Consider the following 115,343-nt stretch of genomic DNA (forward strand, 5'->3'; position numbering starts at 1 on the left):
AGGCGAAGCCCGCCCCGGCGCCTGTCGCCGCCAAGACGGCGGCCGTTCCGGCGAAGCCCGAAAAGGGCAAGCTCGGCGCCGTCAAGGCTGCGCCCGAGAAGATCGCGCTGGAGAAAGCCGCGCCCCCGCGCACCGCCGACGCGACGCAGGCGCGTCCGGTGAAGGCCGAACGGATCGTTCGCGCCGAGGCCCCCGTCGAACCGGCGCCCAAGGCCGCCGAAAAGCCCGAAACGACTGCAAGCCGCAAGGTGGACTCGACCGCGACGGCCTCCATCCCGCCGGCGGCCGCCGAGGCCAAGGCCGTGGCCGCCGACGACGGACGCCCGGAATTCCGCTGGCCGGCGCGCGGCCGCATCATCCAGGGCTTCACCACCGGCGGCAATGATGGGATCAACATCGCCGTGCCCGAGGGCACCCAGGTGAAAGCGGCCGAGGGCGGGGTCGTCGCCTATGCCGGCAGCGAGCTCAAAGGCTACGGCAATCTCGTGCTGATCCGTCACCCTAACGGCTTCGTCTCCGCCTACGCCCATAATGGCGCGCTGGACGTGAAGCGCGGCGACCAGGTGAAACGCGGCCAGACGATCGCCCGCTCGGGCCAGTCCGGCAATGTCGGCTCCCCGCAGCTGCACTTCGAATTGCGCAAGGGTTCGACGCCGGTCGACCCGACCCAATATCTCGCCGGGCTTTAGCCGGATAAAGAAATCCGGCTCTCGCGAGACACTTGCGCCGGTGACAGGGCGGCGGGTCCAAAGACAGGCCCGCCGCCTCTCTTATTGCGGCGCGCGCGGCGCGCAATATGTGCGGGACATGTTATATGCGGCGCGTCGCAACCATGAGGAATTCGCGCCTTTGCCGCATCGTCTCGCCCTTGTCTTCGCCCTTCTTGCAACGCCAGCTTTCGCGGTCGATCCGACCGGCGTGCCGGAATGCGACGCGCTGCTGAAACGCTATGAAGCCTGTTCGTCCCAATTGTCGCGCCAGCAGGTGCACGCCGCGCAGAAGGAATTGCTCGATGGCGCGATGGGCATTCGCGCCGCGGCGAGCGATCCGGCGAAGCGCGCCGACCTCGCGCGCTATTGCGTCGACCGTTTCGAACAGATGAAGCGGGAGAGCGACATCAAGGAGTGCATGGCGCAACCTTGAGGGCGTTCTCTTCGACATAGGCCTTGCTGCGCATTTCGACGAGGCGGGAGGCCGCGCGCTCGAATTCGCGCGCTTCGGCGCCTTCCTGCGCGCAGTAAAGCTCATCCGGCTCTCCCGCCGCCGAAAGAATGAGAAGCGCGCGCGCCTCGTAAAGCGCGTCGACGAGCGTGATGAGCCTGCGCGCCTCATTCCGCCGCTCGGGGGCCAGGATCGGGATATCCTCGACAATCACGGCGTCGAAACGTTGCGCGAGCGCGAGATAATCGGCGGGCGCGAGCGCGCGTCCGCAAAGCTCGGCGAAGCTGAAGCGCGCGACCCTTCCGGCGGCTTGCGGGATCTCGATCTTGCGGCGCTTGACCTCGATCGCCGCAGGCGCGCCGCGCGCGAGGCCCGTGAGTTTAAGAAACAGGAGGTCGATCGCCTCCCGCGCGCGGGCGTCGGCGGGCGCGAAATAAACGTCGCCCAAGCCTGAGGGCCGGCTTCGGTAGTCGATTGGCGCCGCGAGACGGAGAATATCCATCTTTTCCTTGAGCAGCGCGATGAAGGGCAGGAAGAGGTCGCGGTTTCGTCCCCCTTCATAGAGCCGCGACGGCTCGACGTTGGAGGTCGCGACGACGACGACGCCCGCCGCGAACAAGGCGGAGAAGAGCCGCGCCAGAATCGTCGCGTCGGCGATGTCGTGGACAGCGAATTCGTCGAAACAGAGGAGGCGCGTTTCGCGCGCGATCTCTTGCGCGACGCAGCCGATCGGATCGCTTTCGCATTCCCGCGGGTTCCGGCGCAGGCGGTGCAGCCGGTCATGCGCGTCGGCCATGAAGGCGTGGAAATGCGCGCGGCGCTTCTTCTCGATAGTGAGCGCGTCGAAGAAGAGATCCATCAGGAAAGTTTTGCCGCGCCCAACCGGCCCGAAGAGATACACGCCGCGCGGCGCGCGGTCTTGCTTGCGGAAGGCCGCCGACAGCGCGCCAAAGAGTCCGGCGCTTGTCGCGCGCCGGCCTTCCAGCGCGTCGGAAAGCGCCTGCAATCTCTCGACCGCCGCGCGCTGCGTGTCGTCGCGCTGCAGGGCGCCCTCGGCGACGAGCGCCTCATAGCGCAAAATGAGCCTTCGGCCGCGCGCGCTCATAGGCGCCGCATCTTGCCGCTCGCCGCGGCGAAGGCGCCAGGGCGCAATTCGCAATAGAGCAGGCGGTCGGGGTCGACCGGCCCCGGCATCGCGATCTTGCCGCGCGGAACGCGGGCGAAGCCGAGGCGGGCGTAATAATCCTCATCGCCGACAAGCAGCACGAGGCCGTGGCCCGCCTCGCGCGCGGCGTCGAGCGAATATTTGACGAGCGTCTCGCCGACGCCCTGCGAGCGGAAGGCCGGCTCCACCGTCAGCGGCCCCAAAAGCAGCGCCGGCGCGCCGCCGATAAGAATGGACGTCATGCGATTGGCGCCGACGAGCAGCGTGCCGACGCGGGCGACGAAGGAGAGCGAGCGATCCGGATCGACGCCCTCGCGCAGCCGATAGGCGGTGCGCGCGTAGCGCCCTGGCCCGAAGGCGCGCTCGTCGAGCTTTTCGATATGCGGCTCGTCGGCGGCGGTGAGCGGCGAGAATTTGACGGCGAGATCGATCATAGCCTTGGCCTGAAACGAGCGCAGGCCATAACACGGCTCAGGCCCCCCGTGGAAATGGCGAGCCGAGCCATGCTCCAGTTTTTCGGAGGGGGCCTCCGCTCTATCGGGCGGAGAGAGGCTCCAAGCTTTCTAATTGTTAAGTTTAAAGTGTCAAAAATGATTATATAATGCAGTGTTATACAATCATTTGGAGGACGGCAATGACGGTGCGGATACGCCTTCCCGGCGGCACGCTTAAGATTAAGCGGCGTTGGGAGCTCCGACAAACGGAACGGGACCGTGAAGTTCCAGTGTGGGAGTTTGGCGGGCTCTACTTTATCTGGTGGCCGAAAAGCCGCGCCTGATTTCTCGACCGCGCCCAAACGCTTGCCGCCCGTCGAAACGCCGACCTTGCTTTACTCGGCTTCGATGGGCGGTCTGGTCTCGCCGGCGATCGCCTCAATTATCCCCGAACTCTCTTCGCATCGCTGATGAATTCCTTCTCGGATCGGATTAGCCTCTTTCGGCGCCCCCGCGTCGTCTTTGCCGCTTTTAGTGGGCCGGGCTTCGCAAGACATTTTGCCACATGACCGATTTGCGCATTCGCCGCGCCGGAATAAGCGACGCGCGCGCCATCGCCGAAATCCTCATCGGCTCCTGGCGCGAGACCTATGCCGGGATCATGCCCGTCGAACATCTCGCCGCGCTCGACGTCGCGGAGCGCGCGCGGCGATGGCGCGGCCTTCTCGCAGAACCCCAGCAGCTATCCACCTTCGTGGTTTCGCGCGGCGAGGGTCCGCCCGAGGGCTTTGGCGCTTGCGGGGCGCCGCGTTCGCAGCGGCTCGCGGCGGCGGGCTTCGTCAGTGAATTTCACGCCCTTTATTTGCTTCGAAGCATCCAGCGGCGCGGCGCGGGAACGGCGCTGATGCGCCATATGGCGCGGCGCTTGAGGGCGGAGGGCGCGACCAACGCCGGCGTCTGGGTCTTTCGCGACAATCCCGGCGCGCGGCGCTTCTATGAGGCGCTCGGCGGCGAGGAACTCGGCCTCGAAGGCGTCTGGGGACCGAATGGAATCGACTATCCCGATCTCGCCTATGGCTGGCGCGATCTCGGCGCCCTCGCCGCGCCGGAATAAAATTAGCGCAGGCTCTTCATGATTTCCTTGATGAAGGGCGCGCGCTTGAACGTCCTTATGTCGAAGCGTCCCTGTTGCGGGCGCGCGCCGCCGCGTTGCGCCGCCGCTGCGTCGGCGAGCACGCCGGCGCGATAATCGTCGAGCGTCAATGCACCCGCGCCGCGCTTGTCCCAGCGTTTAAAAATCGCGTCCTTGGCTTTTTCGTATGAGTCGGACTTTCCTTCGGCCGCGGCGACATCCGCGAGGCCGAAGCTGAAATTGCGAAAATCCGCCGCGGTTATCTTGCCGTCGCCGTTTCCATCCATCTCCTTGAAGGTCTTGTCGATATAACGATTCGCTTCGGCGTCGGTAATGACGCCGTCATTGTCTTCGTCGAAAAGATGGAAGACCGCGTCGAGCGTATGCTCCGCATCGCTTTGGGCGCGCGCGTCCGGGACGGCGAGACAGAGCAGCATTAAGGCGGCGGCCCGCAGTTTGAGCATGTCGCGTGTCCTCATTTCTCTCCCATAACATTTTCCGCCGATGGGACTTCTTCCGGCTTAGGAAAATGCGTCAATTCAAAAAGGAGAGCGCCGCGCGGCGTCACCAATAGGGCGAGATGGCGGCCTTCTCCAGCGCCTCCGCGAGTCTTGCGCGCGTCGCTTGCGTCGTCTCGCGCGGCAGCGCGTCGAGCGCAAAGAAATCGGCTTCGGCGATTTCGTAATTGGGCGACAGCGGGCCTTCGTGGCGAAAGGACCGCACCACATAGAGCGCCACATGGTCGCGCAGGGAGACCCGGCGATTGAGATAGACGCCGAAAAGCTCCGGCGGCTCCTCGATGCGCACATTCGCCTCTTCGCTCAACTCGCGGTTGAGCGCCTCGATGAGCGTCTCACCAGCCTCAACGCCGCCGCCCGGCAAATAGAAGCCGGGGATGTATGTGTGCCGCACGAGCAGCACGCGATTGTCGGGGTCAATGACGAGGCCGCGCACGCCAAGCGTCATCGGCCGCTGGAAGCGGGCGCCGAAGGTGATGAGCCGCGACACGAGCCGCGCTCGCGCGGAAGGACGCGACCCCGCCGCCTCATGCTTGGTCAAAGCCGCCTCGCCATAGGAAAAGCCCGCGGCAGCGATGCGCGAAGCTTCGAAGATCACTATATCCGGCGTTGAAGCGGATTGTCATTTCGGCCGGACGTCGGACGGGCGAGGCTTGACTCGGGACATGCGCCGTCGTCTCTCGCCTCGCCTGAAGTTAACGGACGGCAAGCCGTCTGGAGGGGTTTCTTGAGTTTTCTTCTCGCCCATCTGTCCGACGCGCATATCGGGCCGATCCCGCGCCCCAATCTCGCGGAGCTGCTCGGCAAGCGCGTCACGGGTTATGTCAACTGGCTCTACAAGCGCGCCGATCAGCACGACATGGACGCGCTGAAAAGCATCGTCGCCGATATGAAGGCGCAGGCGCCAGACCATGTCGTGATGACCGGCGACATCGTGAACATCGGTCTTCCGGGCGAGATCGCGCTCGCAAGGGATTGGCTCGATTCGCTCGGCGCGCCGCAGGATGTGAGCTTTACGCCCGGCAATCACGACGCCTATGTCCCCGACGTGACCGGCCTCTTGCGGGAGGTTTTCGCGCCCTGGACCACGAGCGAGGCGTCGGGCGACGGCTTTCCTTATCTGCGCCGGCGCGGCGGGGTCGCGCTCATCGGGCTCGACACGGGGGTGCCGACGGCGCCTTTCGTCGCCTCAGGCCGGCTCGGCGAGACGCAGCGGGCGGCGCTGGGCGAATTGCTGGATCAGACCAGGGCGGAAGGCCTCGCGCGGGTCGTCTTCCTGCACCACCCGCCGCATGTGAACGGCGCCAGGGCGCTGCGCGGCCTCGACGACGCCGCCGAGTTCGAGGCCGTCATCGCCCGCCACGGCGCGGAACTGGTGCTGCACGGCCATAATCACAAGCCGAGCCTCCATCGTCTGCCGGGGCCGGACGCCGACGCGCCGGTTGTCGGCGTCGCCTCAGCCTCGGCGCGGCTTGGCGGCCACCGGCCGAGCGCCGCCTATAATCTCTATGAAATCGTGCGCGAGGGCGAAAAGCTGCACATCTCCATGCGCACCCGCGGCCTCGATGAGGCCGGCGAGATCGTCGAACTCGCCGCCGCCCGATTATGAGCCGCTATAGCGCGACATAATTCTGATAGAGCCAGACGCCGAGCACCGCGAGCAGGCCGAAGAAAGCCGCCGAGCCAAGAAATTCCATAAGGAACAAAACGGCTTGAAAGGCTTTCGCCGGAAACGGACGCGGCGTCTCCTTGGCGCCCTGTCCCGCCTTGGCGGCGCGCGCCGCTGCGATCTTGGCGCTGAGCGCCTGCGCCGCGCCGCCGCTCGCGAAATCGATCGCCAGCGCCTTTTCCCGCTCGATCAGGCGATGCGCGATATAGCTCGTGATCGCCTCGACCAGCTCCTCCACATCGTCGCTCTCGCGCAGGACGACGCGGCCGTGGCGCGTGTCCTGAAGAAAGCGATAGGTGCGGCGGTCGCGATCCATCTCGACGAAGCCGATCTGGTCGATAAAGAGGCGCGGGCGCTCGCCCGGCGTGAGGCCCGCGTCGAAAATGTCGCATTCCTTGGGGACCTGCGCCAGCACCGGGGCCAGCGCCTCGCCCAAAATCTCCAGCCGCGCCGTTTCGGCGGCGCGCAGATCCGAGATCGCGGCGGATTGCTCGGCGTTTTCGAGCCGCGCCCGGCGCAGCGCCCCGGCGAGGCTCGCCATGCGCTCATCGAGCGCGCCGGTCGGGCCTTTGCGCGTCGCGCGCTCGCGCTCGACGAGAGCCGACAGCCGTTCGGCGGGGGTCAGCGAGCCGTTCTTAAGGCCGGCGCCTTGAGCTTTATCCGACGGCGCGGGCAGGGGCTCTTCCATTTCTTCCACTCGCAGAAGCCCTCGCGGCGGCGGGCGTTAGCGCATTGTTCACTATAGCGGCTATCCCCGATGGTGCGAAGCGCGCGCCGCCGCAAAGAGGCGGGGATTGGACTTTATCCCCCGGCTCCGGCTAGGGATTCGTTAAGTCGCCGCTGATTCCGGCGATTAATTGCAAAGAACGCCGGATCTAGCGGCGGCGCGGAGGAAATCCATGGCGGTCACCCATGGCGCATCGAATGCCGGCGGCGCAATCTTCGAGCGCATCCTTGTCGGCATGGGGTTTGGGATTGTCGCCGCGCTGGAGGCGGCCGGGGGCGGCGAACATGCGATCGTCGCCGGCTTTTTCGCCGGAGTCGCCATCTATGTGATGCGACGCTCCTCCGAGAGCGCCCGCCGGGCGGCGGATTTCGGCGTCGATTTCCTCGTCGTGGCCTCTTTCACGCTGCTATGCGACCGCGCCGGCCTGCTGTGGCGCGCGCCGGACGGCTTCGCCGATCTCTTCCGCTTCTCGCCGGTCGGCGCAGCGACGGCGACGCTCCTTTACCTTACAGGCGTCGTCACGCTGCGGGCGCGTTCGCGCATGGCCGTGCGGGCGGCGCTCTTCGTTCTGCCCTTCCTGTTCAGCCTGTTTGTCGCGCTGGGCTCGCCGCCCATAACGCGGATCGGCGGGCTGTTGCTGCTCGGCCTGGACGTTCCCGAGATTTTCAAGAATGTCGCCGGGCGCACGCTCGTTCTTTTCCTTCTGAATGAGGCGGTCGTCGTCGGCGTGCCGCTGGCGCTTGGCCGTTTCCTGCCGCGGCAGTGGCGCCCGCACAGCATTCTTTTCGCTTCGGCCTTCCTCGCGTCGCTCACGCCCTATGTCGCGAGCTCCGTCTCCTACTTTGTCGCGCCCTATTTGCCGACGCCTTTCGCGGCTCTTGTCGCGGCCGTCATCGCGGCGCTCGCTCAGGCGGGGCTGTGGGGCGAAACCTATCTCGTGACGCAGGCCTTCGCCGGCCTGCTGCGGGCGACGCCTTCCCTCCAGGTCGTCGTCTTCCACGATTGGAGGAGCGGCGCGGAAAAAGGCGCGGTTTACGGCTTCGTCTTTATGGCGCTGCTGCTCGCCGTCTCGCTCGTCGTCTCCTTCGAACCCGCGGTCGCATTCATTGTCGCGACGGCGCCAATAAGCGGCGTGCTGATTGGCGCGGCGTTGTTTCCGCTCGCCCGCGCGATCGTCGAAAGCACCGATTCGACGCCGCCTTTCCGCATGCGCGTCGAGGAAATCTATCTGCATCCTTCGAATTATCTTCGCGGCGCCGTGGTCGGCGCGGCCGTGGTCGTGGCGCTGAAGATCGGCCTGCCGGCGATGGCGAGCGGCGACCGCTTTCTGTTCGGCGCGGCGACCGGCGCGCTGGCCTATGCGGGGGTCGACGCGGGAATCGATTTCTTCGTGCTGACGCAAGGGGGCCGCCAGCATTTGCGCAACTGGCGGGTCTATTCGCTCGGCGTGATTCTCGGCGCCCTCGTCGGCGGCGCCATCGCCTGGTATCTCGATACGGCACAGATTCAGACGATCATATCGAAGTTTTTCGCCTATACGTCGCTCGATTACGCGTCCGATGGACGGCCGCGCGACTCCTATGTGATCCGCCCGCTGTTCACCAAATGGGGCGCGACCGATCTCGGCGTCGTCGACGGCGGCGTGCGGCTGCTCTTCGACGAGTCCTTTTCCGGCGTCATTCAATGGGTGTTCGCCGCGCCGCTCTTCTCGATCAATCTTTTCTTCCTGACCGCGCTCATCGAGCGGAGTCTTCGCCCGCTGCGCCAGCTCGCGAGCTGGCAGGGTCTCGACATGCTCGTCGAGAACGCCGTGCGCGTGCTGCGCTGGGGCCTATGGATGGCGCCGGTGATCTATTCCTTTCTCAAGGCGACGCCTGATCCCGCCTGGTACAATCAGGACGGCCTCATTCGCACCGGCGTCGCGACCTGGATGAATTACATCCTGCCCGACAATGATTTCCGCGCCTGGAGCCTCGATATTTTCACCGCGCTTCTCGCTTATGACGCGTTGCGCGTGCTCATCTGGTTCGATCATATGGGGCTGCGCGTCGCGACGCTCGTCAATCTCTCCTTCGTTGGCGGCGACGTCGCCGATGAAAAGGCGGCGCGCTTCGTCGGCAAGGCGCAAACGAGCCGCGCCATACCGGAAGGGATTCGCCGCTTCGGAACATGGGCGCCCTTGCTGCTGCCTTTCTACATCCCGCGCGGGGTCGAATGGGACAAGGCGTGGGGCGCGGCGGAGCAACTCTCGCATACGCGCCCGCCCTCCTACGCCTATCTCGTGGTCGGCTATCTCGTCTATGCGGCGCTCGTCGCTTTCGGCCTTGTGATTTTTCTGCTCGGTCGGCTGGCGCGCGCGCAAAAGGTGCCGATCGAGGGCGTCACCGGCGCCGGCGGCGCGCCGGGTTCGCGGCCGCTCACGCTCACCAACGGCCTGATGACCAGCGAATGGTTTCAGGACGGGCAGGGCGCGATCCGCATCGAAGGCGTCGCTCGCGGCGGACCGCCGATCGATCTTACGCGTCGGCCGAACGATCACGCGCATCCGCGCGGACGATTCCTGTTCCTGCGCGAAGATGGAGGCGAACTCTGGTCGATCGGCGAGGCGCCGACGCGCTGCCCGAGCGCACAGGCGTCGCTCACCGACGCGGGCGAGAACTGCCTTTTCTTCATGGCGGAGCGCAACGGCTTCGCGATCGAAGCGCGCGTATCGCTCTCCGCCGACGAAGCGGTGGAGATCACGCGCCTCAAGATCGTCAACCTCGACCAACGCGCTCGCAAGCTGACGCTTGCCTCGCTGCGCGAATGGGTGCTGAACGAAGCCGCCGTCGAATTGCGCGATCCCGCCTATAACGCGATCCATGTCGGCACATGGTATGTGCGTTCGCTCAACGCCATCTTCGCGCAGAACCGCCTGCTCAAGGGCGGCGCGCGGCGACACGCCGACCGGCGCCTGTCGCCGGAGATCGGCTTCCACGCCATCGGCGCCGGCCCCGGCGCCAAGGTCACGGTCGTCGGCTATGAGGATGTGAAGTCGCGCTTTTATGGCATGGGCGCGACGAATTCTCCCGACAGCTTGCTGGGACTCGGTTCGCCGCGCGATCCCGAAGACGAGGGACTGCTTTATGGTTTCGAGCCTTGCGCGAGCCTGCGCGTCGACGTGGAGCTCGCGCCCGCGGGCGCGAGCGAATTGATCATTGTCGACGGCTGGGCGCGCAATATGGGAAGCGCCACGGATTCCGTCGCGCGGCATCTCGGCATGCAGCCGGTCACGCCGGAGACGCTCGACAAGGCGCTGTCGCGCCGGCGCGCGCTCGTCATGCCGCCGACGCCCAAGAAGCCGCGCTATCAATTCTCCGAAGACGGACGGAGCCTGACGCTCGCGCCTGGCACGCCGCGTCCTTTCGCCCATGTCATCGCCAACGCGGTGGGACAGGGCGCGGTGCTGACCAATGACGGCGATATTTTCTCCTTCCATGGAAATTCGCGTCTGAACAGCTTCACGCCCTTCCGCATGGGCGAAGGGCGCATGGCGCCGGCGGGACAGATGATCTACGTCTACGATCTCGCCCGAACCGACCCGCATAGCCCGACATTCGTGCCGCTGCGCCATCGCGACGCCGAATATCAGGTGACGTTCTCGCTCGGCGCCGCGGTCTTTCGCGCGGAGCGCGACCAACTCGAACTCGAGATGACGGTCGTCGTCAGTCCCACACAGCCGATCGAATTCAAGCTGCTCAGAATACGCAACAAGTCGGATCACGAGCGGCTGCTGCAGATCACGCCGGCGATGGAGATCGTCCTCGCAGAGACGCCCAATGAGAGTCTCGGCGCGGTCGAATCCGTCATCGACGGGAACCAGCATTCGATCTATTTCCGCAATCCGAAAAATAATTTCGTGCAGGGTTGGGCCTTCGTCACGACCTCGCTTCCAGCGGAATTCGCTGAGACCTCGCGCCGCCGCTTTCTCGGCCATGAAAGCCGCAATCCCTATCTGCCTTACATGGTCGAGCATGGCCATCCCGACGCCGGCGCGCCCGCGCATGAGCGCAAGGTTGCGGCCTTCAGCGCCGCGCTCGACGTTCCGGCGGGAGGAGAGGCGACGGTCGTCGTCGCGCTCGGCCAGACGACGACGATCGAGGAAGCGAAGCGGCTCGCGGAATATGCGTGCAATCCCGCCAATGCGCGCGCCGAACTCGACGCGAGCGCGCGCGCCTGGGAGAAGCGACTCTCCGTGCTGCGCATCAAGACCAATCGTCCTGACTTCGACCGTCTCGTCAATGATTGGCTGCCATACCAATTGCTCGCTGCGCGTCTGTGGGGACGCACCGGGCCGGCGCAACGTTCCGGCGCCACGGGCTATCGCGATCAATTGCAGGACGTGATCCCGCTCATCCATCTCGCGCCGGAACGCGCCCGCGCGCAGATTCTGCTGCACGCCGCGCATCAATATATCGAGGGCGACGCCTGCAAATGGTGGCATCGCGCCCCCAATGGCGGCACCGGCCTCGCCGACCGCACGCATTCGTCGGATCCGCATCTATGGTTGCCCTATGTCACGATCCGCTATGTGCGCGGCACGGGCGACAAGGGGATCCTCGACGCGGTTGAGACTTTCCTCGAGGCGAATCCCGTGCCGAAGGAAGAGGAGGGCCAAGCCACCGTGCCGCTCACCTCTCGCGATAAGGACACCTTGCTCGGCCATTGCGCCCGCGCCATCGACTGGACGCTCGCGCGTTTCGGCGCGCATGGCCTGCCGCTCATGGGCTCGGGCGATTGGGACGACGGCATGAACCTCATCGGCGACGAGGGGCGCGGCGAGAGCGTGTGGCTCGGCTTTTTCCTGCACGGCATTCTCCTCGATATCGCGCCTTTCTTCGAGGAGAAGGGCGACGCTCTCCGCGCCGAGCGCTATCGCGACCGCGCCGAAAAGCTGCGCGAAGCGCTTGAGAAATGCTGGCGCGGCGACCGCTATATCCGCGCTTACGCCGACGACGGGCGGGAAGTCGCGCCGATGAGCGCGATGACCTCGTCCTGGCCGACGCTGGCGCGCGCCGTCGACGCCGCGCGCGGGCGCGAGGCGATCGAGAAGGCGCTCGCCGTTCTTGGCCGCCGCAATCGCGTGCTGCTCGTTCATCCGCCCTATGACGAGCATTCGCGTCCCTATCCGGGGCGCAGCGCCGAATATCCGCCGGGCGTGCGCGAGAATGGCGGCCAATATTCGCATGGCGTTTCCTGGTTCGTCGATGCGCTGGCGATGCTCGGGGCCGATGCGCAGACGAAAGGCGATGCGCGCGCGGCGGAAGAATTGTTCCGCGAAGCCTTCGAGACATGGATCGCGATTTCGCCGATCTCAAAGCTCGCGACGCCGGCCGAAGCGGATATCTACGGCCTGCCGCCGCATCAGCAGCCCGCCGACGTCTATGAAGGCGTCGGCTATGAAGGGCATGGCGGCTGGAGCTGGTATACGGGCGCCGCGGCGCGCATGCTGTCGGCGGCTTACGCCTTGCTCGGCCTCGAATTCGAGAATGGCCAATTGCAGCCGCGCCCCGACGCTTTCAGCCCGAAAGGCGAGTTGCGGCTGGAGCATGTCACATTCCGCGGCAAGACATTCGAAGCCCAAAAGCGGCGTCGGTTCTGATCTTCTCGTTCCCGCCGATCTTAAAGAGCGCGCTTTCGAAAAAATGGAAATCCGGTTCTTCGCGTAACGCGCGCTCTTAACTTTTGACTCGATCACGCGATTCGCATTGAGGGGATTGCCCAAATGCGGCGTGATCTAAAGGAAGCGCCCATGGGCGATCACGTCGTCACGCTCAACGCCGGCTCGTCGTCGGTGAAATTCGCGCTCTTTACAGTTGGCGCCGCCGTCTGGCCGCGGCTGGTCGCCGCCGGCAAGGTCGAAGGGATCGGCGCGACGCCGCGTTTTCGGGTTCGCGTCGCGGGCGATGAGGCAAGCGAGACGCAGCTGGGCCTGCTCGATCAGAAAGGCGCTATCGCCGAGATTCTCGCCTGGATCGAGCGCGCCTATCCCGATATCGCCATCGGCGCCATCGGCCATCGCGTCGTGCACGGCGGGCTGCGTCTGACGGCGCCGACCGTCGTCGACGATCCGACGCTTGCGGCGCTTCGCGAACTCATTCCGCTCGCGCCGTTGCATCAGCCGTATAACATCGCGGGGCTCGAAGCGGCGCGGCAAGCCTTTCCGCATGTGCCGCAGGTCGCCTGTTTCGACACGGCCTTCCATCACGGGCGCGCCTTTGTCGACGAAGCCTATGCGCTTCCCTATTCCTATTACGAGCGCGGCCTGCGGCGTTTTGGCTTTCATGGCCTTTCCTATGAATATATCGCGCGGCGCATGCGCGAGATCGATCCGATCCGCGCCGAGGGCGGCGCCATCGTCGCGCATCTTGGCAATGGCGCTTCGCTTTGCGCCATGAAGGGCGGACGCTCGGTCGCGACCAGCATGGGCTTTTCGACGCTCGACGGCCTGGCGATGGGCACGCGCTGCGGCCAGATCGATCCCGGGCTGCTGCTCTATCTCTTGCAAAGCGAAGGGATGAGCGCGGATGAATTATCGCGGCTCCTTTACGATGATTCGGGGCTTCTTGGCCTATCGGGCCTGTCGTCCGACATGCGCGCGCTCGAAGCGTCGAACGCGCCGCGCGCGGGCGCCGCGATCGACTATTTCATTCACCACATCAAGATGGGGATAGCCGCGCTTGCGGCGACGATCGGCGGCTTCGACGCGCTGGTCTTTACGGCGGGAATTGGGGAGCGTTCGGCGCGTGTGCGCGCGGGCGTCGTCGATGGGCTCGACTGGCTTGGCCTCAAACTCGACAACGAGGCTAATATGCGCGACGCAGGGAAGATTTCCGACGCAATGTCGCGCGCGCCCGTCTTCGTCACGCCGACTAACGAGGAAGCGATGATTGCGCGCCATACGATCGAAGCGGCTGGTCTCGAACGCGTGGTCACTTGATGCTGCGGCGTAGCTTGCCGTCCATTCGATGCGGGAGCGCGGCCTTTTCGGCGACAAAAAGAACGCGATGTCGGAAAGGGTTGACCGGGCTTTGCGTTGCCTTCAGAATAAACGGCAATTACTCCAGTTGATTGGCGATGAACTCGCGATTAAGGCGAACGTCGGCCAATCGATAAAGCCGTGACCTTGTCTATTGTCGCGCGGGCCGAGGTCAAAGTGTCCAACGCTAGAATTGATATTGGCTCATTGGCCGATAAAGAACGGGCTGTACTGGCCGCCATCCTTCGGCGGCTGCCGGAAACGGTCTCGCCCGATCAACTGACGTTCCTGGGCTTGATTGGCGCCGCCGGGGCGGCGGCGGGCTTCGTCGCGAGCCGCTGGTCGAACTGGTTCCTGATTCTCGCCGCCTTCGGCGTGCTGGCGAACTGGCTTGGCGACGCGCTTTCCAAGGAACTTTCGAGCCGGCTCGACATCGAGCGATCGCGCTATGGCTATTTCATCGATCATTCCACCGATCTGATCGCGCAGACTTTAGTTATCGTGGGGTTGGGATTGTCGCCCTATTTCACGATCGGCTCGGCGCTGCTCGTTCTGTCCCTCTATCTGCTGGTCAATTCATATGCCTATTTATGCGTGGTGACCCAAGGCGGGCGTCGGGCTGAATATAGCGATGCGGGAACGACGTTCATCCGTCTGCTGGTCGTGGGGTGGACGCTAATTGCGGCTTGGGCGGGGCCGGGGATCGCGCGCGAACAATTCTATTCTTTCGCCGTGCTCGATATTTTCGTCGTGAGCGCGTCCCTCTGCGTGTTCGTGGGCTTTCTTTTCGCCGTGCGCAGCGATCTTGCTCATATCCGCCTTCAGGAGATCGGCGAGGCCGAAAGCCGCGGCGATATGAGCGGCGCCGGCGGCCGCGCCTCGCCGAAAAAGCCTGCGCGCGGCGAGAAATCCGGCGTCACGAGGAGAGAGTCTGATCCGTGGCGAGATTGAGTCGCCTCGGCGTCGGTGAGGCTGTTGATTTCGATATCTCAATTTCGCCAGTTTTTGTTGGCCTTTTTTGAGAAACTTGTCTGAGGAGAGGATGACAAATTACAATTCTGGCCGCAGCGAGAGATGACGACTCGAGATCCTCTTACGCCTTAAACCGCTTTCGGCGGCCACTCGCCGAGTCTATGCCCTCTGGGGCGCTGTGAGCGCCGACCGACGCTAACAAAAAGGCGGGCTTACTGGAAAACAGGCGGAAGAGCTCGGGCGTCGAAGAATAACCGTGATTCATATTAGGAACAGGAGCATATGGGATTTCCAATCGTTCTCATGGGGTTTAATCGGCCGGAATATTTCGAGCGCGTGCTCGCCTCTTTCAAATCGCAGCGCGACATCCAACTCGATGAGAGCGAGATATTTCTGTTTCAGGATGGCGCGGTGAATGCGATATCGGGGAAACGATATGCCTCCGATGAGGATATCGCCGAAAATGTCCGGCTCTTTCACGTCTATTTCCCGGGCGGAACGGTCTTCCAGGCAAATTCCAATCTTGGCGTCGCATTGAATTTCGAGCGCGCCGAGCGCTACGTATTTGAAGAGTTGCAGGCCCCTCTGGCTTATTTTTTTGAAGATGATCTCGAACTTGGCCCATTTTATATAAAAACATTAAATCGCTTAGCCGATATGGCGATGGCCAGCGAGGATATTGGCTATTTCGCGGCCTATGGAGCGCATGACCTATATGTCGCTTCGCCAGAGACGTGCAATCGTTTAGTCAAACTCGACCACCATTGGGGGTTTGGACTCACGCGCCGCGAATGGAAAAAATACGAGCCCTATATCGACCAATATTTATCGATCGTTCGCGAACATGACTATCGAGAGCGTCCGGCGCCCGAAATTATCAGCTTATTCCGGTCCTGGGGCTGCGGCGTTCCAGGCACCAGCCAGGATGTGGCGAAGACGCTGGCGTGTCATCTCTCGGGATCTGTGAAAATCAACACGCTTGCGACACTGGCGCGCTATATCGGAGCATATGGCCTGCATATGACCCCGGATATATTCGCCCAGATAAATTACGATAGGACGATCGTCATTGAGGAAGATATTTGTCCACATCCGACGCTCGAAAATGCGGATATGGCGACACTGCGCGCGGAGCTCGCCGCATACTGCGTATCTAATTATTTTCGGCCAACGGACGAGAAAAGCGACTGCGGATCGAAGACGCCATTAAATGATAAGGGTCGCCCATTGATTACTGCGATTGATAATCTGTCTTCTCCCAGCCCTGAAACTCAAAATGCGCCGCCAGGGCCGAGCGCTCCATCGATGGCGCTTATTATGAGCGAAGCGGAACGAATTCTTTTTGTTTCTTTTCTAAGTTGTTCCCAAAACTATTTAGAATTTGGATCGGGCGCAAGCACGCTTCTCGCTTCCAAGCTCGTTGGAGGGCGGGTCTGGTCGGTGGACTCCTCGCCGGAATGGCATGAACGTGTGAAGCAAGACGGTTCATTTGTGCCCGAAAAAACCACGCTGCATTATGTGGACATTGGGCCAGTAGGAGATTGGGGATGGCCAAAAGATACTTCAAACGCCGAGGCGTTTCCTCGCTATTCGCGTGATGTCTGGGGACTGTGCAAAGGTGAACCTATTGATCTGTTTTTGATAGATGGCCGCTTTCGAGTCGCATGTTTCGTAGAAACCTTAAAAAGAGCTTCGCCCCATAGTTTTATATTTATTCATGACTATACCGTTAGGCCGGTTTATCATGTTATTGAAAGTGTCGCGCAAAAAGTCGCCGTGGTGGACACCCTAGCGCTGTTTCGACCTAACGGCGCAAAATTTGATCTGATCGATGAAATCAGCGAGAAATATAAGTTGGATCCAACTTAGATTATTTCTTTAAGAAAATTGACGATTCAGACTCTCTTCCAGTTGGTCAGCTCTTTTAGCAGAACGCCTTTGATAGCTTATTAGCAGACGCGAGAGCGTCGCATATAAAACTTGTGGGCCGCATATCGGGTGAATCGTCGGCGATCATAGCTATGTCATGCGCGGAAGCGGAACGCCCAACTTCATTTCAGAGACGAGGCTGTCAATCATTTTCCAAACTCTGACCTGCCGCGATTGCCCGGTCTGTCGGCCCTGATTCGCGCGAGGCGGTCACTTATGAATTTGAAACAATCAACGTCGTCGACAGCCTCCCGATGAGAAAATAAAAGGTTGTCCATCATAGGCGGTTGGCGCATCGCCGCAGGCCAACGTTGATTTTTGTTCGCTAGGGCAAAAAAAAATTGCCATACCGCAATGGGATTCCATAAAATAACTTGGGCTTCCCAATCGAATAGCGTCGGTTCGCCGACATGCTGCGACGCATTCATCTCGCCAACCCTGGAGCGCGCTCTTGCCGAAAAACGAGCTGTTGGTTCTTTTTGGCGGGATTAAACAAAAGATTACCCGCGCGCGGATGGAGAGCTCCGATGTGTGCGGCCATGTGGACGTGCTTACGGACGGCGTTCTACATGGATGGGCGCTAGCGCCCAGGTCGCCGCATGTTCCGGTCTTCGTCCAGTGCGTCGTGGGGGAGAAAGCTCTCGATCCCGTGCTTGCGTTAGGCGAGCGGCCAGATGTCGCCGCCGCACATTATCAAACAGCGGTCTGCGGTTTTTCCATCGACATTAGGCCCCTTGTCGATTCCCTCGCAGCGGATAACAAGCGTTCGCCAATCACCATCGACGTTCTTGCCGGATATGACACACTAAAGAAAATTGGCAGTTGGACGCCGTGCCGCTGGATGGCGGATTTTGGGGTCTACGAGGAGGATGTCGACCGTGCGAAAATTAGGCAGCTGGGAGTTGCTTCCGCGCAAATCCTAACGCGGGCGAACAGAGAGTTTCACGTTCGCCAGAAAGAGTTTCCATTCCTGGCGGAAACTGACGCATTCGAAGATTATCAGCGTCATGCGCTGAGCGCCGCCGTGGCGAAAGTCGTCGCGCCCACGAGCTTTCCAGAGACTTTGCGCATGTCGCAAGGCAAGAAGCTCGTGCTTTCAAACTATGTGGATCAGCAGAGGTATCGGTTCAATCTCAGTCGCTCCTTTCGCGTTGAACTTGCCGATTCGGAAATCGACTCATATTTGCGCTGGTATCTCACGACATATGTGCCTCATCACCGCGGATGGCGGCGGGCTCCGCTTTCCGCCCAAGAAATCGAATATCTTAACGGCGGGAGCCCATTGCCCTTCGCCACTCTCGCCATGTATCTTTTTATGCCGGAGGCATTTCGTGAAGCGGCGCGCGGGACAGAAGAGTTTCGTATCGAGCTCGCTTATTGGTGGGCTGTCGAACAGGCGCCGTCGGCGTTCATCGAGGACTGTCTCGTTCCGGACTGGTGCATCGATCTCCTGCGCAAAAGCCGCAAAGAGCTTCACGCCACCCAATTTCCGTTGACGCATTTCATGGAGCGCTATTTTGCGCGCCATCAGGAATTGCATTTTCTCGACTTGACCCGCGCCGCCCATCGCTTGTTGTATTATTTCTATTTGATCCTGCTTGCGGCGGAACGCCCCGATCTTCTCCGTCTCTTCCCACCCCAAATTTTGGCGCAACTTATCGACGCCGGCGATGGCTCGATAAAGGGATTTTCTGGACTTGCGCATAAGATTTTCGAGATATTGGAGCTTGGCGCATTCGCTTTTGCGCCAAAATCGTATTTGCAAATGATCTCCGCGCGGATGTTTGACCTAAAGAAGATGAAGTTCCGCACTCTTTCGACCGAGGGCCATCGGCTATTGAGCGCGGCTTGGCCGGCGCCCAGATCGCAAAAAAAAATAGACGTCCAACTCATCGGGCCCTTAGAGAAGGCGTCTGGCCTTGGTCAGGCGGTGCGGCTCTCCGCCGCGATAATCGAAAAGGCCGGATTCAAAATAGGAGCCTTCGATTTCGGCCTCGACAATCCTGCGCCGGAAGGATTCAGTTCAAAGGTCAAGACCGACAAACTACAGAAAAGCCGAATTAACATTGTACACCTAAATGGAGAATCGGTTCAGCTGGCTTTTTCTTATTTGCCGGACGTGTTCGATGGCTCATATAATATCGGCTATTTTTATTGGGAATTGGATACGCCAGCGGCCTGCCACCATCTTTCCATAGAATTATTGGACGAGATTTGGGTGTCATCTGAATATTGCCGGGAGACCTATGCCAAGGTCACCGACAAGCCAGTGATCAACGTGGGCATGTGCGTCGAAAGCGTTACGGTTTCAAAGAATGACGCGCGGAATTATGCGCGCAAGAAACTCGGATGCTCAGACGATGAATTCGTCTTTCTTGCCGCTTTCGATTCTTTTTCTTTCGTTCAGCGGAAAAATCCGATCGGAGTCATCCGCGCGTTCCGCGCCGCTTTTTCCGAGAACGAACGGGTCCGTCTCGTTCTCAAGACGCAAAACCGCAGTCGTGTCCAAGATCCGCAACAGACTCGGATATGGGAGGCGGTGGACGACGAAATCGCCACGGACGAACGCGTTGCGTTGCTCGACGAGACTCTGACCTATAAAGACCTGCGCAGGCTAAAGAGCGGCGTCGACTGCTACATATCCTTGCATCGCTCCGAAGGATGGGGCTTCGGAATGATCGAAGCGATGGCGATGGGCATTCCCGTCATCGCGACCGCCTATTCTGGAAACATGGACTTTTGCACGCCGGAGACATGCTGGCTCGTCGACTATGATCTCGTCTGTCTTTATCCAGACGATTACATTTTCGTCGTTCCCGGACAGAAATGGGCCGAACCCAAACTGGATTCGGCGGCGGCTCAGATGCGCGCCGTCGCTTTTGACGTTGAGGAAAGGGAAAGGCGCGCCAAATTCGCCTCTGATTTCGTCAACAACAACTTTAGCGAAGCCGCGATCTCGCAGCGTTATGGCGCGAGGCTCAAGGAAATATTGGCGCGTTTGGATTGAGCGCCTTTAACAGTCTGCCTGAGAATATTGGCGAACGATCTTCCGCAAGATGAGGCCGGCCATTGCGGTGTGCTTTGTAGCGGTTGACGCGTATCAGTGCCGCAAACCTCATCGAGTTCGCGCGCATCGCGCTACGCGACGACAAGCCGATCAAAGCTTGGTCGTGCCGCCCCGCGTCGCCGCCGCCGTGATACGCTCACGACGCATCCTCCAGGCTCAGCCGAGACGGCCATTATTTCACCATCCTTCAATGAGATTTTTCATAAAGCTCAGGTCTATGGTGAAGTTTTATTGGAATTGCTGCGAACAGAAAGAAGGCATTCATGAGCTCTGCGATGCGCTCGACGCCGTCGTTCTTCTCGCCTCATTTGGGTTCCAAGCTCAGGGAGTTCTGGCGTATTGTCGGCGCTGTCTTGTTACAGGATATGCGCACGCGTTTCGGCGCCAGCTATTTCGGCTATCTGATCGCGATCGCGTGGCCGCTCGCGCATATGGTTCTGATTATCGTCGCTTACTATATACGGACTCGGTTGGCTCCTATTGGCGATAGCCCAACCATGTTTATCAGCACTGGCGTCATTCCCTATATTCTTTGCCTCTATCCGGCGCGGCTCATGGCGATGGCGATTGTTCAAAATCGCAGCCTGCTCAATCTTCCGGTGGTGTACCCCATTCACCTCATCGTCAGCCGATGCATTCTCGAAATGTTGAATGCAATGGTCGTTCTGTCTATCTTTCTGTTCGTCCTTTATTTATTGGATTTTGATGTCATGCCGACCGATCTCTCTGAGGCGATGAGAGCGGTGGGAGCGGCCATATTTCTCGGCTTCGGATTAGGCTTTATGAATATATCACTGTGCCTATTGATGGGCGGGTTCTTTATGCTCTTTTTTCTTTTAGCGATGGCTGGTCTTTATATTTTTTCGGGCGTCTATATACCAACTTCAGTATTGCCGGAAACAGTTCGTGAATATATCATATATAATCCTATTTTTAATATTGTTGAATGGATGCGATCAGCTTATTATACGAGCTACGATGGACAAGCGATTAATAGAACATTGGTCGTTGGCGTGGGCGCGGCCGGCCTCACGATTGGGCTCGCGGGCGAGCGTTTCCTGAGGGGAGCATTTTTGCGCTGATCCAGCGATTTGCAAAAAATACTTTTCTCTACGAAAGAGAGGGCTTTGGCGGGGCGAAGCTCTAGGCTCCAGACTCAATTGGTCCACCATGTGACGGCGGCTGCGAGATAGACGGCGCTTGCGAAGACATGCGCGAGCTTGTCATATCGTGTTGCGATACGCCGCCAGTCTTTGAGGCGGCAGAACATCCGTTCGACGAGGTTGCGCTGCTTTATAGGCTTGCTTGTCAAAGGATGAAAGCGTTTTCGCGTCGGGTTGTTTGGGATCACGGGAGAGGTTTTGCGCTCGGCAAGGAACGCGCGCCAACCGTTGGAATCGTAGGCGGCGTCAGCCATGCAAAGACGCGCTGGCGGCAAAGGGGTCAACAGCGTCAGGCGCAACGAACATCACCCCAGTTGGCCAGGCGTCACTTCGAAAGCGATGGGGCGTCCTTCTCCGTCGACGACGGCGTGGATTTTTGTTGTGCGTCCCCCGCGCGAACGCCCGATCGCCTGCTCCGACGCCCCCCTTTTCCGCCTGCCGCCGAGCGGTGCCTTGGCCGTGGTGGAGTCGACATCTGAACGTCGTCCGGGCTCGTTTCCACCAAGGCGGCGAACAGCCGCCGCCAATGCCCCTTGATGCTCCAGCGTCGGAAACGATTATAGATCGTCGTTGGCGGGCCATAGATTGCCGGAGTGTCCTGCCAGCGGCAGCCGGATTTCAGCACATGGATTATGCCGCTGATGATCCGACGATCATCGTCCTGCCGCGCGCCGGGTTGATTTTTCGGCAGGAGCGGATCGATCGCCGCCCACTGCCGGTCGTTCAGCCAAAACTCGCCCGCCATGATTCGCCTCCTGCTGTGACGGTTGAATCACAGCTGTGCAAGACCAATCAATACATTGATTGAGTTTTCAGCCTAGAAGTTCCCATTGTCCAATATCTTCGGCGTGCGCTCATCGAGGGGGCCGAGCGAACCAACTCCAAATACGCCCAAATCGCCCGTGACGATAACCGAATCAGCGTCCGGCCGAACGGTAATGGCTGTCGTTCCAGGCGCGACTGTTCGGTCGATCGCCGCATAGCTCCCGCCCGGAAAAATGATCGATGCGAGCTCTGTAATGTCTACGACTTCGAGCATTTCTCCGCGCTGATCGAAAATTTCGGCGCGGCCGGCGCGCGACCGCACATCGAACAAAAGTTGATATGCATGCGCCGAAGGCGGCAACTCAAAGGTCACAGCCTGTTCCTTGCTCTTTAGGCCGTAGACGCGCAGACCGTTTAGGTCAAATCCTTGCGCGACGTTAAAAGGAAGGGGCGGCGACAGGAGAGAGAATTCTCGCTGGGTCCTATTTTGAGGAGAAGGCCTTTTCGAAATAATCCCTTCGAGCCAATACCGACTAAAAAATTGATCTATGTTGTTTCCTTGCCATCGGAATTCGTCCATCAACGCGAGTTCGGAGCGGCGCAATGGATACATGTTGCGCGTCAGCGCGCCAAAAGAATCCGCCACGATAAAATTTCCGGCCTCGCCGGCTTTTCCCAGGTGGAGGTCGAATTCGTGAAAGGAAACGCCCCGGCCGGCTCGAAAGCTGCCCAATATGCGATCTTCGTAACGGCCGACATAGGGCCGCCAATCATCGCGCGGGGTAAACCGATCTACGTATTGTAAATAATACTCGTCAATTAGGGAATCAACGAACGGCAAAAAACTGGAATGCATGTCGCAAGATGCGATCCTATTTGGGGTTTCGCCCATAATAATTAATCCGTGATCGTCGAGAGAACTCCAAATATTGGATAACAGATCCAAACGTTCGGTCGGCGTCAGATGCTCCAAGACCGCATAAACGACAATAATGTCGAACCGATCTTTGTCGAGAATTTTTCTTACGTCATTCGCCTCAACCTGGTCGAAAGCCACATTGGGGCTATTCATTTTCGACGCCGCGTTCTTAGCATAGGAAATATGCTCTCCATCGAGATCTATTCCAAGAACCGACCCCACGAAAGGCGCATAACTCAGGACTTTCTGGCCTTGCCCGCAACCGATTTCAAGAACTCGCGCTTTTCCTGCGCCGACCAGGCGCGCAATGACAGGGGAAAGAACAAAGCAGCCGGCGTCGAACCGCGACGTCCAACTATTGGGTCCGCTCCACGCCTCCGAAAAATCTCTCTCCCGCCTGCGTCGATATTCTTCTATACGCGCGTCGAGTTCAGAATCGTGCTGTGAAGTCAGATAGGTCGCGCCCCGCGCCAAAAGACTGCTCCCGGAAGTGGATTAACAGAAAAATATGTCAGGCGACCTGCGCATATCACGAAGCGCTTCTTGCGGACACCAAATTAAGCTTTTCGCGCCGACCTCTCAATGTTTCAACATCGCTTGAGAAACAGAGGCATCCCTGCCGACCGCCATGCCAGGCGCCGTAATTTGGTTGTCTCAGTTTGCATAGATCGCCGGCAGCGCTGCGGCGAAGTTTTTCGCGACGAAGATCAAACTTCCGGCTTGATCATCAGCGTCAGCGCGTCCGTTATGATCTCATCACTCCAAGGGAATGAGACCGTATCAACAATCCGGAGGCCGGCCCGCGACGCGAGATGGGCAAATAGGTCTTGCGTCATATAATTGCGCCAGTGCGGCGATTGGGTGAAATGGCCGGTCGGATTCCGGTCATAGGCCGAGTGATGAAAAAGCGCCTTGCCGCCCGGCTTCAGAACGCGGCCTGTCTCCTTGAGATAAGACGCCATCGTCATGAGCTCGAAATGCACCATTGCGTCGTAACTAAAGGCCGCCGTAAAGCTGCTGTCGAGCTGAGGGATGGTCATCCCATCCTCCGACAGAGTCGCGGTTAGCTTCGGGTTGTCCTTAAAGCGTTCCGTCGCGATGGCGATGGCGTCGACCGAGGTGTCGATCGCAAATATTCGTTGATAACCCTGCGGCACCAGAACCGTATGTCTTCCTTGACCGCAGGCGATTTCAAGCAACTCAGTCGTATCGAGCGTATCGAACCATTGGCGGAACGTCGTGACGGGATTCCAGAAACGTTCAGCAAAGGGCTCGACCTGTTCAAAATATCCGAAGTCCACGCTCTGTCGATTTTTCCACATATTGATGACGTCTAAATGAGGATCATTCGCGGACATAGCGCCTTTCCTTCGACGGTAACTTTTTCTAGGCCGCCTAGAATTGTTGGGGAATGGCGGCGAGTTTAGCGATGTTTTTGAGCATGATGCAAACGCAGGCATGATATGCGTGTCGGCGAAGTCGAAAGCGCCTCGGCAGGCGAAGGATCGCTCTGCGGCAGCTCAAGCTGGCGATGGTTTTGCGGGACTGTGAGACAGTCTGCGCCGGGGCAGTGCAAAAACCGGACTTGGCGTGTCGTCGAACGATAGCTCGCCCCCGTGGAGATGAAAGTCTCTTTCCGCCGACGCCGACGGGAGCAGGGCGCTCGTCGGCGTCGCGGAACGATCTTTATTGAATAACCCCCAGATTGGCGCTGCTTCCGAAGCCGCCGGCGTTATTCATGAACCAGATCGACGCGCTGCCATCCGTATTGCGCCAGAGAATATCGCCGCTGACGCCGTCAAACGAGCCATTGCCGACGACGTTCCAGGCGATGGGCGCGCTCCCGACCGTGACCGCCGAAGTGATGGTCCCGCCGTTCATCAACCAGGTCGCTGCCGTCCCGTTCGTATTGCGCCAAAAAATATCCGCTCGGCCTTCGCCGCTGAAGTCGCGCACGGCGGCGACGGTCCAAGAGGACGGCACCACGCCGATCGTTCCGCCCGAGGCGAAGGCCCCGTTGTTTAATAGCCACATCGCCGTCGCGCCATCCATATTGCGCCACAGAATGTCGCTTGTTCCATCCCCGTTGAAGTCGCCAACCCCAGCCACGCTCCAATCCGTGGACGCGACCCCGACCGTGGAAGCGGACTGGATGGCGAGCCCGTTCATCCGCCAGATCGCGACCGTCCCATTGACGTTGCGCCAGAGAATGTCGGCTTTGCTGTTTGTCCCGAAGAATTTTCCGACGCCGACGACGCTCCACCCGCTGGACGCCACGCCAATGTTCCCCGCCGAGAGGATCGCGCCGGGATTGGCGCCGTTCATCTGCCAGATAGATGCGGTTCCATCGGAATTGCGCCAAAGAATGTCGCTTGTTCCATCTGCGTTGAAATCGCCAACGCCCACGACGCTCCATGCCGTGGGCACGACTCCGATGGTGAAGCCCGAACTGACCGCGCCACCTATCATCAGCCACATCGCGACCGAGCCATCCGCGCCGCGCCACAATATGTCGGATTTTCCGTCGTGGTTGAAATCGCCGGTCCCAGCGACGCCCCACGTCCACCATGCCTGTTGCGCCTCGCGATCCACGCGAATGCGCGGCTTGCTGACGGTGCCTCCGGGACGCGTGTCGGAGATCGACAGGCCGGTGTTGACGAGAGCGGTTTCGATCTGCGCGGCCGTCGCGCCCGGATAACGCGACTTGATCGCCGCAATCGCGCCGGCGACATGCGGCGTCGCCATCGACGTGCCGATCAGACACCCATAGGCGTTTGTCGACCCGTTGTTGAGGACGACGGGTCCGACGATGTAAGTGGAGCCTATATCGATGCATTGTCCGCCCGATTCGCCGCCGGGCGCCACTACGTCGACGAGGCTCGACATATTGGAAAAGGAGGAAATGACGTCAGTCTTGGTCGTCGAACCGACCGTCACTGCGGTCGATATGCAGCCCGGAGCGTTGACCTGGGACTTCGAGCCATTATTGCCGGACGCAATCGCCGTCAGGACGCCGACGCTTCGCAGACTGTCGATAATGCCCTTACGCGAATCATTGTCGCACGCCGATGAATATAATCCGCCGCCAATGCTTATGTTGACCGACGCGACCGGAAAGCCGCCTGGGCTCAAATTGGAAAAGATATAGTTGAGCGCGCTGACCTGATCGGAGGTATATGACAGCACGCATGGCGGCGATGACGGGCTACAGGATCCAGCGTCGTTGAAACGCGTAAAGACCTGTATGGCGAGAACCTTCGAAGCCTTGGCGACGCCGTTCGGCGGTTCGGTTCCGGAGAGAGCGGTGTTAAAACCAGCCGCGATGCCGGCCACATGAGTTCCATGATAGCAGAGATTGAAGGCGGTCGCTCCGGCGGTCGTGTTGCAATTCGTCGCATTCGGATCCGCGGAGCCGGCTCCGGTTTGGGAATTGCCGCCATTCGGGCAGAGCGTGAGGCCGCCGCCGCCGCCGTTAGCGTTTGAGAAACAGGCCTCCGCGACTACCTTGCCGCTGAGGAACTCATGCGCGGATTTCACCCCCGTGTCGATTACGGCGACCGTTTGGTTGTTTCCAAGCGCGCCAGCGGCATAGGCCGCCGGCATGCCGATGAGAGGCACGCTCTCGTTCAGCGACGGCGCCTCCAGCCGATCATGCTGGATAGTCAGCACGCGCGAATCGGCTCCCAACGCCTCCAGTTCTTGCGCCGTCACGTTGATCGCGAAGCCGGCCGTGATCGGGAAAGTCGTAAGACCGCGGGGAAATCCGCGTGCGGTAGGGTTTTCTGCGTCGCCGAAATGAGATGAGAGGATCGCGCTCCTCGCCGCGGCGACTTGCGATTTGATGTTCGCAATGCTCGTCGGATCTCCCTGGATCGCGGTGGGAGGCACGGGGGACTCGAACATAACGATGACGCGGACATAGCCTTTATTTTGCGCGATCGTCAGCAATTGCGAGGCGCTCGTCGCGCCGGCCGTCTTCCCCGAGAGAGCCGATGATTGCGCCATCGCCGCCGGCGCCGCTCCAAAGATGCCGATTAACGCGAAAGCGCCCTGCGCGATCGCGCACATTGCAACCAAGAAACGCCAAAGCGAATGAAACATTTTGACCTCCAAACCCGCTCATACGCTCGCCGATGCTATCGTTGCGAGCAGTCCCGTCTCAATATCTTGCCTAAATCTCGAATCCGATTAAGGTTGCGCCGACCTGACCAAGTTTAATATGGTTAGCATACGGCGGCGAGCCGAGGCTAACGCAGATTTTTAAAAAAATAGTGTCGTAACGCCGCGGCGACGCGCGCTTGTTCTTTATTCGTCATACGTCTTTATTCGAAGTCAACGCCACTGAGGATGGCGCCTCCCTGAAAGGCGGCCTGCGCGTTACGGCGCAATGGGCCAATCGGCGCCGGTTTTGAAAAACTGAAAGGAGGAGCGGATGCGCGACATCTCTCAAACCTTAGTGAAACTTCTCGGCGTCGTGGCGACGTCGCTCGGGTGTTCCGCCCCGCTTTGCGCGCAGGGAGCGCCCCCGATGACCGTCGCTCCAATGGCGGTCGTCAATCGGGTCGGCGCGTCAATGGCGTCTCCTGACGCGAACAGAGCCGGCCTCACGCCATCTTCGGGCGCGTCAGGAAAATCCGCGCCCGTTCCGGTCAAATCGGCGGCTGGCCGATATGAGCCCGCGCGGATCCCGACGGCCTCTGGACAGTCCGGACCTGGGCTGAGGCCCGAACCGGCGACGACGACGACATCAGCGCCCCTGCCAGTCGCGTCCGCGGCGGGACACTCTCTTCCCAAGTCTCTGCTCCCTGCCGGCAGGTCCAACGCCAAATGATGCGCTAGATCACGCTGCATTTGGGCGGAATAGACCGAATGCGCCGACGCGCATTTGAGCCGCTTTTTTGCTGCTCCGAGGAGTCGGCGGCCGCGCGCTCCCGCGCTGGAATCCCGCACGCCTTTTTCAGGCGTCGCGTTTCAAAACGATCGTCGAATAGCCAAATCGCTGCAGCACGAAATGCGACACGCTATAATCGTGCAAATTGAGAAACTCATTGACTGCCTGCACGACTCCATAAGGCCGAGCCTCAAACAGCGACCATGGCGTATAATTTCCCAGCACGATCTGGCCGCCTTGTTTTAAGATGCGCTTGCTGAGTTGGAGAAGCTGCATCGTTTCGTCGCGCGACGACGGAGATTCAAAAAAAATCCAGTCGAAGGCGAGCGGTTTCATTGTAGCCAAGTCGTTCATCCAAACGCCTTCCAAAAGCGTCAGCCGGTTTGAGGCTAAGCCGTTATCAACGGCATATTTAGCCAAGCACGATACATTCTCCCCGGCGTAAACAAGAGAAAGCGCGTCGTTCAAATCCAACAGCGTGAGAGTCGGCGTTTCGGGGTGAGGGCGGATCTCCAATCCGGCGGCGCCGCCTAATTGCATCATCATCGTCATCCTGGACGTATGCATCTTCGCATCCCGGAGTTTTTCCTCCGGGATATCCATCGGAATTTGAGGCAGCATGAAGTAGGGATTGTCACCCGTTGCAAGAATATATTGTTGAACGCATTCACTCATGCGGGCGACGAGCGTTTGGATTTCTGCTTCTAGCGCGCCCGGCGATTTAAGGGGTGGCGCATCTGGAAAAGCGTAGCGGGAATCGGAGGGGGCGAGCGCGTCGGATCGCTGCATCGACGGCGCTTGCGCCGATGTGTCGATATTGATCGTCATTGAGTTATGAGAAGCGGCGATAAACGTCTCAGCTGCGGTCCTATCATAATTGGGGAGATCCCGCGCATCCCGTCGAATTTGTTGATATTCGCGTTCATAAGCGGCAGCCCCGATTTCGACCTCGGCTTGTAGCGGGGGGAGAGCTTCAGCGACGCGGAGCGCCGTTGATTGATTTGCAATCCGACAGGGAAGCTCATTCTGCTTGAGAAAAACTAGGTAATTATCCAGCCGGTCCGCATATGTCGCGAGATAATTCGAAGGATAATAATCCGTAGAGAAAACTCCAGCCGCGATCTGATCGAGCTCCGCCGGCGAAATGCAGGGGATATTGAGAAAGGCGGCCAATTCGCTCGTCCGGGCGTCGCATGACGCGAGAGCGGCGCGAACGCCGCTGTTTAACGCCATAATGGCGCCGTGAATCCGGGAGCCGACCAAAAGATCCGCCGATTGCAACGCCTGCCGCCATGCTTCGTAGGAGAGGTGTATCTCCGCATGACCCTTTACCCAGGCGCGCGTTTCTTCAACCGTGCGCCCCTGCGGCGTATTGAGCAGGAGAGTCCGTTCGCGGTCCTCAAGCAAGGCGCTTCTGCCGACGGACGGATCGCGAAAAGTTACGAGATCCATTTCTCCTTGTAAGAAATACTTCGCTTGGCGCTTAATCCCAATTTCGAATAGTTTTTTGGTCAGCGCCCTATGCCGACGGATCGGCGTCGCCGAGACCGCCACTTTTTCAATTGTATCGTTTGAAAATGCGGCAGGTTCCGCGCCGTTGACGAACGCCGACGGACAGCCAATGACATGGGCGCGTTTGAATCCGTTGCGCGCTAGAAGTTCGGCGGTAAATTGCCCGCGAACGCCGATTGAAGCGCTTCGATCAAGGATGAGCGAAAGAAACCTCTTCAGACTGTCCGTAAAACAAAAAAACTCGTGGTAGGTGTCCGCCTGAGCGCCCGCGCCAACGAGCACAATGTGTTTCGAGCCTGATTTCAGAAGCTGTGCGGCCTCGAACTCCACATTGACGCCCGGACGCAGAAAGTTCGCAAGAGACAGCAATATTGTATTGCTTTCATGCGCGACGTCGTCCCAATAATTAATTTCCTTTCCAACAACAACGGTGCTCCTTAGACCTTGCATAAAACAAATATTTCCAGAATTGAATGACGTATGTCTGAATTTCTCAAAAAGCGGAGCGTCGCTTCCTCCACGCTCCGGCTCCGCGAGATTGACGAGGCACACGGTCATGAGGGGACTTTTCCTTTCTGCGCGACGACTCAAAACCGTCAGATTGCGCGGAATGGGAGAATCTGAATTTCCGAAATCATTAAATTGTCTATATCTCTTCGTCCCGAAAAACTGAAGCAAGCCGAGGGGCGCGGCGCTCGCCTCGTCGGCGCGCGCGAGAGCGGCCGACGAAGCCAAGACCAAAAAACCGGACAAGCTGCGCCGGGGGCTTACGCCCCAGATGCTTTATGGCCGGGAATAGTGTGGCTGGTTTTGTCCCAGCTCAACGGCGCCCGACGCATCTTATGGCGCCAAATGAAAATGTAGAGCGCGCGCAACGCCGCAGAAAAATTAATGAAATTCGAGAAAACGATTCTCGGCGCCGCCATCAATCCTTGCCCCAATCCATAGATCGAGGTCGTAAAGATCATTCGCTGTGCGAGCCGATTGACGAGCAAAATCATGTTGATCAGGAACAGCAGCCTTAAGGTAGGATTGAGCATCGCATAGCCGGCGATGAGCCATTCTTCGCTCAATTTTCCGAGAATAATGATCGCGACAGCATTGAAAACGAGAAAATAAGCGATGACGGCGATGATTCCGGACAGGATGCCCTTGCGATCGCGGAGAAAGAAGATTTTCTCGAAAAGAGTCGTTCCCCAGCCGAGCTTGGACGAGCCCTGAAAACCGATGCCCAGAAGCCAGCGGGCGCGCTGGCGATAGGCGGCGCGGTAGTCGCTGGGGAAATTTTCTCTCGCGGCGATCGCGAGCGGCCGATCGATCCGCTGCAACTCATCGCTCCCGCGCGGAATATCCAACGTGTAGGGAGCCTTATTGAGTATGAAGGCGGACTTCAGGCCAAGCGCGTTGATCGCGAAAGCGACGTCATAGTCCTCCGTCAACGCAATCGGATCGAACACTTCGCCTCGACGGCGGGATTTCAAGGCTTCGATCGCTCGCCTGCTGAAGCAGGCCGCTACGCCAGCGCATGGAACGACGCCCGTGAGACGTTGTCGGACCAACAGATCCTTATTATGAAATTCCGCGAATTCATCCATATAAGTGCCCGCCGTCATTTGAAGGAGCGAGCGGCTAAAGGAGTACACGGGGATCTGGATAAAATCGAACTGGCCGACCAGCCCGCTAAACAACGCGGACTCCAAGGGATGAATCACATCCTCGGCGTCGTGCAACACATAGCCCTCAAACTTGATGTTTGAAGCTTTTTCATATTCGCCGATTTCCGCGATGATCGCATTGAGACAGTCGGCCTTTGTCGTCGGCCCGTTATGGGGGCCGACCACAAGATGAATGTTTTGCGGGCGTTCCGCCGCCGCCCTGAGCGCTTCCTGCTGAGTCGCCTGATCATTCGGATAGGCGCCGACAAAAAAGACCGTCGTTGCCGAATGGACTGCGTTCGTGCTCAACATCTCATAAATGACAGCCTCTTCGCGCCAGGCCGGCACCATGACCGCGAGAGGGCGTAACGGCCCTTGAAGCCGCGTCAGTTCAGAAAACCTGGATTCTTCGGTTCGGAACGTTCCCGAAAATCGCATGATCCAATAGGCGACATCCACGAAGACGTCGTCGAGGCTGTAAAGAATAATGGCGATGCTAAAAACAAAGAACCCTCCCACCAGCGCGTCGACATAGGCGACAGTGGCGTCCGTCAGGTCATACATCTGTCGTCCTTAAATTCTTCGACATTGTTCGAATGAGCGCGTGTCGGACGTTCTTGCACGTCTTGCCGCTCAAGCCGGGAAAGCTAAGCGCTAAAGCCGCCTAGACAGTGGCCAAAGTTGAAAGCGAGGGCGCCAATCTTGCGCGTATCGCTGCGACGATCCGCTGCGCCGCCTGGCCATCGCCATAGGGAAAAACCGGGATGGACATGCGTGCGTAAAGCTCCGGATCGTCGCAGAGCTGCGAGATCGCCTTCGACACCGACGCGGAGTTCGTGCCGATGACGCGCACCGCTCCGGCGCGAACCGCCTCCGGCCGCTCGGTTGTATTCCGCAGCACCAGCACGGGCTTGCCCAGAGCGGGCGCTTCCTCCTGGAGACCGCCGCTGTCCGTCACGACGATCCAGCATCTCTTCAGGGCCTCGACCATATCGGCATAGTCGATCGCATCCGTCACCACGATCCGCGGATGGCCATCGAGAATCCGACGCGCTGGCTCGTGGGCCCGTGGATTAGGATGCGTGACGAAAAACATCCCAAGGTCATCATGCCGGTCGATCGCCTCCCTCATGCCTCTTAGCGCGTTTTCGATGGGCGCGCCGAAGCTTTCTCGCCTGTGCGCCGTCGCCAGAATGACGCGAGGCAAGTTCGGGAATCCCTTCGGCGCGGGCAATTGGCGCGCGGCGGTCTGCAGCAGCGCGTCAATGCCGGTATTGCCCGTGACGAGACAGTTCTGGCGATCGACGCCTTCGCGCAAGAGATTATTAAACGAGGCGCTCGTGGGCGCGAAATGCATGGATGCAGTCAACCCCGCGATTCGCCTGTTGAGTTCTTCCGGATAAGGATCGTTGAGTTTTCCCGTCCGAAGCCCCGCCTCAATATGCATGAAGGGCACGTTCTTGTGAAACGCGGCGAGCGACACCACCGCAACCGAGGTCGTGTCGCCCTGAGCAATGACGCAGGCGGGCCGGATCTCGTCGATAACGCTATCCATCTCCGCGATCACCTTGCCGAAGAGCTCGTTAAGCGAACCGTTTCGACGTTCGAGATCGAGCCGACGCGAAGGGGTGGCTCCAAAGTCTTTTAGAGTTCCTTCCACGACGTCAGCATGCTGGCCGGTCGTCATCACGTAGGGAAAGGCCCAATCCGAACGATTGAGCTCGGAAATGACCGGTCCCATTTTGATGGCTTCGGGACGCGTTCCCACAATACATAGACAGCAAGTTTTTGATTTAGTTTTATTATTACTTTGCTGTTGGCTCCTCAGGTCATTCATTCAGGCTATCCTTAGAAAAGCGAACTGGACCTATAAGTGAGTAGTTTATAAGAGTCCATTAACAATTTCGTCATGATCTAACCATAATTCGGTAAGGAACTAGCGTCCTATCAAGACAGAAATGCCGACGAATGAGAGAAACAGCCCCAACACTATGACAATAGTGGCGCCACTTGCGCCGAAAAACAGGCCGCCAATGAATCCAGCGACCGAAATTAGCGAAAATAAGACAACTAACAACAACATGACTCTCATGGCGTTCTCTTCTCCTGGTTTGTTTCATTATCAGTTTAGCTAAGTTTTAGACGGACGATGGGCCTAAGTCAGCGTTCTGCTTGGTTTTTTAGCAGCAGTTGAAACTGATTATGGGGCGAGTGGCTGGAGGAGTAGAGATAAGATCGCTGAACCGGGAAGATTGTCTATAGATTGATCTTATACATCTTGTCGCATGCCAGAAGTCACGCCGCGCTAGTCGCAGCGCCGGCAAATTCATATGAACAGCCTAATTTTCAGAGCATTTCCGATGCGAACGCGCTGGCGGCCACCCAAGCGGAGCAAATGAATGCGCTGGGATCGAAAACTCCGTCGGCGTCCGCACTGAAGGGCATGCGTCCTTGCTGCGATATTTTGGCAAGGGGTCAGCTTGGGCTTTGTAAATACTTGACACATTACGGCATCATATTGAATATAAGGGTGTTATCTTCCCGAAAGCGAATTAAGAGGCCATCTCTATGCAGTTGGAAATTATCATCGACTGTAGCAATGATGCTTTCGGCGAGGACTCAATAACGCGGGGCCAAGAACTCGCTAACATTCTTGGCGCTCTTATTGCGGTCCTGATTGACGAGGGTCTGGCGCCCGGGGAGTTGCTGAGCCTGCGCGACCGTAACGCCAATATGGTGGGCCACGCCCAACTAAGCGAATAATCCTTGCGCGCCGACCTTGGCCTTCTCTATCGAGCGACGACGATAAAAATCCCCGTCACCCGCGGGGCCGAAGTTGAGGCGGCAATCCATTTTTTCGCGGGAAGGCGGGTTGATGCGCCGCCCGGACGCCGCAAGCATTAAAGCTCGCAGCCGCCGTCGGGGATTTTCCAAGAATTCAAACCGCCCCCTGCCGAAATTTTGCTCGAATCGTAATTATTGATTAACTATAAGCAAGTGTATCGCCCCTGATTCATGTGATGGCGCGTTCGAAAATTCGGCTATCCGAATTTCGGCTTCTCACAAAAACAGATGGAGCATGATCGTGGGGCGCGTTATTCGCCGACCTTGCGCGACGATTCTCTTTTTGGCGTTGGCGTTTACGTTCCCGACGCGAATGAATGCGCTCGCTGAAGACACCGACGCGGTCCGTGAGGAGCCGCCGCCGGGAACGCCGGGATACCAAGACCTCGCATTCGCCTTTGCGCGTCTCGCCAAGGGCGATTCCGAAGGCGCACTCAAATATGCGCGACGCGCGCGAAATCTTGCGCCTGATTATGAGATGCCGGTGCGCCTGCTGGCGGACATTCTGAGCAAATTAGGGCGGCCTGCCGAGGCGGTTGAGGTCATCGACGGCTTTGTCGCCTCCCACAAGCATTCCATGACGCTGATCGCTCAGCGCGGCCATTTGCGAAAGCGGCTCTTGGACGTCGCCGGCGCGGAGGCCGATCTCCGCAGCGCGCGGCAAAGCGGCGCGCTGACCAAGGAGCAAGTCGCCGCGATCGACGTCGCCCTGTTCGATCTTCAGATGGACGCGGCTTACAAAGACATCGACGAAACTCGGTTGAATGAGGCCATAAAGAAAGCGCAAGCGGCCCGGGAATTGGATCCCAAGGCGGAAGCCCCTGTCCGACTCATCGCCGACGCCAACAGCCGGCTGGGCCGCATGGAGGCCGCTCTCGCCGAACTCAATCTTTACGCCTCGCAAAATAAGCCGAGCGGACGTCTCCTCGCCCAACGCGCCTATCTGCGCCGCGCGATGAAGGACATCAAAGGGGCCGAGGCGGATTTCGAAGCCGCGCTCGCCGCGCCGGATATTCAGCCGAACGAAAAGCTACAACTGAACAACGCCCTCGCGGAAGCCAGCAAGGCCGAACAGGACGCCATTGCGCAGGCCGAACTTGCGGAGGTCTACAAAGCGATCGAAGAACGCGACTACCGGCGCGCAGCGCAGGCGGCGCGCGACGTTCGCGCTAAATATCCAAAAGCCGAGCCCCCGCTGCTCGCGCTGATGGCGGCGTTGAACAGCTCGCGAAAGGCCCAGCAAGCAGTAAAAGAAGCGGATTTATACATTAAGGACAATGCGCCAAGTTCGACGCTGCTGGCGCAGCGCGGTTACAGCCGGCGCGCGACGGGCGATTTGCGCGGCGCCATTGAGGATTTCAACGCCGCGCTCGCTCAACCTGGTCTCGAGCCCCCGCAGGAGAAGAGAATAAAGCTCGCGCTTGCGGAAGCGAAGCGCGCGAGCGAGTCAGGCGGTCGATTCGCCGGGGCGGAGGCGACGCCTTTGGAACAGGCGCTCAACAGCGGTTATGACGCGCTAAAGCTGGGGCGGCTGGATGCGGCCGTGCGCGCGGCGCGAGAGGCGCATGGCCTTGATCCGAAAGCCGAGGAGCCGGTTCTCCTCCTCTTGAGCGCGCTGCTGCGGCAGGGACGCAAGTCTGACGCTCTGGCGGAAGCGAACCGCTACCTTGCATCCGTCCCGCAAAGCCCCGAGGTTCTTGCGCAGCGCGGCTTTATCCGTCGTCAGACCGGAGATGTGAGCGGCGCGGCGGCGGATTTCGAGCAGGCGTTGAAAAATGGTCTGCCGGCCGATCAGAAAGTCACCGTCGCGCGGGCGCTGGAGGAAGCGCGCTACACGCTCGTCGCTGAGAAGGCTTTTAAGGCGCTGGCCGCGCGGGATTGGGGAACCGCATTACGGTATGGACTTGCCGCCGAGTCTTTCGCCCATGCGAACGAAGCCGTCTTTCGCGTAACGATCGCCGCGCTTGCTGGCCTTGGGCGCAAGGATGAGGCGCTGAAGAAATCGAACGCGCTCATCGGGCGCGGCAAGGCGAGCGGCGAGGCCTATGCGCAGCGGGGCTTTCTTCGTAAGGGGCTCGAAGACAATGACGGCGCCTATGCGGATTTTGTGAAGGCGCTCGAACGCGGCGATTTGCCTCCCGCGCAAAAGGTGGCGGTAGAACATGAGCTCGCCGCTGCGAGAGCCCTCGCCTATGAGAAAGCGGGGGACGTGACTCGCGCGCGGGACGAGCTCGTCAACTTCGCGCAGAGTCATCCCAATTATGCGGACGGATGGTCGACGCTCGGCCAGTTCTATGCGCGTCAAAAGGAATATACATCCGCCGTTTCGGCTTACGAAAGCAGTCTCGCGGTCGAACGGCGCGGCGAAGTATTGCTCAACGCCGGCTATGCGAGCGTCTATGTGGACCGTTCGAAAGAAGCGCTCTTTTTTAGGGAAGCGATCGACCGTTGGTCCAGCGATCCGTCGCTCAGGGAGCGTCCCGCCCGTGATCGAGAGGTGATTAGAACACAGATTGTCGAAGCGGATGCGAGCGTTCGTACGAATGTGGTGTTCAACGGCATGGCCGATCGGCCGAAACGCTGGGGCGGGTATCAGGTGCAGCCGAGCTTCGAAACGACGCTCCGGTTCGACGGCCGCCATCTACCGTCCTTTTATGGGCTCGAATGTTTGGTGGGCGGATTTTGGTCTCAGGACCAAACGCGCTTCAGGGAGGCCTATTCGCGGCTCGGTTTGCGCCTTCGTCCCATCGACGGCGTCAATTTCTCGGTCAGCGCCGAATGGCAGCACCATTTCACGAACAACGCGCCCTATAATCAGCTCGCCTTGTCATGGGGCTATGGCTATGGCGGATTCGCCTACTCAAGCGCCGGAAGCGCAGGCGCTGCAGGCGCGCTGGAGCCGGCGATGCTGAACTATCCCCATGAGACGAAATGGCAACCCTTGGTGAGCATCGCGACATACGGCAGCTACAGGGTCGGCGAACGCCGGTATCTCAATAACGCGGTGGGGTTGCTCGGCTACTCCTACTGGGATGCGAACAGCCGCACGGTGCTGGGGGCCGCCGCCATGGGAATGGGGACATATGACAGCGCGGACGCCCGCCAGTTTGGCTTTGGGGTAGGACCGGCGTTGGTCGCGCGCGCATGGCTCGGCGGAGACTATTATCGCGCCTATGACGGCATTCTTTCTGTTCAAATTGGCTATCTGTTCCCCTTCGGGGAGAGCCGGCGCCAAGGCGGTCTCAACACGACGATCGGCGTGTCCTTTTAACGCGACGCAAGTCCGTCTGGCGACCGTCCCGGCGCGTCGTGGGCGCGAGCCCCAACGCGCAGGCGGCGCGTCGCCAATTCACGGCCCGGCGGCGCGCGGGCTCGTCACGACAATCGAATGAAAATAAACTAACGCGTCTTCTGAATAGAATCCGACAAGCCCGCTCGAATAAGGCCTTTCGTGATCCGTGAAGGTCGTCAACAGAACGCCGTCGACGAATACGGTAAGCGTCGTTGACGTTGGAGAAGCGGCCTGGACAATTTTGACGACATATCGATTTCCGATTGGATATGTTGGATGGCGTCCCGCCGCCAGGAAGCGCTGATCGCCGGGATAGGCAGGGTCTCCTTTGCCAAGCTCCCAGCCGTTCGGCTTGGGGACGAAGTAATAGAAATGCTTATCGTCGACATAGTCCCACAATAGCCAAGCCACTTCCCAGGGATTTGGGGCGTCTTGCAGACGCAATTGCTTCTCGGTGTGAAGCGCCGCCTCGATGGTGAAATTGCCCTGAGTCTCAACCGGCCAAGCAGGAAACGGCCCGCCGATCAGACCGGCGTGCGTTTCGCTCGCCGAACTCGACTCCTTCGGCTTTATAGACAATGCAAGCCCGTCGAACTGGCGGACGACGGCGTTCCTCCCATAGCCGTGATAAATGGACTTCCAATTGTGAGCGAGAAGCTGTCCTTCTTCGACGCCGGTTTCAGGGGCGTGAGGAACTGCGCTGTCAAAAACATCGGAAAGAACGATAGGGTCGGACGTTACCGTCACGACCGCGCGCCGCGACGTGGACGCCGCGGCGTTCTTGCATTTTATCGTATAAGTCGTCGTTCGGGCCGGCCGCACGACGACGTTTCCCGAAAACTCATGAACCGTAAAGCCAGGATCGCGCGGATGGCTTGAACCTACGCAGAAGTCGGCGTTGGCGGCGGAAAACGCCAAGGTCGCCGATTGACCCGCATTGATCGTCGTTGGCTTCGCCGCCAGAGTGGCGATTGGCGCTTTCCCAGTCGCTAGCGGATGCGTCGACGCCGATTCATCACTTGACGCAGCCCCAGCCGAGGCGCTGGCCAATGAGATAGATGCTGAGGCAAGACATCTTAAAAAAACGGCCCGTCTCATATTAACTCCGTTAGGGATGGCCTCCTCTAACAATCTTACGACCGCAATTTAATCGAACTTCGTCAAGCTGACGATAAGGGTGCGCCTGCGGAGCTGTTCAGCTCGAACAAGCGCAAAGGGGCTATGCTAACGGCGCTAGCGTCCTAGCCGCCGCTTCGCTCTTTTGGGTGTGGAAGCCGCGGCAAGGGATCTTTTCCGCCCCCCGAAAATAAGCGCGCTTTTGCCACCGCCGCTTTAAGAAGCCGCGTGGTCGTCTTGATAGCTTGCCGAGGTCCATTGGTAGACCTCGTAGCCGTCAACCACCTTGCCGGCATCGCTGAAGCCTCCGCGCTGCTCCACCGGCTCGATGATCTGCTTGGCGCAGGCGATCGTGCCCGGCAGCGCATATTTCTGCATATGGCCGGCGATATCAATGACGCGGTCGCTCATTTCCTCCATCGGCGTCTGCTCGTCGTAATAGACATGCCCGGCGTTGACGCCGCAACGGACCGTGAAATTTGATCTGATCATTTTCACATTCGCGTTGAACGCCGCGAGACCGCTTATCACGTCCTTGGCGGCTTTCAGCGCGGCGTCGATCGTCGGAAAGCAGGCCATGACCCCATCCGGCGTCCATGCCGCCTTCAACGAGCCGTTGCTGCGAAGCTTGTTGTCGACGAGATCCTTATATTCACGGAAATCGTGTTCGATGAAGGTCTTATCCTCGCCGAGCTTCATCTTGGTGGAGTCGACGACGTCTATGGATAGGAAGGCGAGGTCGCGGCCCATCGACTCCAACTCGCGCTTGGCCGCCGCCATGACCTTCAGCAACTCCGCCCGGCTCTTGGCGTTGCGGGCGTCCATCGCCTTCATCTTTTCCTTGACCGGCGCAAGCAATCGAGCGTCGGCCCCGGCGGGGGTGGCGGATTGAAGCGCATCGAAGTCGCGCTGCATCGTCGCCCGATAGATCGCCGTCACGACCTTGCGCTGCAAGCTGTCGACCCACATACGCCCGATGATAATCCCCCCGACCAGAAACCAGCGCGCCAGCTCATAGCCCTTGAAATTGGTGGGCGCGATCGACTTTACCCACCGGATCATCCGTCCGTCCAAGACTTCTATGTATTCAATCCAAGGATATGACGCCGCATTCTTGAAATAAGGCGTGACAAGCGGGATGAGGATAATCGCAAGCGCCGCGAGCAGACCGGCGTTCGCCAGCCCCAGTAAGAATCTGGCCAGCCTCAGATAGAGCGGATATCCGGGATTGCGCGAATTTGCCATGAGCGTCTTTCGATCGAACGGGGATGCCGAGCCCTAGCTTTATCGCACGCGTAAATAGATGTCTGCAATTCTGACCTACGCGCGCTAACGGGAGTAAGCCGCTCGAATGGGAGGAAGCCAATGCTACGGGGGCGAAGCTGATGGCGGCGCAAGCTGGCGCGCAGGATTTTTCCATAGAGCGGCTAGTCCAGCTTTATTTTCTAAGAGACAAGGGGCTCTATGAATATCGCGTCCGGTCCAATCGCGATATCGCGAGCAGGCGCAGCTCCACCTCAATTCTCTTTAGACGCATATACAGGCCAACTCGTGACGCTGAGCATGCCGACGGGCTGAAAAAGCGGCAATACGCTCACCACCCGGGCGCTGCACACTGCGAATGTGTTCGGGCTACCTTACAAGATCTTCGTCTGTGCGGTCGGGTTCGTCGTCGCCATGCTTTCCGTCACGGGGATTTACATTTGGTGGAAGAAGCGGGCGGCGCTGGCGGCGCATGTTCAGCCGGCGCCGGCGCAGCATGCGCCGGCGGAGTGAATGCATGCGAAATTTTTGCGAATTCGAACGCGCGATCGAATTCTCTCAAACCTGGCTGATCGCCGCTCTGTCTTCTTCCCGATGCGTAGGCCGCCGCGTGAGGCCAGAAATCGGCGTTCCCAATTTGGTTGCGAAATGGCGCGCCGGTCAGGATAAAGATGCGAACTCTTATGTGATTGAAATAGGTCTGTCATACAATGGCTCTTTCGACAAATGGCTCTTTGGGGATAGTTTGGCCCGCTTCGACTGGGAAAAGGTCCCGGACGGAGCTGGCGTGTGGCCGGGAGCGGCGCAGGGGGGCGCGCGCGCCGAAACACATTCTGCGCTTTCGTCGAGAAAACGCTCGTAGTCCGCAACTGCGCTTGACGAAGCGTCGAGGCCTCGTAGCCGCCGTCATTGATCGGCCGGTCTGATCGACGGCGCCTCGACCCAGATATGGCGGTCGCCGTCGATAACCAGGACGCCTCATACAACGACACGCGGAAGCGACATCTTGAAAGTCGCGCCTCCGCCGGGCGTATCATCAACCCATATTTTTCCCTTCAGCTTGGTAACGAGCTCCTTGGCAATTGCTAAGCCAAGCCCCGCGCCTGACGTACCTTCGCTCTTGCGCCAGAACGGCTCGAAAATTGTTCGCCGATCATCTTCTGCGACGCCGACGCCGTGATCTATAACCTCGATCGTCGCGTGATCGTCAATTCGAATCGCCACTGTGCCGCCAGCGGGCTCAGCACGAAGAGCGTTGTCGATAAGGTTGGCGATAACCGCCTCGATCGCGCCCTTGTTGCCGCGAACCAACACGGCGCCGGAGGGACCCAAGTACTCAATTTCACGACCATCACGAATTGCGAGCAGCGCGGCGTCATCGACCATCGCCCGCGCCAATGCGGCGATATCGACAACCTCATCTAGAGGGAGAGTTTGTTCCTCCGCACGCGCTTCGGCGAGCAGTTGGTGAATGATATGGGATATCCGCCAAACATCTCGCTTAAGTTGGAATTCAAAATTCGCTTCTCGTGGCGCGTCAAGGCGCGCCGCTAGGATGGCGACGGGCGTCCGCAATTCATGAGCGGCGTTGGCCGTAAAAAGTCGCTGCCTTTTCGTCCCGATATCTAACCTGTCGAGCGCGTGATTTATCGCGCCAACAAGCGGCATCGCCTCGGTGGGGACGACGCTCAATGTTAACCGGTTGCCCAGAGTATCCATATCGATGAGGGATGCTTCATGAGCAACTTGCCGCAGGGGCAAGAGCCCGTTTCGCACGGCGAACCACGCAGTCGCGGTAGAAAGCACAATGGCCATTGCAAAATAGGCGGCAAGCACCTTGATATCGAACGCCCAGGCGTCGATCAGGTCGTTCCATTGAAACTTTTGCCCATGCACCGCGACGTGCAGTCGTCCGAATGGCGTCTGCATCGGCGCCATGAAGCCCTCGGGCGCAAAACTATCATCCTCGGGAAGCGCAAAATGAACATGTGTTGGACTGATGCCGACAACGGGGGTGAGAATGGAAAGCAGCTTAGGGTCTGATCCGGGCAGCGCCTGCTTAAATTTGTCAAACACGGCGATGCGCATTTGGGGCGCGCGACGAATCTCGGCTAGAAGTTCTTGCGTAGGTACAATGCGGGCATTTCCGTCCTCGTCCGCGGCGAGTGACGCGATCGCCTGCCGCTGCGCGCGTGAAATCGCGAGCGAATCCCATGACGAAGGAAAAACGCCGATTCCCACCATCGATAGCGCGGTCGAAATGATCCACCCACAAAAAAAGGCAAACAGCTGAGCGATTATAAGATATCCGACAACGCGTGGCGCGAGAGGCAGTGATTTCATAATCCCTTCTCCGAGAGCAAATAGCCTCGCCCGCGAACGGTATGAATTTCCACGCCAGCGCCGAGTTCCGACATTCTCCGGCGAAGTCTGGAAACGATCGTTTCAAGCGCCGTATCGCGCACGTCGTCTTCGCTGCCATAAATCTCCATGAGCAACGATTCTCGCGACGTTACCCTGCTCACTCTTTGCACGAGCGTCCGTAGCAGCATCAATTCTCGACGAGACAAGTGAATGATCGAGCCATCGACCGTTACGTCATCCGTCTGCAGATCGTAAGACAGCGCGCCGACGACAATGGGCGGCCGAATCTCTCCGCCGGGCCGGCGGAAACAGGCGCGGATGCGCGCGATGAGCTCTTCGCCCTGAAAAGGCTTCGTCAAGTAATCATCGGCCCCGGCGTTCAGCCCGGATATTTTGTCGCTCAACGCATCCAACGCCGTCAACATAATGACTCGAATGCCGGGATGCAGCTGTCTCGCCGTTTTCAAGATGGACGCCCCGTCGCCATCGGGCAATCTTCTGTCCAAGAGAAGTAAATCATACGCTCCTTCGCGAATTGCGAGGAACGCATCGGCGATTGTCGTGACGACGTCGATTTTGAAACCAGAGTGCGCGATTAGAGACGCCACCAGACGCGCCATCTCCTTCTCATCCTCGATCAGCAGGATCTTCATCAGCTATGCTCCGTGTGGCGCCGAGCGCTTCGAGTCCAGGGTCCGCGCGAGATCCGTTAGGCGATGGAGAAGCGCATGGAGACGGCGTTGACCTTGACCGTTCCCCGCGCGAGTTCGACCGTTTCCATTGCGGCGCGCTACATGCTGGCCACCCGCTGAGGGAGCCTGGTTGGTTGTGGCTAAAATGTCACAACCGGCTGTAATTGCCAGCATCAAGTGCATTGACAGGCTGCTGCAAGGTGACGGGCGTATCAAATGTGCCGAGAAATCGTCGCTTCCGGAAGACTTCGATTTGGGACGGTCAATGCGCTGGAATCATCCGCCTGCCGAATTTAGAAAATCCGATCCGCGCGCGGCGGCTGTCGGCTTTTCGATTCAATTCGGCGCCCGCATTGGCTTTCATGCGTCGAAGATTTTTTCCTACAGGAGTGATCTTTGGTCCTTAGCGCGATTATCCCCCTATCGTCTTCTCACCCTTTGTCTGCAGATCGCCGCCATCGCCCTCTTGGTAGCGGCCGGTCCACGCGCGGCGATCGAATCTCGAGAGTTTGAGGCGGTTGGAAGCAGCCTGATATCGTCCGCAGACGCCGCCAACTGTAATGCGCGGGCAGGCGAGGAAGCCCCCGCGCATCCGCGCCGCGCTCATGCTCAATGCTGCATAACCTGCGCGGCGGCAGGGCGCGACGCGTTAGCTTTCCTCATCGCAGACTTATACATCGCGGGATATTATTTCGCTCCCGAAGCCAACCTATCCGTCGCCTATTTTGCTGATAGGGGATTCTTTCCTCCCGTCTTGGGATGGGTCAGCAGTTGGTCCTCCCGCGCCCCTCCCGTGTCTCCCTGACCTGATCGCCTCCTCGAGGCGGGCTGCGCTACTCTCAGATCAAATCAGGAATGCGGTTCGCGCCGCGTAGGGGATTCTCATGTCCATCAACACTCTATTGCGCGGCGTTTCCGCCGGCGCAGTCGCCATCATATGCTTGTCGTCCGTGGCCGAAGCGCAACAAAACCTGCCCACGATCGATATCGGGGCGCGCGCCACAGGCAAACCCCAGCGCCCGCGGGTTTCGCCGGGCGGATCGCAAGGCGTCGCCTCGCAACCGTCGCCATCCCAGGCTGTTGCGCCTCAGCCGCTTCTCGGGATTCCACGCCGGCAGGACAGCTATGTCGTCAAGACCACCTCAACCGCGACGAAGATGGCCATTCCCATGATCCAGCTTCCCGCATCCGTGAAGGTGGTGCCAGGCGAAGTCATTCAGGATCAGAGCGTAACCGACATTAAAGGCGCGCTGGAAAATGTCAGCGGCGTGCAAACGGCGCAGACGCAGGGCGGCAACGCGTCCTTCACCCGCATTCGCGGCTTCCTCACGCCGCGAATCTTCCGAAACGGTCTGTTGGCGGTGTCGCCGACCAACTTTACTGATTTCGGCACGTCGAACATCGAGAGAATCGAAGTGATGAAAGGGCCGGACGCGATGCTCTACGGACGCAGCGATCCTGGCGGGTTGATCAACTTGATAACGAAGCGTCCCGTCGTCAATCGGATCAACATGGTCCAGCAGCGGATCGGCAAGTATAATGACTATTTCACCGAATGGGATTCGGCCGACTCGTTGACCGACGACAAATCTCTCTTCTATCGATTCTCCGGCGGCTATTTGAACACTGGCGGATTTGTTGATTTCAGCCATGCCGAGCGTGTGCATCTCAATCCGAGCGTCGCCTGGCGCCCGGATGAGGATACGACCCTCGTGGCGGACGTGGAGTATTACAATCAGGATTATCGGCCCAATCTCGGTCTGACCATTAATCCCTTCAACACCTCTCGGCCGGCCGACGTTCCGGTTTCACGCAACTTTGAAGGGCCTTACGTGCCGCTATCCAATAACCGCAATGTCTTTGCCGGATCGGAGTTCACGCACCGCTTCAACGACGCGTTCACGTTCAAGCAGCGGTTCCTGGCGGCGTTCCTGCATCATGACGACGCCTACTCCAGTCATGCAGGCGTCGACGCGATCGGCAATGTCCTGAAAATTCCCTTCAGCCAGCAGAATGACTCGGACGTCTACGGAACCAATTTCGATCTGCTCGGGCATTTTGATTTTCTTGGCGCCCACCACGACACGCTGCTCGGATTCGACTATCAGCGCGTCCACTCGATATACGGCAATCAGGGGCGTTTTTTTCCGACGAATCCCTTGTTCACCGTCAATATGTTCTATCCGTGGACCAGCAATGTCTACAACTGGATCCCTACAGCCTTTTATAACTGGCAAAGCGTGTATGACAGGCCCCGCTTCCTGAATGATCGCCAGGCGAACCTCTCCAACCAGGAAGGGCTCTACTTCCAAGATCACATCACGCTTCTTGACGAGAAAGTGCATATTCTGGGTGGCGGCCGCTTTGACTGGTTCTGGCAAGGCCAGGCGAGAGGCTCCACCGGCAACCTGGCGGAATCTTTCATTTACACTCAACCCTGGATCATCAATCCCGCCGCCGGCGGCAATCCCTTGTCTGACGCCAATCGTCAGTACTCTTTCTTTGCGCCCACGCGTTTCGACTCGGCCTTCAGTCCGCGCGTCGGACTCCTCTTTCAGCCCGTTCCGTGGGCGAGTTTCTACGGAAGTTGGACGCAGGCGTTCGGACCTAACGTCAACGCCTCGGTTGGCGTCGATCAATTCAATCGGCCCTTCGCGCCCGGCAAGAGCGAACAGATCGAAATCGGCGCCAAGGCTGAGTGGTTCGAGGGACGTCTGTTGACGACGCTGGCGCTATACAACCTCACTAAGACGAATATTCCCGTGAGGGACGTCACGTCGCTGGATCCGACCGCGCTCGTGTTGGTCGGCGCAGCGCGTAGCCGGGGCATAGAACTCGACGCGACGGGGAAGATTCTCGATAATCTTAGCTTGATTAGCAGCTTCACCTATCTGGACGCGCGCGTCACCAAGGACAATAACACGGACCCCGCGACCACCACGCTGGGGCGCCGCCTGATCGGCGTGCCGCGCTATCAGGGCAGCTTCTGGGCGAAGTGGGACATAAAGGAGATTGCCGAGCTCGATGGGTTCAGTCTTGGGTTTGGCGTGTTCGTCGTCGGCAACCGCCAGGGCGACGATCAGAGCACCTTCCAGCTGCCCGGCTATGTGCGGCTCGACGCGATGGCCGCCTACAAGTTCAAGGTTATGGGCAATGAGGTGACGGCGCAGCTCAATCTGCGCAACCTCGCCAACACTCGATATTTCGAATCCGCAGACAACAACTTCTCCACGCCAAAATACAATATCTATCCGGGCGCGCCATTCAATGCGATGGGCACCGTAAGAGTTGCGTTCTAACTGAGCGAGCCGAGCGTCTTGCGCCGTGAAGAAGAGAAGTCGGACGCCGTCCCAGGCGGCGCCGACGAATCGCCAGCACAGTCGTGCGACGGGACTGGCGACATCGATGAGTCCCGATCGTTCCACGGCGGTGAATGTTTCGGCATGAGAAATGCGCGGACTACGGCAAGATCGTTTCTGATTAAGAAATTATCTTCGCCGGCGTCTCGTCGCATTGATGTTGGACGGCTCGACGCCGCAAACGCGCGCGATTCATATGCGACCCGCCGAAGCCGGCCGACCTTAGTCAAATTGATTTCACGGCGTTACAAGTTCATTTCTCGAAAGGAAGCGCATGATCGAACGCGAAAAATCAACGCATTCATTCCTCGAGCGGCTGAGAAGGAGCCTGCCGATATCCGCGCATGCGAGACGGCCGCTTCTTGGCTACCTGCAATCGAAGCGAGTCATCGGCTCAACATCGCCGACATTGCGTGTCGTCAACGTCTTCCACAATGACTACGACGGGAATATTATGTGCCAGTTCACGGTCGAAGGCGACGCTGGCGCGCGCGTTTTTGTCGTTCCGCTGACGCAACTCGCACTTACCCGAAAGCGCCCCGCTGCGCGCGAAGCCGCGAAGGCAATCGCTCCTCGCCGACGTAAATTAGGCGCCGCCCAACCGCCGTATTAGAGGCTTACCGGCGCCTGGGCGAGCGGTTTGCGGTCAGTCCGGCGCTCAACGCCCTGCTTGGCCCAATTTCTGATTATAAACGCGCGTTATGGCCAACCGCGCGTCGGCGCCTTCGCTCTGCTCCGTCCAAAAGGCGACGAAGCCGTTAGGGGACGCCACGAGTCGCGGATGCGACGCCGACGCCTTCGGCGTCGAAAGACGCCGCGCCGCGGTCCAATGCGCGCCGCCGTCGTTGGATTGCGCCTCGTAAATGGCGAGCGAGCCGTCATTCGTTTCGGCGTCGATCATGTCCCACACCGCTGCGAGGCGGCCCTCCTTGCTGAGCGCAATGTCGCCATGTGCGGCGCTTTCGTCGCCGAGTTTGAAGGGCGTCGTCCAGCTCCTGCCGCCGTCGGCGGACTTCACGTAATAAAAGCCGGCGTCGCCCCTCTTGCGTGTGCCGACGACGGCGTGGATTTCGGTCGAGCCGCCATTGGATTTAATGGCGAGTCCGCCGCCGATATGCGGGCAGCCCGGAAAATCCCAGCCGAAAGCGCCCACCGTCGCGAGCCGAGTCCATTGCTTGGTCTTCGCGTCTACGACGCCGAGCGCCATGTCGGAGGGCTGCTTGTCGCGATAGAGCACGTAGAAATTTCCTGCCTCGTCGGCGCGTCCGGCGTTCCAACAGCAGGCGCAGGTCACATCGTCGAGCGTCGAATTTCTCGACCAGGTGACGCCGCCATCCAGCGAAAAGGCGTAACGCATCGCCTGCGCGCCTTCTACCGGAACCTCGCCATCCCGGCTGTCGAGCCAGGCGGCGTGCAGCGCCTTTGCGTCGGCGCCGAGCGTGAAGAAGGCGTGCGGGCCTTTAGGCCAATCGGCGGGGGCGGGCGTCGGCGCCCAGCTTTTTCCGCCGTTTGTCGAACGCGACGCGACCATCGGCCCTGCGCCGCCATGCTTGTTGCCCTCGACTTTACTTGTCCAGATGGCGATGAGATTCTTGCCGTGCGCAACGATGCGCGCATCCGAGCCGCGCATGAAGACGGCGCCGGCGCCTGGAGGCCCTTGCACTTCAACCGCCTCGGACCAGTTTCGCCCTGCGTCGATCGAAACCTGATGCCAGAGGCTTGCGCGTCCATCCTGATGTTTGCCGATGAGGAGATGGAGCCTGGCGCCGTCGGCGACGACGTCGAGGCTGACGACGCCATTGGGAAGGCGCATCGCGTGGCCGGCGTGTTCGCCGTCGGCTTGTTTGGGAGACTCGACCGTCACGGCGGCCCACCGCATCGGGATGTCTTGAGCCAGCGTAGCCGTTGTTTCGAGCGCGCAAGCTCCGACAAAGCTTGCGGCAGCCAAGATCAATTGACGCGAGAAATCTTCGCAATTTATGCGCATTCTATCCTCCGTCCGCGCTCTGCAAGTGCTAGACCTGTCCGTGGAAATGTCAATTGGCAGGAACAGGCTGTATTCGAGGCCCTCCGCGAGATATGGCCGCGGCCGAAGCGGCAGAGAGTCCTTTGCCTTGTCGCGATGACGGCGATCGGCGCCATGCGCATCGCGATCGAGACCTGGAGCCAGGAGGACGGGAAGCGTCCCATAATCGCCTATCTGCGCGAGGCGTTCGCCGAGTTGAAAGCTGAAATGTAAGGCGCGGGCTCCCATATCGCCTGGACGCAGTCGCCAAGCCTCGCAGCCGGTCGCCGCCCGAATATCCAAGGCCCATCAATGAGCAGATGCATGCCCGAAGGAACGGCTACGGCGACGACTTGAAATCAGATAGCAATCCCAATGCAGTAGATGTTCGCATCTTTATCCTGACCGGCGCGCCATTTGCCTATAAAACCGCGAACAATCAGGCCTCCGCGAACGCCCTTTCTGTTCTCCGGCGATAACGGCCGTTCCAGACTGGCCTTGGAGCCGTAGATGCGGATGACCCTATCGTCGACTTCTATGGCGTCGACGATCGCCCGCAGATAGGCCTTGCGGAGGCGTTCCGCCAGTTCCGCGGAGCGGGATGGCTCCGTAAGCCCTGACTGAGTCACGGGTCAAGGCTCCTTGCGCCACCAAGTCTCCAGCGTAAAGCCGAATGGGTACATCGGAAAACGCGGCAAGTAGGATGGCCGCGCGAGCTTTGCGCTATGCGCGGTCCAAATCTCGCCCGCATGAAACAGCGGCACGAAATAGAATCCGGAGAGCAACGCGCGGTCGAGCGCGCGCGCGACAGCGATATATTCGTCCTTCACGCGCGCGAAAGGCAATGCGTCGACAAGCGCGTCGAGCGCGGGCGACGACGCGCCCGCGAGATTGACGCCGCTCTCCCGGTCGATGCTGCTCGAACTCCAGCGGTTCTTCTGCTCCTGTCCCGGCGTCGCTTCATGCCGCCATTGGCCGATCGTCATGTCATATTCGAATTTCTGTCGCCGCTGTTGATATTGAACTTCGTCATAGATCCTCGGCTCGGCCGTTATGCCAATTCGCTTCAGCGACGCAGCGAAATTAAGCGCCAAACGCTCTTCGTCACGGTCGCGGATCATGATTTCAAAAACGATCGGCTTGCCGTCCTTTTCCAGCGCAGCGCCCTTGAGCTGATATCCGCCTTCAAGCAATAGATTCTGCGCCTGCTTCGCAATCTCCCGATCGCGCCCCGTGCCGTCGTGAACAGGCGGTCGCCAACGTCCTTCTAGAATATCCTCGCGCACTGCTCCAGGAAATCGGGCGAGGAACGCGCGCTCAGCCTCGCTCGCAGACCGTCCCGAGGAGGAAAACTCCGACTCGTCGAAATAGCTTACGGTTCGCTTATAAGCGCCGCCATAGAAATTGGCGTTGATCCATTCGAAGTCGAACATCATCGCGATGGCTTCGCGCAGCCTGACGTCGCGAAAGAAATCCTTGCGCAGATTAAAGACGAAGCCTTCCATGCCGACAGGGCGGCCCGGGCGCAAAACGTCCTTGACGATCATGCCCTCGCGCAGCGCCGGAAAATCATAGCCGGTCTGCCAGCGGGTTGCGCTGGACTCTTCGCGATAATCGATCAGGCCGGCCTTCAGCGCCTCGAACAGCGCGCCACCGTCGCGATACCATTCGATGTCGATTTCATCAAAGTTATAAAGTCCTCGCTGACTGGCGACGTCTTTCGCCCAGTATTCCGGATCTCGTTGCAAAACGAGACGGGCGCCCGCTTTCGCCTCCTTTACGACATAGGGACCAGAGCCGGTGGGAATCGCCATGTTGGTCTCAGCGAAATGTTCGACGTCTGTGGCCTTCCTGGAAAGTACGGGCATGGCGGCGAGGACGAGCGGGGCTTCGCGATCCGCTAGGCCTGTCAAATCGAAACGAACCGTATGCGCGTCGAGCGCTTCGAATTTTTTCACCTGCGCGAAAGCCATGCGCTGGCCGGGACGACCCTTGGCTTTCAGCAATTCAAAGGAAAAAATCACGTCGTCGGCGACGATCGGCGTCTTATCCGCAAATCGCGCGCGCGGATCGAGATGAAAGACGACATGTTCCCGAGCGTCGTCGATGTCGACCGACTGGGCGACGAGGGCGTAAAGCGTATAGGGTTCGTCCTGCGATCGAACCATCAGGCTTTGATATACATTGCCGATCAGAAGCTGCGGCGCGGCGAAGAACTTAAGATTGTAGGGGTTGAGGCTGTCGTAGCTGCCCCGCATGCCGAGCCGCAGCCTGCCGCCTTTTGGCGCTTGGGGATTGGCGTAGGGAAAGTGGTCGAAGTTCGCTGGCAACGCGGGCTCGCCGAAGAGCGCGAGGCCATGCGTCGGCGCTTGCACCGCCGCCGCGCCATCGACGCCAACGGCGGCTATGACGGAGATGACGGTCAAAAGCAGGGATCGGCGAACGCTTGCGCCCGCCGGGAGCCTTATTCTCGAAAGGAGGCGGCCTAGCATCGGATCGCTTCTCTCTTCAGCGGGCGAAGCTGCGAGAAAGCCGTCGCCACGTTCAGAAGGGCGCATTCTCGCGCGAGAATATCGCGCGCCAACGGCGCGATACGTAACCTTCCTGAGGCACGTCCTCAAGCTTCTCGATGACGAGCCCATCGACCGCGAGGCTTTCAATATCGGCGCGGGTTAACGGACGCCAAGGCGTGGTCTGGGGCTCTCCTTCGTCGCGCGCCGCGGAGATCACCAGCAAGCGTCCGCCGGGCGCGACGAGCGACGCCAAGGCGTGGGCGGCGCGCATGAACATCTCCTCGTTAATCGTTTGCAGCGTATAGCATTCATGCACGATGTCGAAAGCGCCGAGCCATTCGTGCGGAGGGTCCAAGAGGTCGGCGGCGCGATAGTCGACGAGACTGTTTGGATAGCGTCGCTTCGCCCAATCGATCGCGCGTTCGATGTAATCGAACGCCGCGACGCGCGCGCCGGCTGCGGCCAGAGCCTCGGCGTTGTCGCCAAGTCCGCAGCCGACATCGAGCGCGCGTTTCCCGCTCAGCGTTTTTTGTCCCGCGAGCCAATCCATCAGCAAGGAATTTGGCTCCAGCGCGGCCCAAGGAACATTGGCGGCGTCGTCATTCGCAAGGGCGTAGACCTTCGAGAACCACCGATCGCCCGTAGGATCGCTCGGGTCTCCTTCCGGCGTCATATGAGGGTTCATCGCATCGAGCCGGGCGCGCGCCGCCTGGCGCCGCGCGCGAAAATCCGCGTCCCAGACGTCGCCATCATGCGCGACATGCGCCGTATAGCCTGCCTCTGCGATGGCCTTGATCACGCTCGCAGGCTGGTCCGGCGTTGGCGAAACGGCGACTGTGCCTGTCGCAAGGTCTATGTCGATCTTCGCGCCGGGCAGCGCCGCCTGCACCGCCTCCGTGACATGCTTGGCGCAGCCGCTGCAGCGCATTTTTTCGACATGAAACATCGTCGTCATTTCCCGCCTCGCCTCGCGTTCAGAATTTGAGTTTGATGCCGCCAGCGAAAGCGCGCGGCTGGCCGGCGAGGATGCCTGCGCCCTGGGCCGTCGCCAGACCGCCGGTCGGCCAGACCAGCGGCGTTTGTATGGGGGTGCCCGTAAGGAGCGTGTTGCCGACAACGAATGCGCCGGCGACGTAAGTCCGGTTAAAGATGTTCGAGACGTCAAAAAAGAGCTCGATGTTTTTGACATAGAAGTCAGCTATGTCGTGATTATAGTGAGCGTTCACGTTGAACACGCTGTAGCTCGGTATGGCGGTGAAATTGGCGTTGTCGATCGTGTAGGAGCTCTTAAGGACATATTCGACATAGGCGCCGAGGCCCGAAAGATCGCCATAAGGCTGGTCATATCCGACGCGCGTCGTCAGCGTATGCGGCGGCACATTCGGAATCCTGTTGCCGGCGCGATTATATAAGACCGCTCGGCCGCCGACTGTTCCAAGATCGTCCCAATAATTCGTGAAGAACTGATCGTTGAACGTATAGGCCGTGATCAGCCGCCATCCCTCAAAGGGCCGCCAATCGGCGTTGACTTCCACGCCGCGATGTAGAGAGGCGGGAATGTTCGTTTGATAGCTGGCGACCACGCCGCCCACAGAATTGGCCAACGTTAAAATTTCGTTGCGGTGCCATTCGTTGAAACCGGTCACGCTCACGGTGAGATTGGAGCGTGGCGTCCAGTCGATCCCGAGATCGACCCCCATATTGGTCTGGGCCTTCAGCGGATTGGTGCCGACGCCGTTTCGCGTGCTGGTGAGAAACACGAATGTCGGCGTGCTGTAGCCCGTCGCATAGCGGGCCCGCACTTGCCATTCGGGGCTGTAGCGATAGGTGAGCGACGCTTCCGGCGCCGTGTTCCAATAGTCATTGTCGACGGCGACCTGATAGGGAAATCTGGGCTGCGGATTGGGGTAGATATAAGCGGTGTTGACGCCCCAAACGCGATTCCAATTGGCGCTGAATCCCACGACGCCAGTCAGGCCCGGCGCGAGCGCAATCTCTTCGCGCGCGCGCAGGCCAATGTTTGACGTGTAGGAATCCATCTTGCCGACTTGCGCGCCGATCGCGCCGCTATACCAGACATTAGCAATTTGGTTAAAGGTCGGATTGGTGGTTTTGGCGTTGTTATAGAAGAACTGAAGAAAGTGCGTCGCCGGAAATCCAAACAGCGGCGTGTGACTGGTAATGTCGGTCTGCGCGGTGATGCCCACCGTCGGACCTCTCATAGCCACCGGGCCGCCTTGTCCTCCTGGGCCCAATATCGGCGGCGGCCAAGTTCCGTTGATGTTATCGAGATAGTCGTAAGTGAATTGCGATCGCCACGTCGTGTTGTTATCAAAATCATGCTCGAACTGGACGCCGCCGATCTGTCTGAGTGTGTTCGAATGAGTGCCAAGCTGCCAGACGCTTTGGCGAACGGTCGCGCCGGATATGCCATTCACCGGCACGTTCAGATTATTGCACAAGTTGAGATTCAGGGCGACCGGGATGGAACAGCCGTAATTTTTCTGAAAAGGATTGAGGTAGTATACCGTTAGATTTTCTCGGTTGATGAACTCAGATCTCAAGTCGTTGGCGATATATTTCACGATGACGCGATCGGTGGGGGTCACGTCCCATCTGGCGAGAAGCTTGGCTTGTTTGCCTGAGTAAGAATTGCGGGCATAGCCGCTGCCATTGGCGTCGGAAGCAAAAAACGCCAGATCGAAGGCGCCGAGCGCTGTGTCCTTCACCGCCTTGCCGACGCGAATGTAATTGTTGACATAGCCGAAGCTGCCAAATTCCGATCCTGTGTTGACGCCGTCGATTTCGGCGCCGGAAAAGGTGCGAAAATTGATCGCGCCGCCATAGGCGTAATTGCCGAAGAGCGCGGATGAGGGTCCGCGATAGACGTCGACGGCGGCGTAAGAGTGCGGATCGAGCAGGTCGGTGCGGCCATTGCCGTCCGCCGTCATGATCGGAAATCCGTCTTCCCACAGCATGATGTTGCGGATGCCAAAAGGAAACCCCGTGCCGAGCCGGTTGCCGGACCCGCGAATCGAGATCATCAGATCGCGCGCATTATTGCCTTGCTGTATGGAGACGCCGGGGCTGTAATTCAGCACTCCCCGGACGTCGAGCAGCGGCGTTGGCGTCAGGAATTTGGTGTTGACGGTCGTTACCGTCTCCCCTGGCGGATCCCGGTAGATCGGCAATTTGGCCCGCGCAGCGCTGAAGCCTGGCGCGTATGGCGCCGACGAGGGAGCGGGCTCGGGGGCTGCCGGAGAGGGGGCGGGCGCCTGTCGGGATGCGCCGATTTGGATGGTAGGAAGGACCTGCTGGGCGCTTGCAGCCGACGGAAGGAAGGCGAGCAGCATCGACGCGGCGGACGCGCCGCGCAATAGGACTGAGCGGGACATACGATTCTCCTGATGCGGCTTTCATCCAGCCGCTCGAGCTACAGTGACATTGGGCCTTGTTGGCCCAGGCGCTGAGATCAGGAGAGGAAAGGGGGCGCGCGCGAGGACCAGGGGCGCGTCGACTCGAACGCCCGCGGCGGCAAGTCTTTTGTCGGAATCCTCGCCAGCGCTTTCGCCTTCACGGGAGGCGGGAAGGCGATACGGCTTACGACGATCGCGTCGAAATCCAACCCTTCGCCGGAAGCGCTAAAGCAACAGGCAAGGCAGCACTGCCAGCAGATATCGTTCCGAACGGGCGTCTCGCCGGCGGGGCTGCTGACGCAGTCCTGCGCTATTGGAGAAATAGAGGTTGTTTCAAAGGTCTGCGCACGCTCCGACCCCGCCGGAGCGATCGCGAAAGCGACGCTCTGGAGCGCGAGGATGAGGAGAAATATCCAGCTGGTCCGGCGCAAGTTCCGACCTCGAACAAGTGTATGCGTTGACCTAACATCGGAGGGTAACGCGAGGGCAACCGTTGGGGGATTGCGCGCAAGAGACGAAAATATGAAAATTGCTGTTGCAAGGATGCAACACAAACCAATAGGGTTCGTCATTGGAGGCGCGTTCCGAGAACTCAACGAACGCGAGGTGCGGACATCCTCCTATGAAAATATTGGTCGTTGAAGACCAGCGCGACTTGGGCTCCATGATGCGCGATCGCCTCGGGCGGTCGGGCTATGTCGTCGACTGCGTCGGCACGATCGCCGAGACGCTCGAAGCGCTTCGCGCCTATGATTATCCAGTCCTGCTGCTTGATAGAAGGCTCCCCGACGGGGACGGCATGAATTTTCTGCCTCAGATTCGCTCGCTGCGGCCGAGCATCCGCGTGCTCATGGTGACGGCGTTGCGATCGATCGACGACCGAATCAACGGCCTCGACGCCGGTGCCGACGACTATCTGGTAAAGCCCTTCGCCGCCGATGAATTGCTGGCCCGCGTTCGCGCCAGCCTAAGGCGTCCCGGCGCCGTTTCAATCCCCACGGTTTCCGTCGGCGCGCTGTCCTTTGACCTCAATCAGCGCGAGGCATACGTGAATGGTCGTCCGTTGATCCTGCCCAAGCGCGAGTTGCTGTTGCTCGAAACTTTGATGCGCCGCGCCGGCCGAGCGGTCATGCATTCGACGATCATTGACGAAATATACGGCCTTGATGAGCAGGTGCAGAACAATGCGCTAAAAATGCTGGCGTCGCGCTTGCGACAGAGGCTGAGAGATGCGGGCGCGGGCGTCGATATTTATGCGACCCGCAGCGTCGGCTATCTGATCGCGCCGGTGCGCGTGTGATGTGGCGCCGCTCGCTGTCTTCTCGCTTGATCCTCTACTGGATCGTCGGATCGCTGCTCGTCTTTTTCTCCACGCCGGTGACGGTGCAAATCCCTCTCGCCTTCTTCTGGGGACGAGACCACAGCCATGCGCCTGAAGTCTGGACAACGAAACGGGCGCGGGAGGCGGTGATCGACGCGCTCCGGCGCGCTCCCGACGGGACGCTCTATGTTGAGCCGACCGAAGCGCTGCGGAAGCATAAGGAGCGCAACCCAGACTTTCGATATGCCGTTTTCGACCCCGCAACCGGGGCGCTCCTTCCTGGCTCGTCCGCGGACTTGGCCGAGAACTTCAAAGCGTTGATGGGCAATGTCGAAGTATTCGGCTCTCTATTCCATTTGTCCAACGACGCCAACGTCAGGGCGCGCGGATACATCCGCACGACGGTTACGCCTTTCGGGAAGCTTGGCACCATCGTTTATGGCTCCAACTTTCATTGGGACGACGTGTTCTACCAGCTGCACGCTTATCTGGTGACCGAAAACCTTCTGGCCTATCTGCCGCTCTGCGCCCTGATATCGATCATAGGCTTTTCGGTCGTGCGGGGCGGCTTGGCGCCCGTGCGCATGGCCGCCGGAAAAATCAGACAAATGGATGTCGACACGCTCAATCAACGGATTCCCGACGCCAATTTACCGTCCGAGATTCTACCCTTCGTCGAAGCTGTGAACGACGCTTTTCAGCGTGTCCATGAGGGCGTCGCTCGGCAGAGGCGCTTCGCCGCCAATTCAGCGCATGAGCTGCGCACGCCGATCGCGATTTTATGCGCGCGCCTCGACAAGATGGAGGACGGCCCCCTCAAGCGCGAAATGCAGCGCGACGCCTCACGCATCAAAACGATCCTCGAACAATTGCTCGTCCTCGCGCAAATAGAAGAGCGCGGCGATGCGAATGGGACGCCGGAGCTCGATCTCCCCGAAGCAATTCGTTCGACCATCGCCGACTATATGCCGATCGCCTTCGACAATAACCGCCACATCGATTACGACGCGCCTGACGCTAAGATCATCGTTCGGGGTTATCGCTGGGCCGTGGAGAGCGTCGTAACAAATCTCATCGAAAACGCCGCGCGAGCTGAACCGAATGGCGGAACGATCATCGTTCGCGTGTTGACGAACGCCACCGTCGAGGTCGTTGATCATGGTCCAGGGATAGCGCTCGCTGACCGCGAGATGATCTTCGAGCCTTTTTGGCGCAAGAGCGACGCCACGCGCGGAACAGGTCTTGGTCTTGCTATCGCTAAAGAGCTAATGGACAAGCTCGGCGGCCGTATTTGGGTGGAAGAAACGCCCGGCGGCGGCGCTACGTTCAAACTGGCGTTTCCAACGAACATGTCGTCGATGTTTCGGCCGTTCACGCAGAATCATGACTCGAAGCGTCAGAAATTATAACGCCATTTTAATGATATAAGAGTTCAGGACAAAGATGCGAACACTTATGTCTTTGAAATACTGCTCTAACCGACTGACACCTTTTCATGAGCGTCGGACGCGCCCGCCTTTTCCACGGTCCGCTCGCTAGGGAGCGATAGTTTGAACGTCGCGCCTCCGCCGGGCGTGTCCTGGATAGGGATTGCACCCCCGAGTAACTCGACAAGTTCCTTCACAATGGATAGTCCGAGCCCGGATCCTGGCGAGATTTACTCCTTGCGCCAGAATGGTTCATCGAACGATTCGGCGCTTTCATGCGGGAGCGGATCACGACACGCGGAACCGCCTTCCGCCAAGCCTACTTGCGGTCAATCGTCGACGCCATCGAGGTCGACGATAGGGCTATCCGCATCTAAGGCTCCAAGGCCAGTCTGGAACAGGCCGTCATCGCCCGAGAACAAATCGGCCGGGGCGTTCGCAATTTTATACGCAAATGGCGCGCCCAAGGGGATTCGAACCCCTGTTTTCGCCGTGAAAGGGCGACGTCCTAGGCCTCTAGACGATGGGCGCGGGCTGCGCGGCCGCGTCGCGGCGGCGCGAGGCGTGTATAGAGGCGCGGGCGGCGCAAGACAAGACCGGCGCGCCGCCGCTATCCCCGTTTGCGCCCCTCCCGCCCAAGCTCTAAAGCATCGCGGCCATGCTCACGATCAACGATCTCGTCTTCCGGCTGGGAAACCGCCTGCTCTTCGACCACGCCGGCGTTTTCGTCCCCACGCGCGCAAGGGCGGGTTTCGTCGGCCGCAACGGCGCGGGCAAGACCACGCTGTTTCGGCTGATCGACGGCGAGATCGCGCCCGAAAGCGGGACCATTTCGCTGCCCGCGCGCACAAGGCTCGGGCGCGTGGAACAAGAGGCGCCGGGCGGTCCGACGACGCTTATCGACTTCGTGCTTGCGGCCGACCTTGAGCGTGCGGAGCTTGTCGCCCGCGCCGGGGCGGCCATGGACCCCCATGACATCGCCGAGATTCAGACGCGGCTCGCCGATATCGACGCGCATTCGGCGCCCGCGCGCGCCGCCGCCATTCTGCATGGCCTCGGTTTCGACGCCGAGGCGCAGCTTCGTCCGCTGTCGGAATTCTCCGGCGGCTGGCGCATGCGCGTCGCGCTCGCGGCCGTGCTGTTTTCGGAGCCCGATCTGCTTCTCCTCGACGAGCCGACGAATTATCTCGATCTCGAAGGAACGCTCTGGCTGGTCGATTATCTGGCGCGCTACCCGGCGAGCGTCGTCGTCATCAGCCATGACCGCGATCTTCTCGACGCGGTCGCAACGCATATTCTCCACCTCGAAAACGGCAAGCTCTCCCTCTATAAGGGCGACTATTCCTCCTTCGAGAAGCAGCGGCGCGAGGCGCAACTGCTCGCCGCGAAAGGCGCAAAGAAACAGGAAGCGCAACGCGCGCATCTGCAGGCTTTCGTCGATCGCTTCCGCGCCAAGGCGACGAAGGCGCGCCAGGCGCAGTCGCGCCTGAAGCTCCTCGCCAAAATGCAGCCTATCGCGGCGATCGTCGACGACGCCGTTCTGCCGATCCATCTGCCGTCGCCCGAAAAGCCCTTGTCGCCGCCGATCATTGCGCTGGAGAAAGCCTCCGTCGGTTATGGCGATCGGGTGGTGTTGTCGCGCCTGTCGCTGTCGCTTTCCAACGACGACCGCATCGGCCTGCTCGGCGCCAATGGCAATGGCAAATCGACTTTCGCCAAGCTCCTCGCGGGGCGCCTTTCAGCCTGCGCCGGCGAAGTCGTGCGCGCGCCCAAACTCGAGGCAGGCTTTTTCGCGCAGCATCAGATCGACGATCTGAACGAACAGGATACGCCCTATGCGATCTTCGCGCGGCTGATGCCGGAGGCGACGGAGGCGAAGGCGCGCGCCCGCGCCGCGCAGACAGGCTTTTCCGGCGCGCGCGCCGACACCAAGGTCGCGAATCTCTCCGGCGGCGAGAAGGCGCGGCTGCTGCTCGGCGTCGCCTCTTTCAACGCGCCGCATCTTCTAATCCTCGACGAGCCGACGAACCATCTCGACATCGACAGCCGCGCCGCGCTGATCGAGGCGATCAACGATTACGAAGGGGCCGTCGTGCTCGTCTCGCATGACCGCTATCTGCTGGAGGCCTGCGCCGATCGCCTGTGGCTCGTCGATGACGGCACGGTGCGCGCTTTCGACGGCGACATGGACGATTACGCGCGCCTCGTGCTCTCGAAAAGGCGCCCCGAGGAGGTAAAGCGCGCGCCGTCAGCGCCTGCGCCCGAGGCGCCGAAGCGACGCGACGCCGGCCAAACGCGGCGCAAGCTCGCCGCGGCGGAAGAAAAGATGGAGAAGTTTACGCAGCTTCTCGCCCGCGTCGACGCGGCGCTCGCCGCGCCGGACGCCTTCTCGCGCAATCCGCAGGAGGCCGCGCGTCTCGCCGCGCAGCGCGAGGAGCTGGCGCACGCGCTCGCCGCCGCCGAGGAGCAATGGCTGGAGCTCGCCGCGGAGGCGGAAGGGGCGGGGCGGTGAAAAGCCCCCTCATCGCCTAAGGTCGAAATCTCGCCGCGGTTCTCCCTTCTCCCGCAAGCGGGAGAAGGGAGAACCGCGAGCTAATCTTCAAACTCTGGATGACGCCGCAAATAATCGACGACGAAGGAGCATTCAGCTTTCGCCTTCAACCCTCGCGCTCGCGCTTCTTGCAGCGCGTTGCGGATGAGTTCGGAGGCGGCGCCCTGGCCGCGCGCCGCCGGCGGGGTTTGCGTCGATGTGAAGACCATGGCGTCCTTGTCGATGCGGTAATAGGCGACGGCCGTTTCGCCGTCGACGTCAAGTTCGAACCGATTGCGTTCAGGATTGTCGCGGACTTTCCCCCAGCGACGCCTGGATGCAGCTTGTTCCATTCCGGCCTCCCAATGCGTTCGTGATGCCGAAATGGGCGTGGCGGGCAAAAAGGGAAGCGCTTGGGGCGATCCCCCTCGAATAAAAGCGATAGGCTTGCGTTTTTGGCCGCGCCGGGGTTCAACAGCCCCGCCCGCGCCGTTCTCTTTGGCGGCGGACGGGCTATGCTTTTCGCGATTCGCCCCACGGGACCCAAAACATGCGTCTCTCCCGATATTTCCTGCCCATTCTGCGCGAGACGCCGAAAGAGGCGGAAATCGTCTCGCACCGGCTGATGCTGCGGGCGGGGATGATCCGGCAGGAGGCCGCCGGCATTTACGCCTGGCTGCCGCTCGGGCTGCGGGTTTTGAACAAAATTAACGCCATTATCCGCGAGGAGCAGACGCGCGCGGGCGCCGTCGAATGCCTGATGCCGACGATCCAGTCAGCCGATTTGTGGCGGGAGTCGGGCCGTTACGACGCTTATGGCAAGGAGATGCTGCGCATTACCGACCGCCATGAGCGCGAGATGCTCTATGGCCCGACGAATGAGGAGATGATCACGGAGATTTTTCGCGCCTATGTGCGCTCCTATAAGGATCTCCCGCTCAATCTCTTTCATATCCAGTGGAAATTCCGCGACGAGGTTCGGCCGCGTTTCGGCGTCATGCGCTCGCGCGAATTCCTGATGAAGGACGCCTATTCCTTCGATCTGACGGCCGAGGCCGGCCGCCACTCCTATAATAAGATGTTCGTGGCTTATCTGCGCACCTTCGCGCGCATGGGCCTCACCGCCATTCCGATGGCGGCGGAATCGGGGCCGATCGGCGGCAGCCTCAGCCATGAATTCATCATTCTCGCCTCGACCGGCGAGAGCGAGGTTTATTGCCATAAGGATTTCCTCTCCTTCGCGCCGCCGCCCGCCGGAATCGACTTCGACGACGCGGCCGCGCTCGAGGCGGTCGTCGCGCAATGGACGAGCCGCTACGCCGCGACGAGCGAAATGCATGACGAAGCGGGCTTCGCCGCCGTGCCGGAAGAGGCGCGCCTCGCCGCGCGCGGTATTGAGGTCGGCCATATTTTCTACTTCGGAACCAAATATTCCGAGCCGATGAAGGCCGTGGTCAACGGCCCGGACGGCAAGGAGGTCGTCGTGCAAATGGGTTCCTACGGCATCGGGCCGTCGCGGCTCGTCGCCGCCATCATCGAGGCGGGCCATGACGACAATGGCGTCATCTGGCCCGAGGCGGTCGCGCCCTTCCATGTCGGCGTCGCCGATCTCAAGGTCGGCGACGCGGCGACGGGCAAGGTCTGCGCCGATCTCGTCCAGCAATTCGAGAACGCCGGCCTGGACGTCCTGCATGACGACCGCGACGAGAGGCCGGGCGCCAAATTCGCTACGCTCGATCTCATCGGCGTGCCGTGGCAATTGCTCGTCGGGCCCAAAGGCCTCGCGGAGGGCAGGGTGGAGGTGAAGCATCGGCGCAGCGGCGAGCGCGAGCTTCTCGCGCCCCATGACGCGGCGACGCGCATCATTTCCGCCGTGAAGCAGGCGCTCGCATGAATGGGGCGGCGGAGCCCGCGAAAGGCGCTGGCGCCTTTTCAGCCTTCGAGCGCATGGTGGCCCTGCGCTATTTGCGCGCCCGCCGCGCCGACGGCTTCGTCTCCGTCATCGCCGGCTTCTCCTTTCTCGGCATCATGCTCGGCGTCGCCACGCTCATCGTCGTCACCGCCGTCATGAACGGCTTCCATCGCGAATTGATGGACAAGATCATGGGCGTCAACGGCCACGCCTTTCTGCAGGCGGTCGAGACGCCTTTCACGGATTGGGACGCTATCGCGTCGCAGACGGAGAAACTGCCGGGCGTGAAAGCCGCGATCCCGATGGTGGAGGGCGCGGCCGGCATATCGACGCAATTCGGCCAGTCGGGCGTGCTCGCGCGCGGCGTGCGGGAGAAGGATCTCGTGCGGCTCCCTGGCGTCGCGGCCAATGTGAAGAGCGGAGCGCTGAAGGGTTTCGACGCGGCCGGCGGCGTCGCCATCGGCCAGAGGCTCGCCGAGACGCTCGGCGTCGGCGTCGGCGACAAGGTGAGCCTGCTCATTGCGAAAGGCGTGCAGACGCCCTTCGGCATCGCGCCGCGCATCAAGGCCTATGACGTGGTCGCGATTTTTTCGATCGGCATGTCGGAATTCGACAATGTCTTCGTCTATATGCCGCTCGCCGAGGCGCAGCTCTTCTTCAACAAGGACAAGGAGGCGACGGTCGTCGAGGTCTTCGTCGACGATCCGGAGAAGATGGACGAATTCAGGCTCAATTTCGAAAAGACCGTCGAGCGGCCGATCATCATCACCGACTGGCGTCAGCGCAACAAGACCTTCTTCGACACGCTGCAGGTCGAGAAGAACATTCTGTTCATCATTCTGACGCTGATCGTCATCGTCGCGGCCTTCAACATCATTTCCGGCCTGACCATGCTCGTGAAGGACAAGACGCAGGATGTCGCCATCTTGCGCACAATGGGCGCGACGCGGGGGGCGGTGCTGCGGGTCTTTCTCATCATCGGCGCGTCGATCGGCGTCATGGGAACGCTCGCCGGCTTCGCGCTCGGCCTCGCCATCGCTAAGAATCTCGATACGATCCGCCTGGGGATCAACAAACTTTTCGACGCCAATCTGTTTCCGGCGGAATTTTATTTCCTGTCCCGCCTGCCGGCCATCGTCGATCCGCGCGAAGTCGGAGCGATCGTGGCGATGACGCTGACGCTCGCCATTCTCGCCTCGATCTATCCAGCTTGGAAAGCCGCTTCGCTCGATCCGATCGAAGCCTTGCGGCACGAGTGAACGCGATGGTCGACGCCGTTCTCGAAATGCGCCACATCGCGCGTCACTATCGGGAGGGAGACGCGCGCCTCGACATTCTCGTCGACGTCAATCTGTTGATCTATCCCGGGGAGACGGTGGCGCTGGTCGCGCCGTCGGGCGCCGGCAAGTCGACGCTTTTGCATATCGCCGGTCTCCTGGAGCGTCAGGACGGCGGCGAGGTGCTGATCCAGAACGCGCCGACCTCGCGCATGTCGGATAGCGACCGCACGCGGCTCCGCCGCGCCACGATCGGCTTCATCTACCAGTTCCATCATTTGCTGCCAGAATTCTCCGCGCTCGAAAATGTCGCGCTGCCGCAAATGATCAATGGGCTCAGCTGGCGCGAGGCGCGGGAGCGCGCCAAGCAATTGCTCGACTATCTGCGGCTTTCCGCGCGCGTTTCGCATCGCCCTTCCGAGCTTTCGGGCGGCGAGCAGCAGCGCGTCGCCATCGCCCGCGCCGTGGCCAATGCGCCCTATCTGCTGCTTGCCGACGAGCCGACGGGAAATCTCGATCCGCGCACGGCGGAGCACGTGTTCGGGGCGCTGATGTCGCTCGCCCGCACCTCGGGCCTCGCCGCGCTGATCGCGACGCATAATCTCGACATCGCCAAACAAATGGACCGCCGCGTAACGCTACGCGACGGCCGTATCGAAGAAATGGACTAGCGCATAGAGCGCGGAGCAGTTCTGATTCGGAACTTGCTCCAAGGTCGAGAGCTTTAAGCGCTCGGCGTCTTCTTCTTGTCGATGAACTGGTGCTTGTACCACAGGCCGAAGGCGACCACGCCAAGCGTCGCGAAGAACACCGCGATGGTGATCTCCCGGCCCATGGTGAGGCCCACCGAGAAGGGGAAGCGGGCGACATATTCCTTGGTGCCGTCGTCGCTGCGCGCCTTCACGAGGCCGATGAATTTGCCTTCCTGCGGGAAGACGTGCTCGAAGGTCAGCGTACCGCTCTTATATTTCTTGGGCGGCGAATAATATTCGGTATTGGCTTCGATATTATCGGTGTCATTGCTCTGGCCGACATCGCGGATCACGCGCATCTCGAGCATCATGTCGCGCAATTCGTCCTGCTGCGCATCGAGCGTGATGATCGTCGGGCCCGCGTCGGGAATGTCGTCGCAGAACTGCTCGCGAGACTTCTGCGGCTGATATCCGGTGAATGTCATCGTGTCGGGGCCGATCTTCATCAGGCACTGGCCCTGATTGACGCCGACGTCGCCATGCGCATGCGCATGCGCAACCCATCCAACCGTCGCCATCGTCACGGCGACGAGAAATCGCATGATCATCTTTGCTCTCTCCCTTTGTAAGCCGCCGCCCTTTCCGGGCGGTCTTTTCGACGCGCAAACTCGAGCGTTTGCGCGCTTTGTAAGGCGAAGGCGCTGGCCTCCGGGAATTCGCGCCGCACGCTCCCCGCGACATATCGTTTAATATATATCAAGAGCGCGGCCTTTGTCCCGCGACCAAGGGCCACATGCCTGAAAGGCGGCGCCGGCGCAAGAATTTTAAACGCCGTGGAGATCGCGCGCCGCCGCCGACTCCGCATCCGCGCTTTCAACGCGCCGCGCTCGGCCAATGCGCGACGTCGACAATAAAACTATATTTTATTTCAATGCGCTATTCGCCTGTGCGAGGCGGGCGGTTAATCGACCTCGAACCATGTCGCGAGCCCGCCCGCCTCATGCTCCAGAATATCGTCGTGGATCGCCCATTTCCCCGGCGACTCCGCAACGAAGGCCGCATGTTTCGTCTTGCCCGGCGGAATGATGACGCCGTTGCGCCAATAGGGCTCCCAGCCGTCGTCGAGATCGTGCAGGAGGCGCATGCATTGTCCATGCGCATGCATGGCGAGCGGCGACGGCGATTTATTGATAAAGCCGAGCGTCACCGGCGTTCCCCTCGCAACGCGAAACAGGGGAGGCCCTTCATAGGCTTTGGTCGCGGCGCCGTTGATCGTCCAGGCGGGGCCGCGCGCCTCGCCTTTGCGCGGCTCGATCACGAGATCGACCTTCTTCGCCTTGGCGAGCGGAATTTCCGCCGGCAGGGTGGGATTTGGCGGGGCGGCGGCGATGGGCGGACGCTTCCCGGTTTTCGCGCCTCTGGCTTCGGCGACAAGAAGCTCGCGATCCTCGCCGTTCTGGCCGCGCAGGACGAGACTCGCCTTGGCGCCTTCCTGCTCGGGCATATCGAACATGAGTTCGAAACGCGCCCCCGGCGCGACCGGGATGGAGCGCTTGATCGGCTCGAAGGCTTCGCAGGGCTGGCTGTCGATAGCGATGACGAAGGGCTGCGCGCCAAGCAGCGAGAGAATCATGATGCGCGCATTGGCGAGATTGGCGAGGCGCAGCCGCACTCGCGCGCCAGGCTGGAATTGTCGCTCCGCCGGCGCCTGCTTGCCGTTGACGCATAGGAGCGGGCCAATCCGCCCGACCCCGCGCGCCGCCGCCGGATCGTCGAATGGGCCGGCGATCTGGCCTTTGTCGTCGAGCCGCCAGTCGTCGAGAACGAGCAGCAGGTCGGCGTCGGCCGGAAGCGGCGTCGGCTCCTCGACGAGGAGGAGGCCTTTAAGACCGCGGCCCATCAGCTCGGGCGTCTCGCCATAGACGCTCGGCCGGTAGCAGAAGAGGCCGGGGTCGGCGAGCTTGCGGCGATAGTCGAAGGCGCCGCCGGGAGCGACGGCGGCCTGCGTCAGCGGCGCGACGCCTTCCATCGCATTGTCGCCGCGCAATCCGTGCCAATGGACGGTCGCCGGAAGGCGATCGAGGCGGTTGAGGAAGCGAATGGCGAGTTCATCGCCCTGCCGGTAGCGCAGGATCGGGCCGGGCGTCGCGCCGTCAAAGCCGAGAATGTCGGTTTCCGTCGCGCCCGAGAGCCGCGCCTTGCCCGGCCGGGCTTCGAGGGCGCGCAGGCCAGCGGGCGCGGGCTCGCTGCGCGCGGGAATCGTCGCGAGGGTCGCGGCGACGCCGGAGAGCAGCGCGCGGCGGGAGAAGGGGCGAGACAGGGCGCGAGACATGGCGCCCAGCTATGAAGCAAGCCGGACGGCGGAGCAACGACCCGCTTGAGCGCGCCGTCCCGTCAGCGATAGAACCAGAGGATGAAGCCAAGAGGATTCGGGACATGGTTGCGCCGCATATGACAAGATTTGCCGCTATTTTGAGCGTTTGCAGCGCCTGCGCGCTTTTTTCGAGCGCGGCCCTGGGGCAGGCCGATCAAGGCTATTCCGCCTATCGGCAGGCGCTCCTCGCGCAGGGATGGAAGCCGGTCACGAGCTACGGGCTGAAGACCGCTACGGGCAAGACCCTCTATAAATATCCTGAAGTTATTTGCGGCCCGGCGCTCTGCAACGCCAAATGGCGCGACAGTCAGGGACGCGAGCAGCTCGTCAGGCTTATTCGGGGGGTCGAGGGGGCGGACCACCGCGTCGCGCCGCGATAACGCTTCCTCGGACGGTCCGGCGCAGCTCGCAATTTTTTCCAAGCATCCTTTTGCGGCCATGCTATAGAGCGGCGCCCGCGCGAGCGGGCAGGTTTCGTGGCGGCCCTTCCGCCGATCGCGGGCGTGGCGGAACTGGTAGACGCGCCGGATTTAGGTTCCGGTGACGAAAGTCGTGGGGGTTCGACTCCCTCCGCCCGCACCAGAGCCGCTCCTTCGTGGAATTCCCCGCGCCGCCTCGCGCAGGTGGCGTCGAAGTTGTTGAAAAGGCGATAGAAATGCAAGTGACGCAGACCTCCTCGCAGGGGCTGAAGCATGAATTCAAGGTTGTCCTGCCGGCGGGCGATCTCGCGGCCAAGCTCGCCGCCCAGCTCTCGGAGCTGCAGGCGAAGGCGCAGATCAAGGGCTTTCGCCCCGGCAAGGCGCCGATCGGCCATCTCAAAAAACTCTACGGCAAGAGCATGATGGGCGACGTGCTGCAGGAGGCGGTTAACGACGCCAACCGCAAGATTGTCGAGGATAATCAGTTCCGTGTCGCGCAGGAGCCGAAGATCGACTTCCCCGGCGGGCAGGAAGAGGTCGAGCGCGCGCTCGAAGCCGAAGGCGACTTCTCTTATGTCGTGACCTTCGAGACTCTGCCGAAAATCGAAATCGGCTCCTTCGACGGCATCGCCCTCGAACGGCCGGTCGCGGAAGTGACGGCGGAAGACGTCGACAAGGCCTTGCAGTCGCTCGCCGACCGCGCTCAGGAATTCGAGGCGAAGCCCGAAGGCGCCAAGGCCGAGAAGGGCGACAAGCTCACCATCGACTTCACCGGCAAGCTCGACGGCGTCACTTTCGAGGGCGGCTCGGGCGGCGACGTCGATATCGTGCTCGGCTCCGGGACCTTCATTCCGGGCTTTGAGGAACAGTTGGAGGGCGCGGCGGCGAGCGAGCAGCGCCTCGTCAAGACGCGCTTTCCCGACGATTATTCCGCCAAGCATCTCGCTGGACGGGAGGCCGAATTCGACGTGACGGTGAAATCCGTCTCGGCGCCGAAGTCGCTCGGCCTCGACGAGGAGCTCGCCAAAAAATATGGCTTTGAGTCGCTCGACGCCATGAAGACGGCGGTGCGCGGCAATCTCGAAGCCGATTACCACAAGATTTCGCGCGACAAGCTGAAGCGCGCGCTGCTCGATGCGCTCGACAGCCGCTATTCCTTCGAATTGCCGGAAAGCCTCGTCGAGCAGGAGTTCCGCAATATCTGGAACCAGCACGAGATCGAGAGCCAGCGGAACAATTTGCCTGTTTCCGAAGAAGGCAAGACCGAGGAGGAGACCCGGGCCGAATTCCGCAAGATCGCGGAACGGCGCGTGCGCCTCGGGCTGGTGCTGGCGGAGATCGGACAGAACGCCGGCGTCCAGGTCGAGGAGAAGGATCTGACCGATGCGCTGATCGAGCGCGCCCGCATGTTCCCGGGCCAGGAAAAGGCGGTCTGGGACTATTACCGCAATAATGAGCAGGCGCTCGCCCAGTTGCGCGCGCCGATCTACGAAGAGCGGGTCGTCGACCATATCTCCAAGCTGATCAAGATCGCCGACAAGCCAGTGTCCCGCGAGGAGCTGTTCAAAGAGGACGAGGAATAGCCGAGGGGCTTGCGCCGTCTTCTAAGGTTAAGCGCCAGCGGTCGGAAGCAATGACTTTGCGTCCGGCGCGGGCGCGGCTATATGACGGGACAAAGAATATGCCGGCGCAGGCGCGAGCCGCCCGCCGGGCTAGAAAGGCTGAACGCGATGCGCGATCCAATCGACACGTACAATCAATATCTCATTCCGCAGGTGATCGAGAACACCTCTCGCGGCGAACGCGGCTTCGACATCTATTCCCGTCTGCTGCGTGAGCGCATCATCTTCGTCACCGGGCCGATCGAAGACCATATGGCGTCGGTCATCATCGCGCAGTTGCTGTTTCTCGAGTCGGAAAATCCGAAGAAGGAAATCTCGCTCTACATCAATTCGCCGGGCGGCGTCGTGACCTCCGGCCTCGCCATCTATGACACGATGCAGTTCGTGAAGCCTAGAGTCTCGACGCTATGCATCGGGCAGGCGGCGTCGATGGGCTCGCTGCTTTTGGCCGCCGGCGCCGACGGGCAGCGTTACGCCCTGCCGAACGCCCGCGTCATGCTGCATCAGCCCTCGGGCGGTTTCCAGGGGCAGGCCTCGGACATTCAGCGGCACGCCGAGGATATTCTGAAGATCAAGAAGCGCCTCAACGACATCTACGTCCGCCACACCGGTAAGGACTATGAAACGATCGAGCGCACGCTCGACCGCGACCATTTCATGTCGGCCGAAGAAGCCAAGGCCTTCGGCATCGTCGACAGCGTGCAGGAAAAGCGCCCCGACGACGAAAGCGAACAGAAACGCTAAGGCAAGCGGCTTGGCGCGGACGCATTCGCAAGAACATGCGCCGCGCCGGGCGGCTCGAACGAGCCGCGTGAGGGGGCAATCGGGGCGCGCATGTTTCGTAAAATTTTGATCGCCAATCGCGGCGAAATCGCCTGCCGCATCATCAAGACCGCCAAGCGCATGGGTCTTGCGACCGTCGCCGTCTATTCCGACGCCGACGCCGACGCTCTGCATGTCGAAATGGCGGATGAGGCGATCCATCTCGGGCCGCCGCCCGCCGCGCAATCCTATCTTCTGATCGACAAGATCGTCGCCGCCTGCAAGGAGACTGGCGCCGAGGCGGTGCATCCGGGCTATGGCTTTCTCTCGGAGCGCGCCGCCTTCGCCAAGGCGCTCGCCGATTCGAATATTATTTTCATCGGTCCCAACCCGCGCGCGATCGAGGCGATGGGCGACAAGATCGAGTCGAAGAAATTCGCCTCGGCCGCCAATGTCAATGTCGTGCCGGGCTATCTCGGCGTCATCGAAAACGCGGAGGAAGCGGTCAGGATCGCGCGCGACATCGGCTATCCGGTAATGCTGAAGGCGTCCGCCGGCGGCGGCGGCAAGGGCATGCGCGTCGCCTTTACCGACGCCGAAGTCATCGAGGGCTTTACGCGCGCGCGCTCGGAGGCGGCCTCCTCATTTGGGGACGACCGCGTCTTCGTCGAGAAGTTCATCGTCAATCCGCGCCATATCGAAATCCAGGTGTTGGGCGACAAATATGGCAACGTCATTCACCTCAACGAGCGCGAATGCTCCATTCAGCGCCGCAATCAGAAAGTGATCGAAGAAGCGCCCTCGCCGCTGCTCGATGAAAAGACGCGCCGCGAAATGGGCGCTCAGGCGGTCGCGCTCGCCAAGGCCGTGGACTATGATTCCGCCGGGACGGTGGAGTTCGTCGCGGGACAGGACAAAAGCTTCTATTTCCTCGAAATGAATACGCGCCTGCAGGTGGAGCATCCGGTGACGGAGCTCATCACCGGCGTCGATCTTGTCGAACAGATGATCCGCGTCGCCGCGGGCGAGCCGCTGCAATTGAAGCAGGAAAACGTCAAGATCAACGGCTGGGCGGTGGAGAGCCGCATTTACGCCGAAGACCCGACGCGCAACTTCCTGCCGTCGATCGGGCGTCTCGTGAAATATCGCCCGCCCGAGGAGAAGCGCGAGGGCGGCGTGACGGTGCGCAACGACACCGGCGTCACCGAGGGGCGCGAAATCTCGATCCATTACGATCCGATGATCGCGAAGCTCGTGACCCATGCGCCGGACCGGCTGCGGGCCATCGTGGCGCAAGCCGACGCGCTCGATCGTTTCGCGATCGACGGCATCCGCCACAATATTCCCTTCCTCTCCTCGCTGATGCAGAGTCCGCGCTGGCGCTCGGGCAATCTGTCGACAGGCTTCATCGCGGAGGAATATCCGGAAGGATTTTCAGCGCCGCGGCCCAAGGGCGAAGTCGCGCATACGATCGCCGCGATCGCGACGCTGATTGATCACATCGGCAATGAGCGCAAACGCAAGATCAGCGGCCAATTGCGCGGCGGCCGGCCGGTCGAATTCGAGCGCGAACGCGTTTGCATGCTGGGCGACGAGCGTTTCGACGTGACGCTCGACGCGCAGGGCGAATCCCTCATCGTGCGCTTCGTCGGCGGCGACGAGCGCACGCATCGCGTCTCCTCGCATTGGCGGCCGGGCGAGATCGTGCTCGAAGGCGAGATCGACGGCCGCCCGATCTTTGTGCAGGCGCGGCCGATTCTCAACGGCCATGAGCTGTCGCATCAGGGCGTCGCCGTCGCCGCCCGCGTCTATACGCAGCGCGAGGCCGAGCTTGTCGCCTATATGCCGAAGAAGAAGGACGCGGGCGTCTCCAAATATCTGCTCTGTCCCATGCCGGGTCTTGTGAAGACGATCGACGTGACGGAAGGGCAGGAGGTCAAGGCAGGCGACGCGCTCTGCATGGTCGAAGCCATGAAGATGGAGAATGTGCTGCGCGCCGAGCGCGACGTGACCGTGAAGAAGATTCTCGCCAAGCCCGGCGACAGTCTCGCAGTCGACGCCGTGATCATGGAGTTCGGGTAAGGGGCACAGTGGCCCTTCTCAATTTGAGCGACATATGCTACTCGAACGGATGTGTTTCGCCTCCATTTTGGAGCCAGAATGCCCGTCAACCTCTCCATAAAGAACGCGCCCGACGATGTAGTCGTCAAGTTGAAGGCGCGCGCCGCGCGCAATCACCGCAGCCTGCAGGGTGAGTTGATGGCGATTGTGACGGCGGCCGCCGAGGAGCCCTATGCGACACTGTCTGATGTACGCGAGAGCGTCCGGGGGCTGAAACTAAGCTCGCGGAGCGAGTCGACGGAAATCGTCAGGCAGATGCGCGACGAGCGAATGCGTGCCCTCCTCGATCGTCGTTGACGCCTCCGCTTTCGCTGCTGTCTTGTTCAAAGAACCGGAAGGCGACGGACTCGCCGATCTATGGGCGAATTCCGTTGTCATAGCGCCGATCTTGCTTTGTTACGAAATTGGGAATGTCGCGCTGACAAAAGCGCGCCGCTTTCCTGACGAAGCTGATGAGTGCATCGAGGCCTACGACATCTTTCTGCGCCTCAAAATTCAAATTGCCGAGGTTGAATTTCGTGACGTATTGGCGCTTGCCCTGCGCCGGAACCTAACCGTCTATGACGCCTCATATGCTTGGCTTGCATTGTCGCGGGGTCTCGATCTTATAAGTTTGGACAGAAGACTTGTCGCCGCATTCGAAGCCGAGAAAGCGACCGCCCCTGGCCGATAGCGAAATTACAAATTCAGAAACAAACTCACCGACAGAATGTGATTCATCCGCCGGTTGAATTTCTGCTCTTGTCGCGAGACGGCGCGCGAGAGGATGAACTGGTTCATATAGCCGATCTCGACGCGCGCCTGTTCGCTGAACGTATAGCCGAGCCCGGCGAAGCCGCGATTCTGATCGAAGCCGAAGCGCGCCGCGGGCGTCGTCGAATTGAGGCGCATGAAGACCTCGTCCCAAAGGACGAGGCTCACGGGCGAGTCTTCAGCGAGCGGGCGGGAAAAGCGGAGAAGATCGCGCAGGCGCCATTCGACCGGATTGACGTTTTGAATGAAACGCTGCTCGAGACGCGTGCGGCTCGAAAGGTCGCCGAAGGACGCTTTCTCGGTGAGCAGGAGTTGCTGCCAGATGCGATTCTCATGCTGCGTCCGGGCGCCTTCCGGGAAGATCGCGAAACGCCCATAGCCGAGCCAGACGCTGACGCGGTCCGAAAGCGCGTAGCCGAGGCCGGCGCGGCCCAAGGCTTGGTCCGCCACGCGGGCGTCGTCGCGGAAGCGTCCCTGGCCTTCGAGCCAAAGACGCCATTTGTTGAGGCTCGGATCGAGCGAGTCGAGCTTGGCGACGGCGGTGACATTCTCCCAGATGCGGAAATCCTCGTCGGCCGCGCGGGCGGGGCAGTCCATCGCGCCCGCCGTCGCCACGACGCCCGCCAATAAGCGGCGCGCCGCGCTGGTCCGGGAGAAGTCTCTGGCGGTTCTATCCACGACCCGTCTCACCCTGCGCATTTCGAGGCGCCTCAGGCGCGCCAAAACGGTACGCTAACTTGTGAAATGGTCGCGCTCAACCGCCGCGGCGGCCCTTGGATGAGTCGAGAGAGGAGTGTTGCACAGGCGCTACAGAATGCGCGTCACATGGCCCATTTTGCGGCCCGGGCGCGTTTCCTTCTTGCCGTAGAGATGGAGGCAGGCCCCCTCGTCGCCCGCAAGCGCTGGCCAGGCGTTCACGTCGTCGCCGATCAGATTGCGCATGAGGACGCGATTCCCATGGCGGCGCGTCGAGCCGAGCGGCCACCCAGCGACGGCGCGCATATGCTGCTCGAACTGCGACGTGACCGCGCCATCGAGCGTCCAATGGCCGGAATTATGCACGCGCGGCGCGATTTCATTCACGAGTATTGCTTCGCGCGCTTCCTCGACCACGACGAACATTTCGACGGCGATGACGCCGACATAATCCGCGGCTTCCGCGATGCGCCGCGCGACGTCGATCGCGGCGCGCGCGGTTTCGGGCGCGACATTGGCGGGCGCTTCGGTCGTCGCGAGAATATGATGCTCATGCGTATTCTCGCAAAGGTCGTAGGCGCGGAATTGCCCGTCCGATCCCCGCGCGGCGACGACCGAGACTTCTTTCGCGAAGGGCACAAAACTTTCAAGAATGCAGGGCGCGCCGCCGAGCGCGCGAAAGAGAGCGGCGAGATCGGCGCCGTCGCGCAATTGCGCCTGGCCTTTGCCGTCATAGCCGAGCCGCCGCGTCTTCAGGATCGAATTGCGGCCGAGTCGCGCGACCGCGCGGGCGAGCGCGCCGGCGTCCTCGACATCGGCGAAATCCGCCGTCGCGATCCCGAGGCTTTGCACGAACTGCTTTTCGATCAGCCGGTCTTGCGTCAGCGCCAGCGCGCGCGGGTTCGGCCGCACCGGCCGATGCGCCTCCAGAATTTGCGCCGTGCGCGCCGGGACATTCTCGAATTCATAGGTGACGACCTCGACCGCCTCCGCGAAGTCGGCGAGCGCCGCTTCGTCGTGGAAATCGGCGATCGTGCGCGCCGCGCAGACGTCGAAGGCGGGGTCGTCGGCGACCGGCGAGAAGACGTGCGATTTAAGGCCGAGCCGCGCGCCGGCGGTCGCCAGCATGCGCGCGAGCTGGCCGCCGCCGAGAATGCCGATGGTCGCGCCCGGCGCGAGCATTCAGGCCTTGTCCTGCGGCGTTAGCGCCACGCTTTCCGTCTGGCGGGCGCGATAGGCGGCGAGCCGCGCGGCGAGCGCCTTGTCGGAGCGGGCGAGAATGGCGGCGGCGAGAAGCGCGGCGTTGATCGCGCCGGCCTTGCCAATGGCGAGCGTTCCGACCGGCACGCCGCCGGGCATCTGCACGATCGAAAGAAGCGAATCCAGGCCCTTGAATGAATCCGATTCGATCGGCACGCCGAGAACGGGCAGGGCGGTCATCGAGGCGGTCATGCCCGGCAGATGCGCGGCTCCGCCTGCGCCCGCGACGATGACCTGAAAACCTTCGGCCTCCGCGCCCTTGGCGAAGGCGACGAGCCTGTCGGGCGTGCGATGCGCCGATATGATGCGCGCCTCGCAGCCGATATCGAGCGCGGCGAGCGTTTCAACCGCATGGCGCATGGTCGCCCAGTCGGATTGCGATCCCATGATGACGGCGACAGGCGGTGGGGGCTTCGCCACTCTGGCTTCCTTCGGAAATGGAAGCCATGCGGGATAGACGATGCGCTGCCGATAAGCAAGCGCGTGGCGGCGAGGGGAATCGGGCGCTGAGCGCCGCGTGCGCGCCCCTGTGGCGAAGGCCCAAGCAAGAGCGCTCGTGAGGCGCGTCGAGGCGGGCGCGACGCCAGCGAGGAGAGGCTCGCCGCCTCCTTCGAGACGGCGCTTTGCGCGCTTCTCCGGAAGAGACAATCCTATGCCATCAATTCCGGCGCCCGATTTTTCTTCGGCCCCGCGCCCGCTCGGGCTAAGGAGTTTATACGGGTTTTTTCAGGCAGCGGCGGGGCGCGTCGATGGACGAGAGTTTGAGACAGGGGGTCGCAGTGCTCGCGGTCGCGATGATGGTCGCGATCGCCGCGCGGCAGATCAAGCTGCCCTACACGGTCGGCCTCGTCATCGTCGGCGCCATCGTGGCGACGTCGAACGCCGAGATCGCGCCCCATCTCACGCATGAGCTGATCTTTGATTTCATCTTGCCGCCGCTGCTCTTCGAGGCGGCCTTGACGCTGTCCTGGCGCGAGCTTCTGCGCGACTCGGCGCCGTTGCTCGCGCTCGCGGGCGTCGGAACGGTGATTTCGGCGGCGGTTGTCGCAACCTCGATGACGACGCTGCTCGACTGGCCGCTCGCTTCGGCGCTCGTCTTCGGCGCATTGATCGCGGCGACAGACCCCGTCGCGATCATCGCCATGTTCAAGGATAATAAGATCAGGGGCCGCATACGACTGCTGGTCGAGAGCGAGAGCTTGCTCAATGACGGCGCGGCGGCGGTCCTCTTCGTCATGGCGCTCGCCTGGGCGGTGAGCGGCGGCGAGGGGCAGACCGCCGGCGAAACGGCGTTCACTTTGCTCAAGATCGTGCTGGGGGGCGTGGTCGTCGGCGCGCTTTGCGGCGGCGCCGCCATCATCGCCTCGCTGCCCACGACGGAACATCTCGTCGAAGCGGCCCTGACGACGATCGCCGCCTTCGGCTCCTTCCTCCTCGCCGAATATTTTCATGTCTCGGGCGTCTTGGCGACCGTGACCGCGGGGCTGATGATGGGCAATCTCGGCCTGCTGAGCGAGAGCGAGGGGGGCTATATCAGCCGCAGGGGCCGCGAATTTGTCCTGTCCTTTTGGGACTTTGCGGCCTTCCTCGCCAATTCCGTGGTGTTTCTGCTTATCGGCGTCGACGTGGCCTCGACGCCCTTCGCCGCTATTGGGCCCGGGCCGCTGGCGGCGGCGATCGCCATCGTTCTCGTGGCGCGCGCCATCACTGTCTATCCCTTGAGTTCGCTGTTTCTTCGGTCTCGCTGGAAGGTGTCCTTGCGCGAGCAGCATGTGCTGTGGTGGGGCGGGTTGCGGGGCGCCCTCGCGGCGGCGCTTGCGCTGTCGCTTCCGCTCGACCTGCCGCGGCGCGACGACATCGTCGCCCTTACATTCGGCGTCGTCGCCTTTTCGATTGTCGTGCAGGGACTGACGATGCCGCTGCTTTTGCGCGCGCTCGGATTCCTGCCGCGCCCCGCCGGCGCGCTTCCAAGCCAGGCGGACGAGGGCGCGCATTAGCCCTTTCTGATCGAAAGCGCGCGCGTCAGGCGATAATATCGGGCGTCAACTGGTCTTCGAGATAGACGATGCGGTCGCGTAGCAGCAGCTTGCGCTTTTTCAGCCGCTGGATCTGGAGCTGATCCACGGCGCCGACGGCGAGCAGCGCGTCTATGGCGGTCTCCAGATCGTGGTGCTCCAGGCGCAGCCTTTCGATTTCGGCGCGAATGGCGCTTTTTTCGATGTCGCTCGGATTGTCGTTCATAAACCGCCGCCCTCGAACGCAAAGACGCATTCGGGAATCATCCGCTCGCGGACGCGATTATCGCGCCGCGAAGAAGAAGCCTTCAACCACAATCGCCCGTTACAAACCAGCATAAGCGTCACGCATTTCGTCGATCGCCGCGATCTTCGCCTCAAGCGGCGCCCAATCGTCCCTCTCGGCGATCGCCGCCCAGAGCGCCTCGACTTCCTCGATCAACATCGAGCACGGCGCCTCGCGGCGAAAGTAAGGGTGGTCGAGCCGCGCCCGAATCGTCGTTTCATGGGCGGCGAAGGCGTCGCGCAGCGGCGCGAAAGCCTCCGTCTCGTAAAAAGGCGCGGAGGCGCTGCGCCGGGCCCGCTCGGCGCTCGCAAGGCCGCCGCGCCAGTCGAAGAAGGTTTGCTCGAATGGCGCGCGAGTCGCGAGTAGAAAGTCGAGGAGCGTCTTGGCCAGAGCCGCGTCGGCTTCCTCGCCCGCAGAGGCGAGGGCGAAGCGATCGAGCAGCGCGTTGCGAAAGGCCTGCTGAATCACATTCTGGAAATTGCCCAAAATCCTGTCAGCCGACTCCAAGCCGGTCAGATGCATCAGGCATTCCGCGAGACGCCACAGGTTCCAGCCCAACGCGCCTGGCTGGCGGCCGAAGGCGTAAAGGCCCGACTCGTCGAAATAGGCGGCGGTGAAGGTCGGATCATAGACGGGCGCGAAGCGCCACGGCCCATAGTCGAAGCTCTCGCCCGTCACATTGATGTTGTCGGAGTTCAAGACGCCATGCACGAAGCCCGCCGCCATATAGCCGGCGCCGAGCCTCGCGACCCGCGCGACGACCTCTTCGAGAAAGCGGATGGCGCGCTCTTGCGCGGGAAGGTCGGCGAGGTCGGGAAAATAATGGCGGCACACGTGGTCCAGCAGCCGATCGAGCGCCTCCTTATCGTCATGGAAGGCGAGGCGCTGAAACGTGCCGATGCGGATATGCGAATGCGACAGCCGCACCAACACGCTCGAACGCGTCGGCGACGGTTCGTCGCCGCGATAGAGCGCTTCGCCCGTCTCGATAAGGCTGAAAGTCTTGGAGGTATAGACGCCGAGCGCCTCGAGCATTTCCGTCGCAAGAATTTCGCGCACGCCGCCCTTGAGGGTCAGCCTTCCGTCGCCGCGCCGCGACCAGGGCGTCTGGCCGCTTCCCTTGGTGCCGAGGTCGAGCAGACGCCCGTCCTCAGCGTCGCGCAATTGCGCGAAGAGAAAGCCGCGCCCGTCGCCGAGATCTTGGTTGTAAACGCGAAATTGATGGCCGTGGTAGCGCAGCGCCAAAGGCTGGGCGAGGCCGTCGGGCAGGGGCGCGAAACGGCCGAAATGCTCGATCCATTCGGCGTCGCTCAAGGCGTCGAGCCCCACGCGCGCCGCCCACCGCTGATTGCGGTAGCGCAGCCTATGCTCGGGGAAACTCGCGGCGTCGACGCGGTCGAAGAAGGGGTCGCCAAGAGCCTCATGGAGCGTCTCGGCGCGGTAGCGGTCAGTCAGCGGCATCGGGCGTTTGTAACGCAAATCCCGCGCCGCGACGCGCGCGACGCAAAAAAATAGGCGGAGATCGCTCTCCGCCTGTGGCGCTGGGCAGGAAAACCCGTGATGGGAAGCGCTTAGGCAAGCTCCGAAAAAGTTACCAGACTTTTTCGATCAGAACTCGCTCCAGCTCTATGATCGGCGCGATTTCCTATCGATCGGAGGATTCCGTCGGATCGGAAAGCGCGCTAATGGCGCGTTTCGCTGATCGTCAGCTTGACTAATTCGTCCTTGATCTGCAGCTTTTTGCGCTTGAGCTCGATGATTTTCAGTTCATCGGCCGTGGGATGAAGCTGCTCCTGCTCGATTTCCTTTTTGAGCGCCTCGTGGCGGCGTTGGAGTTCGACGATATGGCCCTGTAAGGACATGCGAAACCTCCTTGTTTGCTCTCTCGACGAGCGAGCGCAATTTTTGATTTTGCCACAACGCCGCCGCTTCGCAAGACCGGAAATGGCGGATGCGTCATAAATCTTTTATGCGCGCGGCCTACAGCGTTCACGGATTCTCAATCCTTTGAGAGGCTTGGCGTATTACGCGATTCTCTTTGTCGCAGCGCGCCGACGCGTCGATGCGCTTGCGCGCCGCGATTTTCGCCAGTATAGACGGCGCTCCGGCCGCCCCGGCGGCTAAGGGCGCGTAGCTCAGCGGGAGAGCACTACGTTGACATCGTAGGGGTCACAGGTTCAATCCCTGTCGCGCCCACCATTGGCCACAGCGAGAAAAAGCCGCGTTTTTAGGGACAGGCTCGGCCGCTGGGCCTCAATTCCCCTCTCAGGCGTTCGCCGCTTCGTTCTTCCCAGTCTTGCGCTCCGCATCGGATTGAGCAGGCGAAATCTTTCGCGCCCATGTCAGGACAGCGCCGCCGATAGCGAGAAGAGCGACCCATATCCCGTTTGCGGTTTCGAGCTGCTTCTTTATGAATTCAAGCCACTCGCTGGCGCTTTCCGGCCAGCCCACCTCCACGCTGATCTTTTGCGTCAAGGTGCGGACGGTTCTTCTCACGTCCTTGCCTTGCAGCGGGATGAAGGCGTCGAATGTCAAGATGAGCGTTTGTTCGCCTGCGGCCTTGGGAGTGACTTTCCAAGACCAAGTCGTCAACTCGTCTTCTGAAACCGCCTGCTCCTGCGGGCCGGCAGGGGAAATATCGAACGCGCTGCCGCCAGAAAGCGTCGCAGCCACCCTGTCGGAAACTTTTAAGGGGACCACGGTCGGCGTTCCCAAATGATCGACTTCGCGCGCCAGCGTCTCCTTTGGCATTTTGGCTGAGAGCTTGGCGACGATCTCCAGGTCTTTGCCGAGACGAGCCCTCGGGGGCGAGTTAAAGGCGACATTGGCGTCTACCAGACGGCGGATCGCTTCGTCCACAAGCTTGAGGGGCGAGGCGAGGGACGGAGCTGGCTCCGCCGTAATCTCCCGGCTTTCGGCGACCTCCGAAGGCGCGGAAGGAAGGGGCGCCGCGGCTTCCCTCGGCGCCGTTCTGCTGCGGCGATGCCAACCATGGTGGGCGCGCCCGCTGGCGACCGCGGGTTCTTCTCCAGAAGGCTCCGTTGATCGATCTTGCTTCGCCGAGGCGCGCTTCGTTCCCCGACTTTTGGCCGCCTCCGCCTTTATGGCGCGCGGATTCCATTTCTCTATGGCCTTTTCTATCGGCGCCGCGGCTTCCGTTGGGCTCGCCGCAATCATCGGCGCCGTGGGCGCGGCCTTAGGCGTCGCGGAGGTCTCGACCATCGCCGACGTCTTGAAAGGCGGGGGGGCCGCCTTTTCCTCCTCCACCGTCGGAGCGGCGGTTTCCGCTGATGTCTCCTCAGCCGTCGTCTCTGCAGGCTCCCCCACAAGCGTCGCCGCCGGCTCGCTCGGCGTCGATGCGTCGACCCGCGAGGCCGAGGGTTTTTCTTCAACCGCCGCCGGCGGCGCTTTAACGGCGTGGAGATTGGACGACAGGAACGAGTAGGCTAACCCTCCGGCGCCGAGAAGGAAAAGGCCGCCGCCAAGGGTAAGGAGGATTTTCTTTAGGGCTGTATCGCCAAATTTCGCACGCCAACTCATTTTGAAAATCTTTGGATGAGTTAATTAAAACAGCATGCGCCTGTTTAAGGGCGCTGTAAAGAGCCGCTTATGGCGACGCGTTGCGTTAGCCGGTATGTTGCGCGCTTCCACCCCCAGGATAGTGCAGGCGGGAAAGTTTACGGAAAAAGCGCTGCTGAGCGCGGAGGACCGCCGTCTTGCCCGTCTAAACACGACGCCCACGATCCGATTGCGGGGGACTTGCGCTTTGCGCGGCGGCTACAGTAGATGAGCCGATTCATTGCGCGAAACCTAAGGGGATGTGAATGCGTTGCGCCGTTCTTATGCCAAATATTTGGCGCGGCGGAATACTCAATTTCGGCGTGCTGATAAGCAATATTATTTCAGAAATTGAATTTGACGGCCGTTCGACGGAAGTGAGCTTCTGCGTGCCGAACGGATATAACCTCGATTTGATCGTGGGGCTCAACGATTCCGTTAACGTCATAACCTTCGATCACGCGCCCTATAAGGCGGATTTCGCTTTCAGGACGTTCGTGCAGAATAAAGCCGCCCCCTCGCTGAAAGATGTCCATGGAGTGGGGTCTTTGAACGACATGACCTATCCGCGCGCTTCGGGCGGCGCGCTGGATATTGTTTTAGCGGATGTCTGGGTTCTTTTGACGGGTCTCTTCAACTACGGCCCGATCATTCCGCTGAAGCCCTATCTCGTTTACGCCCCAGACTTCATTCAGCGAATCGTGCCCGAGATATACGACGACCCGCCTATCTCTCCGGCATGGATGATGAACGCATGGCAGGCGCTCGCCCTGCAGAGGAGCGCCGGGGTCATCGTCACGTCGAATCAGACGGGAAAGGACGCGCTGACCTACGCTGGCGTGCGCCCGGACAAAATCCATCGTTTGCCCATGGCGAACGCGCCATTGTTCAAGGAAGATCCCAACCTTGCTGAGAAGATTGTGCGCAAACGCAAAAAGATCGCTCAATATTTACCGGCGGAAGGCGGGCGCGCGCCGTCCAGCGCCTTGCCGCCCGCCGCGGCGAGGAAGACTTCCGACGAGGACCGCGGGCGAAACGAGGAAGAGACCCTCGACGATATTATCGCCGCGGACCGCCCTTATTTTCTTTGGGTCACCAACACGACCGTGCACAAAAATCAGCAAAGAGCGCTTCAAGCGCTGGAGCGATATTACGAAGAGGGCGGCGCCCTGCGCTGCGTGATTTGCGGGGCTGACACCGATCGATACCGCAAGCCATCGCAACTTCCAGTCGTAAACGCGATTTACGAGCGCCTGAGGTCGAGCCCGGCGCTGCAGGAGAACGCCTATCTCGCCGGCGAAGTGGGAAATGAAAGATTTCGGCAGCTTCTGACTGAAGCCGCCTTTCTCTGGCACAATGTGATTTACGATAACGGCACCTTCTCCGTCATCGAAGCGGCCCGGGTCGGCACGCCATGCCTTGTCTCCGCCTATCCGCAGATGATCGAAATATTGGAGCATTTCTCCATCGAGGCTGAGCTGTTCGACCCCTGGGACCTGGCGGACGCCGCGCGCGGCCTTAAGGCGATGGAGAAAAAATTGGCGGAGGGCGAGCCCCGCGCGCCCAAGGACATAGGCGATCAAGACAGAATCATTTTCCGCGAGAAATTGGCCGACTTGCTTCGCGGCGCCCTGCGCGAGACAACCGAGACTGCGCTGTGAACGCATCCGCCGAAGACTCTCCTTCGAAGCTCAGGATCGGCGTCGTCGTTCCCGGGCTGCATAAAGCGGCGTTTGGCGAAGGCCTGCTGCAATATCTCATTTTTCTGATCCGGGGGCTGACTCCCGGCGTCGCCCAACTGAACCTCGCCATGCGAGCGGAGTCGGTGGAGGCGTTCATGACCTGGCGCAGCCATATGCCGGCCGACCTGCAAGCCGACATCGTCGTCACTGGCGTCTCTCACACGATTCTAAGCGATCTTTGGCCGACCCCAGTCTCCGACGAGCAGCGCAATTGGGTCCGTAGCTTCGAAGCGGGAATCGATGTCTGGTTTCCGATCCAGCCTCACTACACGATCCTGGAATCGGCCTTGAAACCGGTGGTCGCGCTTTTCGCCGATTTTGTGTTTGCCGAATATCCGACCTTGTTCCCCGATGAATTATTTCCCAAGAACCAGCTCCCCGAGCGCGTCTACGAAGCGACCATGAAGATGGTCCTCTCGACCGCTGGCTACATATGTTTCTCCGAACATGTGAAACGCCGACAGATTTTGCGGCATTTCGACATCCCCGAAGATAAAATTTTCGTGATTCCCCATGCGCCTTTCGATTACCGCGCCATTGCGGGCGCCAATTTTGAAGGACGCGAGGCGGCGGCCGAGAGAATCAGGGAATATCTGCGCGACGAACCCCTCAAATGGCGGGACGCCTGGCAGGAGCGGCTCCTTGGCGAGACGCTGAAGGAATTTCCATTCGAGCATGCGCCTTATGTTTTCGTTTCGACGCGCGCGCGGCCACATAAAAATGTCGAGATCATCGTTCGAGCCGCGCTCGCGCTGCGGCGTAGATATTCGAATGTCAAATTTATCGTGACCGCGCCCATGCGATGGGACAATCCTCAGGACGAATTTACGCGGCAGGTCATCGCCCACGGCCTGCACTGGGACATTGTTTCAGTATCGCACACGCCGACGACGATTCATGCCGCGCTTTACGCCTGCGCCGCCTTGACGCTGCATCCCTCGCCCTTCGAGGGCGGCTTCCCCTTCACCGCTTTCGAAGCGCTTTCCATGAACTGTCCCGTTCTACTGGCGGACGGGGCGGTCGCGCGAGAGACCTTGCCGCGCGGATCGGAAGACCTCTTTCTGTTCAGCCCCATTTCGCCTAAGGGGCTGGCGGAGAGGATCGAGAGCGTCATTGACGCGCGCGATGAGGTCCTCCTGCGCCAGCAGGAGGCGCTTCGCGGTCTAGGCGGCTCTCTGCGAGGCAACGTCGAGAAGGTTTTGGGGATTATGCGCTCCGCGATCGAGACGGGGCCCATCGGTCTGGATTTGGCGACGAGCGACGCCGTCGTCTACGACGCGGCCGCGCCGGTCGATCTGGAGGGCCTGGGGTGGCACCGAGGCGAAAGTTGGGGGCGCTGGGCGAGCGAACGCGAAGCCGCTCTGGTCTATTGGAATCCCAGATCGAACGCTTCAGGCGCCCTAGAGATAAGGCTGAATGCGCCGCCTCGTCATCCAGGAGAGGTTTACAAAGGCGCCATCAAGGTCCACGGCGAGATCGCCGCGAATTTCGTCGTCGACGGCTCGGCCGGGAATAAAATATCCGTCCGCATCGAGAATATTCCCGCAGGCCGGATTGAGCTTGGAATCATGTCGGATGTCTTGCGCAGTCCTTCGAGCGTCGATCCCAGGAGCAGCGATCCGCGCGAGCTTGGCCTTGGGATTGTCTCGGTGGGGCCTGCCGAGAGTTAATTATGACGCGCCTCTAACCGCCAAGATCGAGCAGCACCGCGTCACAGAGGGATTTGGTCAGGGATTGCGCTCGCGCGGCGTAATTCACCTGCTCGCTCTTCACGCCTATTTCAACGCGAGTCTCGTTCCCTGAAGCGGCCCATTGCGCTCCTTCGTCCGTAACATGTTTGAAGAACAAATCCATGATCCGATCGACGCCGGCGTCAGTCACGGACCGAAGATCATCGTCAAAATAGCGGCCGCGCGTCTGAGGCCCCGCTATGATTTCGTAGGAGGGGAAATATGCGACCGCAGGATCGCATTTCGTAATCGCCTCGCACGCCGCGCGATGAACCGCCTTCGAATAGGTGCTCGCGCAAAGAACATGATCATCGCTTCCGGTCGCGATGAACTGAACCGGCGAGACGGCCAGGATGACCCGGAGGTCTTTGTTAACCTCCCGCAGTTCCTCGAGAAAAAGAGTCATGTCCGCAACGACTTCGCCGACATCCTGATTTCGAAATGCGTGAACTGACTCGTCGAAGTGGCCGCCCGCTACGCCCGGACAGAGCGGGAAGACTGCGCCGTCCTTCCTGTTTTCCCAGCATTCGGTCATGCTGAAAATGTAAATGAACACATCCATGGTCTCGAACGCTTCTCGCACGGCGGCGAAGTGTTGAGCGCGATCCAGGCGGTATTCCTCGATGCAGGCGAAGCCGTCAGGCTGTATCAGCGGTCGGAACGGATCGACGAGTTTATTATCGCCTTCGAACCACATATCCTCGATCGGCTCGAAGCGCCCATATGCCCGACGCAATAGCTGAAGCAATTGCCGGGCTGTATGGACGCTGCCATATCGCGCGCTGTGACGACCATAATTGAAAAGCGCCGCCGTCTCCTCCGGCAAGAGCGGATGTGCTTTTTCGGTAACGAGGAAATTATATCCGGCCGTCTGCAAGCGGTTGGCGATAAGCGGGGCGAAGCAACCGCCCGCCGTCACGATCTTATCGGAAGGCGAAATTCTGAACGGGAAATTTACGATTGGATCGGCGTTCGCCTCGAACGCGGAAACGCCTCTGCGCCATAAGCGGTGGGAAGCGGCGTCTGAGTAGGGATGGGTCATACCCACTCCTTCATTTTTTCCAAGACAAGGCGTCCATATGCGACGTTTGCATGAGTCGCGTTCGAATAATAATCCGTCTTCAGAAAGCCCTTATCATCGATCGCTATGGCAGGCGGGTAAATTATTTCAATGCCGTTTTCTTTGCAAAACTCAATCAAAAGTGACGTGCAAAGCAGATATGCCTTCAGGCGAAGCCATGGAGATGAAATGCGATCGCTTTCTTTCAATTGCCATGGCGCATAAGTTAATATTATTTCTTCGCTCTCGAGAGGAGGCTGAGAAATTATATGAATAACTTTACCGGCTGCGCAGGATTTAGCCAGGGTTAGAATGCCAAAATCTTTATTGAGATGACGCTTGAAGGCGTCGCGCATGGCGTAAAAGGAAATCAGTTGAGCGTTGGGATCGAGCGGCAGGTCCGGGCGGTCGGGCAAAATGAAATCGAACGGTTGTGGGTGCTGGATCAGCGTCAGCAAGTCGCGCGCGCCGGTGTTCACGATAGAGAATACGGCGCCCTGCTTCAGAAGCTGCAATATCTCGGGGTGGAACTCGGTAATATCGGCGTTGAACGGGGGCTGCGGCCCCAGCGCGAAAGGCGCGCCGTTCAGAGGAAAGCCCGCTTCCTCGGCGGCGATGAAAATCAGGGCGCTGCTGCTGTTGCCGATCAGCGCCGGGGTATGGGGCAGACCATTCGCTAATGGGCTCACAGCCATTTTTCCATGCCCCAATCACGACGGGAGAATTTGTTGATTCCAGTCCGCGCCCCGCGTGTCCATGATAGACAAAATTTTTTCCAAACTTTGTCGAAATTATGATTCGTGAAGCCTTGCCGGAACGCCATACGCCTTGGCGTTCGCGGCGATGGGCCTAACCACGACGGCCCCCGCGCCCACGATCACGTCGGCGCCGATCTCAATATTGGGGATGACGACCGTTCCGGCGCCGAGGAAAGTGCGGTCTCCGATGGTCACGCAGCCCGCCAAGGTCGAACCCGGCGCGATGTGTACGCATTGGCCTATATTGGCGTCATGGTCGATGGTGGCGCCGGTGTTGATGATACAGCCGGCGCCGATCCGCGCATCGGCGTTCACCACAACGCCCGCCATGACCACGGACCCCGCTCCAATGACGGCGGAAGGCGATATCGTCGCGCGCGGGTGGATCAAGGCGGGAAGCTCAAATCCGAGAGCGTGCAGCTTGGCGATGACGCGGGCGCGGACGTGATTGGCTCCCAGCGCGACCGCGGCCGCGCGGACGCCGCGTTCGAGGAGGTTCGGCAGGATATCGTCCGCGCCAAGGATCGGCGCGCCGAGCACCGCCCGCGCGCCAGGCTCGGGATCGGTGCAGCCGACCACTTCGAAAAGCCCGGTGGCGCGCGCCAATTCGATCACGACCTTGGCGTGGCCGCCCGAGCCGATGATGACGATGGGCGCAAGGACCGGCGTTTTCCGATCTTGATGAGCGTTGGTCATGCGCCGATCGCCCGAAGCAAACTCGAAGTAACCTTTTCTATATCGGCCTGCGTCAGGGTTGGATAGCTCGGAAGGCTGATCCCCCGCCTGGCGAGGCTTTCCGCGATGGGCGCGTTTATCGGCAGATGGCGATAATGCGGCATTTCATGCGCGCAGAAGAACGCGGGGCGGGTCTCGACGCCGTCCGCCGCCATCCGCGCCATGATCTGATCGCGGTCGCGGGATTTCGGGACGAGCAGGCTGACCAGCCATTCGGATGATTCAACGCCGTCCGCCCGCGTCGGAAACCTCAGATCGAAGTTGGCGAGGATATCGCGATACATGGCCGCGATCTGGCGTTTGCGCGCGAGGATCGAGTCGATCCGCTCGATCTGGGCAAGGCCGATCGCGGCGGCGAGATTGGTCATGCGATAGTTGAAGCCGAGTTCGACATGCCAGTAGCGCCGCGTCGGGTCCTGGCCCTGGCCTTTCAACAGGACGAGCCGCCGATGAAGTTCGGGATCCTGGGTCACCACCGCCCCGCCTTCGCCCGTGGTGATGACCTTGTTGCCATAGAAACTGAAAGCGCCAATGTGGCCAAAAGCGCCGAGGTGTCGGCCGTCGACCGCAGTTCCCAGCGCTTCGGCGCAGTCCTCGACGACATATAGTCCGTGGCGCGCGGCGAGTTCGCAAATCCGCGCCATGTCGCAGGCGCCGCCATAGAGATGGACCGGCATAATGCAGCGCGTGCGCGGCGTGATCGCCGCCTCGATCGCGTCGACGCTCGCCTGCCAATCGGCTTCGTTGGAGTCGACCAGAACCGGCGTCGCGCCCGTTTGGACGATGGCGTTGATCGACGCGATATAGGTGAAGGTAGGCGCGATCACTTCGTCGCCGGGGCCAATGTTCAAGGCGTGCAGGGAAAGGTGAAGCGCCGCCGTGCCGTTTGCGACCGCCGCCGCATGCGCGGACTTCGTATATTGGGCGATCGCCGCTTCGAAGCGGTCCACATATTCGCCTCGGGAAGAAATCCAACTGCTGTCGAAGGCGTCCAGCAGATATTCCCGTTCTCGTCCCGCAAGATCGGGTTCGTAAAGAAAAATCACGTCCGTAACTTTCTCGATGCGCGGCGAAGGCGCCGCGAAATTTGCCTGGCGGCGGCTCGCCTTTTGGGAAGCATTCTATCCAATCATTCCCGAAGCTTCATCGAATAGCGCGTCGCGCCCTGATGGTCGATGCGCCCGAGGACAGCGGCCGCGACAGGCGAGCGCCGAAGGGGCCAAGGCCGCGCAACGCATCTCCGCGATTGCTCCGCCCCGGCTTGCGGTTCATAGCTTCGGGGAAGCCCGCGCGGCAAGCAGCGAAAGCGGAGGAAGTTATGGATTTGCCCACGATCGACCCGCTGATTGCCGCGGGCGTCGCCGCCTCGACCGCCGTCACGGACGGCGCTTATGTGTTCTTCAACGCGGCGGTGTCGGAACGCCGTCGCATGGCGGCCGCGACATGGAGCAGCATCTGGTATCTGCTCTCCGCCTTCGCGGTGATCAGCTACACGTCCAACTGGGCCTATGTGGCCTTCGCCGCGATCGGCGCATGGGCCGGCGGCTTTCTGTCGATCACGGTGCTGAACCACATCGCGCCGATGCGGCGGAAAGGATAGCCGGCGGAAGTCGTCTGCCCGAAAAAAAAACGCCGCTCGCGCGGCGTTTTTGTGAGGTCGGGAACGAAAATTTCAGTCGCGCAGGATGACGGGAATTGCGTCTTCCTTGGGCTGTATGGTCGAGGCGGGGAGGGGTTTGCCGGCGCCGGCGGTGGCGAGGTTCACCTCATGCGCCTTGCCCGCTTCGCGCGCGTGGGGCTTGTCATGGCCCGTGCTGGTGAACAGTCCCAGCGCCAGAAAGGCGGCCCAGAAGGCCAGCGGCACGATGCGCGAATTGGCTAGCGGCATTTTTTCTCCCCCCAATTCTCTTGGGCGCCGATAAGGCGATGAAAGATTTCTATAAGTTCTGCCCTAAGAAAAGCGCCAGGACGCCACAACCTAATGGCGCCAATCGATCGTTTTTCGCCCCGGTCTGGCTGAGGTTTTCCGGGAGCATCGCCTTCCATGGTGGCGCCAATTTTTACTTCTTATGTGGACCTATGCGGAGAGCTCCAGCGGGCGTTAGCATGCGCCCAGAGGAGTTGAACGATGCCCATTCCGTCCGCAGAACGTTCCGCGCCCATTGTGAGAAGCAGCCATGCGCAGCTTTCGATCATCCTGGGCGAGTCCGAAAAGATCACGCTGCAGACCCAGATATTCAATCAGATTCGGTCGATGATCCTCAATGGCCAGTTGAAGGGCGACGACCCGATGCCGACGACGCGCGAATTGAGCAGCCAGCTCGCCGTCTCGCGCAATACGGCTGTTCTCGCTTATGAGCGGCTCATGGCCGAGGGCTATATCCGCACCAAACCCTATGTCGGGACTTTCGTCGCGCCGGATCTGCCCGACACGGCCTTCCTTTCCGCCGACGGGGGCGCCCCGCCGGTCGAGGAGAGCGAGGAGACGGCCGAATCGCCATCGCCGCCGCTCGGGAGCGCGCTGCGCACGCATCGCCTTGCCGATCCGGCGCGGCGGCGCCTCGCGGCCGATTTCTGGGTCGGCAGGCCCGACGCGCGCTCCTTTCCGCTCAAGGCCTGGTCGCACCATATCAAGAACCGGCTGAAGGCCGCGGGCGCCAATTTGACGAGCTACAACGACCCCGCCGGCCTCCCTGAATTGCGGCGCGCGATCGCCAAGCATCTCGCGCCGGCGCGGGGCGTCATCGTCGATCCCGATCAGATCGTCATCGTCGGCGGCTGCCAGGACGGATTCAATCTCGTCGGCCGGCTGCTGGTGACGCCGGGATCGATCGCGGCGGTCGAATCGCCTTGTTATCAGGGCGCCGCCTTCGTGTTCGAAAGCCTGGGCGCGACGCTCCATCCCGCGCCCGTCGACGAGGACGGGCTCGACGTTTCGCAATTGCCGCGCGTGAAGGGCGCGCTCGCCTATGTCACCCCTTCGCATCAATATCCGATCGGCGTGACGATGAGTCTGCAGCGCCGGCTGGAGCTGCTGTCATGGGCGACGCAATATGACGCCTATGTCATTGAGGACGATTACGACAGCGACTTCCGCTTCGTCGGTTCGCCGCTCACGGCGCTGAAGGGCCTCGACCGCAACGAGCGCGTCATCTATCTCGGCACCTTCTCGAAATGCATGGGGCCGGGCCTGCGGCTCGGCTACGTCGTCTTGCCGCGCCGTCTCGTGGAGGCCGCGCGGCGGATGAAAATGCTGATGAACAATGGCCAGAGCTGGCTGGAGCAGGCGGCGATGGCGGATTTCATGGCGAGCGGCGAATTCGGACGCCATTTGCGGCGCATCCGCCAGCTCTATCGCGAGCGGCGCGACGCCTTGCTGAATGCGCTCAAGAACCATTTCGGCGCGTGTGAAATCTATGGCGAGCAGGCCGGCATGCATCTCGTGTGGAGACTGCCGGCGGGCTTTCCCAGCGCGACCGAGATCGAGGCGAAGGGTCTTGCCGCGGGCGTCGGCGTCTGTTCGCTCGCGACGGGCTCGGCGCTGCGCTTCGATGAAAGCGACGGCGACCGTTTCTTGATGTTCGGCTTTGTCGCGCTCACCGAAAGGGAGATCGAGAACGGCGTCGCGCGCCTCGCCGAGGCTTTGAAGCAGAGCGCGCCGACGGGCGTGGCGTTCGCCTGAAAGCGGGTTTTGGATACAGCGCGGGCCAACCCTCTCATCCTGTGAGAGGGTTTTCGCGCGCTTGTTCTAACTCTCTCTCTATGGGAGAAGGTCGCCCCGTTCGCTCGAGGCGTCATGAAAAGTCTCATCAGCCCGTCGCGCCTGCGCGCCATTCCTTCCGGCGTCTGGGCGCTCGGCCTTGTCTCGCTGCTCATGGATTTTTCCTCCGAGATGATCCATGCGCTGCTGCCGATCTATCTCGTCGGCGCGCTCGGCGCCTCCATGGTCGAGGTTGGCTTCATCGAGGGCGTCGCCGAGGCGACGGCTTCGATCGTCAAGATTTTCTCGGGCGCGCTTTCCGACTGGTTCGGTCGACGCAAGCTCCTCGCCGTCATCGGCTATGGGCTTGCGGCGCTAACGAAACCCATGTTTCCGCTCGCGCCCAATGTCGCCTGGGTCACGGCGGCGCGCTTCATCGACCGCGTCGGCAAGGGCGTGCGCGGCGCGCCCCGCGACGCGCTCGTCGCCGACATCGCGCCGCCGGCGATTCGCGGCGCGGCTTTCGGCCTTCGGCAATCGCTCGACACGGCCGGCGCCTTTATGGGACCGGCGGCGGCCGTCCTGGTGATGTGGCTGACCATCGACAATATCCGCGCCGTATTCTGGGTCGCGACGATTCCAGCGATTCTCGCGGTGATCGTGCTGGCGCTCGCGGTGCGCGAGCCGGAAAGCGCGCGACCGCCGCGGCCGGCGCGTTTTCCGCTGCATATCGATGAAATCCGCCGACTCGGCGCGCCGTTCTGGACTGTCGTCGCGATCGGCGTCGTCTTTGGCCTTGCGCGCTTTTCGGAGGCCTTTCTGATCTTGAAGGCGCAGGCCGTGGGGCTGCCGACAGCGCTCGCGCCGCTCGTGCTGGTCGCGATGAACATCGTCTACGCCGGCTCCTCCTATCCGGCCGGCGCCTTTTCGGATCGCGGCGATCGCGTCAAGCCGCTCGCGCTGGGCCTTCTCGCGCTCGTCGCCGCCGATATTGCGCTGGCGTTCGCAGAGGAGCAGCCGCTGATGTGGCTCGGCGTCGCGCTGTGGGGCCTGCATATGGGGCTGACGCAAGGACTCTTCGCCGCGCTCGTCGCCGACACGGCGCCGGCGGCTCTGCGCGGCTCCGCCTTCGGCGTCTTCAATTTGACGAGCGGATTGGCCTTGCTCGTCGCCAGCGCCGCCGCAGGCGCCTTGTGGGACGCCTATGGGCCCGTGGCGGCCTTTCTCGCAGGCGGCCTTTGCGCCTTGCTGGCGCTTGCCGGATTGCTCGCGGCGCGGAGACGCTGACGAGAGTGTTGCGCGCGCGCAACATGTTGACGAAATACGCATAGAACGCCGTTCAATTGCGATGAATCGCGAGCCAATGCATCATTGAGAGAGTATACGTGCCTCATCCGCCGATTGCTGACGGTTAATACTCTAAAGGGCGGGGCGTCCCGGTCTTGGAAAATGCATCCACGAGGCTCACGATGAAAAAAATTGCTCTCGGTTTTGCAGCTGCGCTGCTCTCCGCCGCTTCCGCCGGCGCCGCCGATCTCCCTTCTCGCAAAGCGCCGCCGCTTCCCCCGCCGCCCCCGCTCTTTAGCTGGACCGGCGTCTATGTCGGCGCCAACATCGGCGGCGGCTGGCTCGACCGTTACAACGTGGCCGGCTGGTCGAACACCTGGAACGGCTTCGGCTGGTGGCCGGTCTATGCGCTCAACGGCAACAATACGGGCTCCGGCGTCGTCGGCGGCGGCCAGATCGGCTATAATTACCAGGTTTCGCCGCTCTTCGTCGTCGGCATTGAAACGGATATTCAAGGCACGAGCATCGGCGGCGGCAATGGCGGCGGCTGGTGGGGCAGCGCAACCCGCAGCGTCAGCTGGTTCGGCACGGTGCGCGGCCGGCTCGGCGTCTCGCTGTTCAAGCCCGAACTCCTCTTCTACGGAACGGGCGGCTTCGCCTATGGCGACGTCAAGCTGAACCTGCCCATCTTCAACGGCTTCCGCCAGACGGCGACGGGCTGGACCGTCGGCGGCGGCGCGGAATACGCTTTCCTCCAGAATTGGTCGGCGAAGGTCGAATATCTCTATACCAATCTGGGCGCGACCTATTCGGGCGCTCCCTCGGCGCAGCACCGCGTGCATATGCACACCGTGCGCGCCGGCCTCAACTGGCGTCTCGGCTGGCTTTCGGCCCCGCCGGCGCCGGTGCTCGCGAAATACTGAGCGCCACAAAATACGACATGCGCAAAAGCCCCGGCGACGGGGCTTTTGTCTTTTGTGACGGCGAACGCCCGTCTCCCAGAGCCGCGCGCGGTTGCGGCGCCGCAACAATTGAATTATTTCGTTGGAAGCGTTCCGAGTTGGTATGAGCGCGCGGAGAGAGGGGGCACTCATTGACCGACGCTGACACGGACAGGCTCGCGTCGCGGCGGCCGCTGTCGCCGCATTTGACCGTTTACAAGCCGATGCTGACGATGGCGATGTCCATCGCGCATCGCATCACCGGCGCGGCGCTGTATGTCGGCATGGCCTTGCTTGCGCTGTTCCTGCTGGGCGCGGCGGTTGGCGGCGGCGCCTTCTCCGCCGTCGCCTGGATCGGCTCGGGCTTCATCGGCGACGCCATCATCCTCATGGTCGTCTGGGCGATCTTCCATCATCTGCTCGGCGGCGTGCGCCATGCGCTGTGGGACCGCGGTCTCTACATGGATCCCGAAGGCCGGGAATTTCTCGCCCAGGCGACGCTCGGCGGCGGACTGCTGCTGACGGCGCTCGCCGTCATCCTCAAGACGCTGGCTAGTTGAGCGGGAGGGCTCGATGACGATCGCGACCCATTTCAAGAGCGAGCGTAAGGGGCGGGGCGAGGCCTATGTCTCGGACCACGCCGGCTCGCATCATGCGCTCTTCATGCGCCGAACCTCCTACGCCCTGGCGCCGCTCGGCGTTCTCGCCGCCTGGTTTTTGCTTGGCGCCGCCGGCAAGCCGCTCGATGGCGTGCGCGCCGAGATCGGGCGTCCCCTGCCTGCGCTCGTTCTCATCGCTTTCGCGGCGATCGGCATGCTTCATGCCCGGCAGGGCATGAATGAGATCATCGAGGACTATGTGCATGACGAGGCGCTCAAGGCGAAGGCGCTCGCGGCCAACAAATGGATCGCCTTCGCCGTCGCGGCGATCTGGGTCGTCGCGATTCTCATTATCGCGGCGCCCAGATAATGCGCGGAGCGCGAATCGAACGCCGTCGGAGCGCGCGGCGACGGCTCGGTTGCAGCGCGATTCAGAATAGATTCAAGAAGGCTTGATCAATGGTTGCAAAGGGCGTTGCTGCAAATGTGTCGATCGGCGGCCGGGCGTATCCAATCGTCGATCACACCTTTGACGTCGTCGTCGTGGGCGCCGGCGGCTCCGGCCTACGCGCCGTCGTCGGCTGCGCCAACGCGGGGCTCGACGTCGCCTGCGTGACGAAGGTGTTTCCGACCCGGTCGCATACCGTCGCGGCGCAGGGCGGCGTCGCCGCCGCGCTCGGCAATATGGGGCCGGACAACTGGAAATGGCACATGTACGACACGGTCAAGGGCTCCGACTGGCTCGGCGACCAGGACGCGATCGAATATTTGTGCCGCAACGCCCCAGAGGCGGTTTACGAACTCGAACATTGGGGCGTGCCCTTTTCGCGCACCGCCGAAGGCAAGATCTATCAGCGCCCCTTTGGCGGCATGACCACGGATTTCGGCAAGGGACCGCCCGCGCAGCGCACCTGCGCCGCCGCCGACCGCACCGGCCATGCGATGCTGCACACGATGTACGGCCAGGCGCTCAAGCAACAGACGAAATTCTTCATCGAATATTTCGCGATCGACCTGATTATGGACAGCGACGGCGCCTGCCGCGGCGTCGTGTGCCTGAAGCTCGACGACGGAACGATCCATCGCTTCCGCGCCGCGCTCACCGTGCTCGCCACCGGCGGCTATGGCCGCATCTATTTCTCCGCGACGTCGGCGCATACCTGCACGGGCGACGGCGGCGGCATGGCGCTGCGGGCTGGCCTGCCGTTGCAGGACATGGAGTTCGTGCAGTTTCACCCAACCGGCATTTACGGCGCGGGCTGCCTGATTACGGAGGGCGCGCGCGGCGAGGGCGGCTATCTGACGAATAGCGAAGGCGAGCGCTTCATGGAGCGTTACGCGCCTTCGGTGAAGGACCTCGCGCCGCGCGACATGGTCTCGCGCGCCATCACTATGGAGGTGCGCGAGGGCAGGGGCGTCGGCAAGCGCGCCGACCACGCCCATCTACATCTGGAGCATCTCGATCCGGCGATTCTGCACGAGCGCCTGCCGGGCATCTCCGAAAGCGCCAAGATTTTCGCCGGCGTCGACGTGACGCGCGAGCCGATCCCGATCATTCCGACCGCGCATTACAATATGGGCGGCATACCGACGAATTATCACGGCGAAGTCGTGCGCAAGCGCGACGGCGATCCAGACGCCGTGGTGCCGGGCCTGATGGCGCTGGGCGAAGCCGCCTGCGTCTCGGTGCATGGCGCGAATCGTCTTGGCTCGAATTCGCTGATCGACCTTGTCGTCTTCGGCCGCGCGGCGGGGCTGCGCGCCGCAGAACTGGTCAAGCCGGGCGACGCGCAGCGGGAGCTGCCGGCGGATTCCGCCGATTTCGCCCTATCGCGGCTCGATTTCTTCCGCAACGCCAATGGCTCGGAGTCGACAGCGACGCTGCGCGAGCGCATGCAGCGCACGATGCAGTCGCATTGCTCGGTCTATCGCACGGGCGACGTGCTCGCCGAAGGCGTCGCGCTCATCAACGACGTCTGGCGCGACACCGCCAATGTGAAGGTGACGGACCGTTCGCTGATCTGGAATTCCGATCTCGTCGAGACGCTCGAATATGACAATCTCATCGTGCAGGCGGTGACGACCATGGAAAGCGCGGCGAGCCGCACGGAGTCGCGCGGCGCGCACGCCCGCGAGGATTTTCCCGAGCGCGACGACAAGAATTGGATGAAACATACGCTGGCGACGATCGATCGCGCGGCGAAGACGACCTGGATCGATTACCGCCCGGTGCACAGCTATACGATGACGAACGAGGTGGCCTATATCGAGCCCAAGGCAAGGGTGTATTGAGATGGTCGAATTCGCCCTTCCAAAAAACTCCGTCATCGCCGAAGGCAAGACTTGGCCGAGGCCCGAGGGCGCGACGAATCTGCGCGAATTGCGCATCTATCGCTGGAACCCGGACGATGGCGCCAATCCGCGCATCGACACATATTTCGTCGACATGGATAATTGCGGGCCGATGGTGCTCGACGCGATCATCTTCATCAAGAATACGATCGATCCGACGCTCACCTTCCGCCGCTCTTGTCGCGAGGGCATTTGCGGCTCCTGCTCCATGAACATCGACGGCACCAATACGCTCGCCTGCACCAAGGGCATGGACGAGATCGAGGGCGTCATCAAAATCTATCCCCTGCCGCATATGGCGGTGGTGAAGGATCTCGTGCCCGACCTCACCATCTTCTACGAGCAGCACGCAGCGATCGAACCCTGGCTGCAGGCGGGCGCCGCGCCCGAAAAGGAGCGGCTGCAAACGCCGCAGCAGCGCGCCAAGCTCGACGGGCTATACGAGTGCATTCTCTGCGCCTGCTGTTCAACTTCGTGCCCGAGTTATTGGTGGAACGCTGACCGCTATCTGGGCCCCGCGGCGCTGCTGCAGGCCTATCGCTGGGTCCAGGATTCGCGCGATGAGGCGGCTCCCGCCCGCATCGACTATGTGGACGATGTTTTCCGCCTTTACCGCTGCCATACGATCATGAACTGCACCAAGGCCTGCCCCAAGCACCTCGAACCGGCCAAGGCCATCGCGGAGCTCAAAAATCTGGCGATCGCCCGCATGGAAGGGTGAGCGGGGCCGAAGCCGCGCCCCGGGGAAACCGCGCCGCGTCGTTGGGACGGCGGTTCGGGGCCTTAAGGCGGCGGAACGCCGCCTTGATTGCGCCGCGCCGCCGGTTTAGGACGGCCTTAAGTCATTCTCGGAGATTGGAGCCATGTCGTCTCGCGCGCGCGCCTTTCGCGGACCCCTTCTCGCCGCCGCTTTCATGATCGCCGCCAGCGGGCTGGCGGCGTCGGCGCAGGAGGTGCAATTCGACCCCAAATCGCTCGACGATCCGGGGGCCGCAACGGCTTCGCCCAAGGCGAAGGGCAAGAAGGCCCGCGCGCCGCAGGGCTCCGTCCAGGGCGCCGGGCCGCAGCAGCAGGGGGGCCGCACGCCCGACCGCCAGTTCGGCGAACTCGAAGGCTGGTCTCCCGGCAAGGCGCCGCCGCCCAAACCGGGCGAAAAGGAAACAACGCCCAGCAGCGGCTCAGCGAAGGGCTCCATGCCCATCGGCGTCTCGCCCTCGGGCAATATGTCCGTCGGCCTTCCCTTTTAGTTCATGCGCCGGCTCGAGCCGGCTGGAGTCGCATCATGGCGTATAAGGTCGCGGTCGTAGGGGCCACGGGCAATGTCGGCCGCGAAATGCTCGATATTCTCGCCGAGCGTCGCTTCCCGGTGTCGGAGGTCGTCGCGCTCGCCTCGTCGCGTTCGATCGGCGTCGAAGTCTCCTTCGGCGACAAGGTGCTTAAGTGCAAGGCGCTCGAGTCCTACGACTTCTCCACGACGGACATTTGTCTCATGTCCGCGGGCGGGACGGTCGCGAAGGAATGGGCGCCGAAAATCGGCGCGCAGGGATGCGTCGTGATCGACAATTCCTCCGCCTGGCGCATGGACCCCGACGTGCCGCTCGTCGTGCCGGAGGTGAACGCGCAGGCCGCCGCGGGCTTCCCCAAGAAGAACATCATCGCCAACCCCAATTGCTCGACCGCGCAGCTTGTCGTCGCGTTGAAGCCGCTGCACGACGCGGCGAAGATCACGCGCGTCGTGGTTTCGACCTATCAGTCGGTTTCCGGCGCGGGCAAGGAGGGGATGGACGAACTTTTCGCGCAGACGCGCTCGGTCTTTGTCTCGGATCCCGTCGAGGCGAAGAAGTTTCCCAAGCGCATCGCCTTCAACCTCATTCCGCAGATCGACGTCTTCATGGAGGACGGCTTCACCAAGGAAGAGTGGAAGATGGTCGCGGAGACGAAGAAGATCTTGGATCCCAAGATCAAGCTGGTCGCGACCTGCGTGCGCGTGCCGGTGTTCATCGGCCATTCCGAGGCGGTGAACATAGAATTCGAAAAGCCGATCTCCGCGGACGAAGCGCGCGACATATTGCGCGAGGCGCCCGGCGTGCTCGTCATCGATAAACACGAGCCGGGCGGCTATATCACGCCGCATGAGGCGGCGGGCGAAGATGCGACCTATGTCTCGCGCATCCGCGACGACCCGACGGTCGACAACGGCCTCGTGCTCTGGTGCGTCTCCGACAATCTGCGCAAGGGCGCGGCGCTCAACGCCGTGCAGATCGCGGAAGTGCTGATGAACCGCAAGCTGCTGACGCCCAAGCGCAAGGCGGCCTAGCGCGGCTTCTTCTTAAAGACGGGGTTCAGACCAACGGACTTTTCGGTCTTGCGCGTGACCAATGCGGCGGTTTACGTCGGGATTTGACGGCGTGCTCCATACGTTGCGCGTTGAGGAGAGATTGTCCGGTGTCTGTCCCTCTCTTGCTGCGCAAACCGGGTGTTTCCCGTTTGCGCATCGATGCCAAAGTCGGCAATAGCCGACTTTGGACTGAGAGAGGGAACTCTAACGATGGACATTGCGCGGTTCGTTGTTCTGGCCCAGATCGGACTCCTCTCCCGCGCAAAGCGGGAGAGGCGCGGTCGGGGGAATATAAAAAAGAGAATTCATGACCCACGCCGCCGACTCCTTCCATCACGACATCGCCGATCGCCACGACAAGGCGCTGATCGTCGACTTCGGCTCCCAGGTGACTCAGCTCATCGCGCGGCGTGTGCGCGAGGCGGGCGTCTATTGCGAGATCGCGCCTTTCCAGAACGCCGAGCGCGCCTTCGCCGACATCCGCCCGAAAGCGGTGATCCTCTCGGGCGGCCCCTCTTCGGTGACGGAAGCGGGCTCGCCCCGCGCGCCGCAGGCGATTTTCGATTCCGGCGTTCCCGTGCTCGGCATCTGCTATGGCGAGCAGACCATGGCGACGCAGCTCGGCGGCGAGGTCGAAGGCGGACATCATCGCGAATTCGGCCGCGCCGAGGTGACGGCGCTGGAGCACAGCGCGCTTTTCGACGGCGTATGGGAGAAGGGCGGCAGCTTTCCCGTCTGGATGAGCCATGGCGATCGAGTGACGAAGCTGCCGCAAGGCTTCCACGTCATTGCCGCGTCGCAGAACGCGCCTTTCGCCGCGATCGCTGACGAGGCGCGGCGCTATTACGGCGTGCAGTTCCATCTCGAGGTCGCGCATACGCCCGATGGCGCGAAGCTGCTTTCGAATTTCGTGCATAAGGTCGCGGGGTTGAAAGCCGACTGGACGATGGCGGCCTTTCGGCAAGAAGCCGTCGCGGCGATCCGTCATCAGGTTGGCGACGGGCGCGTGCTCGGCGGGCTTTCCGGCGGCGTCGACAGCGCGGTCGCGGCGGTGCTCATTCACGAAGCGATCGGCGAGCGCCTCACTTGCGTCTTCGTCGATCACGGCCTGCTGCGGCAGGGCGAGGCGGAAGAAGTCGTGCGGCTCTTTCGCGACCATTATAATATTCCGCTGCATCACGTCGAAGCGGAAGAGCTGTTCCTGAACGCGCTCGAAAGCGTCGACGATCCTGAGACGAAGCGCAAGACGATTGGGCGGCTCTTCATCGAGACCTTCGAGGCCGAGGCGAAGAAGATCGCCGAGGACGGGCGCGGCGCGCCGCAGTTTCTGGCGCAGGGCACGCTCTACCCCGACGTGATCGAGAGCGTCTCCTTCAGTGGCGGGCCCTCGGTGACCATTAAGTCGCATCACAATGTCGGGGGCCTGCCCGAGCGTATGAACATGCGGCTCGTCGAGCCCTTGCGCGAACTCTTCAAGGACGAGGTGCGCGCGCTGGGCCGCGAACTCGGCCTGCCCGAAGCCTTCGTCGGGCGCCATCCTTTTCCAGGGCCGGGGCTCGCGATCCGCTGTCCAGGCGTCGTCACGCGCGAGAAACTTGCGATTCTGCGTAAAGCCGACGCCGTCTATCTCGACGAAATCCGTAAGGCCGGGCTTTACGACGAGATTTGGCAGGCTTTCGCGGCGCTGCTGCCGGTGCGCAGCGTCGGCGTGATGGGCGATGGACGCACTTATGATTATGTCATTGCGCTGCGCGCAGTGACGTCGAGCGACGGCATGACGGCGGATTTCTATCCTTTCGACATGGGCTTCCTCGGCCGCGCCGCGACGCGCATCATCAATGAGGTGAAGGGCGTCAATCGCGTGGTCTATGACGTGACGAGCAAACCGCCGGGAACGATCGAGTGGGAGTGATGGTAGGAAACCCATTCCAAACCCACCATTCGCTTTAACTCGGTACGTAGGGGCGTCAGACAACTTTAGAGCTTGTGCTATGCAGTGGCGACCCGCTGAAAGGCGTTGGCCAGCACCTGTGCCGGTTCGGACGGGTATTCTTTTGTGCGCCAGGCGATATAGCCATCCGGACGGATCAGTGAGGCGCCGGAGGGTCCGATCCCAAAGGCCTTTGCGAACCCAGGATCAACCGGCTCAATTGGCGCGGGTTTCCATCGTAGTTCCGCGAGGGCCTCGGCGGCTGCGGCAAGCACCGCCTCTGTCAGCTGTCCTTGCGACAAAGGCAGGAGTTGGCGCAGGCTCATGAGTTTGAGTGTGGCGTAACTCGAATGCGTGAGGACTTGAGGTAAATGGGCCGCCAGCGCCGCCTTGCCTGCCGGGTGCGCCACAATCTGTTCGATGGGCATATCGAGTGGCGAAACGTGGGAAACAGGAGCGGCGGCGATCGTTTCGCCGCCAATGAGCACGCAATCCAGTTTGACCTTAAACTGCGCGGCTACTGACTGAGCCGCAGGACGCCAGCGTTCGTCGCTGGTCAACAGCGCCCAGTCGGGTTGTACCAGATCGAGCGTCGAGCTGCGTGCGCCATCCTTGCTGACCCATACATGCGGCGCGCGCGTCCCGGGCTGGCCAGCCCATTGGTCCGGGCGCAGCGCTGGCGGCAAATCTGCGCCGGCCCCGAGTACGGCTGACGAGCGATAGAGCTGGCCCAGTTCCATTGCGTCATCATCAATGATGGGCACGTCTTTGTCCGTCGGCCTCGCATATCGCGCATAATCGGGCCGGGCAAAGATTTGGCTGTGGCGCAGCCACGCGATCGGTCGCCGTTCGGCATCATAGCTATCGAGCAATTCCGGACGGGATTCTCCCGCGAGAACTGAAGCGATCTTCCAGGCCAGGTTATGAACGTCCTCGATGCCGGTATTTGCGCCATAGCCGCCGCGCGCGGGGGGCAATGTGTGCGCCGCATCTCCGGCGAGGAAAATCCGGCCGAGCGCGAAGCGATCGGCAATTAGCGCGCTCAACTCCCAAAGCCCCGTCGCGATAATCTCGATGTCGAAGTCGGATCGGCCAACGGCCTTCTGGATCATCGCCTTCAGGCCAGCTTCGTCATAATCACGCTCATCTGCGGCGATCAGGAGCCATCGGCCCTGACCCTGGGTGGCGTCGCGATAGGTAGTCAGCATCGCTTCGAAGCCCGGCTGTTCGATTTCGAACTGACTGACGCCCGATTTCAGGTAATCTTCGAGCGGCGCGCGAAACAGGACGCTCCGAGCCGTTCGCATGACGCCCCGCCCTTGTCGGCCGATGCCCAGCGCTTCGCGGATGGGGCTTGCATGTCCATCAGCCGCGATCACATATTGCGCACGCAGTGCATAGTCCTGTCCGTCACGTTGGCGCATCCGCGCCGTGACGCCCTCTTCATCCTTCTCGAAGGACATTAGTCTGGTCGTGAGCCGAATGTCCGCGCCGAGTTCGATCGCGCGAGCGCGAAGAATAGGCTCCAGCAGATCCTGAGCCAAAGCGGCGGCCGTGCAGATGGAATAGTCGACCTTCGATGAGCTAGATCCGTCGCCCGCAACGACCGGCGTCCAAGCCACTTCTTCGCTCGCCCATTTCCCGGCAAGGCTCTCGACCTTCAATCGGCGAGGGTGACCGAAACCCGGCGGCGTTTGTGGAATCTGGTCTCCAAGGCCCACCGCGCGGTAGAGCTCCATCGTCCGGGTGGTAAATCCCATCGCTCGCGGCAGCGGCGAACTCCCGGCATGCCTTTCAACCAGCACCGCTGGCACGCCGCGCGCGGCAAGAAAAACTGCCGCCGACAGCCCAACCAGTCCGCCGCCGACAATGAGAACCGGGGTCGAGTTCATTTCCATGGGAATTCCTTCGCCGCATCGAATCGATACATTGTATCTAATAGATATATTGTATCATAATAGAACGTTGTCTTGTCAAGCGCCCGATGTTAGGAACGGCGCATGAGCAAGAATGATCCGACTCTGCTTTGGGAACGCCCCGAGCCCCAGCCGCGCCCCGCGCCGGTCGCGCTCAGTCGCGAGAGCATCGTCCGAGTCGCGATCGAGCGCGCCGATGCCGAAGGGCTGGCGGCAGTCACTTTGCGCAGTGTCGCCGGTGCGTTGGGAGCGGGGCCGATGCGGCTCTATGGCTATCTGAAGACCAAGGACGAGCTGCTCGCCCTGATGGTTGATGCGGTCTACTCTGAAATGCTCACTGAAGGCGATGCGGCGGCGGGATCATGGCGCGCGCAGGTCACGGCACTGGCCCAAGCGATGCGTCAGGCGGCGCTCCGCCATCCCTGGTTTGTGGCGCTGCTGGGGGGAAGGCCGCATCAAGGGCCCAATGCTCTGGCTTTTCTTGAAGCCATGCTGGCTGCCGTCGGCAATGCGCCGCAGCTCGAAGGGATTGACGCGATCTTTCAGGCGACCAAGCTCGTCAACGCCTACATACTCGGAACGGTCCGAGACGAGGCGGCAGAGGCGATCGCAGTGCAGGAGAGCGGCCTGACCAAGGCGGAATGGCAAAGCGCAAGCTGGCCTTATCTGGAGCGGATGATCGCCACGGGCCGATTCCCGATGATTGCGAAAGTCGTGCGCGATGTAGACCATTTGAGCCCGGAAATAGTCTTCATCCGAGGGCTAGACTGTGTGCTCAACGGGATCGCAGGCCCGGGAGTCGGCTAAACTTGGGTGAGGGAGCTCGGTGATCTTACGCCTTGTCTCGCCGGACAGATTGACGCCGGTGGCGAGGACGGCCGATCTCGCTTCGAGCGAAGAAAATCACAGAAAAAATCACGTAAATTTGGAAATATTGTTATCGATGGTAAAAGGAATGATTCCAGTCTATCGTGCCAATCTAAAGTCTGCGGCCAATAAAATTATATGAAATCAATTAAATAGGCGCAGTTCGCGGTGTGGCGCCCTCATTGCAATTTCTCTAAAAAAGAAAAATTGGGAGGTTGCCGATGTCGCCTTTGCTGCGTCGCCTGATCGAACAGGCGGGGTTGCCGCTCGTGGACGAACTGAGCCTCGACGAATTCCTCGACGGCGTGTCAGGCGCGCGCGCGCATGCTCTTCTTTTCTTTTCCGGCGACGGCGCAAGACGGCCTGAAACGGGCGATGTCGCCGTCGTGCTGCCGGAGCTGCTTTCCTATTTCTTTCCTCGCCTTCATGGCGCCCTGATCGCGCCGGAAGCCGAAGAAACGCTGCGCGCGCGGCTTCACGCCTATGTATCGCCAAGCCTCGTCGTCATGCGCGGGCGCGAGCCGGTCGGCGTCCTGCCGAAAATCTGGGACTGGGCCGATTACATCGCCAGGATCGAGGGTTTTCTCGATCCTTCCGCGCCGGCGCTCGCGGGACCGAAAAGGCCCCAAGTAGAGATTTCTTTCAACGGCGGAGCCTGAGCCATGAAGGCGGGATTTTGGGTGGCGCCGGAAGGCGCGGAAGAGGCGATGACGATCCTGCCGATCGGACTCGACGACGCCCTTTCCACTGGGGCGGGGCGACGTGCCGGCAAGCTCGCGAATAGAGAATCCGAAGATCTCATCCGTCGTTGCGCCGGCGTCGGAGACCTGCTGCTCGACTTGGCGGACGCTCTCGCCCGTCAGAAGGCCGAAGAGCAGGGCCGCCTCTTCGACATTACCGACGGCACCGCGGATGAGCGCGAACTCCTCGACCAGGCCCTCGGCGCGGGCGAGGTGAGCGGCGTCGTCGCGCTGCCGGACGGCGTCACGGCGCAAATCGCGGAGTCGACGATGGCTGGCCTCTGGCGCGTGCGTTTCGCCGGCGCCGATGATCGTCTTATCGGCGATTATCTCGAAGTCGGCGCCATTCCCGAGGTCCTGAAGCGCGCGGCGATCGTCAATGCGCGCGAGGTTTCATTTGGCGAAGCGCCCGAAGGCGCGATGAATGTCATGCCCCTGCTTGCGGAAATCCGCGCCCGCGTCGCCGCCTTTGCGCCGGGAGACAAAGCGCACATCATCAATTTCATGCTGTTTCCGATGACGCCGGAGGATATGGGCTTTCTGCAGGCCTCGCTCGGAGAAGGCCCTGTGGGGCTTCTGTCGCGCGGCTATGGCAAATGCCGTATTCATGCGACGGCGACGCGTCATGTCTGGTCCGTGCAATATTTCAACGCCATGGACGAGATCGTCCTCGATACGCTGGAAATCGGCGACGTGCCTGTCGTCGCTTTGGCGGCGAACGAGGATTTCCGCGATTCGAGCGAGCGCCTTCGCGAGATCTACGAGGCTTATTTCCAATGAGCTTCGAGAATTTCGACGCGCCGCGCGACGCTGGCGCAAATACTAAAATGGAATGCGGCGTGTGCTGGCACGTCTATGATCCCGCGCTTGGCGACAACGTCTGGCAGATTCCGGCCGGCACATCTTTCGGCGCATTGCCGGCCGATTGGCGCTGCCCCAATTGCGACGCGCCGCAAGCGAAATTCATGAGGCTCGTCGATGAGCGCGACGACTGATCCTCCTCGCGAAGAGGCGGCCGTCCTCGCGGGCGCGCAGCTCGCCGACCATTACCGCCGCGTCCATGAGGCGATGCGCGATCTGCCGATCTGCAATCCGCGCCTTGACGTGGCGGCGATCGGTTTCCGTCCCTATGGCGACCATGCGCTCGGCGTGATTCTCACGCCCTGGTTCATGAATCTCATGATCTGCGCCGCCGGCTCCGACGAACTCGCGCCACGGCCTGTCGGCGAAACGGCCTATTGGCCGCTGCCCGCTGGGCGCGTGGGCTTCATCGTCGGGCGCCTCGAAGGGTTCGGCCGCGTCGACAGTTGCTCGCTCTTTTCGCCGATGGACGATTTTGTCGATGACGCGGCCGCGCGCGCGGTCGCCGTCGCTGCGCTTAATGAATTGTTCAATCCCGCGCCTGAGGAGGCACGCGACGCCGTGGCGAAAAGATCCGCCATGATGGATCGGCGTTCGCTCATCTTCGGCGCGAAGCGCGGCGAAGCGAATATCGCGCCATGAGCGAGTTAGGGAAATGTCGACCAGCATCGGCGTCGAGGTGACGCGTATCGAGGATAGGGTGGAAGCAGCCAATATCACGCCGCGACGACAAGTCGACGCCACGCGGCTTCTTCATGGGAAGGCGGCGAATGACGCGCCGCGCCTCATTGGCTCCGTCTTTACCCTCTGCGCCGCCTCGCAGCGCATTGCGAGCGAAGCGGCGGTGGCGGCGGCGCAATCGCTGCATCTATCCGACGCCTTGCGCCGGCGCTGGCGACGCATGCTCTACGCCGAACGCGTCGCCGAACATTTGCGCGCCAGCCTGCTGGACTGGCCCGGCGAGAAAAACGACCCGAGGCGCCTCGCGCATCTTCCCGCCTTGCGTCAGGCGCTGACGATCGCGCGCGCCGCCGAGAAGGAAGAGGATAATTCTTTCCACATCGCCTTGAAAGAAGCGGCAAGCCGTTTCGGCGCGCCCTCAGGGCTGGATGGAGCGCCGCGCGCGTGGCTTGGCGAATTATGGCGCGACGTCCTCAAAAATGGGCATATCGCGCCCTACCGGGAACGCGCCGATTTTCTGGCTCTTGGCGACGCCGAGACGGTGCATTGCGCGTTGCGGAACGCAGATGCGGAGTTTCTCAGCCGCCCGAATCTGCCGGGACGTATCGTCGAAACGGGAGCCTTCGCGCGTCAGTTCGCTCGCCTTAGCCACAATATCGGGCTTATGGCGGCAAGGCTTCAGGCGCGCCTCTACGACATCGCTTACGCCTTAGATGCGCTGGCGTGCCGGGAACCTATGGCAGGCGAAGAAGATCTCGTCGTCGCGCGTTCGAGCCGGCCCGGCGAGGGCTTCGCCATGGTGGATTCGCCGCGCGGATTTCTGTTCCATCGCATCGAAATTGACGCATCCGGCGCCGTAACGACATATGATATTCTTGCGCCGACGGAGTGGAACTTCCATCCGGCCGGGCCTTTCGTCCAAGCGCTGGCGGCGGCGCAACTCAATGTCGCCGACCCGCGGCGGATTGTTGCAACGCTTGCCGCGCTGTTCGATCCCTGCGCATCTTGCGATATCAGACTTCTCGAGGCGCAGCATGCATGAAATGTCGCTGATGGAAGCGCTCATCGATCTCGCCGAAGAGGAAGCGCGCAAGGCCGACGCGCGGCGCATCGCCGTCTTGCGCGTCGCCGTCGGCGCCTTGAGCCATGTCGATCCGCACGCCTTGCGCTTTTGCTTCGAGGCGGTGGTTCGCGGCTCGATGTGCGAAGGCGCCGCCTTGGATTTGCAGGACATCCCCGGCGCCGGATGGTGTCTCGATTGCGGCAAGGAAGTCGCGTTGACCGAGCGTTTCGGGGCTTGTCCCGAATGCGGACGCCATCGCGTTCAAATGACGCGGGGCGATGATTTTCGCCTCATCGAACTGGAGGTCGCCTGATGTGCACTGTCTGCGGTTGCGGAACGAGCGTCGTCGAAGACAAGGACAAGAAGCGCGACGCCCATGCGCATGATCACGCCGCCCATGGCCATCATCCTGATCACCATGGGCATGATCACGGTCATGACCACGCCCATGCTCATCATCATGACCATGACCATGACCATCACGATCATGATCATCATCACCATGGCGTCGAGAGCCAGGGCGACGACTCGATCCATTACGGCGCAGGATTAGCGGGCGTTCATGCGCCCGGCCTCAGTCAGGAGCGCATCGTCAAGATCGAGCGGGATATTCTTTCCAAGAACGATGCCTATGCGCGCGAAAACCGTCATCGCCTCGCGGCCAATGGCAATTTCGCGCTGAATCTCGTTTCGAGTCCCGGCTCGGGAAAAACCAGCCTTTTGGTGCGCGCCATCGAGGATTTGCAGGCGCGTCGCAAGATCGTCGTGATCGAGGGCGACCAGCAGACCTCCAACGACGCGGAGCGCATTCGCGCGACTGGCGCGCGCGCTTTACAGATCAACACCGGCAAGGGCTGTCACCTCGACGCCCATATGGTCGGCCATGCGATCGACGCGCTCGCGCCCGAGAAAAACGCTGTGCTCTTCATCGAGAATGTCGGAAATCTTGTTTGTCCGTCGGCCTTCGATCTCGGCGAGGCGCATAAGGTCGTCGTGCTGTCGGTGACGGAAGGCGAGGACAAGCCGCTCAAATATCCCGACATGTTCGCCGCGGCCGATTTGATGCTGCTCAACAAGGCCGATCTGCTGCCGCACCTCGATTTCAATGTCGGCGCCTGTATGGCGGCGGCGCTGACCGTCAATCCCGATTTGCAGACGCTTGTCGTATCCGCGCGAACCGGCGAAGGCATGCAGGCCTTCTATGCCTGGATCGAAGCGCGCGCCGCGCGCATGGCGGTTGCGGAGTAAAGCGCATGGGCCAAGCGCACGCCATACGGAGCGGGCCGCAGCGCCTGCGGGTGCGCGTGCGCGGCGCCGTGCAGGGCGTTGGCTTCCGGCCTTTTGTCTATGATCTTGCGACCCGCATGCGGCTCGACGGCTTCGTCAAGAATGACGCCGGCGGCGTCCTCCTTGAAGTTCAGGGAGATCGCGTCGACGCCTTCCTCGAGTCTCTGTCCTGCCGTCCGCCGCCGCTCGCGCGCGTCGATGCGATCGATGTCGAAGAACTCGCCTTGCGGGAATCTTCGAGTTTCGTCATTCTCGACTCGGCCGACGGTCCGACCGAGACGCGCATCGTTCCCGATGCGGCCATTTGCGAAGAATGCCTCGACGACCTCTTCGATCCGGCGAGCCGTTTTTATCTTTATCCCTTCATTACCTGCACCCATTGCGGGCCGCGCTATACGCTGACGCGGCGACTTCCCTATGATCGCGCCCAGACCTCCATGGCGCCCTTCGCCATGTGTCCAGCTTGCGCCCGCGATTATCGCGATCCGCGAAACCGGCGCTTTCACGCCGAACCAATATGCTGCCCGGCCTGCGGACCGAAACTCTCGTCTTCGCCGGAGCAGATCGTCGCGGCGCTGCGGGCCGGCAAAATCGTCGCGACGAAGGGAGTAGGCGGCTTTCATTTGATGTGCGACGCCAGAAACGGCGAAGCGGTCGAGGAACTACGCCGTCGCAAGGCGCGCGACGCCAAACCCTTCGCGGTCATGATCGCCAATGTCTCCTCCGTGGAGACGGTCGCGCGCGCGGCGGAGCAGGAACTCGCTTTGCTTCAAGACGTGGCGCGGCCCATCGTGCTGTTGCAAAGCAGAGGCGTTTTGGCCGAGGCCATCGCGCCGCGCCTCAATCGTATCGGCGTGATGCTGCCCTACACTTCACTTCACCATCTCATTTTTCATGCGGCGGCGGGCGCGCCCGCGACGCGCGCATGGCGCGGCGAGCCGCAAGACCTCGTCCTCGTCGCGACAAGCGCCAATCTCGGCGGCGATCCGCTGGTGAAGGACAATGACGAGGCGCACGAGCGGCTCGCCGCGATCGCCAATCTTATCGTGACGCATGACCGCGAGATCGTGACGCGCATCGACGATTCGGTCATGAGCGTCGTCGCCGGCGCGCCCGCCTTTTTGCGCCGCGCGCGCGGTTTTGTGCCGGAGCCGATCGAACTTGGCGCCGATGGCCCCTGCGTCGTCGCCGCCGGCGCGCATCTTAAGGCGACGATCACGGTGACGCGCGGTCGCGAGGCTTTCGTCTCGCAGCATGTCGGCGATCTCTCGAACGCCGCGACAGGGCGTTTCTATCGCGAGACGGCGCAGCGGCTCATCGACCTTCTCGACGTGACGCCGGAGCTGGTCGTCTGCGATCTCCACCCCGATTATTACTCAACGCGCTGGGCGGAGGAGCACGGATTGCCGCTTATCCGCGCGCAACATCACGCGGCGCATCTTGCCGCCGTCGTCGCGGAGCATCAGGTTGAGGCGCCGGCGCTCGGTCTCGCGCTCGACGGTCATGGGATTGGCCACGCCGGGCAGTCCTGGGGCGGCGAGTTGATGCGTCTCGACGGGGGGTCATGGCGGCGCCTCGGCGGGCTTGCGCCGCTGCCGGCGCCGAGCGGCGACCGCGCCGCGCGCGAGCCTTGGCGGATGGGCGTCGGCGCGCTCGCAAAGCTTGGCCGTCTCGATGCTGCGGCGCGGCTTTTCGCGCATGAGCCGCGCGCGCTGGAGATGGCGCGCCTCATCGCGCAAGGGTATGCGCCGCCTGTGACGAGCAGCATGGGCCGCCTTTTCGATGCCGCTGCAGCTCTTCTGGGACTCTCGACGCAGCAGCATTATGAAGCGCAGGCGGCGATGGAGATGGAAGCGCTCGTCGTCGCGCCGCGCGCGATGGAACACGGCTTTCTCCTCGCCGGAGACGAACTCGATTTCTCGCCGCTGCTCACCGCCTTTGTTCAAGAGCGCATGAACTCGCGCGAAGGCGCGGAGCTTTTTCACGGGACGGTCATCGAGGGGCTCGCGCAATTCGTCGCGAAGGCCGCGACAGAGCAACGGATCGATCGGATCGCGCTTGGCGGCGGCTGCCTGATGAATCGCGTTCTAGCCGAAGGACTGATGGAACGACTGCGAAGCCTCGGCCTGCGGCCGCTCATCGCGCGAAGATTGCCGCCCAACGACGGCGGACTCTCGCTGGGGCAGGCGGCCATGGCGCGCGCCTTCGCGGAATCTCGTAACTCCCAGGATCTCGCCCTATGTGTCTAGCGATCCCCGCACAAGTGATGGAGCTTCTCGGCGACGGCATGGCCCGCATCGACATGGGCGGCGTGTCCAAGGCGATCAGCGTCGCGCTGGTGGAAGACGTCGTGATCGGCGATTTCGTCGTCGTTCACGTCGGCTACGCCTTGTCGAAAATCGACGCCGAAGAGGCCGAGCGCACCCTGGCGCTGTTGCGCGACGCCGCGGCGATGGAGACGCGGTCATGAAATATGTGGATGAATATCGCGATCCCGAACTCGCGAAGGGCGTCGCGGCGACGATCGCCGTCGAGGTCGACATGAAGCGCAGCTACCGCTTCATGGAATTCTGCGGCGGCCACACCCACGCCATTTCGCGCTATGGCGTCGAGGATATGCTGCCGCGAAATGTGGCGATGATCCACGGGCCGGGATGCCCTGTCTGCGTCTTGCCGGTCGGGCGCATCGACGATGCGATCAGGCTCGCCGCCGATCCGCGCGTGACGCTCTGCACTTACGCCGATCTGATGCGCGTGCCGGCGTCTCACGGCGCGAGTCTTTTGAAGGCGCGCGCGGCGGGCGCCGACATCCGCATGGTCTATTCGACGCTCGACGCGCTGCGCATCGCCGAAGCCGAGCCGGCGCGCGAAGTGGTTTTTCTCGCCATCGGCTTCGAGACCACGACGCCGCCGACTGCGCTTGCGATCAAGCAGGCGAAAGCGAAAGGGCTGCGCAATTTCTCTGTCTTCTGCAACCACGTGCTGACGCCTGTCGCCATGCGCGCCATATTGGCTGGGGAAAGCGACGAAGCGACGCCGCTAGATGGAATCGTCGGCCCCGCTCATGTCAGCACGGTCATCGGCGCGCGGCCCTATGAATTCGTGGCGCGCGATTATAGAAAGCCCGTCGTCATCTCCGGTTTCGAGCCGCTCGACGTCATGCAATCGATCCTGATGCTTATCCGCCAGGTCAATGAAGGGCGTTGCGTCATCGAAAATCAATATGTCCGCGCCGTGACGCGCGACGGCAATGCTCGAGCGCAAAGGGAGATGGATGAGGTCTTCAAATTGCGCGAAAGTTTCGAATGGCGCGGGCTCGGCCTTGTGCCGCAGAGCGCCCTGCGCCTCGCCGACGCCTTCGCTGATTTCGACGCGGAAAAGCGCTTCGAGATTCGCACGATCGCCGCCGCCGACAATCCGGCCTGCGAATGCGGCGCCATTCTGCGCGGCGCAAAGAAGCCGACGGATTGCAAACTCTTCGGTTCTCTTTGCACGCCGGATACGCCGATGGGCTCCTGCATGGTGTCGTCGGAAGGCTCCTGCGCCGCGCATTACGCCTATGGGCGGTTTCGCGACTGCAGCCGCGCGCGCATCGAAAGGGCGGCCTCATGAGCCTCGTCTTGAAGCCGGTTCGACGAAAGCTCGACATGAGAAACGGCCGCGTCGATCTTTCGCATGGCTCGGGGGGGCGCGCCATGGCGCAGCTCATCGCCGATATTTTTCACGACGCCTTCGACAATGACTGGCTCCGTCGCAACGACGATCAGGCGGCGCTCGACGCGCAGCAAGGCCGTCTCGTGATGACGACGGACGGCTATGTCGTTTCGCCGCTGTTTTTCCCCGGCGGCGATATCGGCTCCTTATCGGTCCATGGCACGATCAACGATATCGCCATGGCCGGCGCGACGCCGAAATATCTTTCCGCAAGCTTCATCATCGAGGAGGGTTTTGCGCTCGGCGATTTGAAGCGCATCGCTCAAAGCATGGGCGACGCTTCGCGCGACGCCGGCGTGCCGATTGTCACGGGCGACACCAAGGTGGTCGAGCGCGGCAAGGCGGATGGCGTCTTCATCTCGACCGCAGGCGTCGGCGTCTTGCCGGACGGCGTGTCGCTCTCGAGCGACAGAGCCCGATCCGGCGACGCCGTCCTCGTCTCCGGCTCCATGGGCGATCATGGCGTCGCCATCATGTCGCGACGCGAAAATCTCGAATTTGGGGTCGAGATTCTATCCGACTCGGCGGCGCTGCACGGACTCACCGCCGCGATGATCGGCGCGGCGGGCGGGGCCTTGCGCGTGATGCGCGATCCGACGCGCGGGGGCCTCGCCGCGGCGCTGAATGAAATCGCACACCAATCCAATGTGGGCTTTGCGATCGGCGAGGAGCTGATCCCGGTAAAGCCGCAGGTCGCCGCCGCTTGCGAGTTTCTGGGCCTCGATCCCCTCCATGTCGCCAATGAGGGAAAGCTGATGGCGATATGCGCGTCCGAGGCCGCCGAGACGCTGCTCGACGCCATGCGCGCCCATCCGCTCGGACGCGATGCGGCCTTGATCGGCCATGTCGTCGAAGACGAGCGAAACTTCGTCGAGATGACGACGCGCTTTGGCGGCGGGCGCATCGTCGATTGGCTGTCGGGGGAACAGCTTCCTCGCATATGTTAGGGCGCGCGATGCGCTGCGGACCGGATCACGCGATGACTTCTTCTTCGACCGTGCTGGTGATTGATGACGAGCTTCGTTCGCGAGAGGCGTTGCAGCGCGTCCTTTCCGACGAATTCGACGTGATCTGCGTCTCCAAGGCCAAGGAGGCGGAAGGCGTTCTCGACGGCGAACTCGTGCAGGTCATTCTCTGCGATCACCGAATGGCGGGTGAAAACGGAGTCGACTTCCTCAAGCGCGCCCGCGTCGCCTGGCCCGATCCGATCCGCATCATCATCTCGGGCTATACCGAGTCCGAAGACATCATCGCCGGCGTCAATGAAGCAGGCATCTATCAATATATCACCAAGCCATGGGAGCCGGAGAAGCTGATCGCCAGCGTGCGCGACGCCGCGCAGCTCTATCGCTACCAGAAGGAAGTCGGCGCTGGCCTCGACAATAAGCCCGCCGCCGAGGTGCTGAACGAACAGATCGCGACCCGGCGTCGTAAGGAGCAGCGGCTCTTCGAATTCAGCCGCATCATTCACCACCCCGAAAGCCCCGTCGCGCCCGTCGTCGCGCTGGCGCGCAAGGCGACGGAATATGACATTTCGGTGCTCATCACCGGCGCGTCGGGAACCGGCAAGGAGCTTCTCGCGCGCGCGATCCATTATGGCTCCAATCGCGCCGACAAGCCCTTCGTCGTGCAGAATTGCGGCGCTTTGCCCGACGAACTGCTGGAGAGCGAACTCTTCGGCTGCAAGAAGGGCGCATACACCGGCGCTTATCAGGACCGCGTCGGCCTGTTCGAACTCGCCAACGGAGGCTCGATCTTCCTCGACGAAATCGGCGAAACCTCCGCCGCCTTTCAGGTGCGATTGCTGCGCGTATTGCAGGAGGGCGAAATCCGCCCGCTCGGCGCGCAGCGACAGCGCAAGGTCAATGTGCGCCTAATCGCGGCGACGAACCGAAGTCTCGAAGATGAAGTCGCGGCGGGACGTTTCCGGCGCGACCTCTATTATCGGATCGCCGCCTTCCCGATCCATTTGCCGCCGCTCTGCGAGCGGCCGCGCGATATCGAATTGATCGCGATGCGCATCCTCGTCGACGTCAATCGTAACTTCAAGCGCGGCGTCAAGGGCTTCGCGGCTGAGACTTTGGCGCGCCTTGCGAGCTACCACTGGCCGGGAAATGTGCGCGAACTTCATAATGAAATTCAGCGCATGGTGACCCTCTCGGAAAATGACGCGCCCCTGCCGCCGAATCTATTATCGCCGCGCATTCTCGCGCCACGGTCGATGAACGGGCATGCGGTGGCGGACCGTATCCTCAAGACGCGCGTCGAAGCGCTGGAGCGCGAGATGATCGAGGAGGCGCTACGCCGTTTCGACGGCAACATCAGCCGCGCGTCGGAAGATCTTGGCCTTTCCCGCGTCGGCCTGCGCAATAAGATCGAACGCTACGGCGTCGAGCGGGATCTGCGCGATGACGACGAGTAGAAGTTCTCGTCCGGCGAATATGATCGATCTCCTGTCCGAAAGCGCAGGGCTTCCCGAAGACGCGCAGACGGAGAATATGTGGCTCGAAGTCATTCATAAGGTCGACGAAGTCTATTCCGATCTTATTCGCTACGAGTCCGATCTCGAAATCAAGAACGCCGAGCTCGAGGAAGCGCAGCAGTTTATCTCGAGCGTCATCGCTTCGGTTTCCGATATTCTTGTCGTCTGCGATGAGAAGGGCCGCATTCTTCAGGTCAATCCGGCGTTCCAACGCATCACCGGATTGAGCGAAAGCAAGCTCCTTGGCGCGAGCCTCGCCGATTTTCTGATCGAAGAAGACCGCGCCGGCGCTTTGCAGAAAATGGCTGAGGGCGTTGCGGGCGAGGTTACGGAATGCGAACTGCGCTTTCTCGCGGCGGGCGGCGCGTCGGATCTCATGGCGATCAATTGCTCGGCCCGTTTCGATCATACGGGGCGGCGCGTCGGCGCGGTGCTCACGGGGCGTCCGATCGGCGAATTGAAACGCGCCTATGAAGCCTTGCACGTCGCCCATCTCGAATTGCAGCAGGCGCAGCGCAAGCTGATCGAACAGGAGAAGATGGCGAGCCTCGGACGCCTCGTCGCGGGCGTCGCGCATGAGCTCAACAATCCTATCAGCTTCATTTACGGCAATATCCATACGCTCGATAAATATCGCGGCGCGCTGGCGGAATATCTCGAAAAATCTAGCGTAAAGACGCAGGACGACGCGTTGCGCCGTCGCTACCGGATCGACGCCATTCTCGCCGATCTTCCGTCGCTGATCGACGGCATGATGGATGGCGCCGTTCGCATCAGCGACATCGTGCGGAATTTGCGGCGCCTCTCTTTCAGCCGCCCCGCCGAGACCCAGCGCGTCGATCTCGAGCGCATCGCGCGCACGGCGGCGAATTGGGCGGCGCGCAGCAAAAAGACGCGCGCTGAAGTTTCCTTCGACTGCGAAGATGGCGTCGCGGTCGACGGGCATGAGGGACAAATTCATCAGGTGCTGGTCAATCTGATCGATAACGCCTTCGATGCGACGAAGGAGGTCGCCGCGCCCCGGATCGGCGTGGCGATCCGCAAGGCCAATGGCCGAGCGGAAATCATCGTCGAGGACAATGGACGCGGATTGCCCGAGGTCGTTCTCGACAAGATTTTCGAGCCTTTCTTCACGACAAAGGTCGTGGGCGAAGGAACCGGCCTTGGCCTTTGGATCAGCTATTCAATCGTCAAGGAACATGGCGGCTCCATCGTGGCCGCCAATCGACCAGGCGGGGGCGCGACCTTCACTGTCCAACTGCCGATTAATAGCGCGCCGCCGCGGGACATAGCGGACGAACGCAGATGAGCGCAGGCGCTTTCAACATATTGTGGCTGCAAGCGGGGAGCTGCGGCGGCTGCACCATGTCCATGCTCGAACATGGATCGGGCGGCTGGTTTCGCGAATTGGAGACGTTTGGCGTCAATCTCCTGTGGCATCCAAGCGTCAGCGAGGAGACGGGCGACGAAGCGCGCGTCGTTCTGGAGAGGGTAGAGTCCGGCGAAACGCCGCTGCACGCGCTGTGTATCGAAGGCGCGATTCTTTGCGGGCCTGACGGGACGGGCTTTTTCAATCGTCTCGCCGGCACGGGCCGCGCCATGCTCGATTGGGCGCGTTCTCTTGCCGCCAAGGCGGATTATTGCGTCGCTGTCGGCTCCTGCGCGGCCTTTGGCGGCGTTCCCCTCGCCGATCCCGATCCGACCGACGCCGCAGGCCTGCAATATCGCAAGGCGGTCGCGGGCGGCGCGCTCGGCGCCGAATATCGTTCGCGGCGCGGCCTGCCGGTCATCAATGTGGCGGGCTGCGCGCCGCATCCTGGCTGGATCATGGAGACGCTCGTGGCATTGGCGCTCGACGCCATGACGGCCGATGACCTCGACGCGCTGGGGCGGCCGAAATTCTATGTCGATCATCTTGCGCATCATGGGTGCAGCCGCAACGAATTCTATGAGTTCAAGGCGAGCGCGGAAACGCTGTCGCAGCGCGGCTGCCTGATGGAGCATCTCGGCTGCAAGGCGACGCAGGCGGCCGGCGATTGCAATCAGCGCGGCTGGAACGGCTCCGGCTCCTGCACGAAAGGCGGCTTCGCCTGCATCGCCTGCACCTCACCGAGCTTCGAGGACATTCGCGATTATCATCGCACCCCGAAGATCGGCGGCGTGCCGGTCGGCCTGCCGCTCGACATGCCGAAAGCCTGGTTCATGGCGCTCGCCGCGCTGTCGAAATCCGCGACGCCGCCGCGCGTGCGCAAGAACGCGACGGCCGATCATGTCGTCGTGCCGCCGCGCGGCGCGAGAAAGCCGAAGGAATGACGCGCCTTCTTGTCGGCCCCTTCAATCGAGTCGAGGGCGATCTCGAAGTAACGCTCGACATCGAGGGCGACGCCGTCGCTTCGGCGCGTGTGACGACGCCGCTCTATCGCGGCTTCGAGCAAATCCTCGTCGGCCGCCCGCCAGCGGACGCGCTCGCCATCGCGCCGCGCATCTGCGGCATTTGCTCCGTCTCGCAATCCATGGCGGCGGCGGCGGCGCTGCGCGCGCTGTATGGCGTCGCGCCGGCGCATAACGGTATCGTCGCGGCCAATCTCGCGCATGCCGCGGAGAACATGGCCGATCATCTCACGCATTTTTATATTTTCTTCATGCCGGATTTCGCCCGCGCGCAATATTCCGGCCAGAGTTGGCATGAGGCCGCCTTGCGCCGCTTCAAGGCGATCGAAGGCGCGGCGGCGAATGAGGTTCTGCAGGCGCGTCGGCGTCTGCTCGAAATCATGGGGCTCCTTGCCGGCAAATGGCCGCATAGTCTCGCTTTCCAGCCGGGGGGAACCACCTGCGCCGTCGATCTGGGGCAGAAGGCGCAACTCATAGCGATTGCGCGCGACTTTCGACGTTTTCTTGAAAAGGCGGTCTTCGCGGCGCCGCTCGACGCGCCTCTCGCCCTCAAGACGCCCGAAGAGCTGGAGCGCTTTTGCGAAGGGGAGGGCGCCGAGGGCGATTTCGCCGCCTTTTGCCGCATTGCGCGCGCGCTCGATCTCGAAAATCTCGGCCATGCCGACAATCCGTTGATGAGCTATGGCGCCTATCGCGGCGAAGCGGACGCTTTTCTGAACGCAGGCATATTCGATCCCGTCACGGGCGCGCTATCGCCGCTCGACGCCCATGCGATCCGTGAGGATGTGTCGCATGCCTATATGCGCGACGGACCGGAAGAGCCGGCGCTCGCGCGCACGGAGCCTTATGTCGACAAGCCCGGCGCCTATTCCTTCGCAAAGGCGCCGCGTCTTCAGGGTCGGCCGGCGGAGGTTGGCGCGCTCGCGCGGCTCGCGGTCCACGGCCATCCGCTTGTGCGCGCGCTGCTTGCGCGGTCGCGCGGCTCCAATGTCTTCGCGCGCGTCGTCGCGCGGCTTATCGAACTCGCGCTGGTCGCGGAGGCGGCGGAAGCCTGGGCGAAGTCGCTGGCGCTGAACGAGCCTTTCTGCGTCTCGGCGCCGCTGGAAGGGGATGGCGAGGGCGTCGGCCTCGTCGAAGCGGCCCGCGGCTCTCTCGGCCATTGGCTCGGCGCGCAAAAGGGAAAGATCCGCGCCTATCAGATCATCGCGCCGACGACGTGGAATTTCTCGCCGCGCGACGCGTCTGGCGCGCCGGGCCCGGTGGAGCAGGCGCTTGTTGGCGCGCCGCTCGAAGGCCATGGGGCGCGCGCCGCTTCCGTGCAGCATGTCATCCGCTCTTTCGATCCCTGCATGGTCTGCACGGCGCATTGAATCGAAGGCTGGCAAGCGCCTTTCCGCCGATTGAAAATTGACTAGCCGTTCTCGCGCGAGAATTCTCATCAAGGAGCGGGTCGATCTTTCCTAGCTTATTGGAATTAAATCAATTTCAATCAACCGGCGCGCTTGGCCCGGACCTTGCTCACCCCTTTGAAAACAAAGCGCGACGCGAGATCGCGACAAAGGGACGAAGACGCCATCAGGAGG

General features: G+C 61.4%; 96 protein-coding genes, 3 tRNA genes and 1 pseudogene. 61 read left to right on the forward strand and 39 right to left on the reverse strand.

Annotated features, from left to right (window positions below):
- A partial coding sequence (locus V3H18_RS00900) for a murein hydrolase activator EnvC family protein (protein WP_332079990.1) occupies nucleotides 1-689 on the forward strand: 689 nt, incomplete at its 5' end.
- 118 nt (nucleotides 690-807) lie between these two features.
- Nucleotides 808-1,143, forward strand: coding sequence for a hypothetical protein (locus tag V3H18_RS00905; protein WP_332080105.1), 336 nt, complete (start codon nucleotides 808-810; stop codon nucleotides 1,141-1,143).
- On the opposite strand, the gene zapE is transcribed toward V3H18_RS00905, so the two are convergent.
- The gene (gene zapE / locus V3H18_RS00910) at nucleotides 1,118-2,266 is read right to left on the reverse strand and encodes a cell division protein ZapE (RefSeq protein WP_332079991.1); all 1,149 of its coding nucleotides are present in this window, start codon (nucleotides 2,264-2,266) and stop codon (nucleotides 1,118-1,120) included. The genes V3H18_RS00905 and zapE overlap by 26 nt on opposite strands.
- A complete protein-coding gene (locus tag V3H18_RS00915) occupies nucleotides 2,263-2,760 on the reverse strand; it encodes a GNAT family N-acetyltransferase (RefSeq protein ID WP_332079992.1) in 498 nt (165 codons plus the stop codon). Before V3H18_RS00915 ends, zapE begins: the two co-directional genes overlap by 4 nt.
- Before the next feature lie 565 nt (nucleotides 2,761-3,325).
- Here V3H18_RS00915 and V3H18_RS00920 point away from each other — a divergent pair.
- A complete protein-coding gene (locus V3H18_RS00920) occupies nucleotides 3,326-3,874 on the forward strand; it encodes a GNAT family N-acetyltransferase (RefSeq protein WP_332079993.1) in 549 nt (182 codons plus the stop codon).
- Nucleotides 3,875-3,876: 2 nt separating this feature from the next.
- Here the strand turns inward: V3H18_RS00920 and V3H18_RS00925 are convergent, their stop codons facing one another.
- Together V3H18_RS00925 and V3H18_RS00930 are read right to left on the reverse strand one after the other, a co-directional pair.
- On the reverse strand, nucleotides 3,877-4,356 hold the full coding sequence (locus tag V3H18_RS00925; protein WP_332079994.1) for an EF-hand domain-containing protein: 480 nt from the start codon (nucleotides 4,354-4,356) through the stop codon (nucleotides 3,877-3,879).
- Nucleotides 4,357-4,456: 100 nt separating this feature from the next.
- Nucleotides 4,457-5,008, reverse strand: coding sequence for an NUDIX domain-containing protein (locus tag V3H18_RS00930; protein WP_332079995.1), 552 nt, complete (start codon nucleotides 5,006-5,008; stop codon nucleotides 4,457-4,459).
- A 129-nt stretch (nucleotides 5,009-5,137) separates the two neighbouring features.
- On the opposite strand from V3H18_RS00930, the gene V3H18_RS00935 reads away from it, so the two are divergent.
- The gene (locus V3H18_RS00935; protein ID WP_332079996.1) at nucleotides 5,138-6,019 is read left to right on the forward strand and encodes a metallophosphoesterase family protein; all 882 of its coding nucleotides are present in this window, start codon (nucleotides 5,138-5,140) and stop codon (nucleotides 6,017-6,019) included.
- Nucleotides 6,020-6,023: 4 nt separating this feature from the next.
- Here V3H18_RS00935 and V3H18_RS00940 read toward each other — a convergent pair whose 3' ends face one another.
- On the reverse strand, nucleotides 6,024-6,767 hold the full coding sequence (locus tag V3H18_RS00940) for a hypothetical protein (RefSeq protein WP_332079997.1): 744 nt from the start codon (nucleotides 6,765-6,767) through the stop codon (nucleotides 6,024-6,026).
- A 211-nt stretch (nucleotides 6,768-6,978) separates the two neighbouring features.
- On the opposite strand from V3H18_RS00940, the gene V3H18_RS00945 reads away from it, so the two are divergent.
- The 6 genes from V3H18_RS00945 (at nucleotide 6,979) to V3H18_RS00970 (ending at nucleotide 20,874) form a co-directional block, all read left to right on the forward strand.
- A complete protein-coding gene (locus V3H18_RS00945; protein ID WP_332079998.1) occupies nucleotides 6,979-12,447 on the forward strand; it encodes a GH36-type glycosyl hydrolase domain-containing protein in 5,469 nt (1,822 codons plus the stop codon).
- A gap of 150 nt (nucleotides 12,448-12,597) precedes the next feature.
- The gene (locus V3H18_RS00950; protein ID WP_332079999.1) at nucleotides 12,598-13,785 is read left to right on the forward strand and encodes an acetate/propionate family kinase; all 1,188 of its coding nucleotides are present in this window, start codon (nucleotides 12,598-12,600) and stop codon (nucleotides 13,783-13,785) included.
- Between the two features lie 246 nt (nucleotides 13,786-14,031).
- Complete coding sequence (locus tag V3H18_RS00955; protein WP_332080000.1) at nucleotides 14,032-14,775, forward strand: CDP-alcohol phosphatidyltransferase family protein; 744 nt, start codon at nucleotides 14,032-14,034, stop codon at nucleotides 14,773-14,775.
- A 303-nt stretch (nucleotides 14,776-15,078) separates the two neighbouring features.
- On the forward strand, nucleotides 15,079-16,665 hold the full coding sequence (locus V3H18_RS00960) for a hypothetical protein (protein WP_332080001.1): 1,587 nt from the start codon (nucleotides 15,079-15,081) through the stop codon (nucleotides 16,663-16,665).
- Nucleotides 16,666-17,749: 1,084 nt separating this feature from the next.
- Nucleotides 17,750-19,732, forward strand: a complete 1,983-nt coding sequence (locus tag V3H18_RS00965; protein ID WP_332080002.1) for a glycosyltransferase family 4 protein — start codon at nucleotides 17,750-17,752, stop codon at nucleotides 19,730-19,732.
- Between the two features lie 323 nt (nucleotides 19,733-20,055).
- The gene (locus V3H18_RS00970; RefSeq protein ID WP_332080003.1) at nucleotides 20,056-20,874 is read left to right on the forward strand and encodes an ABC transporter permease; all 819 of its coding nucleotides are present in this window, start codon (nucleotides 20,056-20,058) and stop codon (nucleotides 20,872-20,874) included.
- A 74-nt stretch (nucleotides 20,875-20,948) separates the two neighbouring features.
- Here the strand turns inward: V3H18_RS00970 and V3H18_RS00975 are convergent.
- The 7 genes and pseudogenes from V3H18_RS00975 to wecB form a co-directional block, all read right to left on the reverse strand.
- Nucleotides 20,949-21,700 (reverse strand): annotated as a pseudogene (locus tag V3H18_RS00975) (IS5 family transposase).
- A gap of 72 nt (nucleotides 21,701-21,772) precedes the next feature.
- Nucleotides 21,773-23,113 (reverse strand): class I SAM-dependent methyltransferase, encoded by a 1,341-nt coding sequence (locus V3H18_RS00980; RefSeq protein WP_332080004.1) that lies wholly within the window; start codon nucleotides 23,111-23,113, stop codon nucleotides 21,773-21,775.
- Nucleotides 23,114-23,346: 233 nt separating this feature from the next.
- Complete coding sequence (locus V3H18_RS00985) at nucleotides 23,347-23,997, reverse strand: class I SAM-dependent methyltransferase (protein ID WP_332080005.1); 651 nt, start codon at nucleotides 23,995-23,997, stop codon at nucleotides 23,347-23,349.
- 328 nt (nucleotides 23,998-24,325) lie between these two features.
- Nucleotides 24,326-26,740: a S8 family serine peptidase gene (locus V3H18_RS00990; protein WP_332080006.1), complete on the reverse strand. Its 2,415-nt coding sequence runs from the start codon at nucleotides 26,738-26,740 to the stop codon at nucleotides 24,326-24,328.
- 856 nt (nucleotides 26,741-27,596) lie between these two features.
- Nucleotides 27,597-29,600: a polysaccharide pyruvyl transferase family protein gene (locus V3H18_RS00995; RefSeq protein ID WP_332080007.1), complete on the reverse strand. Its 2,004-nt coding sequence runs from the start codon at nucleotides 29,598-29,600 to the stop codon at nucleotides 27,597-27,599.
- A 209-nt stretch (nucleotides 29,601-29,809) separates the two neighbouring features.
- Complete coding sequence (locus V3H18_RS01000) at nucleotides 29,810-31,261, reverse strand: glycosyl transferase family protein (protein ID WP_332080008.1); 1,452 nt, start codon at nucleotides 31,259-31,261, stop codon at nucleotides 29,810-29,812.
- A gap of 100 nt (nucleotides 31,262-31,361) precedes the next feature.
- Complete coding sequence (gene wecB / locus V3H18_RS01005; protein WP_332080009.1) at nucleotides 31,362-32,534, reverse strand: non-hydrolyzing UDP-N-acetylglucosamine 2-epimerase; 1,173 nt, start codon at nucleotides 32,532-32,534, stop codon at nucleotides 31,362-31,364.
- Nucleotides 32,535-33,854: 1,320 nt separating this feature from the next.
- On the opposite strand from wecB, the gene V3H18_RS01010 reads away from it, so the two are divergent.
- Nucleotides 33,855-36,812 (forward strand): tetratricopeptide repeat protein, encoded by a 2,958-nt coding sequence (locus V3H18_RS01010; RefSeq protein WP_332080010.1) that lies wholly within the window; start codon nucleotides 33,855-33,857, stop codon nucleotides 36,810-36,812.
- Nucleotides 36,813-36,890: 78 nt separating this feature from the next.
- On the opposite strand, the gene V3H18_RS01015 is transcribed toward V3H18_RS01010, so the two are convergent.
- Nucleotides 36,891-37,931, reverse strand: coding sequence for a hypothetical protein (locus V3H18_RS01015; RefSeq protein ID WP_332080011.1), 1,041 nt, complete (start codon nucleotides 37,929-37,931; stop codon nucleotides 36,891-36,893).
- A 234-nt stretch (nucleotides 37,932-38,165) separates the two neighbouring features.
- Entirely contained in the window at nucleotides 38,166-39,194 is a 1,029-nt protein-coding gene (locus V3H18_RS01020; protein WP_332080012.1) for a guanylate cyclase, read from the reverse strand.
- A 378-nt stretch (nucleotides 39,195-39,572) separates the two neighbouring features.
- Here V3H18_RS01020 and V3H18_RS01025 point away from each other — a divergent pair, with 378 nt between their 5' ends.
- Together V3H18_RS01025 and V3H18_RS01030 are read left to right on the forward strand one after the other, a co-directional pair.
- A complete protein-coding gene (locus V3H18_RS01025) occupies nucleotides 39,573-39,725 on the forward strand; it encodes a PepSY domain-containing protein (RefSeq protein ID WP_332080013.1) in 153 nt (50 codons plus the stop codon).
- Nucleotides 39,726-39,729: 4 nt separating this feature from the next.
- Nucleotides 39,730-40,074, forward strand: coding sequence for a hypothetical protein (locus tag V3H18_RS01030; RefSeq protein WP_332080014.1), 345 nt, complete (start codon nucleotides 39,730-39,732; stop codon nucleotides 40,072-40,074).
- A gap of 116 nt (nucleotides 40,075-40,190) precedes the next feature.
- Here V3H18_RS01030 and V3H18_RS01035 read toward each other — a convergent pair whose 3' ends face one another.
- Together V3H18_RS01035 and V3H18_RS01040 are read right to left on the reverse strand one after the other, a co-directional pair.
- Nucleotides 40,191-41,555: a sensor histidine kinase gene (locus V3H18_RS01035; RefSeq protein ID WP_332080015.1), complete on the reverse strand. Its 1,365-nt coding sequence runs from the start codon at nucleotides 41,553-41,555 to the stop codon at nucleotides 40,191-40,193.
- Nucleotides 41,552-42,229: a response regulator transcription factor gene (locus V3H18_RS01040; RefSeq protein ID WP_332080016.1), complete on the reverse strand. Its 678-nt coding sequence runs from the start codon at nucleotides 42,227-42,229 to the stop codon at nucleotides 41,552-41,554. Before V3H18_RS01040 ends, V3H18_RS01035 begins: the two co-directional genes overlap by 4 nt.
- A gap of 169 nt (nucleotides 42,230-42,398) precedes the next feature.
- Here V3H18_RS01040 and V3H18_RS01045 point away from each other — a divergent pair, with 169 nt between their 5' ends.
- From V3H18_RS01045 to V3H18_RS01055, 3 genes are all read left to right on the forward strand, one after another.
- Nucleotides 42,399-43,073 carry a hypothetical protein gene (locus V3H18_RS01045; RefSeq protein WP_332080017.1) on the forward strand — a complete coding sequence of 225 codons (675 nt, stop codon included), beginning with the start codon at nucleotides 42,399-42,401 and terminating at the stop codon, nucleotides 43,071-43,073.
- Nucleotides 43,074-43,152: 79 nt separating this feature from the next.
- A complete protein-coding gene (locus V3H18_RS01050) occupies nucleotides 43,153-45,567 on the forward strand; it encodes a TonB-dependent siderophore receptor (RefSeq protein WP_332080018.1) in 2,415 nt (804 codons plus the stop codon).
- Nucleotides 45,568-45,901: 334 nt separating this feature from the next.
- Nucleotides 45,902-46,240, forward strand: a complete 339-nt coding sequence (locus tag V3H18_RS01055) for a hypothetical protein (protein ID WP_332080019.1) — start codon at nucleotides 45,902-45,904, stop codon at nucleotides 46,238-46,240.
- Between the two features lie 45 nt (nucleotides 46,241-46,285).
- Here V3H18_RS01055 and V3H18_RS01060 read toward each other — a convergent pair whose 3' ends face one another.
- The 5 genes from V3H18_RS01060 to V3H18_RS01080 form a co-directional block, all read right to left on the reverse strand.
- Complete coding sequence (locus tag V3H18_RS01060) at nucleotides 46,286-47,506, reverse strand: sialidase family protein (RefSeq protein WP_332080020.1); 1,221 nt, start codon at nucleotides 47,504-47,506, stop codon at nucleotides 46,286-46,288.
- 485 nt (nucleotides 47,507-47,991) lie between these two features.
- Entirely contained in the window at nucleotides 47,992-48,261 is a 270-nt protein-coding gene (locus V3H18_RS01065; protein WP_332080021.1) for a hypothetical protein, read from the reverse strand.
- A 3-nt stretch (nucleotides 48,262-48,264) separates the two neighbouring features.
- Entirely contained in the window at nucleotides 48,265-50,058 is a 1,794-nt protein-coding gene (locus tag V3H18_RS01070) for an extracellular solute-binding protein (protein WP_332080022.1), read from the reverse strand.
- A 118-nt stretch (nucleotides 50,059-50,176) separates the two neighbouring features.
- The gene (locus tag V3H18_RS01075; RefSeq protein ID WP_332080023.1) at nucleotides 50,177-51,100 is read right to left on the reverse strand and encodes a methyltransferase domain-containing protein; all 924 of its coding nucleotides are present in this window, start codon (nucleotides 51,098-51,100) and stop codon (nucleotides 50,177-50,179) included.
- 19 nt (nucleotides 51,101-51,119) lie between these two features.
- Entirely contained in the window at nucleotides 51,120-53,336 is a 2,217-nt protein-coding gene (locus V3H18_RS01080; protein WP_332080024.1) for a TonB-dependent receptor family protein, read from the reverse strand.
- 847 nt (nucleotides 53,337-54,183) lie between these two features.
- Between V3H18_RS01080 and V3H18_RS01085 the strand changes: the two genes are divergently transcribed.
- Nucleotides 54,184-54,861, forward strand: a complete 678-nt coding sequence (locus V3H18_RS01085; protein WP_332080025.1) for a response regulator transcription factor — start codon at nucleotides 54,184-54,186, stop codon at nucleotides 54,859-54,861.
- Nucleotides 54,861-56,291 (forward strand): sensor histidine kinase, encoded by a 1,431-nt coding sequence (locus V3H18_RS01090; protein WP_332080026.1) that lies wholly within the window; start codon nucleotides 54,861-54,863, stop codon nucleotides 56,289-56,291. Before V3H18_RS01085 ends, V3H18_RS01090 begins: the two co-directional genes overlap by 1 nt.
- 65 nt (nucleotides 56,292-56,356) lie before the next feature.
- Here V3H18_RS01090 and V3H18_RS01095 read toward each other — a convergent pair whose 3' ends face one another.
- Together V3H18_RS01095 and V3H18_RS01100 are read right to left on the reverse strand one after the other, a co-directional pair.
- Entirely contained in the window at nucleotides 56,357-56,539 is a 183-nt protein-coding gene (locus tag V3H18_RS01095; RefSeq protein ID WP_332080106.1) for an ATP-binding protein, read from the reverse strand.
- A gap of 225 nt (nucleotides 56,540-56,764) precedes the next feature.
- Nucleotides 56,765-56,840 (reverse strand) — tRNA-Glu (locus tag V3H18_RS01100).
- 127 nt (nucleotides 56,841-56,967) lie between these two features.
- On the opposite strand from V3H18_RS01100, the gene V3H18_RS01105 reads away from it, so the two are divergent.
- Nucleotides 56,968-58,821, forward strand: coding sequence for an ABC-F family ATP-binding cassette domain-containing protein (locus V3H18_RS01105; RefSeq protein ID WP_332080027.1), 1,854 nt, complete (start codon nucleotides 56,968-56,970; stop codon nucleotides 58,819-58,821).
- A gap of 80 nt (nucleotides 58,822-58,901) precedes the next feature.
- Here the strand turns inward: V3H18_RS01105 and V3H18_RS01110 are convergent, their stop codons facing one another.
- Nucleotides 58,902-59,192, reverse strand: coding sequence for a GNAT family N-acetyltransferase (locus V3H18_RS01110; protein ID WP_332080028.1), 291 nt, complete (start codon nucleotides 59,190-59,192; stop codon nucleotides 58,902-58,904).
- Nucleotides 59,193-59,389: 197 nt separating this feature from the next.
- Here V3H18_RS01110 and proS point away from each other — a divergent pair, with 197 nt between their 5' ends.
- The 3 genes from proS to V3H18_RS01125 are packed head-to-tail and all read left to right on the forward strand — an operon-like array spanning nucleotide 59,390 to nucleotide 62,699.
- On the forward strand, nucleotides 59,390-60,733 hold the full coding sequence (gene proS, locus V3H18_RS01115) for a proline--tRNA ligase (protein WP_332080029.1): 1,344 nt from the start codon (nucleotides 59,390-59,392) through the stop codon (nucleotides 60,731-60,733).
- Nucleotides 60,730-62,010 carry a lipoprotein-releasing ABC transporter permease subunit gene (locus tag V3H18_RS01120; RefSeq protein WP_332080030.1) on the forward strand — a complete coding sequence of 427 codons (1,281 nt, stop codon included), beginning with the start codon at nucleotides 60,730-60,732 and terminating at the stop codon, nucleotides 62,008-62,010. Before proS ends, V3H18_RS01120 begins: the two co-directional genes overlap by 4 nt.
- Nucleotides 62,011-62,015: 5 nt before the next feature.
- Nucleotides 62,016-62,699, forward strand: coding sequence for an ABC transporter ATP-binding protein (locus V3H18_RS01125; protein ID WP_332080031.1), 684 nt, complete (start codon nucleotides 62,016-62,018; stop codon nucleotides 62,697-62,699).
- Nucleotides 62,700-62,752: 53 nt separating this feature from the next.
- On the opposite strand, the gene V3H18_RS01130 is transcribed toward V3H18_RS01125, so the two are convergent.
- Together V3H18_RS01130 and V3H18_RS01135 are read right to left on the reverse strand one after the other, a co-directional pair.
- The gene (locus tag V3H18_RS01130; protein ID WP_332080032.1) at nucleotides 62,753-63,328 is read right to left on the reverse strand and encodes a hypothetical protein; all 576 of its coding nucleotides are present in this window, start codon (nucleotides 63,326-63,328) and stop codon (nucleotides 62,753-62,755) included.
- A 353-nt stretch (nucleotides 63,329-63,681) separates the two neighbouring features.
- On the reverse strand, nucleotides 63,682-65,052 hold the full coding sequence (locus V3H18_RS01135) for a multicopper oxidase family protein (RefSeq protein WP_332080033.1): 1,371 nt from the start codon (nucleotides 65,050-65,052) through the stop codon (nucleotides 63,682-63,684).
- 104 nt (nucleotides 65,053-65,156) lie between these two features.
- Between V3H18_RS01135 and V3H18_RS01140 the strand changes: the two genes are divergently transcribed.
- The 7 genes from V3H18_RS01140 (at nucleotide 65,157) to V3H18_RS01170 (ending at nucleotide 70,691) form a co-directional block, all read left to right on the forward strand.
- Nucleotides 65,157-65,474 carry a hypothetical protein gene (locus V3H18_RS01140; protein WP_332080034.1) on the forward strand — a complete coding sequence of 106 codons (318 nt, stop codon included), beginning with the start codon at nucleotides 65,157-65,159 and terminating at the stop codon, nucleotides 65,472-65,474.
- Nucleotides 65,475-65,591: 117 nt separating this feature from the next.
- Nucleotides 65,592-65,676 (forward strand) — tRNA-Leu (locus V3H18_RS01145).
- 73 nt (nucleotides 65,677-65,749) lie between these two features.
- Entirely contained in the window at nucleotides 65,750-67,096 is a 1,347-nt protein-coding gene (gene tig / locus V3H18_RS01150; protein WP_332080035.1) for a trigger factor, read from the forward strand.
- A 147-nt stretch (nucleotides 67,097-67,243) separates the two neighbouring features.
- On the forward strand, nucleotides 67,244-67,879 hold the full coding sequence (clpP, locus tag V3H18_RS01155) for an ATP-dependent Clp endopeptidase proteolytic subunit ClpP (protein ID WP_332080036.1): 636 nt from the start codon (nucleotides 67,244-67,246) through the stop codon (nucleotides 67,877-67,879).
- Nucleotides 67,880-67,969: 90 nt separating this feature from the next.
- Nucleotides 67,970-69,979 carry an acetyl/propionyl/methylcrotonyl-CoA carboxylase subunit alpha gene (locus V3H18_RS01160; protein ID WP_332080037.1) on the forward strand — a complete coding sequence of 670 codons (2,010 nt, stop codon included), beginning with the start codon at nucleotides 67,970-67,972 and terminating at the stop codon, nucleotides 69,977-69,979.
- Nucleotides 69,980-70,057: 78 nt separating this feature from the next.
- Nucleotides 70,058-70,315, forward strand: coding sequence for a FitA-like ribbon-helix-helix domain-containing protein (locus V3H18_RS01165; protein WP_332080038.1), 258 nt, complete (start codon nucleotides 70,058-70,060; stop codon nucleotides 70,313-70,315).
- A complete protein-coding gene (locus tag V3H18_RS01170) occupies nucleotides 70,293-70,691 on the forward strand; it encodes a type II toxin-antitoxin system VapC family toxin (protein WP_332080039.1) in 399 nt (132 codons plus the stop codon). The genes V3H18_RS01165 and V3H18_RS01170 overlap by 23 nt, the downstream gene beginning before the upstream one ends.
- A gap of 5 nt (nucleotides 70,692-70,696) precedes the next feature.
- Here V3H18_RS01170 and V3H18_RS01175 read toward each other — a convergent pair whose 3' ends face one another.
- The 3 genes from V3H18_RS01175 to purE all read right to left on the reverse strand — a co-directional run bounded on the left by V3H18_RS01175 (nucleotide 70,697) and on the right by purE (nucleotide 73,114).
- A complete protein-coding gene (locus tag V3H18_RS01175; RefSeq protein WP_332080040.1) occupies nucleotides 70,697-71,386 on the reverse strand; it encodes a DUF2490 domain-containing protein in 690 nt (229 codons plus the stop codon).
- A gap of 192 nt (nucleotides 71,387-71,578) precedes the next feature.
- The gene (locus V3H18_RS01180) at nucleotides 71,579-72,649 is read right to left on the reverse strand and encodes a 5-(carboxyamino)imidazole ribonucleotide synthase (protein WP_332080041.1); all 1,071 of its coding nucleotides are present in this window, start codon (nucleotides 72,647-72,649) and stop codon (nucleotides 71,579-71,581) included.
- Nucleotides 72,650-73,114, reverse strand: coding sequence for a 5-(carboxyamino)imidazole ribonucleotide mutase (gene purE / locus V3H18_RS01185; protein WP_332080107.1), 465 nt, complete (start codon nucleotides 73,112-73,114; stop codon nucleotides 72,650-72,652).
- 362 nt (nucleotides 73,115-73,476) lie between these two features.
- Between purE and V3H18_RS01190 the strand changes: the two genes are divergently transcribed.
- Nucleotides 73,477-74,724, forward strand: coding sequence for a cation:proton antiporter (locus V3H18_RS01190; protein WP_332080042.1), 1,248 nt, complete (start codon nucleotides 73,477-73,479; stop codon nucleotides 74,722-74,724).
- A gap of 25 nt (nucleotides 74,725-74,749) precedes the next feature.
- Here V3H18_RS01190 and V3H18_RS01195 read toward each other — a convergent pair whose 3' ends face one another.
- From V3H18_RS01195 to V3H18_RS01205, 3 genes are all read right to left on the reverse strand, one after another.
- Nucleotides 74,750-74,968: a YdcH family protein gene (locus V3H18_RS01195; RefSeq protein ID WP_332080043.1), complete on the reverse strand. Its 219-nt coding sequence runs from the start codon at nucleotides 74,966-74,968 to the stop codon at nucleotides 74,750-74,752.
- A gap of 99 nt (nucleotides 74,969-75,067) precedes the next feature.
- A complete protein-coding gene (locus V3H18_RS01200; RefSeq protein ID WP_332080108.1) occupies nucleotides 75,068-76,489 on the reverse strand; it encodes a protein adenylyltransferase SelO in 1,422 nt (473 codons plus the stop codon).
- Between the two features lie 221 nt (nucleotides 76,490-76,710).
- Nucleotides 76,711-76,890: a YdcH family protein gene (locus V3H18_RS01205; RefSeq protein ID WP_332080044.1), complete on the reverse strand. Its 180-nt coding sequence runs from the start codon at nucleotides 76,888-76,890 to the stop codon at nucleotides 76,711-76,713.
- A 262-nt stretch (nucleotides 76,891-77,152) separates the two neighbouring features.
- Here V3H18_RS01205 and V3H18_RS01210 point away from each other — a divergent pair.
- Nucleotides 77,153-77,227: transfer RNA gene (locus V3H18_RS01210), tRNA-Val, on the forward strand.
- Nucleotides 77,228-77,293: 66 nt separating this feature from the next.
- On the opposite strand, the gene V3H18_RS01215 is transcribed toward V3H18_RS01210, so the two are convergent.
- On the reverse strand, nucleotides 77,294-77,887 hold the full coding sequence (locus V3H18_RS01215; RefSeq protein ID WP_332080045.1) for a hypothetical protein: 594 nt from the start codon (nucleotides 77,885-77,887) through the stop codon (nucleotides 77,294-77,296).
- A gap of 268 nt (nucleotides 77,888-78,155) precedes the next feature.
- Here V3H18_RS01215 and V3H18_RS01220 point away from each other — a divergent pair, with 268 nt between their 5' ends.
- The 3 genes from V3H18_RS01220 (at nucleotide 78,156) to V3H18_RS01230 (ending at nucleotide 81,998) form a co-directional block, all read left to right on the forward strand.
- Nucleotides 78,156-78,473, forward strand: a complete 318-nt coding sequence (locus V3H18_RS01220) for a hypothetical protein (protein WP_332080046.1) — start codon at nucleotides 78,156-78,158, stop codon at nucleotides 78,471-78,473.
- Between the two features lie 379 nt (nucleotides 78,474-78,852).
- Complete coding sequence (locus tag V3H18_RS01225) at nucleotides 78,853-80,247, forward strand: glycosyltransferase (protein WP_332080047.1); 1,395 nt, start codon at nucleotides 78,853-78,855, stop codon at nucleotides 80,245-80,247.
- Nucleotides 80,244-81,998, forward strand: coding sequence for a glycosyltransferase (locus V3H18_RS01230; protein ID WP_332080048.1), 1,755 nt, complete (start codon nucleotides 80,244-80,246; stop codon nucleotides 81,996-81,998). Before V3H18_RS01225 ends, V3H18_RS01230 begins: the two co-directional genes overlap by 4 nt.
- 13 nt (nucleotides 81,999-82,011) lie before the next feature.
- Here the strand turns inward: V3H18_RS01230 and V3H18_RS01235 are convergent, their stop codons facing one another.
- From V3H18_RS01235 to V3H18_RS01250, 4 genes are all read right to left on the reverse strand, one after another.
- On the reverse strand, nucleotides 82,012-83,100 hold the full coding sequence (locus V3H18_RS01235; protein ID WP_332080049.1) for a GSCFA domain-containing protein: 1,089 nt from the start codon (nucleotides 83,098-83,100) through the stop codon (nucleotides 82,012-82,014).
- Nucleotides 83,097-83,813 carry a hypothetical protein gene (locus tag V3H18_RS01240; RefSeq protein ID WP_332080050.1) on the reverse strand — a complete coding sequence of 239 codons (717 nt, stop codon included), beginning with the start codon at nucleotides 83,811-83,813 and terminating at the stop codon, nucleotides 83,097-83,099. The genes V3H18_RS01235 and V3H18_RS01240 overlap by 4 nt, the downstream gene beginning before the upstream one ends.
- 96 nt (nucleotides 83,814-83,909) lie before the next feature.
- On the reverse strand, nucleotides 83,910-84,572 hold the full coding sequence (locus V3H18_RS01245) for an acetyltransferase (RefSeq protein WP_332080051.1): 663 nt from the start codon (nucleotides 84,570-84,572) through the stop codon (nucleotides 83,910-83,912).
- Nucleotides 84,569-85,657, reverse strand: a complete 1,089-nt coding sequence (locus V3H18_RS01250) for a DegT/DnrJ/EryC1/StrS family aminotransferase (RefSeq protein WP_332080052.1) — start codon at nucleotides 85,655-85,657, stop codon at nucleotides 84,569-84,571. Before V3H18_RS01250 ends, V3H18_RS01245 begins: the two co-directional genes overlap by 4 nt.
- Before the next feature lie 272 nt (nucleotides 85,658-85,929).
- Between V3H18_RS01250 and V3H18_RS01255 the strand changes: the two genes are divergently transcribed.
- Nucleotides 85,930-86,211: a hypothetical protein gene (locus V3H18_RS01255; RefSeq protein ID WP_332080053.1), complete on the forward strand. Its 282-nt coding sequence runs from the start codon at nucleotides 85,930-85,932 to the stop codon at nucleotides 86,209-86,211.
- A 72-nt stretch (nucleotides 86,212-86,283) separates the two neighbouring features.
- Here V3H18_RS01255 and V3H18_RS01260 read toward each other — a convergent pair whose 3' ends face one another.
- Nucleotides 86,284-86,499 carry a hypothetical protein gene (locus V3H18_RS01260; protein ID WP_332080054.1) on the reverse strand — a complete coding sequence of 72 codons (216 nt, stop codon included), beginning with the start codon at nucleotides 86,497-86,499 and terminating at the stop codon, nucleotides 86,284-86,286.
- Between the two features lie 240 nt (nucleotides 86,500-86,739).
- Between V3H18_RS01260 and pdxR the strand changes: the two genes are divergently transcribed.
- From pdxR to guaA, 10 genes are all read left to right on the forward strand, one after another.
- Nucleotides 86,740-88,293 carry a MocR-like pyridoxine biosynthesis transcription factor PdxR gene (gene pdxR, locus V3H18_RS01265; RefSeq protein WP_332080055.1) on the forward strand — a complete coding sequence of 518 codons (1,554 nt, stop codon included), beginning with the start codon at nucleotides 86,740-86,742 and terminating at the stop codon, nucleotides 88,291-88,293.
- A gap of 114 nt (nucleotides 88,294-88,407) precedes the next feature.
- The gene (locus V3H18_RS01270; RefSeq protein WP_332080056.1) at nucleotides 88,408-89,598 is read left to right on the forward strand and encodes an MFS transporter; all 1,191 of its coding nucleotides are present in this window, start codon (nucleotides 88,408-88,410) and stop codon (nucleotides 89,596-89,598) included.
- Between the two features lie 182 nt (nucleotides 89,599-89,780).
- On the forward strand, nucleotides 89,781-90,521 hold the full coding sequence (locus V3H18_RS01275; protein ID WP_332080057.1) for an outer membrane protein: 741 nt from the start codon (nucleotides 89,781-89,783) through the stop codon (nucleotides 90,519-90,521).
- Nucleotides 90,522-90,691: 170 nt separating this feature from the next.
- Complete coding sequence (sdhC, locus tag V3H18_RS01280) at nucleotides 90,692-91,099, forward strand: succinate dehydrogenase, cytochrome b556 subunit (RefSeq protein ID WP_332080058.1); 408 nt, start codon at nucleotides 90,692-90,694, stop codon at nucleotides 91,097-91,099.
- Nucleotides 91,100-91,112: 13 nt separating this feature from the next.
- The gene (gene sdhD, locus V3H18_RS01285) at nucleotides 91,113-91,508 is read left to right on the forward strand and encodes a succinate dehydrogenase, hydrophobic membrane anchor protein (protein ID WP_332080059.1); all 396 of its coding nucleotides are present in this window, start codon (nucleotides 91,113-91,115) and stop codon (nucleotides 91,506-91,508) included.
- An 89-nt stretch (nucleotides 91,509-91,597) separates the two neighbouring features.
- Complete coding sequence (gene sdhA / locus V3H18_RS01290; RefSeq protein ID WP_332080060.1) at nucleotides 91,598-93,430, forward strand: succinate dehydrogenase flavoprotein subunit; 1,833 nt, start codon at nucleotides 91,598-91,600, stop codon at nucleotides 93,428-93,430.
- 1 nt (nucleotide 93,431) lies between these two features.
- Complete coding sequence (locus V3H18_RS01295; RefSeq protein ID WP_332080061.1) at nucleotides 93,432-94,211, forward strand: succinate dehydrogenase iron-sulfur subunit; 780 nt, start codon at nucleotides 93,432-93,434, stop codon at nucleotides 94,209-94,211.
- A 142-nt stretch (nucleotides 94,212-94,353) separates the two neighbouring features.
- Nucleotides 94,354-94,737 (forward strand): hypothetical protein, encoded by a 384-nt coding sequence (locus V3H18_RS01300; RefSeq protein WP_332080062.1) that lies wholly within the window; start codon nucleotides 94,354-94,356, stop codon nucleotides 94,735-94,737.
- Nucleotides 94,738-94,772: 35 nt separating this feature from the next.
- On the forward strand, nucleotides 94,773-95,807 hold the full coding sequence (locus V3H18_RS01305; RefSeq protein ID WP_332080063.1) for an aspartate-semialdehyde dehydrogenase: 1,035 nt from the start codon (nucleotides 94,773-94,775) through the stop codon (nucleotides 95,805-95,807).
- 328 nt (nucleotides 95,808-96,135) lie between these two features.
- A complete protein-coding gene (gene guaA / locus V3H18_RS01310; RefSeq protein ID WP_332080064.1) occupies nucleotides 96,136-97,740 on the forward strand; it encodes a glutamine-hydrolyzing GMP synthase in 1,605 nt (534 codons plus the stop codon).
- 77 nt (nucleotides 97,741-97,817) lie between these two features.
- On the opposite strand, the gene V3H18_RS01315 is transcribed toward guaA, so the two are convergent.
- Nucleotides 97,818-99,656, reverse strand: a complete 1,839-nt coding sequence (locus tag V3H18_RS01315; protein ID WP_332080065.1) for an FAD-dependent monooxygenase — start codon at nucleotides 99,654-99,656, stop codon at nucleotides 97,818-97,820.
- A 102-nt stretch (nucleotides 99,657-99,758) separates the two neighbouring features.
- Between V3H18_RS01315 and V3H18_RS01320 the strand changes: the two genes are divergently transcribed.
- From V3H18_RS01320 to V3H18_RS01395, 16 genes are all read left to right on the forward strand, one after another.
- Complete coding sequence (locus V3H18_RS01320; protein ID WP_332080066.1) at nucleotides 99,759-100,481, forward strand: TetR/AcrR family transcriptional regulator; 723 nt, start codon at nucleotides 99,759-99,761, stop codon at nucleotides 100,479-100,481.
- Nucleotides 100,482-100,762: 281 nt separating this feature from the next.
- Nucleotides 100,763-101,200: a thioredoxin domain-containing protein gene (locus V3H18_RS01325; protein WP_332080067.1), complete on the forward strand. Its 438-nt coding sequence runs from the start codon at nucleotides 100,763-100,765 to the stop codon at nucleotides 101,198-101,200.
- A 3-nt stretch (nucleotides 101,201-101,203) separates the two neighbouring features.
- Nucleotides 101,204-102,061, forward strand: coding sequence for a hydrogenase expression/formation protein (locus V3H18_RS01330; protein WP_332080068.1), 858 nt, complete (start codon nucleotides 101,204-101,206; stop codon nucleotides 102,059-102,061).
- Entirely contained in the window at nucleotides 102,058-102,276 is a 219-nt protein-coding gene (locus V3H18_RS01335; protein WP_332080069.1) for a rubredoxin, read from the forward strand. The genes V3H18_RS01330 and V3H18_RS01335 overlap by 4 nt, the downstream gene beginning before the upstream one ends.
- The gene (gene hybE / locus V3H18_RS01340) at nucleotides 102,260-102,784 is read left to right on the forward strand and encodes a [NiFe]-hydrogenase assembly chaperone HybE (RefSeq protein ID WP_332080070.1); all 525 of its coding nucleotides are present in this window, start codon (nucleotides 102,260-102,262) and stop codon (nucleotides 102,782-102,784) included. The genes V3H18_RS01335 and hybE overlap by 17 nt, the downstream gene beginning before the upstream one ends.
- A 13-nt stretch (nucleotides 102,785-102,797) precedes the next feature.
- On the forward strand, nucleotides 102,798-103,865 hold the full coding sequence (locus tag V3H18_RS01345; RefSeq protein ID WP_332080071.1) for a nickel-dependent hydrogenase large subunit: 1,068 nt from the start codon (nucleotides 102,798-102,800) through the stop codon (nucleotides 103,863-103,865).
- Nucleotides 103,858-104,199 (forward strand): hydrogenase maturation nickel metallochaperone HypA, encoded by a 342-nt coding sequence (gene hypA, locus V3H18_RS01350; RefSeq protein ID WP_332080072.1) that lies wholly within the window; start codon nucleotides 103,858-103,860, stop codon nucleotides 104,197-104,199. Before V3H18_RS01345 ends, hypA begins: the two co-directional genes overlap by 8 nt.
- Nucleotides 104,199-105,134: a hydrogenase nickel incorporation protein HypB gene (hypB, locus tag V3H18_RS01355; protein ID WP_332080073.1), complete on the forward strand. Its 936-nt coding sequence runs from the start codon at nucleotides 104,199-104,201 to the stop codon at nucleotides 105,132-105,134. Before hypA ends, hypB begins: the two co-directional genes overlap by 1 nt.
- A gap of 5 nt (nucleotides 105,135-105,139) precedes the next feature.
- Nucleotides 105,140-107,422, forward strand: a complete 2,283-nt coding sequence (hypF, locus tag V3H18_RS01360; protein ID WP_332080074.1) for a carbamoyltransferase HypF — start codon at nucleotides 105,140-105,142, stop codon at nucleotides 107,420-107,422.
- Nucleotides 107,413-107,643 (forward strand): HypC/HybG/HupF family hydrogenase formation chaperone, encoded by a 231-nt coding sequence (locus tag V3H18_RS01365; protein ID WP_332080075.1) that lies wholly within the window; start codon nucleotides 107,413-107,415, stop codon nucleotides 107,641-107,643. The genes hypF and V3H18_RS01365 overlap by 10 nt, the downstream gene beginning before the upstream one ends.
- Nucleotides 107,640-108,785 carry a hydrogenase formation protein HypD gene (gene hypD, locus V3H18_RS01370; protein WP_332080076.1) on the forward strand — a complete coding sequence of 382 codons (1,146 nt, stop codon included), beginning with the start codon at nucleotides 107,640-107,642 and terminating at the stop codon, nucleotides 108,783-108,785. The genes V3H18_RS01365 and hypD overlap by 4 nt, the downstream gene beginning before the upstream one ends.
- On the forward strand, nucleotides 108,782-109,834 hold the full coding sequence (gene hypE, locus V3H18_RS01375) for a hydrogenase expression/formation protein HypE (protein ID WP_332080077.1): 1,053 nt from the start codon (nucleotides 108,782-108,784) through the stop codon (nucleotides 109,832-109,834). The genes hypD and hypE overlap by 4 nt, the downstream gene beginning before the upstream one ends.
- 32 nt (nucleotides 109,835-109,866) lie before the next feature.
- Nucleotides 109,867-111,309, forward strand: a complete 1,443-nt coding sequence (locus V3H18_RS01380; protein ID WP_332080078.1) for a sigma-54-dependent transcriptional regulator — start codon at nucleotides 109,867-109,869, stop codon at nucleotides 111,307-111,309.
- Nucleotides 111,296-112,678 (forward strand): sensor histidine kinase, encoded by a 1,383-nt coding sequence (locus V3H18_RS01385; RefSeq protein ID WP_332080079.1) that lies wholly within the window; start codon nucleotides 111,296-111,298, stop codon nucleotides 112,676-112,678. Before V3H18_RS01380 ends, V3H18_RS01385 begins: the two co-directional genes overlap by 14 nt.
- Complete coding sequence (locus V3H18_RS01390) at nucleotides 112,675-113,682, forward strand: NADH-quinone oxidoreductase subunit B family protein (protein ID WP_332080080.1); 1,008 nt, start codon at nucleotides 112,675-112,677, stop codon at nucleotides 113,680-113,682. The genes V3H18_RS01385 and V3H18_RS01390 overlap by 4 nt, the downstream gene beginning before the upstream one ends.
- The gene (locus tag V3H18_RS01395; protein WP_332080081.1) at nucleotides 113,679-115,130 is read left to right on the forward strand and encodes a nickel-dependent hydrogenase large subunit; all 1,452 of its coding nucleotides are present in this window, start codon (nucleotides 113,679-113,681) and stop codon (nucleotides 115,128-115,130) included. Before V3H18_RS01390 ends, V3H18_RS01395 begins: the two co-directional genes overlap by 4 nt.
- Nucleotides 115,131-115,343 lie beyond the last annotated feature (213 nt).

Origin of the sequence: Methylocystis borbori (assembly GCF_036576025.1) — a bacterium.
GTDB classification, from domain to species: Bacteria; Pseudomonadota; Alphaproteobacteria; order Rhizobiales; family Beijerinckiaceae; genus Methylocystis; species Methylocystis borbori.

What these genes read in the sequence shown, in the direction of transcription:
- V3H18_RS01335 (WP_332080069.1), top strand. Translation starts at nt 102,058, where the DNA reads ATGAGCTTCGAGAATTTCGACGCGCCGCGCGACGCTGGCGCAAATACT.
- V3H18_RS01200 (WP_332080108.1), bottom strand. Translation starts at nt 76,489, where the DNA reads ATGCCGCTGACTGACCGCTACCGCGCCGAGACGCTCCATGAGGCTCTT.
- V3H18_RS01305 (WP_332080063.1), top strand. Translation starts at nt 94,773, where the DNA reads ATGGCGTATAAGGTCGCGGTCGTAGGGGCCACGGGCAATGTCGGCCGC.
- V3H18_RS01240 (WP_332080050.1), bottom strand. Translation starts at nt 83,813, where the DNA reads ATGGCTGTGAGCCCATTAGCGAATGGTCTGCCCCATACCCCGGCGCTG.
- hybE (WP_332080070.1), top strand. Translation starts at nt 102,260, where the DNA reads ATGAGCGCGACGACTGATCCTCCTCGCGAAGAGGCGGCCGTCCTCGCG.
- V3H18_RS01105 (WP_332080027.1), top strand. Translation starts at nt 56,968, where the DNA reads ATGCTCACGATCAACGATCTCGTCTTCCGGCTGGGAAACCGCCTGCTC.
- hypF (WP_332080074.1), top strand. Translation starts at nt 105,140, where the DNA reads ATGGGCCAAGCGCACGCCATACGGAGCGGGCCGCAGCGCCTGCGGGTG.
- V3H18_RS01315 (WP_332080065.1), bottom strand. Translation starts at nt 99,656, where the DNA reads ATGGAAATGAACTCGACCCCGGTTCTCATTGTCGGCGGCGGACTGGTT.
- V3H18_RS01130 (WP_332080032.1), bottom strand. Translation starts at nt 63,328, where the DNA reads ATGATCATGCGATTTCTCGTCGCCGTGACGATGGCGACGGTTGGATGG.
- V3H18_RS01345 (WP_332080071.1), top strand. Translation starts at nt 102,798, where the DNA reads ATGTCGACCAGCATCGGCGTCGAGGTGACGCGTATCGAGGATAGGGTG.
- V3H18_RS01195 (WP_332080043.1), bottom strand. Translation starts at nt 74,968, where the DNA reads ATGAACGACAATCCGAGCGACATCGAAAAAAGCGCCATTCGCGCCGAA.
- purE (WP_332080107.1), bottom strand. Translation starts at nt 73,114, where the DNA reads ATGGGATCGCAATCCGACTGGGCGACCATGCGCCATGCGGTTGAAACG.
- V3H18_RS01385 (WP_332080079.1), top strand. Translation starts at nt 111,296, where the DNA reads ATGACGACGAGTAGAAGTTCTCGTCCGGCGAATATGATCGATCTCCTG.
- V3H18_RS01245 (WP_332080051.1), bottom strand. Translation starts at nt 84,572, where the DNA reads ATGACCAACGCTCATCAAGATCGGAAAACGCCGGTCCTTGCGCCCATC.
- V3H18_RS01010 (WP_332080010.1), top strand. Translation starts at nt 33,855, where the DNA reads ATGAATGCGCTCGCTGAAGACACCGACGCGGTCCGTGAGGAGCCGCCG.
- V3H18_RS00985 (WP_332080005.1), bottom strand. Translation starts at nt 23,997, where the DNA reads ATGTCCGCGAATGATCCTCATTTAGACGTCATCAATATGTGGAAAAAT.
- V3H18_RS01160 (WP_332080037.1), top strand. Translation starts at nt 67,970, where the DNA reads ATGTTTCGTAAAATTTTGATCGCCAATCGCGGCGAAATCGCCTGCCGC.
- V3H18_RS01395 (WP_332080081.1), top strand. Translation starts at nt 113,679, where the DNA reads ATGACGCGCCTTCTTGTCGGCCCCTTCAATCGAGTCGAGGGCGATCTC.
- V3H18_RS01390 (WP_332080080.1), top strand. Translation starts at nt 112,675, where the DNA reads ATGAGCGCAGGCGCTTTCAACATATTGTGGCTGCAAGCGGGGAGCTGC.
- tig (WP_332080035.1), top strand. Translation starts at nt 65,750, where the DNA reads ATGCAAGTGACGCAGACCTCCTCGCAGGGGCTGAAGCATGAATTCAAG.
- zapE (WP_332079991.1), bottom strand. Translation starts at nt 2,266, where the DNA reads ATGAGCGCGCGCGGCCGAAGGCTCATTTTGCGCTATGAGGCGCTCGTC.
- V3H18_RS00950 (WP_332079999.1), top strand. Translation starts at nt 12,598, where the DNA reads ATGGGCGATCACGTCGTCACGCTCAACGCCGGCTCGTCGTCGGTGAAA.
- V3H18_RS01325 (WP_332080067.1), top strand. Translation starts at nt 100,763, where the DNA reads ATGTCGCCTTTGCTGCGTCGCCTGATCGAACAGGCGGGGTTGCCGCTC.
- V3H18_RS01270 (WP_332080056.1), top strand. Translation starts at nt 88,408, where the DNA reads ATGAAAAGTCTCATCAGCCCGTCGCGCCTGCGCGCCATTCCTTCCGGC.
- V3H18_RS01260 (WP_332080054.1), bottom strand. Translation starts at nt 86,499, where the DNA reads ATGCCGCTAGCCAATTCGCGCATCGTGCCGCTGGCCTTCTGGGCCGCC.
- V3H18_RS01205 (WP_332080044.1), bottom strand. Translation starts at nt 76,890, where the DNA reads ATGTCCTTACAGGGCCATATCGTCGAACTCCAACGCCGCCACGAGGCG.
- hypA (WP_332080072.1), top strand. Translation starts at nt 103,858, where the DNA reads ATGCATGAAATGTCGCTGATGGAAGCGCTCATCGATCTCGCCGAAGAG.
- V3H18_RS00915 (WP_332079992.1), bottom strand. Translation starts at nt 2,760, where the DNA reads ATGATCGATCTCGCCGTCAAATTCTCGCCGCTCACCGCCGCCGACGAG.
- V3H18_RS01380 (WP_332080078.1), top strand. Translation starts at nt 109,867, where the DNA reads ATGACTTCTTCTTCGACCGTGCTGGTGATTGATGACGAGCTTCGTTCG.
- guaA (WP_332080064.1), top strand. Translation starts at nt 96,136, where the DNA reads ATGACCCACGCCGCCGACTCCTTCCATCACGACATCGCCGATCGCCAC.
- wecB (WP_332080009.1), bottom strand. Translation starts at nt 32,534, where the DNA reads ATGAATGACCTGAGGAGCCAACAGCAAAGTAATAATAAAACTAAATCA.
- V3H18_RS01135 (WP_332080033.1), bottom strand. Translation starts at nt 65,052, where the DNA reads ATGTCTCGCGCCCTGTCTCGCCCCTTCTCCCGCCGCGCGCTGCTCTCC.
- clpP (WP_332080036.1), top strand. Translation starts at nt 67,244, where the DNA reads ATGCGCGATCCAATCGACACGTACAATCAATATCTCATTCCGCAGGTG.
- V3H18_RS00945 (WP_332079998.1), top strand. Translation starts at nt 6,979, where the DNA reads ATGGCGGTCACCCATGGCGCATCGAATGCCGGCGGCGCAATCTTCGAG.
- V3H18_RS00920 (WP_332079993.1), top strand. Translation starts at nt 3,326, where the DNA reads ATGACCGATTTGCGCATTCGCCGCGCCGGAATAAGCGACGCGCGCGCC.
- sdhA (WP_332080060.1), top strand. Translation starts at nt 91,598, where the DNA reads ATGGTTGCAAAGGGCGTTGCTGCAAATGTGTCGATCGGCGGCCGGGCG.
- V3H18_RS01235 (WP_332080049.1), bottom strand. Translation starts at nt 83,100, where the DNA reads ATGACCCATCCCTACTCAGACGCCGCTTCCCACCGCTTATGGCGCAGA.
- V3H18_RS01030 (WP_332080014.1), top strand. Translation starts at nt 39,730, where the DNA reads ATGCGAAATTTTTGCGAATTCGAACGCGCGATCGAATTCTCTCAAACC.
- V3H18_RS01165 (WP_332080038.1), top strand. Translation starts at nt 70,058, where the DNA reads ATGCCCGTCAACCTCTCCATAAAGAACGCGCCCGACGATGTAGTCGTC.
- proS (WP_332080029.1), top strand. Translation starts at nt 59,390, where the DNA reads ATGCGTCTCTCCCGATATTTCCTGCCCATTCTGCGCGAGACGCCGAAA.
- hypE (WP_332080077.1), top strand. Translation starts at nt 108,782, where the DNA reads ATGAGCCTCGTCTTGAAGCCGGTTCGACGAAAGCTCGACATGAGAAAC.
- V3H18_RS01060 (WP_332080020.1), bottom strand. Translation starts at nt 47,506, where the DNA reads ATGCGGTGGGCCGCCGTGACGGTCGAGTCTCCCAAACAAGCCGACGGC.
- V3H18_RS01085 (WP_332080025.1), top strand. Translation starts at nt 54,184, where the DNA reads ATGAAAATATTGGTCGTTGAAGACCAGCGCGACTTGGGCTCCATGATG.
- V3H18_RS01220 (WP_332080046.1), top strand. Translation starts at nt 78,156, where the DNA reads ATGGCCTTTTCTATCGGCGCCGCGGCTTCCGTTGGGCTCGCCGCAATC.
- V3H18_RS00990 (WP_332080006.1), bottom strand. Translation starts at nt 26,740, where the DNA reads ATGTTTCATTCGCTTTGGCGTTTCTTGGTTGCAATGTGCGCGATCGCG.
- V3H18_RS01125 (WP_332080031.1), top strand. Translation starts at nt 62,016, where the DNA reads ATGGTCGACGCCGTTCTCGAAATGCGCCACATCGCGCGTCACTATCGG.
- V3H18_RS01055 (WP_332080019.1), top strand. Translation starts at nt 45,902, where the DNA reads ATGATCGAACGCGAAAAATCAACGCATTCATTCCTCGAGCGGCTGAGA.
- V3H18_RS00905 (WP_332080105.1), top strand. Translation starts at nt 808, where the DNA reads ATGTTATATGCGGCGCGTCGCAACCATGAGGAATTCGCGCCTTTGCCG.
- hypD (WP_332080076.1), top strand. Translation starts at nt 107,640, where the DNA reads ATGAAATATGTGGATGAATATCGCGATCCCGAACTCGCGAAGGGCGTC.
- V3H18_RS01110 (WP_332080028.1), bottom strand. Translation starts at nt 59,192, where the DNA reads ATGGAACAAGCTGCATCCAGGCGTCGCTGGGGGAAAGTCCGCGACAAT.
- V3H18_RS00940 (WP_332079997.1), bottom strand. Translation starts at nt 6,767, where the DNA reads ATGGAAGAGCCCCTGCCCGCGCCGTCGGATAAAGCTCAAGGCGCCGGC.
- V3H18_RS01190 (WP_332080042.1), top strand. Translation starts at nt 73,477, where the DNA reads ATGGACGAGAGTTTGAGACAGGGGGTCGCAGTGCTCGCGGTCGCGATG.
- V3H18_RS01330 (WP_332080068.1), top strand. Translation starts at nt 101,204, where the DNA reads ATGAAGGCGGGATTTTGGGTGGCGCCGGAAGGCGCGGAAGAGGCGATG.
- V3H18_RS01090 (WP_332080026.1), top strand. Translation starts at nt 54,861, where the DNA reads ATGTGGCGCCGCTCGCTGTCTTCTCGCTTGATCCTCTACTGGATCGTC.
- V3H18_RS01000 (WP_332080008.1), bottom strand. Translation starts at nt 31,261, where the DNA reads ATGTATGACCTGACGGACGCCACTGTCGCCTATGTCGACGCGCTGGTG.
- sdhD (WP_332080059.1), top strand. Translation starts at nt 91,113, where the DNA reads ATGACGATCGCGACCCATTTCAAGAGCGAGCGTAAGGGGCGGGGCGAG.
- pdxR (WP_332080055.1), top strand. Translation starts at nt 86,740, where the DNA reads ATGCCCATTCCGTCCGCAGAACGTTCCGCGCCCATTGTGAGAAGCAGC.
- V3H18_RS01015 (WP_332080011.1), bottom strand. Translation starts at nt 37,931, where the DNA reads ATGAGACGGGCCGTTTTTTTAAGATGTCTTGCCTCAGCATCTATCTCA.
- V3H18_RS01140 (WP_332080034.1), top strand. Translation starts at nt 65,157, where the DNA reads ATGGTTGCGCCGCATATGACAAGATTTGCCGCTATTTTGAGCGTTTGC.
- V3H18_RS00925 (WP_332079994.1), bottom strand. Translation starts at nt 4,356, where the DNA reads ATGCTCAAACTGCGGGCCGCCGCCTTAATGCTGCTCTGTCTCGCCGTC.
- V3H18_RS01035 (WP_332080015.1), bottom strand. Translation starts at nt 41,555, where the DNA reads ATGAAATCACTGCCTCTCGCGCCACGCGTTGTCGGATATCTTATAATC.
- V3H18_RS01365 (WP_332080075.1), top strand. Translation starts at nt 107,413, where the DNA reads ATGTGTCTAGCGATCCCCGCACAAGTGATGGAGCTTCTCGGCGACGGC.
- V3H18_RS00960 (WP_332080001.1), top strand. Translation starts at nt 15,079, where the DNA reads ATGGGATTTCCAATCGTTCTCATGGGGTTTAATCGGCCGGAATATTTC.
- V3H18_RS01225 (WP_332080047.1), top strand. Translation starts at nt 78,853, where the DNA reads ATGCGTTGCGCCGTTCTTATGCCAAATATTTGGCGCGGCGGAATACTC.
- V3H18_RS01040 (WP_332080016.1), bottom strand. Translation starts at nt 42,229, where the DNA reads ATGAAGATCCTGCTGATCGAGGATGAGAAGGAGATGGCGCGTCTGGTG.
- V3H18_RS01255 (WP_332080053.1), top strand. Translation starts at nt 85,930, where the DNA reads ATGGATTTGCCCACGATCGACCCGCTGATTGCCGCGGGCGTCGCCGCC.
- V3H18_RS01050 (WP_332080018.1), top strand. Translation starts at nt 43,153, where the DNA reads ATGTCCATCAACACTCTATTGCGCGGCGTTTCCGCCGGCGCAGTCGCC.
- V3H18_RS00970 (WP_332080003.1), top strand. Translation starts at nt 20,056, where the DNA reads ATGAGCTCTGCGATGCGCTCGACGCCGTCGTTCTTCTCGCCTCATTTG.
- hypB (WP_332080073.1), top strand. Translation starts at nt 104,199, where the DNA reads ATGTGCACTGTCTGCGGTTGCGGAACGAGCGTCGTCGAAGACAAGGAC.
- V3H18_RS01275 (WP_332080057.1), top strand. Translation starts at nt 89,781, where the DNA reads ATGAAAAAAATTGCTCTCGGTTTTGCAGCTGCGCTGCTCTCCGCCGCT.
- V3H18_RS01120 (WP_332080030.1), top strand. Translation starts at nt 60,730, where the DNA reads ATGAATGGGGCGGCGGAGCCCGCGAAAGGCGCTGGCGCCTTTTCAGCC.
- V3H18_RS01300 (WP_332080062.1), top strand. Translation starts at nt 94,354, where the DNA reads ATGTCGTCTCGCGCGCGCGCCTTTCGCGGACCCCTTCTCGCCGCCGCT.
- V3H18_RS01295 (WP_332080061.1), top strand. Translation starts at nt 93,432, where the DNA reads ATGGTCGAATTCGCCCTTCCAAAAAACTCCGTCATCGCCGAAGGCAAG.
- V3H18_RS01180 (WP_332080041.1), bottom strand. Translation starts at nt 72,649, where the DNA reads ATGCTCGCGCCGGGCGCGACCATCGGCATTCTCGGCGGCGGCCAGCTC.
- V3H18_RS01020 (WP_332080012.1), bottom strand. Translation starts at nt 39,194, where the DNA reads ATGGCAAATTCGCGCAATCCCGGATATCCGCTCTATCTGAGGCTGGCC.
- V3H18_RS01075 (WP_332080023.1), bottom strand. Translation starts at nt 51,100, where the DNA reads ATGACGACGATGTTTCATGTCGAAAAAATGCGCTGCAGCGGCTGCGCC.
- V3H18_RS00995 (WP_332080007.1), bottom strand. Translation starts at nt 29,600, where the DNA reads ATGACCGTGTGCCTCGTCAATCTCGCGGAGCCGGAGCGTGGAGGAAGC.
- V3H18_RS01320 (WP_332080066.1), top strand. Translation starts at nt 99,759, where the DNA reads ATGAGCAAGAATGATCCGACTCTGCTTTGGGAACGCCCCGAGCCCCAG.